Source organism: Escherichia sp. MOD1-EC6300, assembly GCF_002965045.1.
In the GTDB taxonomy this organism is placed as follows: Bacteria; Pseudomonadota; Gammaproteobacteria; order Enterobacterales; family Enterobacteriaceae; genus Escherichia; species Escherichia coli_F.
In genome coordinates this window covers 1-115,343 of the sequence record NZ_PTRH01000012.1, presented here as the reverse complement: position 1 = coordinate 115,343, position 115,343 = coordinate 1, and the positions used below count along the sequence as shown (strand labels likewise).

The 115,343-nt window shown below is 52.3% G+C and carries 104 protein-coding genes and 1 pseudogene (1 of these 105 running past the window's edge); 37 read left to right on the top strand and 68 right to left on the bottom strand.

Translation table 11 applies throughout. The annotated features are described in order from the left end of the window. The 19 genes from BGE37_RS18000 to hofM form a co-directional block, all read right to left on the bottom strand. On the bottom strand, positions 1-714 hold the 5' portion of the coding sequence (locus BGE37_RS18000) for a YhfT family protein (protein WP_032303906.1). Its footprint begins 591 nt before the window's first position; only the first 714 of its 1,305 coding nucleotides appear in the window; the start codon lies at positions 712-714; the stop codon falls past the left edge of the window. An 11-nt stretch (positions 715-725) separates the two neighbouring features. After that, the gene (locus BGE37_RS17995) at positions 726-1,079 is read right to left on the bottom strand and encodes a DUF2620 domain-containing protein (RefSeq protein ID WP_001298213.1); all 354 of its coding nucleotides are present in this window, start codon (positions 1,077-1,079) and stop codon (positions 726-728) included. Between the two features lie 10 nt (positions 1,080-1,089). After that, complete coding sequence (locus tag BGE37_RS17990; RefSeq protein ID WP_105288289.1) at positions 1,090-1,968, bottom strand: phosphotriesterase-related protein; 879 nt, start codon at positions 1,966-1,968, stop codon at positions 1,090-1,092. Then, positions 1,965-3,191, bottom strand: coding sequence for a phosphopentomutase (locus BGE37_RS17985; protein WP_105271503.1), 1,227 nt, complete (start codon positions 3,189-3,191; stop codon positions 1,965-1,967). The genes BGE37_RS17990 and BGE37_RS17985 overlap by 4 nt, the downstream gene beginning before the upstream one ends. Then, positions 3,191-4,354 (bottom strand): YhfX family PLP-dependent enzyme, encoded by a 1,164-nt coding sequence (locus tag BGE37_RS17980; protein ID WP_105288288.1) that lies wholly within the window; start codon positions 4,352-4,354, stop codon positions 3,191-3,193. The genes BGE37_RS17985 and BGE37_RS17980 overlap by 1 nt, the downstream gene beginning before the upstream one ends. Before the next feature lie 83 nt (positions 4,355-4,437). Beyond that, entirely contained in the window at positions 4,438-4,800 is a 363-nt protein-coding gene (locus tag BGE37_RS17975; protein WP_002432776.1) for a hypothetical protein, read from the bottom strand. A 16-nt stretch (positions 4,801-4,816) separates the two neighbouring features. Next, entirely contained in the window at positions 4,817-5,722 is a 906-nt protein-coding gene (gene yhfZ, locus BGE37_RS17970; protein ID WP_001254792.1) for a GntR family transcriptional regulator YhfZ, read from the bottom strand. A 296-nt stretch (positions 5,723-6,018) separates the two neighbouring features. Further along, positions 6,019-7,023, bottom strand: a complete 1,005-nt coding sequence (trpS, locus tag BGE37_RS17960; protein ID WP_000165543.1) for a tryptophan--tRNA ligase — start codon at positions 7,021-7,023, stop codon at positions 6,019-6,021. After that, positions 7,016-7,774 (bottom strand): phosphoglycolate phosphatase, encoded by a 759-nt coding sequence (gene gph, locus BGE37_RS17955; RefSeq protein ID WP_001031720.1) that lies wholly within the window; start codon positions 7,772-7,774, stop codon positions 7,016-7,018. The genes trpS and gph overlap by 8 nt, the downstream gene beginning before the upstream one ends. Beyond that, a complete protein-coding gene (gene rpe / locus BGE37_RS17950; protein ID WP_000816280.1) occupies positions 7,767-8,444 on the bottom strand; it encodes a ribulose-phosphate 3-epimerase in 678 nt (225 codons plus the stop codon). The genes gph and rpe overlap by 8 nt, the downstream gene beginning before the upstream one ends. Positions 8,445-8,461: 17 nt before the next feature. Then, entirely contained in the window at positions 8,462-9,298 is an 837-nt protein-coding gene (dam, locus tag BGE37_RS17945; RefSeq protein WP_000742143.1) for an adenine-specific DNA-methyltransferase, read from the bottom strand. Positions 9,299-9,404: 106 nt separating this feature from the next. Next, a complete protein-coding gene (damX, locus tag BGE37_RS17940) occupies positions 9,405-10,691 on the bottom strand; it encodes a cell division protein DamX (protein WP_032303912.1) in 1,287 nt (428 codons plus the stop codon). Positions 10,692-10,782: 91 nt separating this feature from the next. Further along, complete coding sequence (gene aroB, locus BGE37_RS17935) at positions 10,783-11,871, bottom strand: 3-dehydroquinate synthase (RefSeq protein WP_000439850.1); 1,089 nt, start codon at positions 11,869-11,871, stop codon at positions 10,783-10,785. A 56-nt stretch (positions 11,872-11,927) separates the two neighbouring features. Beyond that, positions 11,928-12,449: a shikimate kinase AroK gene (gene aroK / locus BGE37_RS17930; RefSeq protein ID WP_000818618.1), complete on the bottom strand. Its 522-nt coding sequence runs from the start codon at positions 12,447-12,449 to the stop codon at positions 11,928-11,930. Between the two features lie 400 nt (positions 12,450-12,849). Next, complete coding sequence (gene hofQ, locus BGE37_RS17925; RefSeq protein ID WP_072001002.1) at positions 12,850-14,088, bottom strand: DNA uptake porin HofQ; 1,239 nt, start codon at positions 14,086-14,088, stop codon at positions 12,850-12,852. Further along, positions 14,000-14,404, bottom strand: coding sequence for a DNA utilization protein HofP (gene hofP / locus BGE37_RS17920; protein WP_001264139.1), 405 nt, complete (start codon positions 14,402-14,404; stop codon positions 14,000-14,002). The genes hofQ and hofP overlap by 89 nt, the downstream gene beginning before the upstream one ends. Next, the gene (hofO, locus tag BGE37_RS17915; protein ID WP_032303915.1) at positions 14,394-14,834 is read right to left on the bottom strand and encodes a DNA utilization protein HofO; all 441 of its coding nucleotides are present in this window, start codon (positions 14,832-14,834) and stop codon (positions 14,394-14,396) included. The genes hofP and hofO overlap by 11 nt, the downstream gene beginning before the upstream one ends. Next, positions 14,818-15,357 (bottom strand): DNA utilization protein HofN, encoded by a 540-nt coding sequence (gene hofN, locus BGE37_RS17910; RefSeq protein WP_039020609.1) that lies wholly within the window; start codon positions 15,355-15,357, stop codon positions 14,818-14,820. Before hofN ends, hofO begins: the two co-directional genes overlap by 17 nt. Then, on the bottom strand, positions 15,357-16,136 hold the full coding sequence (gene hofM / locus BGE37_RS17905; protein ID WP_001354999.1) for a DNA utilization protein HofM: 780 nt from the start codon (positions 16,134-16,136) through the stop codon (positions 15,357-15,359). Before hofM ends, hofN begins: the two co-directional genes overlap by 1 nt. A gap of 119 nt (positions 16,137-16,255) precedes the next feature. On the opposite strand from hofM, the gene mrcA reads away from it, so the two are divergent. Then, positions 16,256-18,808 carry a peptidoglycan glycosyltransferase/peptidoglycan DD-transpeptidase MrcA gene (gene mrcA / locus BGE37_RS17900; RefSeq protein ID WP_105288286.1) on the top strand — a complete coding sequence of 851 codons (2,553 nt, stop codon included), beginning with the start codon at positions 16,256-16,258 and terminating at the stop codon, positions 18,806-18,808. A gap of 168 nt (positions 18,809-18,976) precedes the next feature. Here the strand turns inward: mrcA and nudE are convergent, their stop codons facing one another. Beyond that, positions 18,977-19,537 carry an ADP compounds hydrolase NudE gene (gene nudE, locus BGE37_RS17895; protein WP_000045742.1) on the bottom strand — a complete coding sequence of 187 codons (561 nt, stop codon included), beginning with the start codon at positions 19,535-19,537 and terminating at the stop codon, positions 18,977-18,979. Positions 19,538-19,856: 319 nt separating this feature from the next. Here nudE and igaA point away from each other — a divergent pair, with 319 nt between their 5' ends. The 4 genes from igaA to hslO all read left to right on the top strand — a co-directional run bounded on the left by igaA (position 19,857) and on the right by hslO (position 24,040). Next, a complete protein-coding gene (gene igaA, locus BGE37_RS17890; protein WP_105288285.1) occupies positions 19,857-21,992 on the top strand; it encodes an intracellular growth attenuator protein IgaA in 2,136 nt (711 codons plus the stop codon). A gap of 64 nt (positions 21,993-22,056) precedes the next feature. Beyond that, positions 22,057-22,725, top strand: coding sequence for a GMP/IMP nucleotidase (gene yrfG / locus BGE37_RS17885; RefSeq protein ID WP_105288284.1), 669 nt, complete (start codon positions 22,057-22,059; stop codon positions 22,723-22,725). Positions 22,726-22,735: 10 nt separating this feature from the next. Further along, positions 22,736-23,137 carry a ribosome-associated heat shock protein Hsp15 gene (gene hslR / locus BGE37_RS17880; protein WP_000660487.1) on the top strand — a complete coding sequence of 134 codons (402 nt, stop codon included), beginning with the start codon at positions 22,736-22,738 and terminating at the stop codon, positions 23,135-23,137. Between the two features lie 24 nt (positions 23,138-23,161). Next, complete coding sequence (gene hslO / locus BGE37_RS17875; RefSeq protein WP_024218688.1) at positions 23,162-24,040, top strand: Hsp33 family molecular chaperone HslO; 879 nt, start codon at positions 23,162-23,164, stop codon at positions 24,038-24,040. 134 nt (positions 24,041-24,174) lie between these two features. On the opposite strand, the gene BGE37_RS17870 is transcribed toward hslO, so the two are convergent. Then, positions 24,175-25,899, bottom strand: coding sequence for a DUF4153 domain-containing protein (locus BGE37_RS17870; protein ID WP_105288283.1), 1,725 nt, complete (start codon positions 25,897-25,899; stop codon positions 24,175-24,177). 378 nt (positions 25,900-26,277) lie between these two features. Here BGE37_RS17870 and pckA point away from each other — a divergent pair, with 378 nt between their 5' ends. Then, complete coding sequence (gene pckA / locus BGE37_RS17860) at positions 26,278-27,900, top strand: phosphoenolpyruvate carboxykinase (ATP) (RefSeq protein WP_001298201.1); 1,623 nt, start codon at positions 26,278-26,280, stop codon at positions 27,898-27,900. Between the two features lie 52 nt (positions 27,901-27,952). On the opposite strand, the gene BGE37_RS17855 is transcribed toward pckA, so the two are convergent. The 5 genes from BGE37_RS17855 to ompR form a co-directional block, all read right to left on the bottom strand. Beyond that, entirely contained in the window at positions 27,953-28,525 is a 573-nt protein-coding gene (locus BGE37_RS17855) for a hypothetical protein (RefSeq protein WP_241956675.1), read from the bottom strand. A 50-nt stretch (positions 28,526-28,575) separates the two neighbouring features. After that, positions 28,576-29,106 carry a hypothetical protein gene (locus BGE37_RS17850; protein WP_000617565.1) on the bottom strand — a complete coding sequence of 177 codons (531 nt, stop codon included), beginning with the start codon at positions 29,104-29,106 and terminating at the stop codon, positions 28,576-28,578. Positions 29,107-29,143: 37 nt separating this feature from the next. Further along, positions 29,144-30,427, bottom strand: coding sequence for an SMI1/KNR4 family protein (locus BGE37_RS17845; RefSeq protein ID WP_105288281.1), 1,284 nt, complete (start codon positions 30,425-30,427; stop codon positions 29,144-29,146). Between the two features lie 163 nt (positions 30,428-30,590). After that, positions 30,591-31,943, bottom strand: a complete 1,353-nt coding sequence (envZ, locus tag BGE37_RS17840) for a two-component system sensor histidine kinase EnvZ (protein ID WP_001253705.1) — start codon at positions 31,941-31,943, stop codon at positions 30,591-30,593. Beyond that, positions 31,940-32,659: an osmolarity response regulator transcription factor OmpR gene (ompR, locus tag BGE37_RS17835; protein WP_001157751.1), complete on the bottom strand. Its 720-nt coding sequence runs from the start codon at positions 32,657-32,659 to the stop codon at positions 31,940-31,942. The genes envZ and ompR overlap by 4 nt, the downstream gene beginning before the upstream one ends. Before the next feature lie 227 nt (positions 32,660-32,886). Between ompR and greB the strand changes: the two genes are divergently transcribed. The 6 genes from greB (at position 32,887) to rpnA (ending at position 40,119) form a co-directional block, all read left to right on the top strand. Further along, positions 32,887-33,363, top strand: coding sequence for a transcription elongation factor GreB (gene greB / locus BGE37_RS17825; protein ID WP_000856744.1), 477 nt, complete (start codon positions 32,887-32,889; stop codon positions 33,361-33,363). 96 nt (positions 33,364-33,459) lie between these two features. Continuing rightward, entirely contained in the window at positions 33,460-35,781 is a 2,322-nt protein-coding gene (locus tag BGE37_RS17820; protein WP_105288280.1) for a Tex family protein, read from the top strand. A 456-nt stretch (positions 35,782-36,237) separates the two neighbouring features. Beyond that, positions 36,238-36,465 (top strand): ferrous iron transporter A, encoded by a 228-nt coding sequence (gene feoA / locus BGE37_RS17810; protein ID WP_001200455.1) that lies wholly within the window; start codon positions 36,238-36,240, stop codon positions 36,463-36,465. Between the two features lie 16 nt (positions 36,466-36,481). After that, entirely contained in the window at positions 36,482-38,803 is a 2,322-nt protein-coding gene (feoB, locus tag BGE37_RS17805; RefSeq protein ID WP_000736997.1) for a Fe(2+) transporter permease subunit FeoB, read from the top strand. Further along, the gene (gene feoC, locus BGE37_RS17800) at positions 38,803-39,039 is read left to right on the top strand and encodes a [Fe-S]-dependent transcriptional repressor FeoC (RefSeq protein ID WP_000157586.1); all 237 of its coding nucleotides are present in this window, start codon (positions 38,803-38,805) and stop codon (positions 39,037-39,039) included. The genes feoB and feoC overlap by 1 nt, the downstream gene beginning before the upstream one ends. A 201-nt stretch (positions 39,040-39,240) precedes the next feature. Then, complete coding sequence (gene rpnA / locus BGE37_RS17790) at positions 39,241-40,119, top strand: recombination-promoting nuclease RpnA (RefSeq protein ID WP_000039089.1); 879 nt, start codon at positions 39,241-39,243, stop codon at positions 40,117-40,119. A gap of 28 nt (positions 40,120-40,147) precedes the next feature. Here rpnA and bioH read toward each other — a convergent pair whose 3' ends face one another. Further along, positions 40,148-40,918: a pimeloyl-ACP methyl ester esterase BioH gene (bioH, locus tag BGE37_RS17785; protein ID WP_001060062.1), complete on the bottom strand. Its 771-nt coding sequence runs from the start codon at positions 40,916-40,918 to the stop codon at positions 40,148-40,150. Between the two features lie 37 nt (positions 40,919-40,955). On the opposite strand from bioH, the gene gntX reads away from it, so the two are divergent. The 3 genes from gntX to gntT all read left to right on the top strand — a co-directional run bounded on the left by gntX (position 40,956) and on the right by gntT (position 43,941). Then, entirely contained in the window at positions 40,956-41,639 is a 684-nt protein-coding gene (gntX, locus tag BGE37_RS17780; protein WP_001355000.1) for a DNA utilization protein GntX, read from the top strand. Positions 41,640-41,697: 58 nt separating this feature from the next. Beyond that, on the top strand, positions 41,698-42,273 hold the full coding sequence (gene nfuA, locus BGE37_RS17775) for a Fe-S biogenesis protein NfuA (protein WP_000619389.1): 576 nt from the start codon (positions 41,698-41,700) through the stop codon (positions 42,271-42,273). A 351-nt stretch (positions 42,274-42,624) separates the two neighbouring features. Beyond that, the gene (gene gntT, locus BGE37_RS17770; protein WP_001131758.1) at positions 42,625-43,941 is read left to right on the top strand and encodes a gluconate transporter; all 1,317 of its coding nucleotides are present in this window, start codon (positions 42,625-42,627) and stop codon (positions 43,939-43,941) included. Positions 43,942-43,985: 44 nt separating this feature from the next. Here gntT and malQ read toward each other — a convergent pair. Next, positions 43,986-46,069, bottom strand: a pseudogene (gene malQ, locus BGE37_RS17765) (4-alpha-glucanotransferase). 9 nt (positions 46,070-46,078) lie between these two features. Then, positions 46,079-48,472: a maltodextrin phosphorylase gene (malP, locus tag BGE37_RS17760; protein ID WP_105288278.1), complete on the bottom strand. Its 2,394-nt coding sequence runs from the start codon at positions 48,470-48,472 to the stop codon at positions 46,079-46,081. Between the two features lie 623 nt (positions 48,473-49,095). Between malP and malT the strand changes: the two genes are divergently transcribed. After that, positions 49,096-51,801, top strand: a complete 2,706-nt coding sequence (gene malT / locus BGE37_RS17755; RefSeq protein WP_000907017.1) for an HTH-type transcriptional regulator MalT — start codon at positions 49,096-49,098, stop codon at positions 51,799-51,801. Between the two features lie 42 nt (positions 51,802-51,843). Here the strand turns inward: malT and rtcA are convergent, their stop codons facing one another. Continuing rightward, positions 51,844-52,860, bottom strand: coding sequence for an RNA 3'-terminal phosphate cyclase (gene rtcA, locus BGE37_RS17750; protein WP_105288277.1), 1,017 nt, complete (start codon positions 52,858-52,860; stop codon positions 51,844-51,846). Between the two features lie 3 nt (positions 52,861-52,863). Then, on the bottom strand, positions 52,864-54,090 hold the full coding sequence (rtcB, locus tag BGE37_RS17745; RefSeq protein ID WP_105288276.1) for an RNA-splicing ligase RtcB: 1,227 nt from the start codon (positions 54,088-54,090) through the stop codon (positions 52,864-52,866). Between the two features lie 188 nt (positions 54,091-54,278). Between rtcB and rtcR the strand changes: the two genes are divergently transcribed. Further along, positions 54,279-55,877, top strand: coding sequence for a DNA-binding transcriptional regulator RtcR (gene rtcR, locus BGE37_RS17740; protein WP_105288275.1), 1,599 nt, complete (start codon positions 54,279-54,281; stop codon positions 55,875-55,877). Here rtcR and BGE37_RS17735 read toward each other — a convergent pair. The 3 genes from BGE37_RS17735 to glpE are packed head-to-tail and all read right to left on the bottom strand — an operon-like array spanning position 55,859 to position 57,835. Then, a complete protein-coding gene (locus BGE37_RS17735) occupies positions 55,859-56,617 on the bottom strand; it encodes a DeoR/GlpR family transcriptional regulator (protein WP_000815098.1) in 759 nt (252 codons plus the stop codon). The two genes, rtcR and BGE37_RS17735, sit on opposite strands and share 19 nt — an antisense overlap. 16 nt (positions 56,618-56,633) lie before the next feature. Next, on the bottom strand, positions 56,634-57,464 hold the full coding sequence (glpG, locus tag BGE37_RS17730) for a rhomboid family intramembrane serine protease GlpG (RefSeq protein WP_032185321.1): 831 nt from the start codon (positions 57,462-57,464) through the stop codon (positions 56,634-56,636). 44 nt (positions 57,465-57,508) lie between these two features. Continuing rightward, the gene (glpE, locus tag BGE37_RS17725) at positions 57,509-57,835 is read right to left on the bottom strand and encodes a thiosulfate sulfurtransferase GlpE (protein ID WP_000371928.1); all 327 of its coding nucleotides are present in this window, start codon (positions 57,833-57,835) and stop codon (positions 57,509-57,511) included. A 189-nt stretch (positions 57,836-58,024) separates the two neighbouring features. Between glpE and glpD the strand changes: the two genes are divergently transcribed. Beyond that, complete coding sequence (gene glpD, locus BGE37_RS17720; RefSeq protein ID WP_105288274.1) at positions 58,025-59,530, top strand: glycerol-3-phosphate dehydrogenase; 1,506 nt, start codon at positions 58,025-58,027, stop codon at positions 59,528-59,530. 212 nt (positions 59,531-59,742) lie between these two features. On the opposite strand, the gene BGE37_RS17715 is transcribed toward glpD, so the two are convergent. The 9 genes from BGE37_RS17715 to asd form a co-directional block, all read right to left on the bottom strand. Beyond that, on the bottom strand, positions 59,743-60,345 hold the full coding sequence (locus tag BGE37_RS17715) for a hypothetical protein (protein ID WP_123057337.1): 603 nt from the start codon (positions 60,343-60,345) through the stop codon (positions 59,743-59,745). Then, complete coding sequence (locus BGE37_RS17710; RefSeq protein ID WP_105288272.1) at positions 60,345-61,337, bottom strand: PstS family phosphate ABC transporter substrate-binding protein; 993 nt, start codon at positions 61,335-61,337, stop codon at positions 60,345-60,347. Before BGE37_RS17710 ends, BGE37_RS17715 begins: the two co-directional genes overlap by 1 nt. 25 nt (positions 61,338-61,362) lie before the next feature. Beyond that, positions 61,363-62,871 (bottom strand): PstS family phosphate ABC transporter substrate-binding protein, encoded by a 1,509-nt coding sequence (locus tag BGE37_RS17705; protein WP_123057338.1) that lies wholly within the window; start codon positions 62,869-62,871, stop codon positions 61,363-61,365. Between the two features lie 126 nt (positions 62,872-62,997). After that, entirely contained in the window at positions 62,998-65,445 is a 2,448-nt protein-coding gene (gene glgP, locus BGE37_RS17700; protein ID WP_000993449.1) for a glycogen phosphorylase, read from the bottom strand. 18 nt (positions 65,446-65,463) lie between these two features. After that, positions 65,464-66,897 carry a glycogen synthase GlgA gene (glgA, locus tag BGE37_RS17695; RefSeq protein ID WP_001197646.1) on the bottom strand — a complete coding sequence of 478 codons (1,434 nt, stop codon included), beginning with the start codon at positions 66,895-66,897 and terminating at the stop codon, positions 65,464-65,466. Then, positions 66,897-68,192, bottom strand: a complete 1,296-nt coding sequence (gene glgC, locus BGE37_RS17690; RefSeq protein ID WP_000253975.1) for a glucose-1-phosphate adenylyltransferase — start codon at positions 68,190-68,192, stop codon at positions 66,897-66,899. Before glgC ends, glgA begins: the two co-directional genes overlap by 1 nt. Before the next feature lie 17 nt (positions 68,193-68,209). After that, on the bottom strand, positions 68,210-70,183 hold the full coding sequence (gene glgX, locus BGE37_RS17685; RefSeq protein WP_000192514.1) for a glycogen debranching protein GlgX: 1,974 nt from the start codon (positions 70,181-70,183) through the stop codon (positions 68,210-68,212). After that, the gene (gene glgB, locus BGE37_RS17680) at positions 70,180-72,366 is read right to left on the bottom strand and encodes a 1,4-alpha-glucan branching enzyme (protein ID WP_001283726.1); all 2,187 of its coding nucleotides are present in this window, start codon (positions 72,364-72,366) and stop codon (positions 70,180-70,182) included. Before glgB ends, glgX begins: the two co-directional genes overlap by 4 nt. A 272-nt stretch (positions 72,367-72,638) precedes the next feature. Next, a complete protein-coding gene (asd, locus tag BGE37_RS17675) occupies positions 72,639-73,742 on the bottom strand; it encodes an aspartate-semialdehyde dehydrogenase (protein ID WP_000799946.1) in 1,104 nt (367 codons plus the stop codon). Positions 73,743-73,934: 192 nt separating this feature from the next. Here asd and yhgN point away from each other — a divergent pair, with 192 nt between their 5' ends. After that, positions 73,935-74,528 carry an NAAT family transporter YhgN gene (yhgN, locus tag BGE37_RS17670; protein WP_001002544.1) on the top strand — a complete coding sequence of 198 codons (594 nt, stop codon included), beginning with the start codon at positions 73,935-73,937 and terminating at the stop codon, positions 74,526-74,528. Positions 74,529-74,584: 56 nt separating this feature from the next. On the opposite strand, the gene gntU is transcribed toward yhgN, so the two are convergent. The 5 genes from gntU to BGE37_RS17645 all read right to left on the bottom strand — a co-directional run bounded on the left by gntU (position 74,585) and on the right by BGE37_RS17645 (position 79,670). Beyond that, positions 74,585-75,925 (bottom strand): gluconate transporter, encoded by a 1,341-nt coding sequence (gene gntU / locus BGE37_RS17665; protein WP_000210111.1) that lies wholly within the window; start codon positions 75,923-75,925, stop codon positions 74,585-74,587. Between the two features lie 3 nt (positions 75,926-75,928). Continuing rightward, on the bottom strand, positions 75,929-76,456 hold the full coding sequence (gntK, locus tag BGE37_RS17660) for a gluconokinase (RefSeq protein ID WP_000108320.1): 528 nt from the start codon (positions 76,454-76,456) through the stop codon (positions 75,929-75,931). A gap of 139 nt (positions 76,457-76,595) precedes the next feature. Then, positions 76,596-77,591 carry a gluconate operon transcriptional repressor GntR gene (gntR, locus tag BGE37_RS17655; RefSeq protein ID WP_000730252.1) on the bottom strand — a complete coding sequence of 332 codons (996 nt, stop codon included), beginning with the start codon at positions 77,589-77,591 and terminating at the stop codon, positions 76,596-76,598. A 223-nt stretch (positions 77,592-77,814) separates the two neighbouring features. Continuing rightward, positions 77,815-78,510, bottom strand: a complete 696-nt coding sequence (gene yhhW / locus BGE37_RS17650; protein WP_000639811.1) for a quercetin 2,3-dioxygenase — start codon at positions 78,508-78,510, stop codon at positions 77,815-77,817. 122 nt (positions 78,511-78,632) lie between these two features. Beyond that, positions 78,633-79,670, bottom strand: a complete 1,038-nt coding sequence (locus BGE37_RS17645) for an oxidoreductase (RefSeq protein ID WP_105288270.1) — start codon at positions 79,668-79,670, stop codon at positions 78,633-78,635. A gap of 334 nt (positions 79,671-80,004) precedes the next feature. Between BGE37_RS17645 and yhhY the strand changes: the two genes are divergently transcribed. Then, positions 80,005-80,493, top strand: coding sequence for an N-acetyltransferase (gene yhhY, locus BGE37_RS17635; protein ID WP_001355005.1), 489 nt, complete (start codon positions 80,005-80,007; stop codon positions 80,491-80,493). A 49-nt stretch (positions 80,494-80,542) separates the two neighbouring features. Here the strand turns inward: yhhY and ggt are convergent, their stop codons facing one another. Then, positions 80,543-82,288 carry a gamma-glutamyltransferase gene (gene ggt / locus BGE37_RS17630; RefSeq protein WP_105288269.1) on the bottom strand — a complete coding sequence of 582 codons (1,746 nt, stop codon included), beginning with the start codon at positions 82,286-82,288 and terminating at the stop codon, positions 80,543-80,545. A 119-nt stretch (positions 82,289-82,407) separates the two neighbouring features. On the opposite strand from ggt, the gene BGE37_RS17625 reads away from it, so the two are divergent. Beyond that, the gene (locus tag BGE37_RS17625; RefSeq protein ID WP_032185337.1) at positions 82,408-82,848 is read left to right on the top strand and encodes a DUF2756 family protein; all 441 of its coding nucleotides are present in this window, start codon (positions 82,408-82,410) and stop codon (positions 82,846-82,848) included. Here BGE37_RS17625 and ugpQ read toward each other — a convergent pair. The 10 genes from ugpQ to livK form a co-directional block, all read right to left on the bottom strand. Continuing rightward, positions 82,835-83,578, bottom strand: coding sequence for a glycerophosphodiester phosphodiesterase (gene ugpQ, locus BGE37_RS17620; RefSeq protein WP_105288268.1), 744 nt, complete (start codon positions 83,576-83,578; stop codon positions 82,835-82,837). The genes BGE37_RS17625 and ugpQ overlap by 14 nt on opposite strands. After that, entirely contained in the window at positions 83,575-84,645 is a 1,071-nt protein-coding gene (gene ugpC / locus BGE37_RS17615) for a sn-glycerol 3-phosphate ABC transporter ATP binding protein UgpC (RefSeq protein ID WP_032185338.1), read from the bottom strand. The genes ugpQ and ugpC overlap by 4 nt, the downstream gene beginning before the upstream one ends. 1 nt (position 84,646) lies before the next feature. After that, a complete protein-coding gene (gene ugpE / locus BGE37_RS17610; protein WP_000572164.1) occupies positions 84,647-85,492 on the bottom strand; it encodes a sn-glycerol-3-phosphate ABC transporter permease UgpE in 846 nt (281 codons plus the stop codon). Continuing rightward, complete coding sequence (gene ugpA / locus BGE37_RS17605) at positions 85,489-86,376, bottom strand: sn-glycerol-3-phosphate ABC transporter permease UgpA (RefSeq protein ID WP_000099289.1); 888 nt, start codon at positions 86,374-86,376, stop codon at positions 85,489-85,491. Before ugpA ends, ugpE begins: the two co-directional genes overlap by 4 nt. A gap of 97 nt (positions 86,377-86,473) precedes the next feature. Next, positions 86,474-87,790 (bottom strand): sn-glycerol-3-phosphate ABC transporter substrate-binding protein UgpB, encoded by a 1,317-nt coding sequence (ugpB, locus tag BGE37_RS17600; RefSeq protein ID WP_000803190.1) that lies wholly within the window; start codon positions 87,788-87,790, stop codon positions 86,474-86,476. A gap of 397 nt (positions 87,791-88,187) precedes the next feature. Further along, positions 88,188-88,901, bottom strand: coding sequence for a high-affinity branched-chain amino acid ABC transporter ATP-binding protein LivF (gene livF / locus BGE37_RS17595; RefSeq protein WP_000416624.1), 714 nt, complete (start codon positions 88,899-88,901; stop codon positions 88,188-88,190). 1 nt (position 88,902) lies between these two features. Beyond that, positions 88,903-89,670: a high-affinity branched-chain amino acid ABC transporter ATP-binding protein LivG gene (gene livG, locus BGE37_RS17590; protein ID WP_000082101.1), complete on the bottom strand. Its 768-nt coding sequence runs from the start codon at positions 89,668-89,670 to the stop codon at positions 88,903-88,905. Further along, positions 89,667-90,944 carry a branched chain amino acid ABC transporter permease LivM gene (gene livM, locus BGE37_RS17585; protein ID WP_000803807.1) on the bottom strand — a complete coding sequence of 426 codons (1,278 nt, stop codon included), beginning with the start codon at positions 90,942-90,944 and terminating at the stop codon, positions 89,667-89,669. The genes livG and livM overlap by 4 nt, the downstream gene beginning before the upstream one ends. Further along, positions 90,941-91,867: a high-affinity branched-chain amino acid ABC transporter permease LivH gene (gene livH, locus BGE37_RS17580; RefSeq protein ID WP_001295097.1), complete on the bottom strand. Its 927-nt coding sequence runs from the start codon at positions 91,865-91,867 to the stop codon at positions 90,941-90,943. Before livH ends, livM begins: the two co-directional genes overlap by 4 nt. A gap of 47 nt (positions 91,868-91,914) precedes the next feature. Then, the gene (livK, locus tag BGE37_RS17575) at positions 91,915-93,024 is read right to left on the bottom strand and encodes a high-affinity branched-chain amino acid ABC transporter substrate-binding protein LivK (RefSeq protein WP_105288267.1); all 1,110 of its coding nucleotides are present in this window, start codon (positions 93,022-93,024) and stop codon (positions 91,915-91,917) included. 423 nt (positions 93,025-93,447) lie between these two features. On the opposite strand from livK, the gene panM reads away from it, so the two are divergent. After that, a complete protein-coding gene (gene panM, locus BGE37_RS17570) occupies positions 93,448-93,831 on the top strand; it encodes an aspartate 1-decarboxylase autocleavage activator PanM (RefSeq protein WP_105288266.1) in 384 nt (127 codons plus the stop codon). 200 nt (positions 93,832-94,031) lie between these two features. Here the strand turns inward: panM and livJ are convergent, their stop codons facing one another. The 5 genes from livJ to ftsY form a co-directional block, all read right to left on the bottom strand. Continuing rightward, positions 94,032-95,135, bottom strand: a complete 1,104-nt coding sequence (gene livJ / locus BGE37_RS17565) for a branched chain amino acid ABC transporter substrate-binding protein LivJ (protein WP_001021996.1) — start codon at positions 95,133-95,135, stop codon at positions 94,032-94,034. Positions 95,136-95,406: 271 nt separating this feature from the next. Continuing rightward, a complete protein-coding gene (gene rpoH, locus BGE37_RS17555; RefSeq protein WP_000130217.1) occupies positions 95,407-96,261 on the bottom strand; it encodes an RNA polymerase sigma factor RpoH in 855 nt (284 codons plus the stop codon). Positions 96,262-96,505: 244 nt separating this feature from the next. After that, the gene (gene ftsX / locus BGE37_RS17550; RefSeq protein ID WP_001042007.1) at positions 96,506-97,564 is read right to left on the bottom strand and encodes a permease-like cell division protein FtsX; all 1,059 of its coding nucleotides are present in this window, start codon (positions 97,562-97,564) and stop codon (positions 96,506-96,508) included. Next, entirely contained in the window at positions 97,557-98,225 is a 669-nt protein-coding gene (gene ftsE, locus BGE37_RS17545) for a cell division ATP-binding protein FtsE (RefSeq protein ID WP_000617723.1), read from the bottom strand. Before ftsE ends, ftsX begins: the two co-directional genes overlap by 8 nt. A 2-nt stretch (positions 98,226-98,227) precedes the next feature. Beyond that, positions 98,228-99,766, bottom strand: coding sequence for a signal recognition particle-docking protein FtsY (ftsY, locus tag BGE37_RS17540; protein ID WP_001040621.1), 1,539 nt, complete (start codon positions 99,764-99,766; stop codon positions 98,228-98,230). Between the two features lie 149 nt (positions 99,767-99,915). On the opposite strand from ftsY, the gene rsmD reads away from it, so the two are divergent. Both rsmD and BGE37_RS17530 read left to right on the top strand, forming a co-directional pair. Next, on the top strand, positions 99,916-100,512 hold the full coding sequence (gene rsmD, locus BGE37_RS17535; protein WP_000743193.1) for a 16S rRNA (guanine(966)-N(2))-methyltransferase: 597 nt from the start codon (positions 99,916-99,918) through the stop codon (positions 100,510-100,512). Continuing rightward, the gene (locus BGE37_RS17530; RefSeq protein WP_032185343.1) at positions 100,502-100,771 is read left to right on the top strand and encodes a DUF1145 family protein; all 270 of its coding nucleotides are present in this window, start codon (positions 100,502-100,504) and stop codon (positions 100,769-100,771) included. The genes rsmD and BGE37_RS17530 overlap by 11 nt, the downstream gene beginning before the upstream one ends. A 2-nt stretch (positions 100,772-100,773) precedes the next feature. On the opposite strand, the gene BGE37_RS17525 is transcribed toward BGE37_RS17530, so the two are convergent. Continuing rightward, positions 100,774-101,133 (bottom strand): DUF2500 domain-containing protein, encoded by a 360-nt coding sequence (locus BGE37_RS17525; protein ID WP_000042870.1) that lies wholly within the window; start codon positions 101,131-101,133, stop codon positions 100,774-100,776. A 140-nt stretch (positions 101,134-101,273) separates the two neighbouring features. Here BGE37_RS17525 and BGE37_RS17520 point away from each other — a divergent pair, with 140 nt between their 5' ends. Then, the gene (locus BGE37_RS17520; RefSeq protein WP_000964718.1) at positions 101,274-101,900 is read left to right on the top strand and encodes a lysoplasmalogenase; all 627 of its coding nucleotides are present in this window, start codon (positions 101,274-101,276) and stop codon (positions 101,898-101,900) included. 73 nt (positions 101,901-101,973) lie between these two features. Continuing rightward, positions 101,974-104,172 carry a Zn(II)/Cd(II)/Pb(II) translocating P-type ATPase ZntA gene (gene zntA / locus BGE37_RS17515; protein ID WP_105282206.1) on the top strand — a complete coding sequence of 733 codons (2,199 nt, stop codon included), beginning with the start codon at positions 101,974-101,976 and terminating at the stop codon, positions 104,170-104,172. Between the two features lie 32 nt (positions 104,173-104,204). Here zntA and BGE37_RS17510 read toward each other — a convergent pair whose 3' ends face one another. Together BGE37_RS17510 and tusA are read right to left on the bottom strand one after the other, a co-directional pair. Continuing rightward, positions 104,205-104,513, bottom strand: coding sequence for a hypothetical protein (locus tag BGE37_RS17510; protein WP_000385055.1), 309 nt, complete (start codon positions 104,511-104,513; stop codon positions 104,205-104,207). A 314-nt stretch (positions 104,514-104,827) separates the two neighbouring features. Continuing rightward, positions 104,828-105,073 carry a sulfurtransferase TusA gene (tusA, locus tag BGE37_RS17505; RefSeq protein WP_000130623.1) on the bottom strand — a complete coding sequence of 82 codons (246 nt, stop codon included), beginning with the start codon at positions 105,071-105,073 and terminating at the stop codon, positions 104,828-104,830. 220 nt (positions 105,074-105,293) lie between these two features. On the opposite strand from tusA, the gene BGE37_RS17500 reads away from it, so the two are divergent. Beyond that, entirely contained in the window at positions 105,294-105,959 is a 666-nt protein-coding gene (locus tag BGE37_RS17500; protein WP_001100467.1) for a 7-cyano-7-deazaguanine/7-aminomethyl-7-deazaguanine transporter, read from the top strand. 72 nt (positions 105,960-106,031) lie between these two features. Next, complete coding sequence (gene dcrB, locus BGE37_RS17495) at positions 106,032-106,589, top strand: phage sensitivity protein DcrB (protein WP_001245295.1); 558 nt, start codon at positions 106,032-106,034, stop codon at positions 106,587-106,589. A 3-nt stretch (positions 106,590-106,592) separates the two neighbouring features. On the opposite strand, the gene BGE37_RS17490 is transcribed toward dcrB, so the two are convergent. Then, complete coding sequence (locus BGE37_RS17490) at positions 106,593-107,843, bottom strand: MFS transporter (RefSeq protein ID WP_123057336.1); 1,251 nt, start codon at positions 107,841-107,843, stop codon at positions 106,593-106,595. Positions 107,844-107,941: 98 nt separating this feature from the next. On the opposite strand from BGE37_RS17490, the gene BGE37_RS17485 reads away from it, so the two are divergent. From BGE37_RS17485 to BGE37_RS26015, 9 genes are all read left to right on the top strand, one after another. Next, entirely contained in the window at positions 107,942-108,991 is a 1,050-nt protein-coding gene (locus tag BGE37_RS17485) for an AI-2E family transporter (RefSeq protein ID WP_001353619.1), read from the top strand. A gap of 54 nt (positions 108,992-109,045) precedes the next feature. Next, positions 109,046-109,633 (top strand): 4'-phosphopantetheinyl transferase AcpT, encoded by a 588-nt coding sequence (gene acpT / locus BGE37_RS17480; protein ID WP_032185350.1) that lies wholly within the window; start codon positions 109,046-109,048, stop codon positions 109,631-109,633. 110 nt (positions 109,634-109,743) lie between these two features. Further along, positions 109,744-111,318, top strand: a complete 1,575-nt coding sequence (nikA, locus tag BGE37_RS17475; protein WP_105277432.1) for a nickel ABC transporter substrate-binding protein — start codon at positions 109,744-109,746, stop codon at positions 111,316-111,318. Then, on the top strand, positions 111,318-112,262 hold the full coding sequence (nikB, locus tag BGE37_RS17470) for a nickel ABC transporter permease subunit NikB (RefSeq protein WP_000947080.1): 945 nt from the start codon (positions 111,318-111,320) through the stop codon (positions 112,260-112,262). The genes nikA and nikB overlap by 1 nt, the downstream gene beginning before the upstream one ends. After that, on the top strand, positions 112,259-113,092 hold the full coding sequence (gene nikC, locus BGE37_RS17465; RefSeq protein ID WP_001008971.1) for a nickel ABC transporter permease subunit NikC: 834 nt from the start codon (positions 112,259-112,261) through the stop codon (positions 113,090-113,092). The genes nikB and nikC overlap by 4 nt, the downstream gene beginning before the upstream one ends. Further along, on the top strand, positions 113,092-113,856 hold the full coding sequence (nikD, locus tag BGE37_RS17460) for a nickel import ATP-binding protein NikD (RefSeq protein WP_103253587.1): 765 nt from the start codon (positions 113,092-113,094) through the stop codon (positions 113,854-113,856). The genes nikC and nikD overlap by 1 nt, the downstream gene beginning before the upstream one ends. Next, on the top strand, positions 113,853-114,659 hold the full coding sequence (nikE, locus tag BGE37_RS17455) for a nickel import ATP-binding protein NikE (protein ID WP_105288265.1): 807 nt from the start codon (positions 113,853-113,855) through the stop codon (positions 114,657-114,659). Before nikD ends, nikE begins: the two co-directional genes overlap by 4 nt. Before the next feature lie 4 nt (positions 114,660-114,663). Then, positions 114,664-115,065 (top strand): nickel-responsive transcriptional regulator NikR, encoded by a 402-nt coding sequence (gene nikR / locus BGE37_RS17450; protein WP_001190062.1) that lies wholly within the window; start codon positions 114,664-114,666, stop codon positions 115,063-115,065. A 202-nt stretch (positions 115,066-115,267) separates the two neighbouring features. Beyond that, positions 115,268-115,343 (top strand): hypothetical protein (locus BGE37_RS26015; RefSeq protein ID WP_369758995.1); only part of this gene is annotated, 76 nt, incomplete at its 3' end.

Sequence of the window (115,343 nt, the reverse complement as noted above, 5' to 3'; positions counted from 1 at the left end):
CAGCGCCCCTACGATGGCGATATAGGGTAAATTTTTGATAATCCTCGACGTACGTTCTTCAAACACCGACATACCGCTGGCATCGATGTCATTTTCATCACGATGACGCAGGTCGTGAGTTATCGCGATCCCCAGCAGCATCACCATGCCAATAAAGATTTCGATGGATTCCGGATTGAGATGCGGGAAATAGCGCACTACCACCACACGGGTCATCAACACTACCACGGCGGCGATCAGACTTTGCTTCCAGCCAAACTGGTAGAAAATCGCCACCAACGGGAACAGTGCAAAAGCTGAAACCACTGGCGAGCTTAATTCCCCCAGACTACCTAATACATCCACCGGTAGCGCGGTCAGCAGCTGGTTTACCGGCAGCAGGCAGGTGAGGATCAGTACGCCCCAGAGTGCACCAAGGCCAAACGCCATCAGGCTGTTTATCGCCAGGACACCGAGGATATCGGTAGGAAGAAAGAGTAACCATGCGTTGAGCAACCCGGTTTTCAGGGTAAAAGAGATCCCCACCGAGGCCACAAAACCAATGCTCAGACCAAAAGCGATACTCCCCGCCTCGCGACGGTTCATATAGCCTTCAATCAGTTGCGGCAGGATCGGGCGGATACCGTCATGAAAAACAGCCGCCGAGCGATGCGCCAGAAGCGATGTCATACCCGTCAGGCACGCCACCACGATAATCTGAATATACAGATCCATAGTCGTGCCTTTTATTTCAGATGGTTAATCAGCATCGGAATCGCATGTTCGACGTGCTCAACGGAAAGCCCAAACGCCACTTTCCCTTCGGCAACCATTTTGGCGATATGCTCGTCTTTCGCTTTAATACCCGGCTTAGCAATAGTGCAACTTTTGTTATACCCAATCACCGCGATGGCAATCGACAATGCCGCGCCCGCACCGGTATTACACGCGCCGATGTAGTAATCCAGTTGCCCGGATTTCACCTTCATCGCCGCTTCCATGTCGTTATGAATGAAAACTTCAAAACAGCCAGGAGCCGTCGCTTCAATGGTTTTTTTAATCTGCTCACGCTGTAAGCCTGCAACGCCAATCTTTTTCATGAGTCTGTCCTTATTGGAAAAATTGAGAGGGATTTTCACGTAACATCACATCCACATCGGCCTGACTGAATCCTGACTGGCGCAATTGCGGAATAAAGGTGGTTAATAAAAAGTCATAGCCATAACCACCGTTGGCTTTTAAATGAGAGCGCCGCGTAATATCCATCGACAGCATGACGCGGTTAAGCAACCCACGGTCGCGTAGCGCATGAAGCATCGCAATGCGCTTTTCGTCCGGGTAGTAACTGTTCTTGCCGATGGTGTCGAACTGTACATACGCGCCGAGATCGATCATCTTCAAAATGTTGTCGAGGTTGTCTTTCAGATCGCAGTGCCCGACGGTGACGCGCGAAAGATCAACTCCGTGGGCTTGCAACAGAGCCAGTTGCTCCAGCCCCATCGTGCTGAACGACGTATGCGTGGAGATGGGGCATCCGGTCTGGTTATGCGCCAACGCGGCGGCAATAAACACCTTCTCTTCCAGCGGCGTAATCTTTCCTTCGCTGGAGCCGATCTCCGCGATGATCCCGGCTTTCAGCTCCGTGCCATCGATACCCTGTTCAATTTCATCGACCATCTCCTGCGCCAGTTCCTGCACGCTGCGGGTCGCCACATGTTGCGGGAAAAACGCGTCCTGGTAATAACCGGTGCAGGCCACCACGTTGATCCCCGTCTCGTGCATTACATCGAGCATAAATTGTGCATTGCGCCCCATGTAACGGTTGGTCATCTCAATCACATTACGCACACCCAGTGCCATCAGGTCGTTCATCTCCTGGCAAATGAACGCATACTGATCAAAGCGGCAGTCCACGTTGTTTTTAAAGCCGGAGAGATCAATATGCAGATGCTCATGGGCGAGGGTGAAGCCCGTCGGATCAAAACTCATAGGGTGTCTCCTGCAAACCGGAGGGAGGAAAGAAAAGAGCGACCATTTTGTGGCGGTGGCGCACGGAAAAATTCACACACGGTAGCCCCCACATCAGAAAGCGTGGTGCGCACACCGAGTTGCGTGTGGACCAGCCCTTGCTGATAAACCAGCACTGGCACTACTTCACGGGTATGGTGGCTGTGACCAATGGTCGGATCGTTACCGTGATCCGCCATCACGACCAGGCAATCATCTGGCTGCATCGCCTCAACAAGCCGGACAAGGTTACGGTCAACGACCTGCAAACGTTCGGCATAACGTGCGACGTCTTCTGCGTGACCAGCGAGGTCGGTTTCCTGGATATTGGTGCAAATAAACGCCGTCGGATGCGTGTTAAATTCGTCGAGGGTGATATCCATAATCCGCTGGCTATCCACCAGGTTTTGCCAGCTCACGCCATAAGGATTGCTGACGATATCTGCCACCTTACCCACCAGCACCGTGGGCACGCCCACTTGATGCAGTTGGTGCGGCACCTGCACTTTTTCATCGACGCCATAGCCCATATGTACGACCTGGAAACCGTTGTCATAAGCGCCAGAACGCGGCGCATTGATGCCAATAAAGCGCCCTTCTTTGCTTTCTGCGGCATCGAGAATGCGCTGACTGTCAGTTAACAGGCCGCCAAATGTAATGACCCGACCGGCCTGTACCTGCTCACGCACGATACGACCAATTTTGATTGCGTCGTCAAAAGAGATCGCAGAGAGATTGGCGGTGATGTTATAGACCTGGCCTAAATCCGCCTCGAGGTTATCGCCAATGGCAACCGACTGATTAACCCACAGAAATTGCAACTCTTCGCCACGGCGCTCAACCCGCCAGCCAGCGGTGACTAATGCCTGCTCAACACGGTCAATCACATCGCGAAAGGGCATCCGCAGCGGCGGTAACGGGCGCGTGCCTAAAATTTCCTGATGCCCCATAAAGGTGTCGCCACCTTCATGTTGCAACTCTGCAACGCCCCAGGTTGCGGAGTCTGACGGCTGCATATCGCCAGGCGCATAACCTAATGCGTTGATTAGCCCCATTTTCTCCAGCGTTGGTAGCTGTAAATGCGGCAACTGGCTCAGGATGTGACCACAGGTATTCGCCCCGGCATCCTGCGGACGCACCAACGTGACATCTTTCATTGCCCCTACGCCAAAGCTATCAATCACTAACACCACAAATCGCGCCATTACGCCTCCAGAGAGCTTCCAAGACTGTCATAACGACCAACGATTTCCGGTTCGCCACGGTGAATACCGGACACCAGCACCACATCGCTACGGCTGACAAAAATCTGCGTGCGAAAGCAGAGCACCACAGCACTGCTTACCGAATGCTCGCCTGCCAGCGGCAGGGTGTAGTCGATACTGCTGTCATCTACGGCTTTGAGATATGTTTCAGTAATGCTTTGATTTTCTGGCGTAAATACCAGTGCGTTATGCGCATGCCCACGACGGTAATAGCCACCGCCATAGCAATAACTGTCGCCACGGAAGTGATGGGAAATTTCACTTAACCAAAGCATGGCGATACGTTCAGGCTGGTCGCCCTGCTGGTTTGCCGGAATCGTCCCCGTCAGCGCATGGCCGGGTTCGGCATGAGTCACACCGTATTCCGCCAGTAATGGCAGCGAAGTGCAGCTGGTCGCTGAAGGCGCGTTTAATTGCTCAAGTACAACTCCAGACTTCAGAAGTTGGTTACGAGCATTGACCAGCGTCTGGAGGTTCGGTGTTGGCAAAACTTTCCCGGCAGCCTCATCCCATAGCAGGCAAGGGAAATGGGTTAATCCGGCTAAATGTAACCCCGGTAGTTTCTGGATTTCAGCAACCACCTCATGCAGCGAATGCTGTGCAAAACCGCTCTCCTGCCCCGGATAAAGAAAATCATCGTCGCTATAAACTTTGAGCAGCACAGGCTGGACCCGCCCGGCCGTCACCGCTGCCGCAGAAACTTCCCGCGCTTTGTCGAGTGTAAACACGGTGATGACGTCGGTGCCCTGTTCAACAGCGTCATACACCTGATGACAAGGGATTTGCACCAGATGCCCCTGATGCGCCACCGGTAAACCTGCGCGGCGCATGATTCGTGCCTCTTTGTAATCCACCGCCACAATGCCGCTGTAACCCAGCGCCAGCAGTTTTTCTGCCAGCCACGGATTACGACCGAACTGTTTGGTCATCAGATACAGTTCAATACCGTAAAGCCGTGCAGTCTCAATCAGCCGCTTACCGTTTTCCAGTACCTGATCGACGTCGATTACCCAACTGTCCGGGGCGATCTTGCCCTGTTGCCACAATCTTAGTGCGGCGGAAATCAGTGCCGGGTTCTGGCGTTTCAATGCTTCTACAAACATCTTGTTGCCTCGTTTCTGTTCCTTGAATTAAACATTCATTTTTTTGAATATTTAGGTTGTGCGACGTGGATTTGTCGGGAGCCTCAAACCTCTTCGTTAGCAGCCATCCATAATCCATAAAGGTTGGCCAGCAAATAGCCTTCTTCACACGGGTTAACTTCCAGTGCGAATTCCTTCAACAACACCTGATGCAATTGTAAAATGGCTGACCAGTGGCTGGATTGCGCCAGCTCTGCCAGCAATTCGTTATCCAGCGGCTCTATTTCTTCACCACGGCGACTGCGCATCAGTGCGCTCGCCATATGTGTCATCGCCATCATTCCTTGCTCGCTGCGCACCGGTAGATGGCACTCTGTTTCCAGTACGTTGACGACCTGCATCATGCCTTTGCAGATGTCCTTATCAATAACGCCTGCCTCACAAAGCAGGTTGAGTCTGGTTTCCATTTCAGATGCCTTTCGTTTAATAACTGGGTTCCTGTTCCCCACTGACTACTCGCTGTTGATGAGCAAGCAGGACGTGTTTATCTACAACCGTACGTAGCAGTTGTTGCATTGGGTAATCATCGGCACGCGTGAGTATCACGGCTTCAGTGGCCTGTAAAAATCGCGGATCGTTCGTCAGCGGCATCGCTTCTAATCCCAGCATGGCCAGTTCGCTCTCCGCTACCACGTTCCAGATCACCGCATCGACATCGCCTTTAACAATGCGTTGTAAACTCTCGTGATAAGAGAGATCGACACGTTCTACATCGCTACTGCCAAAAAAGACATCGGTCATAATTTTCTGATCCGCCGAACGGTTATCCAACCCCACGCGTTTCACCTTTGCAGCCTCTCCTTTACGGCAAATCAACTGATGCTCACCAACGTAGGTATGCGGCCCCAACTCCAGCGCGAGGCATAAGCCTTTTTGCGTGAGATAACTTTCCGCCGCCAGTCGGGAAACCACCGCCATGTCATACACGCCGTTAAGTAAACACTCCACGCGAATATCCGCGCCGCGCATATGCGCATAGTAAAAAGGAATGCCATCAAATTGGGCTTTCAATCCGCTCGCCAGGCCTTCGTACAAACGGGTATAGGGCAAGGGCATCGCACATACCACATTGTTGATATCCACATGACTCAGCAGCGCTTTGTTATCCATTTCCACCAGATAACTGCCATTACGCCCACGGCGTTCTATCCGTATCGCTCCGCTTGATTCCAGCGTTTTCAACGCGGCCTGTGTCAGACCAACCGATGAATGGCATTCAGTTGCCAGTTCATCTATGGTTTTCAGTCGATTACCGCACTTTTCACCTAACAGATAACGAGCCAGAGTCGTGATGACGACGCCTTCTTTTTTGATAAACGTTCGACGCATAGTAAATTTTCAATAAAGTGAATATTTATATCTTCATTAAATTGAAGATAAGTGGCAACTATGAGATATGGAAATGGCGAGGCGCTTCACATTTTTTCGGGTTGTTGCGAAAAGAGGATAAAAAACCGAGTTTCCCCGGTTTCAGAGTGATGATAAAAGCAAAATTACCTGATGCGCTACGCTTATCAGGCCTACATTTCCTTGCAATATGTTGAATGTGCATTACTTTGTAGGCCAGATAAGGCGTTCACGCCGCATCTGGCATGAACAAAGCGCAATTTGCCAGCAATAGTGAATTACGGCTTCGCCACAAAACCAATCGCTTCGTACACCGCTTTCAGCGTACGAGAAGCGTGTGCACTGGCTTTTTCCGCGCCGTCTTTCATCACCTGTTGCAGGAAGGCTTCATCGTTGCGGAAACGGTGATAACGTTCCTGCAATTCAGTCAGCATACCAGAAACGGCATCAGCCACTTCGCCTTTCAGATGACCATACATCTTGCCTTCGAACTGTTTTTCCAGTTCCGGGATACTCTGGCCAGTTACCGCAGAAAGAATATCCAGCAGGTTGGAAACGCCCGCTTTATTCTGCACATCGTAGCGAACTACCGGCGGCTCGTCGGAGTCAGTGACCGCGCGTTTGATTTTCTTCACGACCGATTTCGGATCTTCCAGCAGGCCGATAACGTTATTGCGATTATCGTCAGACTTGGACATCTTCTTGGTCGGCTCCAGCAGCGACATTACGCGCGCGCCGGATTTCGGAATAAACGGTTCCGGCACTTTAAAAATGTCGCCGTACAGCGCGTTAAAACGCTGAGCGATATCGCGGCTCAGTTCCAGGTGCTGTTTCTGGTCTTCACCCACCGGCACCAGATTGGTTTGATACAGTAGAATATCCGCCGCCATCAGCACCGGATAATCAAACAGACCAGCATTGATATTCTCGGCATAACGCGCAGATTTGTCTTTAAACTGGGTCATACGGCTCAGTTCGCCGAAGTAGGTATAGCAGTTCAGTGCCCAGCCTAACTGCGCATGTTCCGGCACGTGGGACTGAACAAAAATGGTGCTTTTCTCAGGATCGATACCACAAGCCAGATACAACGCCAGCGTATCCAGTGTTGCTTTACGCAGCTTCTGTGCATCCTGGCGCACGGTGATCGCATGTTGGTCAACGATACAGTAAATGCAATGGTAGTCATCCTGCATGTTTACCCACTGACGCAGCGCACCCATGTAGTTACCAATGGTCAATTCACCTGAGGGCTGTGCGCCACTAAAAACGATGGGCTTAGTCATTTTTCGATTCCTGATTTTCGCTATGCGGAAGCCCTAATGCGGGCAGAAGGTCATTTATAGACTGATAAATTACATCAGGCTGGCTAAGATCGATAGCCTCGCCGTAGTTATATCCATAGGTTAAACCAACAGAAGGGCAACCAGCTGCTTTTGCTGCCTGAATATCATTGCGTGAGTCGCCAACAAACAGCATCTGTTGTGGGGCAATGCCCATCCGCTCAGCCACCAGTAACAGTGGGTCCGGATGCGGTTTTTTGTTTTGCACATCATCGCCGCCAATGACCACGCTAAAGTATTTTGCGATATCTAAGGCTTCGAGCAGTGGCGCGACGAACGGCGTCGGTTTGTTGGTGACCAGACCTAGCGGCAGGCCTTTTGCCTGCAATGCGCCAAGCGTATCGGCAACGTGCGGGAACAAAAACGTCCCCTCTTCGGCAACCTCGCCATAGTAGCGATCGAACAGTTTACGCAGAATACGTACCTGTTCTTCTGCCGGAATGTCGTCATCAACGGGCGGTTTACCCATTGTTTTACGCAGAGTCGCACGTTCCTGACGCGCCCAGGTCAATGCTCGCTCCATCAGAACATCTGCGCCATTACCAATCCAGGTAATAACACGCTCTTCACCTGCGACGGGCAACTCCAGCGCATACAGCGCCATATCTACCGCAGCAGCCAGACCAGGAGCACTGTCCACCAGCGTACCATCGAGATCAAAAGCGACGCCGCGAATATCTTCAAACTTATTCATGACTTACCTTTGCCAGTTCACTGCGCATTTCATCAATGACCTTTTTGTAGTCTGGCTGATCGAAAATGGCCGAACCAGCGACGAACATATCGGCACCTGCCGCAGCGATTTCGCCAATGTTGTTCACCTTCACGCCGCCGTCCACTTCCAGTCGAATGTCGAAGCCAGACTCGTCGATACGACGACGTACTTCGCGCAGTTTATCCAGTGTTTGAGGAATGAAAGACTGACCGCCGAAACCAGGGTTGACGGACATCAGCAGGATCACATCCAGCTTATCCATCACGTAATCCAGATAGCTCAGCGGTGTCGCCGGGTTAAATACCAGCCCCGCTTTACAGCCATTTTCTTTAATCAGTTGCAGCGTGCGGTCAACATGCTCGGAGGCTTCTGGATGAAAGGTTATGATGCTGGCACCAGCGGCAGCGAAATCTGGCACAATGCGATCGACCGGTTTCACCATCAGATGCACATCAATAGGGGCAGTAATGCCATAATTACGCAGAGATTTCAGCACCATTGGCCCAATCGTCAGATTGGGAACATAGTGGTTATCCATGACGTCAAAATGCACGACATCAGCGCCAGCTGCCAGGGCTTTTGCGGTATCTTCACCCAGGCGGGCAAAATCAGCCGACAGAATTGAGGGGGCAATCAAATACTGTTTCATCCGCTTCTCCTTGAGAATTATTTTTTCGCGGGTGAAACGACTCCTGGTTTGTACAAAGCCAGCAGTTCGTCCACCTTTTTACGTGTGCCGCCGTTGCTGCTTATACTGCGTCGAACTTTGACGACATGCAATTTTGCGCGCTGATACCACTCACGCGTTAACATCGTATCGTGATTGGAGATCAGCACTGGAATATGGCGCTCAACCAGACCTTCGGCGATCTCCGCCAGATGCGCTTGTTGTTCAAGCGTAAAACTGTTTGTGTGATACGCCGTAAAGTTGGCGGTCGCAGACAGCGGCGCATAAGGCGGATCGCAATAGACGACGGATGCATCATCTGCGCGCGCCATGCTATCGGCGTAAGACTCACAATAGAAAAAGGCATTCTGCGCTTTTTCAGCGAAGTGATACAACTCTGCTTCCGGGAAATAGGGTTTTTTGTAGCGGCCAAACGGCACGTTAAACTCACCGCGCAGATTGTAACGACACAGGCCGTTGTAACCGTAGCGGTTCAAATATAAAAACAGTACCGCCCGACGGAACGGATCCTGGCTTTTGTTGAACTCTTCGCGGAACTGATAGTAAACCTCGGCGCAATTTGTTTCGGGAACAAACAGCTCGCGTGCGGCCTGTACGTACTCATCAGTACGCATCTTCACAATGTTATAGAGACTGATCAGGTCGCTATTGATATCGGCAAGGATATAACGAGAAAAGTCGGTGTTGAGAAACACCGACCCGGCACCTACAAAAGGCTCAACCAGACATTCGCCCTTGGGCAAATGCCGTTTAATATCATCAAGCAGGGGATACTTGCCCCCTGCCCACTTCAAAAAAGCGCGATTTTTCTTCATGCTGACTAACTAATTACACCTTCTCCGGCTGTGGAGAAAGCTCCGACAGCATCCAGCGCTTCAGGCAACTCCCGCGATGATAAACCATTGCGGGAGATAACCTTGATTACTTCAGATCGGCCTGTACCTGACGCAGCGGTTTCGCCCACGGGTTTTTGGCCTGGACATCTGCTGGCAATGTAGATACCGCTTTTTTCGCCTCTTCTTTCGAAGCGTACACGCCAGAAACCAGGACATACCACGGCTGACCATTACGCGTCGTTTCATAGACAACGTAGTTTTTCAGATTCTCTTTCTTCGCCCAACCGTTCAGGTTGTCGTAGTTAGAGGAACTGCTCAGCTGCAAAGTGTAATGGCTGGACGGTGCCGATTTCAACGAACCAACATTACCTGCGGTCTTCCCTCCAGCGGCTGGTGTTGCCGTGGTTTGCGCCGGGGATGCCGTCTGTACTGGAGCCGTAGTTGCGGTCTCTTTTGGTGCTGACGTAGAGGTCGCAGCCGGTGCCTTCGTGCTCGCCACAGGAGCAGCTGGTTCAGTACGCTTCGGCGTCTGTGCTACCGGCTTCGGTTCCGTTTTCACGGTTGCTTGCGGTTTTTTCGGTTCAATCACCGCCTGCTGGCGAGCTGGACGCGTAGTGGCCGGACGTTCAGCGGTTTGCGTTTTCGCCGTGTCACGCGATGCATTGCCATTGCGAACAGGCGCGACCGTCGCGGGTTCAGTCGGCAACGTGGAATTGACCGCCACATTATTCAACTGTTGCTGATTTTGTGGCTGGGTCAGCGCATTGTTCAGGTCACCCTGCACTTCAACACGTTGTTGACCATCCGTTGCCGCCGGGGTTTGCCCTTGAGTCGGCGTAGAAGAGATCGGCGGCAGAGAAACATCCTGCTGAGTATTTTCCGCAGACGTGGTTCCCGGCGCTGGCTGCACGCCATTCGCCTGATCGGTCGCATTGCCAGCAAGATCAATACTCTTCTCGCCAGACGCGGTTTGATCGCTGGAAGAGGTCGAGGGGGCTTTTAGCGCAGAACCGATACCGATGATCAACAGCAGGAGAACCAGAATGCCGACGCCCATCATCATATACTGACGAGAAGCGGGTTTACTGGCTGCTTTTTTGCGCTTACGCGGACGACGCTCTACGCGCTCTTCATCCACGGTTTCATCTTCGGATTCGTCAATTTCTTCTTCGATTTCCGGTTCCTCATTGCGCTCTTTTTGCGCACGAGTCGGACGGCGATCGTCAGTGTCATCAAGTTCAATATCATCAAAATTGATCTGCGGTTCGCCACGTTCAGTACGCTCAGAACGTTCAGAAGATTGACGAGAACGACCAGTACGACGATCGCTGGGATCGGGTTTCAGCTCGTCTTCTGGTTTGAATTCATCCATTTAACACCCCACTAAAAGGTTAATGCTTACCACGTTGCAATTAACCTGAAGCTAATAGACCGCTTGATAAGCGGCCTGACCTTTCTTGTTGTTACGCTGATTGACAATCGGCAATGGCATTAAGAACAAGCTCGTGCGAAACGCCGCTGCGAACTTCACTCTTACCAATTGCCAACGGAAGAATTAAGCGCATCTCTCCCGCAAGGACTTTCTTGTCACGCAGCATATGCGGTAAATACGCCTGCGCGGACATTTCGCGCGGCCCATTGACCGGTAACCCAGCCCGCGTGAGCAGGGTTATAATACGCTGCGTTTCGGCAGAACTAAACTGCCCGAGACGTTCCGACGTCCGCGCCGCCATCACCATACCCGCAGCAACCGCTTCACCGTGTAACCAATTGCCATACCCCATTTCAGCTTCAATGGCATGACCAAAGGTGTGTCCCAGATTCAGTAAAGCACGTAACCCGGTTTCGCGCTCGTCGGCGGCGACAACTTCTGCCTTCAGTTCACAACAACGGCGAATACAGTACGCCATTGCCGGACCGTCCAGACGCAACAACGCATCCAGATTCTCTTCCAGCCAGTTAAAAAACGCACCGTCAAGAATAATGCCGTATTTGATGACTTCTGCCAGCCCCGACGCTAACTCACGCGGGGGAAGCGTTTTCAGACAGTCGAGATCCACTACCACTGAAGCTGGCTGGTAGAACGCGCCAATCATGTTTTTACCGAGGGGATGGTTGACCGCAGTTTTGCCGCCAACGGAGGAATCGACCTGCGACAGTAACGTCGTCGGGACTTGAATGAAACGTACACCACGCTGATAACTCGCCGCCGCGAAGCCGGTCAGATCGCCCACTACGCCGCCGCCAAGCGCCACCAGCGTAGTATCGCGACCATGCGGCTTTTGTAACAACGCCGTAAAAACGGTATCGAGTACAGCCAGGCTTTTATACTGCTCGCCGTCAGGGAGGATAACGCTATCGACGTTAACACCCGCCTGTTCAAGTACGCCGCGGACCTTATCGAGATACAGAGGAGCCAGGGTTTCGTTGGTGACCAACATAACCTGCTCGCCCGATTTCAGCGGTAAGAATGAAGCTGGTTCATTAAACAAACCAGATGCGATGGTAATTGGGTAACTACGTTCCCCGAGAGTAACGACAATCCTCTCCATAACGCGACATCCACCTTAATTACTGTACCCGCAGACGAGTGTATATAAAGCCAGAATTAGTTGCTTTCCAGCATGTGAATAATCTGGTTTGCGACCACTTTAGCGCTTTGATCATCAGTACGAATGGTCACGTCGGCAATCTCTTCATACAGCGGATTGCGTTCATTGGCCAACGCTTCCAGAACTTCACGCGGCGGTGTTTCAACGTGCAGCAACGGGCGTTTTTTATCACGCTGCGTGCGTGCAAGTTGCTTTTCGATGGTCGTTTCAAGATAAACGACAACGCCACGAGCGGAAAGACGGTTACGCGTTTCGCGGGATTTCACAGAGCCGCCGCCAGTAGCCAGCACAATACCCTGTTTCTCGGTCAACTCATTGATGACCTTTTCTTCGCGATCGCGGAAGCCTTCTTCGCCTTCTAAATCGAAAACCCAGCCCACATCAGCTCCGGTTCGTTTCTCAATCTCTTGATCGGAATCGTAAAATTCCATATTGAGTTGTTGAGCTAACTGGCGCCCAATAGTGCTTTTTCCGGCACCCATAGGCCCAACCAGAAAGATATTGCGTTTCTCTGCCATTTTTTCGGTACTACTAAGACTATTCGTTAATGATAAACCCGCTTCGCTCAGAGAGCGCCGCAGGACATGAACTGAAACCTCATAAGATATTGCGAGAGTCAGACTGAAAATTATCTCAATACTCCAGCGGGTTTGGCAACTGAATAAATCACCCATCCCTCTGCATATCTGGTCGCTGCAAGCGCGCTGCCTTGCTACCACCGCTCTGGCGATAAATCACCGGGTAAGATTAGCGTAAAAAAGACAGCAAAATGCCGCCTGAATGATAAATCATCATCATGGAACGCAGGCAGCGAAGAGCACCAACTCTCAAATCGGTACTCCTTGTATGCTAAATACCTGCGCGCGTCAAATAGATGAAACACGTTCAGCGTAAAAACATTACCGCTTTTACGGCTGTTTACTCACTGGAAACCAGTCGTGGCGTGATAAACACCACTAACTCGCGTCGTTCATCTTCTTTTCCGTCATGACGAAATAATTGCCCGAACCAGGGAATGTCGCCAAGCAACGGTACGCTATCCTGACCCGATTTATTTTTACGGGTAAAAATGCCACCCAGCGCCAACGTTTCTCCGCTTTTGACCTCGACCTGCGTTTCGATCTCCTGCTTATCAATCGCCAGCACTTCGCCATCGGCCTGCTGTAGCACCTGCCCCGGAACGTTCTGGCTGATGTGTAATTTCAGCCGGATGCGACCTTTTTGTAACACCGTGGGCGTAACTTCCATCCCCAGGACGGCCTCTTTAAATTCCACCGACGTCGCGCCACTTTCCCCGCTGGAAACCTGATATGGAATTTCGCTCCCTTGTTTAATGCTGGCAGGCTGAAGATGTGAGGCCAGCAGACGCGGGCTGGCGATAATATCCAGCTGCTGTTTTTGTTCGAGCGCGGAAAGCTCAAGATCCAGTAAACGTCCGTTGATGCGTCCAATGTTAAAACCGACATGCGTTGTCGCCGTCGCTACGGAGAGGTCGCTGCCAAGCGTGGTGACTTGCCCAACGCCACCAGTTTGTTGCGCATCAGCCAACGTCCATTTCACGCCTAACTCACGCAAACTTTTTTCATTAATGGTGACAATATGCGCCGACAGCTCAACCTGCCCGACCGGCAGATCCATTTGCGCTACCCACTGTTCAAGCGCGCTTAACGCCGCTTTGTTATCTCGCAGCAAAAGGCGATTGGTGCGTTTATCGACGGTCATACTCCCTTTGGCACTCAGTAGCTTCTCCCCCGCTTTCGCCAGTTCTCCCGCGTCGGCGTATTGCAGGGTTATACTGCGATTTTCCAGCGGCAGATTTGCCTGCGCCCGCGCCTGCTCCGCCTCCTGACGGGCGATATTGTCATTCTGCCAGGCAACGGAATGCACCGAGAGAATGTTGCCCTCCTGACGCGTTATCAGTCCGGCGCTTTTCACTACAGTTTGTAGTACTTGCTTCCAGGGAACATCTGTTAGATGTAACGACACCGTACCGCTGACGTCTGGCGACACCACCAGGTTCAACTTCTCCTGTTCAGCCAGCGCCTGCAACACCTGAGCTACCGGAACGTCATCCACCATCAGCGTCACTTTTTGCGGCTTTGCCGCCTGTACGCCGGGTATCAGCATCAACAGTAGTGCGGCTATCCATTGCTTCATTTGTATCTCCTTGCCGTTGCCACAACCATTGTGGCGGTTCGCAGTTTGTCCCGGTTCCCAGCGTTAGTGCGTCTGGCGTTAGCTGTAAGATCGTCCAGCCGTTTTCCAGCACATCGTTTTGCTGCACCCGTCGCCATTTTTTTTGCCCATCTTTTATTACACCGATGATGCGCTCGCCTCGCCCTACCATCCCCTGATAGCGCCACTGGCTAAGTTCGCTAATCCGGCATAGATCTTCCGGCGGTTTAAAAGGGTCACGCATACCGGTTAAAAGGCACAATGCAATGCCTGCTAACAACCAGCGTTTAACCCTCATGCGGCGTCTCCAGTTGTAGCGTGAACAAAAGGTCATCACCTTCCACGCTTAACGAAAAACGGCTCACGCTGACGTTGCGCTCTGCCAGCCGTGTAAATGCCGACGGCACTGCTTCCCACAGCGTTTTCAACGCCAACTCACCTCCCTGCGCGGATGGATGCCAGTAAACCAGTTGCGCGCCGGATAACTGAAAATCCAGTGGCGAAAAGGGCTGCGTTTTTTCCTCGCTGAAGGGAGTGGTGTTTACCTGGCGATACAGTGCGGTCCACTGCTGGTAATGACTTGCCCGTAGTCGAATTAATGCGTCGCTCTCTTCCTGGTGTGTCGATGACAGAAAAATGAGCGTAACTAACATCATCAACCAGAATGCCCAGCAAAGCTGGCGGAGGCGGGGTGATGTGGCGAACCACCAGTCAAAGAGCATGTCCATCGCTAACCTTCCTTGTTAACTGATACTCAAATTGCCAGCGTCCCTGCGCATCCTGCTGCGTGGCCCCCCGCTGATTGAGATGAAAAGAAGCATCCTGGCGGAGTGACGTTTCCAGCGCGTTTAACGCGGTAATGCTTGTTGTTAGCCCCTTGATCTCCAGCGTTCCCTGCTGCCAGCTTATCGTTGTCAGCCAGGCGTGCTCGGGTAAAAGCGCCGCCAGTGCTTCCAGCGCAGATTGCCAGTCACGGGTAAATTGTCGCTGGCGCTGCCTTTGCAAACGCTGCTCACGAATTTGTTGGCGCTCCAGCAAACGTGGTTTCGTTATTTGTAAGCTGTGGGCGAGTTGTTGTTCCGCCTGAAGCAAAACGGCATCTACGCGAGCTTCGGCGTTGCTTGTCAGACGCAATATTAGCGTTATCCCGACGGTCAGCAGCAGAGGCGCAACGAACATCAGCAACCAGAAACGAAGAAAAGCGGTCCGGCGTTGCTGTCGCCAGGGCAAAAAATTAATTGGCGGGTTCATCAGTACGCCTTCCCTAGCGCCAGCCCCAGCGCGATGGCAAAGTCTCCACCTGGCGGCGGTAGCGGCGGCTGACGAACAGAAACCGCCTCCCACGGGTCAAATCCGCCTTCGCCACATAGCGCGACGCTTTCGGGATCAACGGATAACGCTGCCGCCAGCTCCTTCGCGCTAGTCATCCCCACCGCCAGTTTGCGCCCCCAGCTATAGCGCGTCGCCCACAGCCACTGTTCGTTATCACGCCAGGCCAGACATTGCTGATGAGAAGGTAAAAAAGGCAGGAATCGCTGTAATGCACTGGCATCCGGGGTGATCGCACTAACATGAACACGCAACCTTTCTGCCAAAGTAAGCAGCGTTGCCAGCTCTTTGCTTTGCGCGGCAGTCACGTTATAGGCGGGACTGAGTGAGTCTTCGCTGTAATCGAAGCGCAGGGAGTCCGGATCCATATCCAGCTCGCGGGCCATCGTCCCGGACAGCCAGGCCGTTTGCTCCCGCTCACCAAGGGACATCGACGGGCGCGGAAATGACCGCTGTAATGTGCGACTGGCGGGAAACGCCAACATAATGTGATGACGCTGCGGCAGTTCGCGACTCCACGGTAACAACGTTTTAGCCAGCCGCTGTGCATCGACAATCCGCCCATCTTTGATTATGTCGTTCGCCAGCGGCAACCGCCACCAGCGTTGCAAAAAGCATTCTTTTGCGCCCCGCACGATCGCAACCGCCACCGCTTCTTGCTGTTGTAAATGCAAACCAATTTGCCAGATCTTAAATGCCATTGTGATGATCTCCTTATCACCCGTCACTCTGACGGGTATATCAATGCGTCTGGCTTGCCTTTATACTACCGCGCGTTTGTTTATAAACTGCCCAAATGAAACTAAATGGGAAATTTCCAGTGAAGTTCGTAAAGTATTTTTTGATCCTTGCAGTCTGTTGCATTCTGCTGGGAGCAGGCTCGATTTATGGCCTATACCGCTACATCGAGCCACAACTGCCGGATGTGGCGACATTAAAAGATGTTCGCCTGCAAATTCCGATGCAGATTTACAGCGCCGATGGCGAGCTGATTGCTCAATACGGTGAGAAACGTCGTATTCCGGTTACGTTGGATCAAATCCCGCCGGAGATGGTGAAAGCCTTTATCGCGACGGAAGACAGCCGCTTCTACGAGCATCACGGCGTTGACCCGGTGGGGATCTTCCGTGCGGCAAGTGTGGCGCTGTTCTCCGGCCACGCGTCACAAGGGGCGAGTACCATTACCCAGCAGCTGGCGAGAAACTTCTTCCTCAGTCCAGAACGCACGCTGATGCGTAAGATTAAGGAAGTCTTCCTCGCGATTCGCATTGAACAGTTGCTGACGAAAGACGAGATCCTCGAGCTTTATCTGAACAAGATTTACCTCGGTTACCGCGCCTATGGTGTCGGTGCTGCGGCACAAGTCTATTTCGGTAAAACGGTCGACCAACTGACGCTGAACGAAATGGCGGTGATAGCCGGGCTGCCGAAAGCGCCTTCCACCTTTAATCCGCTCTACTCAATGGATCGTGCCGTCGCGCGGCGTAACGTCGTACTGTCGCGGATGCTGGATGAAGGGTATATCACCCAACAACAGTTCGATCAGACACGCACTGAGGCGATTAACGCTAACTATCACGCGCCGGAGATTGCTTTCTCTGCGCCGTACCTGAGCGAAATGGTGCGCCAGGAGATGTATAACCGTTATGGCGAAAGTGCCTATGAAGACGGTTATCGCATTTACACCACCATCACCCGCAAAGTACAGCAGGCCGCACAGCAGGCAGTACGTAATAACGTGCTGGACTACGACATGCGCCACGGCTATCGCGGCCCGGCAAATGTGCTGTGGAAAGTGGGCGAATCGGCGTGGGATAACAACAAGATTACCGATACGCTGAAGGCGCTGCCGACCTATGGTCCGCTGCTGCCTGCCGCAGTCACCAGCGCCAATCCTCAGGAAGCGACGGCGATGCTGGCGGACGGGTCGACCGTCGCATTGAGTATGGAAGGCGTTCGCTGGGCGCGTCCTTACCGTTCGGATACTCAGCAGGGACCGACGCCGCGTAAAGTGACCGATGTTCTGCAAACGGGTCAGCAAATCTGGGTTCGTCAGGTTGGCGATACATGGTGGCTGGCACAAGTGCCGGAAGTGAACTCGGCGCTGGTGTCGATCAATCCGCAAAACGGTGCCGTTATGGCGCTGGTCGGTGGCTTTGATTTCAATCAGAGCAAGTTTAACCGCGCCACCCAGGCACTGCGTCAGGTAGGTTCCAACATCAAACCGTTCCTCTACACCGCGGCGATGGATAAAGGTCTGACGCTGGCAAGTATGTTGAACGATGTGCCAATTTCCCGCTGGGATGCAGGTGCCGGTTCTGACTGGCAGCCGAAGAACTCACCACCACAGTATGCCGGTCCAATTCGCTTACGTCAGGGACTGGGCCAGTCGAAAAACGTGGTGATGGTACGCGCAATGCGGGCGATGGGCGTCGACTACGCTGCAGAATATCTGCAACGCTTCGGCTTCCCGGCGCAAAACATTGTCCACACCGAATCGCTGGCGCTGGGTTCAGCGTCCTTCACCCCAATGCAGGTGGCGCGCGGCTACGCGGTAATGGCGAACGGCGGCTTCCTGGTGGACCCGTGGTTTATCAGCAAAATTGAAAACGATCAGGGCGGCGTGATTTTCGAAGCGAAACCGAAAGTAGCCTGCCCGGAATGCGATATTCCGGTGATTTACGGTGATACGCAGAAATCGAACGTGCTGGAAAATAACGATGTTGAAGATGTCGCTATCTCCCGCGAGCAGCAGAATGCTTCTGTACCAATGCCGCAGCTGGAGCAGGCGAATCAGGCGTTAGTCGCGAAGACTGGCGCGCAGGAGTACGCACCGCACGTCATCAACACTCCGCTGGCATTCCTGATTAAGAGCGCCCTGAACACCAATATTTTTGGTGAGCCAGGCTGGCAGGGTACCGGCTGGCGAGCAGGTCGTGATTTACAACGGCATGATATCGGCGGAAAAACGGGTACCACTAACAGTTCGAAAGATGCGTGGTTCTCGGGTTACGGTCCGGGCGTTGTGACCTCGGTTTGGATTGGCTTTGATGATCACCGCCGTAATCTCGGTCATACAACGGCTTCCGGAGCGATTAAAGATCAGATCTCAGGTTACGAAGGCGGTGCCAAGAGTGCCCAGCCTGCATGGGACGCTTATATGAAAGCCGTTCTTGAAGGCGTGCCGGAACAGCCGCTGACGCCGCCGCCGGGTATTGTGACGGTGAATATCGATCGCAGCACCGGGCAGTTAGCTAATGGTGGCAACAGCCGCGAAGAGTATTTCATCGAAGGTACACAGCCGACACAACAGGCGGTGCACGAGGTGGGAACGACCATTATCGATAATGGCGAGGCACAGGAATTGTTCTGATTAAAAAGGCGCTTCGGCGCCTTTTTCTGTTTGCTGACAAAGTGTCACTTTATTTATACCGGATACGGCGTGAACACGTTATCCGTCTGAAAATATCGATAAAAATCAATATATTGCAGGAGCCGCGCAGGCCTGATAAGCATTGTGCATCAGGCAAACTTCACGCATTTACACTCGCCCCTGCTCCTTCAACCACTCGCGCACGAGGAACAGTGCGCTGACATTACGTGCTTCGTTGAAGTCAGGATCTTCCAGCAAATCCATCATATGCGCCAGCGGCCAGCGCACCTGTGGTAGCGGCTCTGGCTCATCGCCTTCCAGCGATTCCGGGTAGAGATCTTGCGCTACTACGATATTCATTTTGCTGGAAAAGTAAGACGGTGCCATGCTGAGCTTCTTCAAAAAAGTCAGATCGTTCGCACCAAATCCAACCTCTTCTTTTAGCTCGCGGTTAGCGGCTTCGTAGACGCTTTCACCCGGATCAATTAATCCTTTCGAAAAACCTAATTCGTAGGATTCCGTTCCCACTGCGTATTCGCGGATCAGGATCAGGTGATCGTCCACAATCGGCACAATCATCACCGCTTCCCGGTTGGTTGGACGCATTCGTTCATAAACACGCCGCACGCCATTGCTGAACTCCAGATCCACGCTTTCGACGGTAAACAGTCGTGAACGGGCTACAGTTTCAACATTCAGAATGGTGGGTTTTTGTAATGATTTGCTCATCGTGGGATCTATGCTGTGAAATCAGCGGTTATTGTGCGATATCGGACACGCTTTCGGCAATGTGAATTGCATGTTATTTACATTTATGTAACTTATTAAATAATCATCCTCAAATCAAATTAAAAGTCAATAGGTTGAAATAACTCCAGGAATTTGCTGATATTCCGCCTTCAGAGGGTTTGCTATGATCAGCGGTTACTGTGATGTGCTTAATGATGCTCAAGTTAAACTCCACGCTTGCCGATAGCCAACCGCAGAATCATGTATTGTGTCCGGTGCGACTGACCACGCCTGACAGACTAAGTAAGATGGGGAAAGCATGAGCACCATTGTGATTTTTTTAGCTGCTTTGCTGGCCTGCTCACTACTTGCGGGATGGCTGATAAAAGTGCGATCCAGACGGCGTCAGCTGCCCTGGACCAACGCCTTCGCGGATGCGCAAACGCGTAAACTCACACCTGAAGAACGTAGCGCCGTTGAAAATTATCTTGAGAGCCTGACGCAGGTATTACAGGTGCCGGGCCCAACGGGAGCCAGCGCGGCACCGATCTCTCTGGCGCTGAATGCCGAAAGCAACAACGTCATGATGCTGACACACGCTATCACGCGTTACGGCATCTCTACCGACGATCCGAATAAATGGCGTTACTACCTCGATTCGGTAGAAGTCCACCTGCCCCCTTTCTGGGAGCAGTACATCAACGATGAGAATAGCGTTGAACTGATTCATACCGATTCGCTGCCGCTGGTTATTTCACTCAACGGTCATACGCTGCAGGAGTACATGCAGGAAACTCGCGGCTATGCCTTGCAACCTGTTCCGTCAACACAGGCGTCTATTCGCGGGGAAGAGAGTGAGCAAATCGAGCTACTCAATATTCGCAAAGAAACGCACGAAGAGTATGCGCTAAGTCGTCCGCGCGGGCTGCGCGAAGCGTTGCTGATTGTCGCCTCCTTCCTGATGTTCTTTTTCTGCCTGATTACCCCGGATGTATTTGTTCCGTGGCTGGCAGGCGGCGCGTTACTGCTGCTGGGCGCAGGACTGTGGGGGCTATTCGCGCCCCCGGCAAAATCCTCCCTGCGGGAAATTCATTGTCTGCGCGGTACACCCCGTCGTTGGGGATTGTTTGGCGAAAACGATCAGGAACAGATCAACAATATTTCACTCGGTATTATCGACCTGGTCTATCCCGCACACTGGCAGCCCTACATTGCTCAGGATCTCGGCCAACAAACCGATATCGATATCTATCTCGACCGCCACGTAGTGCGTCAGGGGCGATATCTTTCGCTGCATGATGAAGTAAAAAACTTTCCGTTACAGCACTGGCTGCGCAGTACGATTATCGCTGCGGGCTCGCTACTGGTGCTGTTTATGCTGTTATTCTGGATCCCGCTGGATATGCCGCTGAAATTCACCCTCTCGTGGATGAAAGGCGCGCAAACCATTGAAGCCACCAGCGTGAAACAACTGGCTGACGCTGGCGTGCGGGTTGGCGATACATTGCGTATTAGCGGTACGGGGATGTGTAATATTCGCACTTCCGGTACCTGGAGCGCGAAAACCAATTCACCTTTTTTACCGTTTGACTGCTCGCAGATCATATGGAATGACGCCCGCTCATTGCCATTACCAGAATCTGAACTGGTCAACAAAGCGACGGCATTGACCGAAGCAGTTAATCGCCAGCTGCACCCTAAACCGGAAGATGAATCTCGCGTCAGCGCCTCATTACGTTCAGCAATTCAAAAATCCGGCATGGTATTGCTTGATGATTTTGGCGATATCGTACTGAAGACAGCGGATCTTTGTTCTGCCAAAGATGACTGTGTGCGACTGAAAAATGCGCTGGTCAATCTCGGCAACAGTAAAGACTGGGACGCGCTGGTTAAACGCGCTAACGCCGGGAAACTCGATGGCGTGAATGTGTTATTACGCCCAGTGAGTGCGGAATCGCTGGATAACCTGGTGGCGACCTCCACCGCACCGTTCATCACGCATGAAACAGCCCGAGCGGCACAGTCACTTAACAGTCCGGCCCCCGGCGGATTCCTGATTGTCAGCGACGAAGGCAGCGATTTTGTTGATCAACCCTGGCCTTCAACATCACTTTACGACTACCCGCCGCAAGAACAGTGGAACGCTTTCCAGAAACTGGCGCAAATGTTAATGCATACGCCGTTTAACGCCGAAGGCATCGTCACAAAAATCTTCACCGACGCCAATGGTACGCAGCATATAGGCCTTCATCCGATCCCGGATCGTTCCGGCCTGTGGCGCTATCTCAGCACCACACTTTTGCTACTGACGATGCTGGGCAGCACCATCTATAATGGCGTACAGGCATGGCGTCGTTACCAGCGTCATCGCACTCGCATGATAGAGATTCAGGCCTATTATGAAAGCTGCTTGAATCCGCAACTGATCACGCCTTCAGAAAGCCTTATCGAATAACACGTTTGCGCGGCAGGTTATGCTACCCTGTCGCGCAAATTGCTTCACTCTGGAGATTTCTCTCATGCATATCAACATTGCCTGGCAGGAGGTAGATACCGTTCTGCTGGATATGGACGGTACGTTGCTCGACCTCGCCTTCGATAACTATTTCTGGCAAAAGCTGGTGCCTGAAACATGGGGGGCGAAAAACGGGGTCACACCACAGGAAGCGATGGACTATATGCGCCAGCAATATCACGACGTGCAGCATACGCTAAACTGGTACTGTCTTGATTACTGGAGTGAGCAACTGGGTCTGGATATCTGTGCGATGACCACCGAGATGGGACCGCGTGCCGTACTGCGTGAAGATACCATTCCGTTTCTTGAGGCACTGAAAGCCAGTGGTAAGCAACGAATTTTGCTCACCAATGCTCATCCGCATAACCTGGCGGTAAAACTTGAGCATACCGGTCTGGACGCACACCTTGATTTATTACTTTCCACCCACACATTTGGTTATCCGAAAGAGGATCAGCGGTTATGGCATGCGGTGGCCGAAGCTACGGGTCTGAAAGCTGAAAGAACGCTGTTTATTGATGACAGCGAAGCGATTCTCGATGCTGCCGCACAATTTGGTATTCGTTACTGCCTCGGCGTGACTAATCCTGACTCCGGGATTGCCGAGAAACAGTATCAGCACCATCCGTCACTGAATGACTACCGCCGCCTGATCCCCTCGCTAATGTGAAGGAGACGCCATGAAAGAAAAACCTGCTGTTGAGGTTCGACTGGATAAATGGCTATGGGCCGCCCGTTTTTATAAAACCCGCGCGCTGGCCCGCGAAATGATCGAAGGCGGTAAGGTGCACTACAACGGGCAGCGCAGCAAGCCAAGCAAAATCGTCGAGCTGAATGCCACGCTCACTCTGCGCCAGGGAAATGACGAACGAACGGTGATTGTAAAGGCGATTACTGAACAGCGTCGCCCCGCCAGCGAGGCAGTCTTGCTGTATGAAGAGACTGCAGAAAGTGTAGAGAAACGCGAAAAAATGGCGCTGGCACGTAAACTTAATGCCTTAACCATGCCGCACCCGGACCGACGCCCGGACAAAAAAGAGCGCCGCGACCTGTTACGATTTAAACACGGCGACAGTGAATAACTGTCACCTGCAAGAGAGATGATTATGCCGCAACATGACCAATTACATCGCTATCTGTTTGAAAACTTTGCCGTACGCGGCGAACTGGTAACCGTTTCGGAAACCCTGCAACAGATCCTTGAGAATCACGATTATCCGCAGCCCGTTAAAAACGTGCTGGCAGAACTGCTGGTTGCGACCAGCCTGTTAACCGCTACGCTGAAGTTTGATGGTGATATCACCGTACAACTGCAAGGCGACGGCCCGATGAGTCTGGCGGTCATCAACGGAAACAACAAACAGCAGATGCGTGGCGTCGCGCGCGTACAGGGCGAAATTCCGGAAAATGCCGACCTGAAAACGCTGGTCGGCAATGGTTACGTGGTGATCACGATCACCCCGAGCGAAGGTGAACGCTATCAGGGCGTGGTTGGTCTGGAAGGTGATACCCTGGCGGCCTGCCTGGAAGATTACTTTATGCGTTCTGAACAGCTGCCGACGCGCCTGTTTATTCGCACCGGCGACGTAGACGGCAAACCGGCTGCAGGCGGTATGTTGTTGCAGGTAATGCCTGCGCAAAATGCCCAGCAGGACGACTTTGACCACCTGGCAACGCTAACCGAAACCATCAAAACCGAAGAACTGCTGACCTTACCGGCAAACGAAGTGTTGTGGCGTTTGTATCACGAAGAAGAGGTGACGGTTTACGATCCGCAGGATGTGGAGTTCAAATGCACCTGTTCGCGTGAACGTTGCGCCGACGCGCTAAAAACGCTGCCGGATGAAGAAGTCGATAGCATTCTGGCGGAAGAAGGCGAAATTGACATGCATTGTGATTACTGCGGTAACCACTATCTGTTCAATGCGATGGATATTGCTGAAATCCGCAACAACGCGTCTCCGGCAGATCCGCAAGTTCATTAATGAGTATGTCCGGCAGAGAGTGCTCTGCCGGATTTTACGACGTAATGGCCTGATGCGCTGCGCTTACCAGGCCTACGCAATAATTCACAAGTTATTGTTGGTAAGATAAAGCGTCGTATCCGATAAAAGCATTGTCATTTGCTTAAGTTTATTTCCAGCGTTTCACCATCTACCGTCAGATCGCGCCACGCTTTCGGCCTCGTCCCCAGCTTTCCATCCTTCGCAGCTGTGAGTAATTTTTCTTTCGTTATTTCGTTCGGAAGTATACTCATATCAAGCGCGTCCCATTCTTTTCTGGCCGGGTCAAAGCCATAGACAATGACTCTGTCATCATTAAAAGCAAACAGGATCCGCTCCGCCTGACCATCACTATTCAGATCTTGCTCGACCAGTACGCAGGCGTGTTTTTCAATACAGGTCATCACGTTATAGCGATCCTGGATTAAGGCCGACCAGAATGCCGTATCCGGTTTGCCAGAGCCTGGGGCAATTAACACATTTTCGGCTAATACTTTTTCCGATACCTGTTCCTGAAGATGTTGCTCTCCATCTAACGTCATCAGCAGATCCCGTGCGCGTTTCGGGTCTTTCATATACTCGGCATCGCTTTTCAGCGACTCAAGCGCCGCACGTCCATAGCGACCGTTCTGTTCGAGCATGTAGAGACTTACCTGATCTGGCGTGTTCTTGCCGCTCTGATAACGTGCCATATGACTGTTCGCACTAATGCGCATACTATCCAGCACCGGCGAATTAAGAAGCACCAGTATTACCAACACCAATAACGAAACCGCAAGGTTCACTTTGCCCTGAAGAACAAGAGGGGTTTGCCCTTTACGCCAGACGATACTGACAAAATACCCCAGCGACCATACCAGTAACACCAGCACCGCCAGCGCGCCCTGCAAGCGGTCGACAGTCCAGCCGTACTGAGCGACCCGCAGCCATAACGCCCAGGCGGCGACGAACACATACAGCGGAGCAGCCAGCAGAGCGGTTTTAATCAGGCAACGCAACGGCCCCGTCCAGGGAAGTGACGCTTTTTGCGGATCGCGGACAATAGCCATTAAAATCAATTGCAAAAAGGCCAGCGTCAACAGCAACCCGGCGGCGGAGATGTGGCGAGAAATCGCGCTCAGGCCCGTAAACGGCAGGGTGATGATAAACATCAGGGTTAGCAATGATACTAACGGCAGCAACCCCGTGGCGATTAACGTGAACAACTTTTGAATAGAGTCGATTAAACGTGACTGTGTACGCGCGAGGATCACCGCCAGTGCGGTAACCAGACCTAACGTGAGATAAATAAACCAGTCGGTTGAAAAAAAGAGCGTTTTGAAAAACGTGATGCCAACAAGTTTAAACAACTCGCCCCACAGTAAAAGTACCAGCCACGTCAGGCCATTGGCGAGAAAAATCACCAGTAATATAAGTACGTTATGCCATACTGACTGGTAAAAATAGCGATAGCGGCTACTGTCATTGCGGATGCGAAGGCTTTGTTGTATCCACGGTAGCAACAACATTGCCATCAGCAGCAGATAGCAACCAAAATCCCAAAGCGCCTTTTCAGCTATCCAGGGGTTCATGCCATCAGTTTGCCACTTCAGCCAGCCGCTCATTCCCAGCGTGGCAATAAACACCAGCGCCAGCCATCCCCAAAGGCGCTTCTGTTTAAAGGAGATCACGGAGAAGAGTAAAACGGATGAAAACGCGACGGTCGCAGGCACGCCATAAACAATCCAACTGAGATTTTTTCCGGCAAGCCAGGCGATCAGCAGGTAACAAACCAGTCCCTGAAGTAATCCGGTAGCAATCATTCCCCAGCGTGTTGCGGGTGAAAGTTCAACGTTATCCATGTTAGTTATCCAGAATCAAAAGGTGGATTAATTATCGCATCCGGGCCGTAGTATTTTGCTTTTTTCAGAAAATAATCAAAAAAAGTTAGCGTGGTGAATCGATACTTTACTGATTGAATTTGCATCAATTTCATTCAGGAATGCGATTCCACTCACAATATTCCCGCCATATAAACCAAGATTTAACCTTTTAAGAACATTTTCCACACCTAAAATGCTATTTCTGCGATAATAGCAACCGTTTCGTGACAGGAATCACGGAGTTTTTTGTCAAATATGAATTTCTCCAGATACGTAAATCTATGAGCCTTGTCGCGGTTAACACCCCCAAAAAGACTTTACTATTCAGGCAATACATATTGGCTAAGGAGCAGTGAAATGCGCGTTAACAATGGTTTGACCCCGCAAGAACTCGAGGCTTATGGTATCAGTGACGTACATGATATCGTTTACAACCCAAGCTACGACCTGCTGTATCAGGAAGAGCTCGATCCGAGCCTGACAGGTTATGAGCGCGGGGTGTTAACTAATCTGGGTGCCGTTGCCGTCGATACCGGTATATTCACCGGTCGCTCACCAAAAGATAAATATATCGTCCGTGACGATACCACTCGCGATACCTTCTGGTGGGCTGATAAAGGCAAAGGTAAGAACGACAACAAACCTCTCTCTCCGGAAACCTGGCAGCATCTGAAGGGCCTGGTGACCAAACAGCTTTCCGGTAAACGTCTGTTCGTTGTCGACGCTTTCTGTGGTGCGAACCCAGACACGCGTCTTTCCGTCCGTTTCATCACCGAAGTGGCCTGGCAGGCGCATTTTGTCAAAAACATGTTTATTCGCCCGAGCGATGAAGAGCTGGCTGGTTTTAAACCTGACTTTATCGTTATGAACGGCGCAAAATGCACTAACCCGCAGTGGAAAGAACAGGGTCTGAACTCCGAAAACTTCGTGGCGTTTAACCTGACCGAGCGCATGCAGCTGATTGGTGGCACCTGGTACGGCGGCGAAATGAAGAAAGGGATGTTCTCAATGATGAACTACCTGCTGCCGCTGAAAGGCATCGCTTCTATGCACTGCTCCGCCAACGTTGGCGAGAAAGGCGATGTTGCGGTGTTCTTTGGTCTTTCCGGCACCGGTAAAACCACCCTTTCCACCGACCCGAAACGTCGCCTGATTGGCGATGACGAGCACGGCTGGGATGACGATGGCGTGTTTAACTTCGAAGGCGGCTGCTACGCGAAAACCATCAAGCTGTCGAAAGAAGCGGAACCTGAAATCTACAACGCTATCCGTCGCGATGCGCTGCTGGAAAACGTCACCGTACGTGAAGATGGCACTATCGATTTTGACGATGGTTCAAAAACCGAGAACACCCGCGTTTCTTATCCGATCTATCACATCGATAACATCGTTAAACCGGTTTCCAAAGCGGGCCACGCAACTAAAGTTATCTTCCTGACCGCAGACGCCTTTGGTGTGCTGCCGCCGGTTTCTCGCCTGACTGCCGATCAAACTCAGTACCACTTCCTCTCTGGCTTCACCGCCAAACTGGCCGGTACTGAACGTGGCATCACCGAACCGACGCCAACCTTCTCCGCTTGCTTCGGCGCGGCGTTCCTGTCGCTGCACCCAACTCAGTACGCAGAAGTGCTGGTGAAACGTATGCAAGCGGCGGGTGCGCAGGCATATCTGGTTAACACTGGCTGGAACGGTACTGGCAAACGTATCTCCATTAAAGATACCCGCGCCATTATCGACGCTATCCTCAACGGTTCGCTGGATAACGCAGAAACCTTCACTCTGCCGATGTTTAACCTGGCGATCCCGACTGAACTGCCGGGCGTAGACACTAAGATCCTCGATCCGCGTAACACCTACGCTTCTCCGGAACAGTGGCAGGAAAAAGCTGAAACGCTGGCGAAACTGTTTATCGACAACTTCGATAAATACACCGACACCCCTGCGGGTGCCGCGCTGGTAGCGGCTGGTCCAAAACTGTAATCCGATAAGTTAAGCGACGAAATCCCCCGTTTCACCAGATACGGGGGATTTTTTATTTTCTGTCAGAATTAAACGGGACAAACAGATAATCCAGCGAGTGGCGTGTTTCACGAAAAAACGTATCCAGTTCAGGCTGCGCTTTTATCGCGCTGGTGGGAATGAAAATATCGCAAAACGCTTTCGTCGCTTCTCTGGGCCAACTCTTCGGTAAATGCAGAAAAAGCCACAAATAATCTTCTTCATACTCAATGCTATAAAAATCTTCCCAGCGAAGTATGCCCTGCTGATGAGATTCATAAAAAACAATCCCCTCGAAATAAAACGCATAACGCACGGGTTTCGTAAAAGTAACTTGCTTTGTTTTTGACTTAAAATCGTTAATTCTTCTGCTGATTAACAGGAACATTGATAAGAGGAGTGGCAACATTAATAGAAGAATTAACGTACTGATTGCGTTGAGTTTAAAGTCATGAGAAGGTTTCAACCATTGTGGGATCATGGGCAATATAGCCAATAAGCCAGCGGTACCAATTCCCCATTTAACCCCTTTAAAACGCTTTTTAATGTAACAGGTATAATGCTTAACGGCAGCGTTGAAGGTGGTTGAGGTGTAGTGGATTTGCACTGTACCGAGGTAATGTGCGGTTTGTGGATCAAAGGGGCAAGGGGGGCTATTCATTCTACTCGCCAGGAGCGCTCACAGGCGCTTACGTCATCATTAATATATGCATTCAGGTAATCATTAAGATCTTTATAACGTGATTCCCCATTGCAGTCATAAACCCAGACCTCTGGCTCAACGGTACTATCTAGCCAAAGGAGAAAAACCATCTCATAACTGTAATCACTACCGGCAAAAAGTGACAGGCGATGAGAACGAAATAGTCCCAAGGCATGGTTATCCCAATTATCACTTGAAGCTACAGCATTCATTTTGATTTCATCAAGAAACGTATCTTCTATGTGTTCCTGCCAAAGCGTTTCCATGTCACTTATACTTAGCCAGCTTCCATGTGTAGCGCTTAACCAACGTCCACAATGTGCAAAACGCGCCTGCAACATAGGGCTGGCCTTCTGCCAGACACCGTTTTTCAATGTCGGGATCCGGCTATCAAACGCAGTGCTTGCAGGTTCAGGAACAACATTGAATGGGCCATCAAATGCTAACCTATTATTTATCGCTTGCTGAATATGTTCCCTGATCATATTTTTCTCCGCGTTAGATCATTTCTGAACCATTAATTTATGGCTTATGTCCCCACGTCCTGAGATAGTAGTTTTCTCGTAAAATGGTCAGTTCAGGGAAACGAGTTGCAGCTTCATCAACCAATGGTGGAATACGATTATCTTTAACTTCAATGAGCAACAAAATAGCCTTCCTTACATTCTCCATCTTTGATGATGCAAAAAGCGGTAATACCAACTCAACGAATCCTCGGCTTTCATTGAAATCAGGCACCTTACTCATCGCCCACAATAATGTTTGCTGACGGTCATCAGTGATACGTTCGAGAAGCGGCAGAAAAGTATCATATTTATTATACTCTGTTTCTCGTATAGCAAAGACAGCTGAGGATAGAGTGTCATCGTCAAGTTCAGGCATTATTATTAACAGTGAATGAATATAATCCTCAATATTCACCACACTATCTCTACAGGCAAAACGGAGATCTTTAATAGCAATATCACGTAATTCATCTGGCATTGTAAAATAGAGTCGAAAAATATCTGCAGCACAAGAAACTTTTTTTTGGCGTAATCTTATGAATGCCTCTTCACACAATTCTTTATCATTCTCTGTGCGGCAAACATGTTCCCAAAGGGCAAAAGTTTCGGGTTCTATCTGTGGAAAACGGCATAGCGAGAATAAAATGGATCTACGTAAATCCGGGATTTTCTCAGTTAAAAACCACTCACGCAGTTGAATTTGCGTTCCTGGCAAACTTCTATCGAAACCCTTCATACTCATGCCAGCAATAAAATCGTCCAGCCAGCGTTCATACCAGTTGAGGAAATTTTTATCATATATAAAATCAAACGGATAATCTTCATCACCATCAGTCAGCATTAACCTTCCGCGATACTGCCCCGTCACCACCAGGCAAATATCATAAGTACATCCCAGGGTGAGAATGGTCAATGCGCCGTCAAAAAAACTATATTCTTCATCATCTTCTGTACGGCCAGCATTCAACACATCAACATCCTGCTGCGTCATATAAAGCGGTACAGGGCTTTCTTTTGTTATATCGCCATAAATATCTGTACCGCCTAAAGATTCAAGACCGTAGGCATGTGCCGGACCGCCATTAGCGATATAGCGAAGAAAAATTCGATATTCCCGTGGCAAAGTGACGCTATGTTTTTTCTCCCAGGAAGCTATTTCCGCCTCGCTGGCAGGCTTCGGCCATTGATATTTCCAACCTTCAGAACCGAATAACTTACATTCAGGATCCAGTGCGGCAATGCGTGGGATTTTTTCTTTTATACGAGCAATCTGTACTTGTTCTTCGTTGGTAAGTTGCATCAAGCTATTCCTTTAGTGTGCTTTTACTAATCAGGATACGCTAGCCTGCAATCAGCTTACAGTACACTTTACTTCGTATGGTGCCGATGTCTGAAACCGTATTCATTCAGTAGATACTGAGTGCACAAAATAAAACGGGAGGCACCTTCGCCTCCTGTTTTATTTACCCTTCTTTTGTCGTGCCCTGCGCCCGCGTTACCGGCATTGGCAGCCAGGCGCGAATGGAAAGCCCACCCCGTTCGCTGGTGCCAAGCTCCAGCATGCCGTTATGGTTATCCACGATACGCTGCACAATCGCCAGGCCTAGCCCAGTGCCGCTAATGGTGCGCGCACTGTCGCCGCGGACAAACGGCTGGAACAGGTGCTTACGCTGTTCCGGCGCAATTCCCGGACCGTCGTCTTCTACCTGGAACCAGGCGCGATTCGGCTCCGTGCCGCTGCTGACTTTAATCCAGCCGTTGCCGTAACGAGCAGCGTTCACCACCATATTCGCCACTGCACGTTTGATCGACAGCGGGTGCATTTTCACTTCAATGCTGCCGGGGTAAAGCGCAGTTTCAATTTCCCGCTCATAGCCACTTTCGGCAGCTATCACCTCACCGAGCACTGCGTTGAGATCCGCCATTTCCATCGGCATCTCCTGCCCGGTGCGCAGGTAGTCGATAAACTGTTCAATGATGGCATTGCACTCTTCGATATCTTTATTGATCGATTCTGCCAGGTAGCCATCCTGCTCGCTCATCATCTCGGTCGCCAGACGAATACGTGTCAGCGGCGTGCGCAAGTCGTGGCTTACCCCTGCCATCAGCAACGTGCGGTCATCCGCCAGTTGCTTAACACCAGCCGCCATATGGTTAAAGGCGCGGGTAACGGAACGCACCTCCGAAGCGCCATACTCACGCAGCGGCGGCGGAATAATCCCCTTACCCACCTGCAAGGCAGCGTGTTCGAGATCGACCAACGGTCGGTTCTGAATACGAATAAACAGCCACGCCCCGCCTATCGCCAATAGCATAATCGCCAACGTATAGCGGAACAGCGGGGAGAAATCGCCCTGATGAATTTCGGTCAGCGGCACGCGTACCCAAATATTGGGCGACAGCCAGGTTTTCAGCCAGACGACAGGCGAACTTTTGTTGACCTCAACGCGTACTTCCGTCGGGCCGCCCAGTTGCTGCGCCATCTGATGGCTTAAGAATTCATAGTGTTGTGCCCAACGCAGGCCTGCCTCTTCGGCAGCTTCGTTGGAATAGAGAGAGATCCCCAGCTCACGGTAGATCTCCCGACGGAAAGCGGGAGGCACAACCAACTGCGTGCCGTCCTCCAGTTGCAGTTTGTCGGTCATCAACATACGCACTTCGTACGCGAGGACTTTATTAAACTGCTGGAGGCTCGGCAAAATCGCGAAGTTCAGCACCACCAGATAAGTCGTCACCAGGCTGACGAACAGCAAGGTGACGATGAGCAATAACGTACGGGCAAATGAACTTCGTGGCGAGAAGCGCAATCGCCTCATGCTTTAGAACCGTCCGGCACGAAAACGTAGCCCAGACCCCAAACGGTCTGAATGTAACGCGGATGCGCCGGATCTTCTTCCACCATGCGGCGCAGACGCGAGATCTGCACGTCGATGGAACGTTCCATTGCGGAATATTCACGGCCACGGGCAAGGTTCATCAGCTTATCGCGGGAGAGCGGCTCACGCGGATGGCTGACCAGTGCCTTCAGTACCGCAAACTCACCGCTGGTGAGCGGCATCGGCTCATCTTCGCGGAACATTTCACGCGTCCCGAGGTTAAGTTTGAACTTACCGAAAGCAATTACCGCCTCTTCCTGTGACGGCGCGCCCGGCAGTTCGTTGGCCTGACGACGCAGTACCGCACGGATACGGGCCAGCAGTTCACGCGGGTTAAACGGTTTTGGAATGTAGTCGTCAGCACCAATCTCCAGGCCAACAATACGATCCACTTCTTCCCCTTTCGCCGTCACCATAATGATCGGCATCGGGTTGCTCTGGCTACGAAGACGTCGGCAAATCGACAAGCCATCTTCACCAGGTAACATCAAATCCAGTACCATAAGATGGAAAGATTCACGAGTCAGCAGGCGATCCATCTGTTCTGCATTAGCGACGCTTCGAACCTGGAAGCCTTGTTCGGTGAGATAACGTTCCAGCAGCGCACGCAGGCGCATGTCGTCATCGACCACCAGAATCTTGTAGTTCTCTTGCATTCTTTGTACTCCCAAAGGTTCGCAACAATTTGTAAGCGTGTATTCTTAAAAAAGCTTACGTTCGTCACCAGCTAAATCTGGTATGAATTTCAGCCTAAATTGTTACAAAGCATATTAAACAGCAGCTTAAGTATACAATTTATTCGGCGAAACATTATTGATTCTGTTGATATGATCACGTTATACCCAATGTGCGCATTATCAAACAGACAAAGGGAATCAACGAGATGAAAACGCCCCTGGTTACCCGGGAAGGGTATGAAAAACTCAAACAAGAGCTAAATTATCTCTGGCGTGAAGAGCGCCCGGAGGTCACAAAAAAAGTGACCTGGGCTGCAAGTCTGGGCGACCGCAGCGAAAATGCTGACTATCAGTATAATAAAAAGCGTCTGCGTGAAATCGACCGTCGCGTGCGCTATCTCACTAAATGCATGGAAAATCTCAAAATCGTCGATTACTCCCCGCAACAGGAAGGCAAAGTCTTTTTTGGCGCATGGGTGGAGATTGAAAACGACGATGGCGTGACTCACCGTTTTCGTATTGTCGGCTACGATGAAATTTTTGGCCGTAAAGATTACATCTCTATCGATTCCCCAATGGCCCGCGCATTGCTGAAAAAAGAGGTGGGCGATCTGGCGGTGGTCAATACCCCTGCCGGGGAAGCGAGCTGGTATGTTAATGCTATCGAGTACGTGAAACCGTAAGGAAGAGTCTTAACCTCCTGCCGATGGCTGGCATTTTTGCCAGCCAGTCCGTATAACTATCCCCTGATTTTTGATCCGAAAAGATGAACTCAAACCATGATGAATGATTCGTTCTGCCGCATTATTGCGGGTGAAATTCAGGCGCGCCCGGAACAGGTTGACGCTGCCGTTCGCCTGCTTGACGAAGGGAATACCGTGCCGTTTATCGCACGTTATCGTAAGGAAATCACCGGCGGTCTGGATGACACGCAGTTGCGTAATCTGGAAACGCGTCTGAGCTATCTGCGCGAGCTGGAAGAGAGACGTCAGGCAATCCTCAAGTCCATTTCCGAGCAAGGTAAACTCACCGACGAACTGGCGAATGCTATCAACGCCACCTTAAGTAAAACCGAACTCGAAGACCTCTACCTGCCCTACAAACCTAAACGCCGCACCCGCGGGCAAATTGCTATTGAAGCAGGGCTTGAGCCGTTGGCCGACCTGCTGTGGAACGATCCGTCGCACACGCCAGAAGTCGCCGCTGCACAATATGTTGATGCCGATAAAGGCGTAGCAGATACCAAAGCCGCGCTGGACGGCGCGCGCTATATCCTGATGGAACGGTTTGCCGAAGATGCCGCGCTGCTGGCGAAAGTGCGTGATTATCTGTGGAAGAACGCGCATTTGGTTTCTACGGTGGTGAACGGTAAAGAAGAGGAAGGGGCGAAATTCCGCGACTATTTCGATCATCACGAACCGCTGTCAACGGTGCCTTCTCACCGCGCGCTGGCGATGTTCCGTGGGCGTAACGAAGGCGTACTCCAGCTTTCGCTAAATGCCGATCCGCAGTTCGACGAACCGCCAAAAGAGAGCTATTGCGAGCAAATCATCATGGATCACCTCGGTCTGCGCCTGAACAATGCCCCGGCGGATAGCTGGCGCAAAGGCGTGGTGAGCTGGACCTGGCGCATCAAGGTGCTGATGCACCTGGAAACCGAACTGATGGGTACCGTGCGCGAACGCGCGGAAGATGAAGCAATCAACGTCTTTGCCCGTAACCTGCACGATCTTCTGATGGCGGCTCCTGCCGGACTGCGTGCAACGATGGGCCTCGATCCGGGTCTGCGTACTGGGGTAAAAGTGGCGGTAGTCGATGCGACGGGTAAACTGGTGGCCACCGACACCATTTATCCGCACACCGGACAAGCCGCAAAAGCAGCGATGACCGTTGCTGCCTTGTGTGAAAAACATAACGTTGAACTGGTGGCAATCGGTAACGGTACGGCTTCCCGCGAAACCGAGCGTTTCTATCTCGACGTTCAGAAGCAGTTTCCGAAAGTGACCGCACAGAAAGTGATCGTCAGCGAAGCAGGCGCGTCGGTTTACTCGGCTTCCGAACTGGCGGCGCAGGAGTTCCCGGATCTCGATGTTTCGCTGCGTGGCGCAGTGTCTATCGCCCGCCGTTTGCAGGATCCGCTGGCGGAGCTGGTGAAAATCGATCCGAAATCTATCGGCGTAGGTCAGTATCAGCATGATGTCAGCCAGACGCAACTGGCCCGCAAACTGGATGCAGTAGTAGAAGACTGCGTAAACGCCGTTGGCGTCGATCTCAACACCGCTTCCGTTCCGCTGTTAACCCGCGTGGCGGGCCTGACGCGCATGATGGCGCAAAACATCGTGGCCTGGCGCGATGAGAACGGTCAGTTCCAGAACCGTCAGCAACTGCTGAAAGTGAGCCGTGTGGGGCCGAAAGCCTTCGAGCAGTGCGCAGGTTTCTTGCGCATTAACCACGGTGACAACCCGCTGGACGCCTCTACTGTTCACCCGGAAGCCTATCCGGTGGTGGAACGCATTCTGGCAGCAACACAGCAGGCACTGAAAGATCTGATGGGTAACAGCAGCGAACTGCGTAACCTGAAAGCGTCTGACTTTACTGATGAGAAATTCGGTGTGCCGACAGTAACTGACATCATCAAAGAGCTGGAAAAACCGGGTCGCGATCCGCGTCCGGAATTTAAAACCGCTCAGTTTGCCGATGGCGTCGAGACAATGAACGACCTGCAACCGGGTATGATCCTCGAAGGTGCGGTGACCAACGTCACCAACTTTGGCGCGTTTGTCGATATTGGCGTGCATCAGGACGGCCTGGTTCACATCTCTTCATTGTCGAACAAGTTTGTGGAAGATCCGCATACCGTGGTGAAAGCGGGCGACATTGTGAAGGTGAAAGTGCTGGAAGTGGATCTTCAGCGTAAACGTATCGCCCTGACTATGCGTCTGGACGAGCAGCCTGGCGAAACCAACGCCCGTCGCGGCGGCGGTAATGAACGTCCGCAAAACAACCGCCCGGCAGCCAAACCACGCGGTCGTGAAGCGCAGCCTGCCGGTAACAGCGCGATGATGGATGCGCTGGCGGCGGCAATGGGCAAAAAACGTTAAACCTCCTGATTGGCCTACGGTTCGAATTTGCACAAGATCGTAGGCCAGATCAGGCGTTCACGCCGCATCTGGCAATAAACGCCATGCCTGACATAAAAATGCCGGAGAATATCTCCGGCATTTTTATTCCACAACCAAACTCACACTATATTTCGTCAATATTTATCACTTCATTAACAACTGAAACCTTAATTAAACATTAACCCGCCCTGATAATTCGCCATTCGAATTATATTTTCGCTGCGATATAACCTTGAGCCACATCAACATTCACGCAGATTATTATCTAAACCAACATTCGCACACATTTTAAGTATTGCTGATAGAAACCATTCTCATTATCATTGTGTTGTTGATTATTTAATCTCTCCTTCGTTGGCAAATCATCTGGTCTCATGTCGCTGTCAAACGCCCCATGAGGTAGTTATCCAGTTAATGAGAAACAAGTAGGCACCTATGCAATACACTCCAGATACTGCGTGGAAAATCACTGGCTTTTCCCGTGAAATCAGCCCGGCATATCGCCAAAAACTGCTTTCTCTTGGCATGTTACCTGGCTCCTCTTTTAATGTGGTGCGCGTCGCTCCACTTGGCGACCCCATTCATATCGAAACCCGTCGAGTGAGCCTGGTATTACGCAAAAAAGATCTGGCCTTATTAGAAGTGGAAGCGGTTTCCTGTTAATACGGTGATAACAACAATGAAAAAATTAACCATTGGCTTAATTGGTAATCCAAATTCTGGCAAGACAACCTTATTTAACCAGCTCACTGGCGCACGTCAGCGTGTAGGTAACTGGGCTGGCGTTACCGTCGAACGTAAAGAAGGGCAATTCTCCACCACCGATCATCAGGTCACGCTGGTGGACCTGCCCGGCACCTATTCTCTGACCACCATCTCATCGCAGACCTCGCTCGATGAGCAAATCGCCTGTCACTACATTTTGAGTGGCGACGCTGACCTGCTGATTAACGTGGTGGATGCGTCTAACCTTGAGCGTAACCTGTACCTGACGCTACAACTGCTGGAACTCGGCATTCCCTGCATCGTGGCGCTGAATATGCTCGACATTGCCGAGAAGCAAAATATTCGCATTGAAATTGATGCGCTGTCGGCACGTCTTGGCTGCCCGGTGATCCCGCTGGTATCAACCCGTGGTCGGGGTATTGAAGCGCTCAAGCTGGCGATTGACCGCTATAAAGCTAACGACAATGTGGAACTGGTGCATTACGCACAGCCGCTGCTCAACGAAGCAGATTCACTGGCAAAAGTGATGCCTTCCGACATCCCGCTGAAACAACGTCGCTGGCTGGGCCTGCAAATGCTGGAAGGCGATATCTACAGCCGCGCCTACGCCGGTGAAGCGTCGCAGCATCTTGATGCCGCCCTCGCCCGTCTGCGTAATGAGATGGACGATCCGGCGCTGCACATTGCCGATGCGCGTTACCAGTGCATTGCTGCCATCTGTGATGTGGTAAGCAACACCCTGACGGCAGAACCCAGCCGTTTCACCACTGCGGTAGATAAAATCGTGCTCAACCGTTTCCTCGGTCTGCCGATTTTCCTCTTTGTGATGTACCTGATGTTCCTGCTGGCTATCAACATCGGCGGGGCGTTACAGCCGCTGTTTGACGTCGGCTCCGTGGCGCTATTTGTGCATGGTATTCAGTGGATTGGCTACACGCTCCACTTCCCGGACTGGCTGACTATCTTCCTCGCCCAGGGCTTGGGTGGCGGTATTAACACCGTTCTGCCACTGGTGCCACAGATCGGCATGATGTACCTGTTCCTCTCCTTCCTTGAGGACTCCGGGTATATGGCGCGTGCGGCGTTTGTGATGGACCGCCTGATGCAGGCGCTGGGCTTGCCCGGGAAATCCTTTGTACCGCTGATCGTTGGTTTCGGTTGTAACGTACCGTCGGTAATGGGCGCACGTACGCTTGATGCACCGCGTGAACGTCTGATGACCATCATGATGGCACCGTTTATGTCCTGCGGCGCGCGTCTGGCTATCTTCGCCGTATTCGCGGCTGCCTTCTTCGGGCAGAACGGTGCGCTGGCGGTCTTCTCGCTGTATATGCTCGGTATTGTGATGGCGGTGCTGACTGGCCTGATGCTCAAGTACACCATCATGCGCGGTGAAGCGACGCCGTTTGTCATGGAGCTACCGGTCTACCATGTACCACACGTTAAAAGCCTGATTATCCAGACCTGGCAGCGTCTGAAAGGTTTCGTTCTGCGTGCTGGTAAAGTGATTATCATCGTCAGCATTTTCCTGAGCGCTTTCAACAGTTTCTCTCTGAGCGGGAAAATCGTCGATAACATCAACGACTCGGCGCTGGCTTCCGTCAGCCGGGTGATCACCCCGGTCTTCAAGCCGATTGGCGTACATGAAGATAACTGGCAGGCAACTGTTGGCCTGTTTACAGGCGCAATGGCGAAAGAAGTGGTGGTGGGTACGCTCAACACCCTCTACACCGCAGAAAATATTCAGGACGAAGAGTTCAATCCGGCGGAATTTAACCTCGGTGAAGAGCTATTCAGCGCGGTAGATGAAACCTGGCAGAGCCTGAAAGACACCTTCAGTCTTAGCGTACTGATGAACCCCATTGAAGCGAGCAAAGGCGACGGCGAAATGGGTACCGGGGCGATGGGCGTGATGGATCAGAAATTCGGTAGCGCAGCAGCAGCTTACAGCTACCTGATTTTCGTCCTGCTGTATGTACCATGTATCTCGGTAATGGGAGCCATCGCCCGTGAATCAAGCCGTGGCTGGATGGGCTTCTCCATCCTGTGGGGGCTAAATATCGCTTACTCGTTGGCAACATTGTTCTACCAGGTCGCCAGCTACAGCCAGCATCCAACCTACAGCCTGGTATGCATTCTGGCGGTTATCCTGTTTAACATCGTGGTTATCGGTTTGCTGCGTCGCGCGCGTAGCCGGGTCGATATCGAACTGCTGGCAACACGCAAATCGGTAAGCAGTTGCTGCGCAGCCAGCACCACCGGTGATTGCCATTAATGGCTTCACTTATTCAGGTGCGCGATTTGCTGGCATTACGGGGCCGTATGGAAGCGGCCCAGATAAGCCAGACATTGAACACTCCGCAACCCATGATTAACGCCATGCTGCAACAGCTGGAAAGTATGGGCAAAGCCGTGCGAATTCAGGAAGAACCTGACGGCTGCCTCTCTGGCAGTTGTAAAAGCTGCCCGGAAGGCAAAGCCTGCCTGCGTGAGTGGTGGGCGTTACGTTAACCTTGTTTTACTACCTGTTTTGAAAGCCCGGTATGCGTTTGCAACCGGGCTTTTTTGCGTGCGGCTTTCCATAAAAATGCAACCCTTGCAGCGCGACGTAAATTCCTCTGAAAGCGTCTCGCAGGGATGAAAACTCGCTAATGCACAGGTGTGGAGTGGCGCGTAGAGTCGCGGCATTCAAACAACAGGTGAAGGAACGCCATGAGCAAAAAGCAGAGTTCCACCCCACACGATGCGCTGTTCAAACTCTTTTTACGCCAACCGGAGACGGCGCGCGATTTTCTTGCGTTCCATTTACCGGCACCTATTCACGCGCTCTGTGATATGAAAACCCTCAAGCTGGAGTCGAGCAGCTTTATTGATGACGATCTGCGTGAAAGCTATTCCGACGTGCTGTGGTCGGTGAAAACGGAACAAGGACCGGGATATATCTATTGTCTGATTGAACATCAAAGCACCTCAAACAAACTGATCGCATTTCGCATGATGCGTTACGCCATTGCCGCAATGCAAAATCACCTGGATGCCGGATACAAAACGTTGCCGATGGTGGTGCCATTGTTGTTTTACCATGGTATTGAAAGCCCCTATCCCTATTCGCTGTGTTGGCTTGATTGTTTCGCCGATCCCAAACTGGCAAGGCAGCTTTATGCCTCTGCATTTCCGCTGATTGATGTCACCGTCATGCCTGATGATGAAATCATGCAGCACCGACGCATGGCGCTGCTGGAGTTAATTCAAAAACATATTCGTCAACGCGATCTGATGGGACTGGTAGAGCAAATGGCCTGCTTATTAAGTAGTGGATACGCTAATGACAGACAAATCAAAGGGCTGTTTAATTACATACTGCAAACTGGCGATGCAGTACGTTTTAATGATTTTATCGATGGTGTGGCCGAACGTTCACCGAAACACAAGGAGAGTTTAATGACTATTGCGGAAAGATTGCGGCAAGAGGGGGAACAATCCAAAGCCTTGCATATAGCAAAAATAATGCTTGAATCCGGAGTCCCTCTTGCGGACATCATGCGTTTTACCGGGGTGTCAGAAGAGGAGTTGGCTGCGGCGAGCCAGTAAAGTTCTGTCTCGCCATTTCAACAGCTGTCTACACCCTCTGCTTCAACGCCACCAGCAGGTGACAAAACTCGTCCGGATGAGAAATAAACGGCGCATGGGCCGCTTTGGCGAAGATGTACGACTCGCTGTGTGGCCAGAGTTTATCCAGCATCGGCACCACTTTGCGCGGCACCAGACCATCGAGATAGCCATACAATCGCAAAAACGGCATGGACACGTTTTGCAGCGGCTGGCGGAGATCGACCGTTTTCAGTATTTCCAGCCCACCATTGAGCACGTCAACCTTCGGCATCGGCAGCGCCAGAACGGTTTTCTTCAGCGCTCGCGCATCCTGGCGTGCCGTTTCTGTACCCATGGTTTGTAACGCAAGGAACCGTTCTACCGTGCGCTGAAAATCTTCACTGAGTTGCTGCTGGAAACCTGCCAGCACGTCCGGTTTGATCCCCGGCCAATCGTCACGAGCACTAAAACATGGCGACGACGCCACGGTGACCAGCGCCTGAACCCGCTCGGGATGGGTTAACGCAATCTGGCTTGCCACCAGTCCGCCCAAACTCCAGCCTAACCAGATAGCTTTGTCCGGAGCTTGTCGCAGCACGACTTCAGCCATATCAGCAAGTGACATCGCACCAAATCCCTGGCTGCGCCCGAAGCCGGGCAGATCAACGAGATGCAGCGTAAAATGCGAGCTAAGTTCCTCATCAATGCAACGCCACACTTCGGCATTCAGTCCCCATCCGTGCAGCAGCACAAGATGAACATTCCCCTGACCTTTGGTCTGCCACCAGATGTTATTCATCCGCTATTGTTCTCTTTTTACTTACAAGGATGAACATATGCTAACAGTACCGGGATTATGCTGGCTATGCCGAATGCCCCTGGCGTTAGGTCATTGGGGGATTTGTTCGGTATGCTCTCGCGCCACCCGTACAGATAAAACGTTATGCCCACAATGTGGATTACCCGCAACACACTCCCATCTTCCCTGTGGTCGCTGCCTGCAAAAACCACCGCCGTGGCAAAGACTGGTCACGGTTGCCGACTATGCACCGCCGTTAAGTCCGCTCATCCACCAGCTTAAGTTTTCCCGGCGTTGCGAAATCGCCAGCGCCCTGTCACGTCTGTTACTATTGGAAGTCTTACACGCTCGTCGCGCCACCGGTTTGCAATTGCCGGACCGCATCATCAGCGTGCCGTTATGGCAGCGGCGTCACTGGCGTCGGGGATTTAATCAGAGCGATTTGCTGTGTCAGCCGTTATCACGCTGGTTGCACTGCCAATGGGATAGCGAAGCCGTCACACGTACACGGGCCACTGCGACCCAGCATTTTCTTAGCGCCCGGCTGCGCAAACGCAACCTGAAAAATGCCTTTCGCCTTGAATTGCCGGTGCAAGGTCGCCATATGGTGATAGTGGATGATGTCGTTACCACCGGAAGTACCGTCGCAGAGATTGCGCAGTTGCTTTTACGCAATGGTGCGGCGACTGTCCAGGTCTGGTGCCTTTGTCGAACCTTGTAGAGCCTCGATGATGGGCGTATTATAACCAACTAAAATAGTCAACTATTAGGCCATTACTATGATCCGTATTTCCGATGCTGCACAAGCGCACTTTGCCAAACTGCTGGCAAATCAGGAAGAAGGGACACAAATCCGCGTATTTGTGATTAACCCTGGCACGCCTAACGCTGAATGTGGCGTTTCTTATTGTCCGCCGGACGCTGTGGAAGCCACCGACACTGCCCTGAAATTTGACCTGCTGACCGCGTATGTTGATGAGTTAAGCGCGCCTTACCTGGAAGATGCAGAGATCGACTTTGTTACCGACCAGTTGGGTTCTCAGCTGACGCTGAAAGCCCCAAACGCCAAAATGCGCAAAGTAGCTGACGATGCGCCGCTGATGGAGCGCGTGGAGTATATGCTGCAGTCGCAGATCAACCCACAGCTTGCCGGTCACGGTGGTCGCGTTTCGCTGATGGAAATCACCGAAGACGGTTACGCCATTCTGCAATTTGGCGGCGGTTGTAACGGTTGTTCAATGGTCGATGTGACGCTGAAAGAAGGGATCGAAAAGCAGCTGCTGAACGAATTCCCGGAGCTGAAAGGTGTACGCGATCTCACCGAACACCAGCGCGGCGAACACTCTTACTACTAAGTTATCCTCTCTTTTATAGATTGCCCGATGCGACGCTAAAGCGTCTTATCGGGCCGTCTGCCAGGCGTTGGCGCTACATTGCCTCGGCAAATCCAGTCCCTACGTTTCCCCGCGATAATATGACCAACCTCTCATAATTTAAATTTACCCCGCTCTGGTGATTCTCAAACGCCAGATGTTACCCGTATCATTCACGCGGGTACCAAACATACTCCTGACATCTGACTACAATAATTAGTTTTAGTGGGTATCAGTCGTGGTGCCGCAATATCTCTGTTCCCGATTGGGATAATTAGAGTTTGTCGTCAGAAAATTGACGTTACCCATAACAAATGAAAGGCCAGGTAAATCATGCCATTAGTCATTGTTGCTATCGGTGTAATCTTGTTGTTGCTCCTGATGATCCGCTTCAAAATGAACGGATTCATCGCTCTCGTCCTCGTGGCGCTTGCTGTTGGATTAATGCAGGGAATGCCGCTGGATAAAGTTATTGGCTCCATCAAAGCTGGTGTCGGCGGGACGCTCGGTAGCCTTGCCCTGATCATGGGTTTTGGCGCGATGCTGGGCAAAATGCTGGCAGACTGCGGTGGTGCACAACGTATCGCCACCACGCTGATTGCCAAATTTGGTAAAAAACACATCCAATGGGCGGTAGTGTTAACCGGTTTTACTGTCGGTTTTGCCCTGTTCTATGAAGTGGGCTTCGTGCTAATGCTGCCGCTGGTGTTTACCATCGCGGCTTCCGCGAATATTCCGCTGCTGTATGTTGGTGTACCAATGGCGGCTGCGCTGTCTGTGACCCACGGCTTCCTGCCGCCACATCCGGGCCCAACTGCGATTGCCACCATTTTCAATGCCGATATGGGTAAAACCCTGCTGTACGGGACTATTCTGGCAATCCCGACCGTTATTCTCGCGGGTCCGGTTTACGCTCGCGTGCTGAAAGGTATCGATAAGCCAATCCCGGAAGGTCTGTACAGCGCGAAAACCTTCAGCGAAGAAGAGATGCCAAGCTTTGGCGTCAGCGTCTGGACTTCTCTGGTGCCGGTTGTGCTGATGGCGATGCGTGCAATTGCCGAAATGATCCTGCCGAAAGGTCACGCTTTCCTGCCAGTGGCGGAGTTCCTCGGTGACCCGGTAATGGCAACGCTGATTGCCGTGTTGATTGCGATGTTCACCTTTGGTCTGAACCGTGGTCGTTCAATGGATCAGATTAACGACACGCTGGTTTCTTCCATCAAAATCATCGCGATGATGCTGTTGATCATCGGTGGTGGCGGTGCGTTCAAGCAGGTGCTGGTAGACAGCGGCGTGGACAAATACATTGCTTCCATGATGCACGAAACCAACATTTCTCCGCTGCTGATGGCCTGGTCGATTGCCGCCGTACTGCGTATCGCGCTGGGTTCCGCAACCGTTGCGGCAATCACTGCGGGGGGTATCGCGGCACCACTAATTGCAACGACGGGTGTTAGCCCGGAACTGATGGTTATTGCGGTTGGTTCCGGTAGTGTGATTTTCTCTCACGTGAACGATCCGGGCTTCTGGCTGTTCAAAGAGTACTTTAACCTGACTATCGGCGAGACCATCAAGTCCTGGTCGATGCTGGAAACCATTATCTCGGTGTGCGGTCTGGTAGGCTGTCTGCTGCTGAATATGGTGATTTGATAATACTGACTGCCGGATGCATCGCATCCGGCATCAACCGCTCTCTACTGCTTCTTCGCAGCCGCTCTGCGCCGTCTGTCCAAATCCTTCAGCAACTTGTTCACGCCATCATCGGCAAACATCGACTCAAGCGTTGCAGAAAGCTTACGTCGCCAGTTTTTATACTGGTAACTGGTTCCGGGAATATTTACCGGTTCGGCCATATCCAGCCAGTCTTCTGGCTGAAGCCCTAACAGAGCACTGTTACTATCAGCGATATAACGTTGCAAACCACGATTAAGCATCGGCGTCATCGACATTAACGATGCCTTATGCCCCGCACGTTTTGGCAGGCAACCATGTTTATGCAGTGCATCCAGTAACCCTTGCTTCGCCAGTTCGCGATACTGATACAGACCGCGCAATACCACTTCATCCGGGTACAGCCCCAGCGTTTTGCCCAGTGTTAAATCCCCGCTCTCCCAGTAGCCACGCAGTGTAGGCAGGTCGTGTGTCGCCGCAACCGCCATCGACTGCTCCGGATACGCTTTCGGCGCGCGGAATGTCTTCTCGTGGTCGCTTTCGAAATAGAGCACTTTGTAGGAGTACACACCGCTGCTGCGCAGTTTACCGACAATCTCTACCGGTACAGTGCCGAGGTCTTCACCAATCACCATGCAGCGATGGCGCTTACTTTCGAGTGCCAGAATCGAGAGCAGATCATCTACCGGATAGTGAACATACGCGCCCTGATCTGCCGTCTCGCCATACGGTATCCACCACAAACGCAGCATCGACATCACATGGTCAATTCGCAACGCGCCGCAGTTTTGCATATTGGCACGCAACAGCTCGATAAACGGTTCATAGGCACGCGCGGTGATGATATGCGGATCCATCGGCGGCAATCCCCAGTTCTGCCCCAACGGGCCGAGGATATCCGGCGGCGCGCCCACCGACGCTTTCAGGCAATACAACTCCCGGTCGCACCAGGTTTCTGCTCCACCCTCTGCTACGCCAACCGCCAGATCACGGTACAAGCCAATCGGCATTTCATGGCCCTGGCTTATCTCCCAGCAGGCGGCAAACTGGCTGTAAGCCAGCCACTGCAACCAGAGATAAAAATCGACGTCATCACGATGTTCTTCGCAGAACTGACGCACTTCTGGTGAATCCACGTTCTGATACATCTTTGGCCATGCAGGCCAGCCCCAGCGCATTTCGTCTTCTTTCACTTGCTGGGCATGTAACGCGTCAAACGCCGCCTGCCAGAACAGGCTGTCGCCCTGCTCTGCAACAAACTGGCGAAACGCGGCCATCTGCTCATCATCACGTTGCGCAAAACCTTTCCACGCCATCCGCAATGCTGTCATTTTCAGCGCAGTGACGGTGGAGTAATCGACCCAGTCGGCATCCCGTGCCTGTTGCAGCGTCTGTTGCGTGGTCGGTAACTGCCACCAGGTCTGAGCCTCTTCGCTAAGATGGAAATCTTCGACGGCGTTAACGTCGATATAAACCACATTTAGCCAGCGACGAGAAGACGGGCTATACGGACTGGCACTTTCCGGATTTGCCGGATAGAGCGCATGAATCGGGTTCAGACCGATGAAAGCCCCGCCACGTTTTGCCACATCCACCAGCATCACTTTGAGATCGCCAAAATCCCCAATACCCCAGTTTTTTTCCGATCGCAGCGTATAAAGCTGGACGCAGGCGCCCCACAGCTTTTGTTTATTCAGCAACGCCTGCGGTTCGTAACAGCGTTTCGGGGCGACAATCACCCGGCAATGCGCGCGCTGGTCGTCCTGGGTGAGTGTCAACGTGTGATAACCTTCCGGCAACTTCGTCGGTAAATTGAACGCTTTGCCCCCGTTACATGGCCTTTGTATTGCGTTCCTTCTTCGGTGGTCAGCAGCCAGCTATATTCGCCGCTGCCCTCCACCGCCATCGGCATTTTTTTGCCGCTGGTATAGACCATGACATTCGGGACTGGCGTTACCGCCACTTTCGTGGCGGTACGTTGATGCATCGCGTCAAGCAAACGCCGTTTGGTTTCGGCGCTAATCGACTGCGGTTTACCGTGGGCATTGATGTAATTGGGGCTGATCCCCGCCGCCAGCGCGGCATTATCCAGACGTTTGCTTTCCATCGAGCTTCCTTAGCGTTTTGCCTGCCAGATACGAGCCTGATAATCGCGAATAGAGCGATCCGAGCTAAACATACCGCAGCGGGCGGTATTGAGGATCGCCGCGCGAGTCCAGGCCTCCTGGTCGCGGTACAGCACATCCACCTGCTTTTGTGCCTCTACATAGGCTGCGAAATCCGCCATTACCAGATACGGATCGCCGCCCTGTTTGCCGATACTGTGCAGCATCTGGTCGAAGGCATGCTTATCGCCGTCGCTGTATTTGCCACTTTCCAGCTCTTTCAATACTGCGTCCAGCACCTTATCTTTCTTCCGCCATTTCACCGGGTCGTAGCCTTTGGCCAGAATTGCCTTCACTTGTTCCACGGTATGACCAAAAATAAAGATATTTTCTTCACCAACTTTCTCGGCGATTTCAACGTTCGCACCATCCAGCGTACCGACAGTAAGCGCACCATTGAGCGCCAGTTTCATATTGCCGGTACCGGAAGCTTCTTTACCTGCAGTCGAAATTTGTTCGGAGATATCCGCCGCCGGGATCAGTTTTTCCGCCGCCGAAACGCAATAATCCGGCAGGAACACCACCTTCAATTTGTCGCCAACCTGCGGATCGTTGTTGATCACGTCAGCCACTTTGTTGATCGCAAAGATAATATTCTTCGCCAGGTAGTAGCCCGGTGCCGCTTTCGCGCCGAAGAGGAAGACGCGCGGTACGCGATCAGCCTGCGGGTTTTCACGAATCTCTTTGTACAACGCCAGAATATGCAGCAGATTCAGGTGCTGACGTTTGTACTCATGCAAACGTTTGATCTGAATATCGAAAATCGCCTGAGGATTGATTTCAATACCGGTACGAACTTTCACAAACTCCGCCAGACGGACTTTATTCGCCTGCTTGATCTCGCGATATTGCTGGCGGAATTTCGCGTCATCAGCGAATTTTTCCAGATTGATCAGCTGATCGAGATCGTTAGCCCACTCTTTTTTCAGTGATTTATCCAACAGAGCCGCCAGTGCCGGGTTGCACTGTTTGATCCAGCGACGTGGGGTAATACCGTTGGTGACGTTATGGAATTTGTTCGACCATAGCTGGTGATATTCCGGGAACAGATCTTTCACCACCAGATCCGAGTGCAGCGCCGCAACACCGTTTACCGCGAAACCGCCAACCACACACAGGTTCGCCATATGCACTTGTTTGTCGTGTACCACCGCCAGTTTGGCCCACACTTTTTCATCGCCCGGCCAGTTTTTTTCCACCAGCGTTTTAAAGCGTGTATTAATTTCGTTAATAATCTGCATGTGGCGCGGCAGTAAGCCTTTCACTAGCTTCACATCCCAGCGTTCCAGCGCTTCTGGCATCAGGGTATGGTTGGTGTAAGCAAAAGTTTTGCTGGTGATGGCCCAGGCGTCATCCCAGCTCATCTGATGCTCATCAATCAGCACGCGCAGCAGCTCTGGAATCGCAATAGTCGGGTGGGTATCGTTCAGTTGAATAACTTCGTAATCTGCCAGCTCGTGCAGTTTACGCCCCGCCAGATGATGGCGACGCAGAATATCCGCTACCGAACAAGCACATTGGAAGTATTGCTGCATCAGGCGCAGCTTTTTACCGGCAGTATGGTTGTCGTTTGGATAGAGAACTTTGGTCAGTTTTTCCGCGTTGATGCCCTGTTGTTCGGCACGCAGGAAATCACCGTCGTTAAATTTTGTCAGATCAAACGGATGCGCATGCGTCGCCTGCCACAGACGCAGCGGCTGCGCCACGCCATTACGATAACCGACAACGGGAAGATCCCACGCTTGACCGGTAATGGTAAATTCCGGCTCCCAGCGTCCGTCTTTCGTCACTTTACCGCCAATTCCTACCTGCACATCCAGAGCTTCGTTGTGGCGGAACCACGGGTAGTTACCGCGATGCCAGTCATCCGGCGCTTCAACCTGTTTGCCATCGACAAAAGACTGGCGGAACAAGCCATATTGATAGTTAAGACCATAACCCGTCGCAGACTGACCGACAGTTGCCATTGAGTCGAGGAAGCACGCAGCCAGACGTCCCAGACCACCGTTACCCAGCGCCGGGTCGATCTCTTCTTCCAGCAGGTCAGTCAGGTTGATGTCATAAGCCTTCAACGAATCCTGTACATCCTGATACCAGCCAAGATTCAACAGGTTGTTACCCGTCAGGCGTCCAATCAAAAACTCCATTGAGATGTAGTTAACATGTCGCTGATTGGCCACCGGTTTAGCGAATGGCTGGGCACGTAGCATTTCCGCCAGGGCTTCACTCACTGCCAGCCACCACTGGCGAGGGGTCATTTCAGCCGCAGAATTTAAGCCATAACGCTGCCACTGACGTGAAAGCGCTTCCTGAAATTGCTTATCGTTAAAAATAGGTTGTGACATAGGAGTTCCACTTTTCTTAGATTTTCAACACAACGTTATCGCTAGTTTGCCAGGCTCGATGTTGACCTTCCTCATCCTGCGGGGGATTAGGCAGGGAGGAGTTGCGGGGATGAGCAAGGAAATGTGATCTCGACCACTTAAACCTAGTGCAATCCACAGGATTAGCAGCAAATCAATGCCATACAGCGCAGAAAATCTGTATCTAAGTGCAAAAAATGGCCGTTGTGTATTTTCAAAAGGCGGAAGGTAACTCTATAAATTAAGTAAAGGAGTGAAACAGTTTCATAAGTAAAACATTCAGTTTGCTCCATCTCATTCTTAATAGGTTTATTAAGATCCTCTTTTTAGATGGCTCTTTCATCAGGAATTGAGAAGACTCCCTTGCTTAAATGAAACTGATGAACATGAGGAAAATACCGTAAAACCCAGTATTCACGCTGCATCAGCGTCGTTATTAGGTGAGTTGTTAATAAACATTTGGAATTGTGACACAGTGCAAATTCAGACACATAAAAAAACGTCATCGCTTGCATTAGAAGGGTTTCTGGCCGACCTTATAACCATTAATTACGAAGCGCAAAAAAAATAATATTTCCTCATTTTCCACAGTGAAGTGATTAACTATGCTGATTCCGTCAAAATTAAGTCGTCCGGTTCGACTCGACCATACCGTGGTTCGTGAGCGCCTGCTGGCTAAACTTTCCGGCGCGAACAACTTCCGGCTGGCGCTGATCACGAGTCCTGCGGGCTACGGAAAAACCACGCTCATTTCTCAATGGGCGGCAGGCAAAAACGATTTGGGCTGGTACTCGCTGGATGAGGGCGATAACCAGCAAGAGCGTTTCGCCAGCTATTTCATTGCCGCCGTGCAACAGGCAACCAACGGTCACTGTGCGATTTGTGAGACGATGGCGCAAAAACGGCAATATGCCAGCCTGACGTCACTCTTCGCCCAGCTTTTCATTGAGCTGGCGGAATGGCATAGCCCACTTTATCTGGTCATCGATGACTACCATCTGATCACTAATCCGGTGATCCACGAGTCAATGCGCTTCTTTATTCGCCATCAACCAGAAAATCTCACCCTGGTGGTGCTGTCACGCAATCTTCCGCAACTGGGCATTGCCAATCTGCGTGTTCGCGACCAACTGCTGGAAATTGGCAGTCAGCAACTGGCGTTTACCCACCAGGAAGCGAAGCAGTTTTTTGATTGCCGCCTGTCATCGCCGATTGAAGCCGCAGAAAGCAGTCGGATTTGCGATGACGTTTCCGGTTGGGCGACTGCGCTACAGTTAATTGCCCTCTCCGCCCGGCAGAATACCCACTCAGCCCATAAGTCGGCACGTCGCCTGGCGGGAATCAATGCCAGTCATCTTTCGGATTATCTGGTCGATGAGGTTTTGGACAACGTCGATCTCGCAACGCGCCATTTTCTGTTGAAAAGCGCCATTTTGCGCTCAATGAACGATGCACTCATCACTCGTGTGACCGGCGAAGAAAACGGGCAAATGCGCCTCGAAGAGATTGAGCGTCAGGGGCTGTTTTTACAGCGGATGGATGATAGCGGCGAGTGGTTCTGCTATCACCCGCTGTTTGGCAACTTCCTGCGCCAGCGCTGCCAGTGGGAACTGGCGGCTGAGCTGCCGAAAATCCACAGTGCCGCCGCAGAAAGCTGGATGGCCCAGGGATTCCCCAGCGAAGCGATTCATCATGCGCTGGCGGCAGGCGATGCGCTGATGCTGCGCGATATTCTGCTTAATCACGCCTGGAGTTTGTTCAACCACAGCGAACTTTCGCTACTTGAAGAGTCACTTAAAGCCCTGCCATGGGAGAGTTTGCTGGAAAATCCGCAGTTGGTGTTATTACAAGCGTGGCTGATGCAAAGCCAGCATCGCTACGGCGAAGTAAACACCCTGCTGGCTCGTGCTGAACATGAAATCAAAGACATCAGAGAAGGCACCATGCACGCAGAATTTAATGCTCTGCGCGCCCAGGTGGCAATTAACGATGGTAACCCGGATGAAGCTGAACGGCTGGCAAAACTGGCACTGGAAGAACTGCCTCCCGGCTGGTTCTACAGCCGCATTGTAGCAACTTCGGTGTTGGGTGAAGTATTGCACTGCAAAGGGGAACTGACCCGCTCACTGGCGTTAATGCAGCAAACCGAACAGATGGCACGCCAGCACGATGTCTGGCACTACGCTTTGTGGAGTTTAATCCAGCAAAGCGAAATTCTGTTTGCTCAGGGTTTTCTGCAAACCGCGTGGGAAACGCAGGAAAAAGCGTTCCAGCTGATCAACGAGCAGCATCTGGAACAGCTGCCAATGCATGAATTTCTGGTACGTATCCGAGCACAACTGTTATGGGCCTGGGCACGGCTGGACGAAGCCGAAGCATCGGCACGCAGCGGGATTGAAGTTTTGTCGTCTTATCAGCCACAGCAACAGCTCCAGTGCCTGGCAATGTTGATTCAATGCTCGCTGGCCCGAGGTGATTTGGATAACGCCCGTAGCCAACTGAATCGTCTGGAAAACCTGCTGGGAAATGGCAAATATCACAGCGACTGGATCTCTAACGCCAACAAAGTCCGGGTCATTTACTGGCAAATGACCGGCGACAAAGCTGCCGCCGCCAACTGGTTGCGTCACACAGCCAAACCGGAGTTTGCGAATAACCACTTCCTGCAAGGTCAATGGCGCAACATCGCCCGTGCACAAATATTGCTGGGCGAGTTTGAACCGGCAGAAATTGTTCTTGAAGAACTCAATGAAAACGCCCGCAGTCTGCGGTTAATGAGCGATCTCAACCGTAACCTGTTGCTGCTTAATCAACTATACTGGCAGGCCGGTCGCAAAAATGATGCCCAGCGTGTGTTGCTGGAGGCATTAAAACTGGCGAATCGTACCGGATTTATCAGTCACTTTGTCATCGAAGGCGAAGCGATGGCGCAACAGTTACGCCAACTGATTCAACTCAATACGTTGCCTGAGCTGGAACAGCATCGTGCACAGCGTATTCTGCGGGAAATAAATCAACATCATCGGCATAAATTCGCCCATTTTGATGAGAATTTCGTTGAACGTCTGCTAAATCATCCGGAAGTACCAGAATTGATCCGTACCAGCCCGCTGACCCAACGCGAATGGCAGGTTTTGGGGCTGATTTACTCCGGTTACAGCAATGAACAAATTGCAGGCGAGCTGGAAGTGGCGGCAACCACCATCAAAACGCATATCCGCAATCTGTACCAAAAACTCGGTGTCGCCCACCGTCAGGCCGCGGTACAACACGCGCAGAAACTGCTGAAGATGATGGGATATGGGGTGTGAGTTTAGCCGGATAATACGTCGGATCCGGCTTACATCTTTATATCATTCAATGCTCACCCGCGTTACGCCATCCGCCTCCACCAGACTAAACCGCACTGGCAAGAAACGCTCCACCACCGCGATATTGGTCAGCAGATGGCATGAGGGATGGGCGACCGTAAATTCTCCCGCGCCCGCCAGCGCCATCGGTAGCACCAACTGGTCGGCGAGATATTCCCCCACCGCCGCCGGGCTCGCCAGGTAACGTTTCACCTCTTGCACTAACTGCGCAGCCACCACTTCGGCACTGACGCGCTTTTCACCGACGACAAAAAAGCGTTCAGTGATATTTTCACTTTCAACTTCCAGCGAGACGGTATTACCCGGCCCCTGGTCGCGCGGCAGGTTATGAATATTCTGCTCATGCAGGGAAAAACTACCCGCCATCGTAGCGATTTCACGCTCAGCGACATGGCGTGGCACACCAGCCAGTAGCACCTCTCCACGTATCTGCACAATGTTCCCGCGCTCGCCAAGTTGCAAGGTGTTAAACGATGCCACGGGCGAGACTTCCGTCGCCACCACGCCGCCTCCGGCAGGATAAAAACCGTGACGTAACAGCGTGGTTTGCTGATGAATTCCTATTTTTGCCAGCAGCGGCTCCAGCACCCGGCGGATAAAATCTGCAGGCGGGGCCGACGGGTTATCGGTACCTCCGCTCACTTCAACACGAGAAGGACCATCGGCAAACCACAGCGCGGGCAGTACCGTTTGTAGTACCAGCGTGCAACTTCCGGCGCTACCAATAGCAAAGCGGTAGTCGCCACCGCGCACGGTACCGGGCCGGAAGACCAGACGCTGCGACCCCAGCTCCGCGCCCTCCACCGTTGCTCCGCAAATTTCCGTCGCCGCCTTTACAGCCGTCAGATGCTGGCGCAACAGCCCCGGTTTCGCCCGCCCGGCGCGAATGCCGGTGATGGTAAATGGCTGGCCGGTTATCATCGACAGACTCAGCGCCGAGCGCAGGATCTGCCCGCCGCCTTCGCCCTGTGCGCCATCCAGCGCAATCATCCTTTTCATCATTTATCCTTTTACACACACCACCTGACGCAGGGTGTAGATAACTTCCACCAGATCGCTTTGTGCCGCCATCACCGCGTCGATATCTTTATACGCCATCGGGATTTCGTCGATCACTTCGGCATCTTTACGGCATTCCACATGCGCGGTGGCACGAATTTGATCTTCCACGCTGAACAGTTTTTTCGCTTTAGTACGGCTCATTACCCGCCCGGCACCGTGGCTGCACGAACAGAACGACTCTTCATTTCCCAGCCCACGGACAATAAAGCTTTTCGCCCCCATCGAACCGGGAATAATTCCATATTGACCAGCACGCGCAGACACCGCGCCTTTACGCGTCACATAGATCTCTTCGCCAAAGTGCTGTTCTTTTTGCACATAGTTGTGGTGACAGTTGATCTCTTCCATCGCCAGCGTTTGTGGCTGTCTTACCGTTTTCTGCGTAACGCTCTGCAACGCCGTTACCACATTTTCCATCATCGCATCGCGGTTAAGGCTGGCAAAAAGCTGCGCCCAGGCCACCGCTTTCAGGTAATCATCAAAGTATTCCGTACCTTCCATAAAGTACGCCAGGTCACGCGATGGCAACGTTTCAAGCGTTTCCTGCATCTCTTTTTGTGCCAGATCGATAAAGTAAGTCCCGATGGCATTACCAATTCCGCGTGAACCGGAGTGCAGCATAATCCACACCTGATCCGACTCATCAAGGCAGATTTCAATAAAGTGGTTTCCCGTTCCCAGCGTTCCCAGGTGTTTATAGTTATTGGTATTAAGGAAACGCGGATATTTTTGCGTTAACCACTGATAACCGGCTTCAAGCTCAGCCCATTTCGCATCGACGTTAACAGGCGGATTCTCCCATGCGCCTTTATCACGACGGCTACGATTATTGGAACGTCCGTGCGGCACGGCAGTTTCAATCGCCTGACGCAGCTCCGCCAGGTTTTCAGGCAGATCTGCCGCCGTTAACGCAGTTCGCAGTGCGTTCATTCCACAACCGATATCTACCCCCACCGCCGCCGGAATAATCGCCCCTTTGGTCGGGATAACGCTACCAATGGTGGAACCTTTACCCAGATGTACATCAGGCATTACCGCAATATGTTTGAAAATAAACGTCATCTTCGCCGTATTAATAAGTTGCTGACGCGCATCGTCTTCTACCGGTACGCCTTTGGTCCACATTTTTACCGGGACATTTTCAGTGGTCAGTAATTCGTAATTCATTTTGTTTTTCTCTTTTCGTTGTTTGCTGTCCAGATAATTGCATCCGCCGTGCCAGAAAATTAAATAAGCAGATTAATTTTTTAATTCATTGTTTTTAAATAGATAAAATCTGTACGTCCGTAAACGGAGATTTCCCGCAAAGCCAATTCGCCGATAATGAAATATCGTCTTTTATAAGGATATCTAAGATGCGTAAAACAGTGGCTTTTGGCTTTGTCGGCACCGTACTGGATTATGCCGGGCGCGGCAGTCAGCGATGGTCGAAATGGCGTCCGTCACTCTGTCTATGCCAGCAAGAATCGTTAGTCATCAATCGACTGGAATTGTTGCACGACGCCCGCTCGCGCTCGCTGTTTGAAACGCTTAAACGCGATATCGCCAATGTTTCGCCAGAAACAGAAGTGGTGAGCGTTGAGATTGAACTGCATAACCCGTGGGATTTCGAGGAGGTTTACGCCTGCCTGCATGATTTCGCCCGTGGTTACGCGTTCGAACCTGATAAAGAAGACTATTTAATTCACATCACCACCGGTACCCACGTCGCGCAAATTTGCTGGTTTCTACTGGCAGAAGCGCGTTACCTGCCCGCCAGGTTAATACAATCTTCGCCACCGCGTAAAAAAGAACAGCCCAACAGCCCTGGTGCGGTGACGATTATCGATCTCGATTTAAGCCGTTATAACGCTATTGCCAGCCGCTTTGCCGAAGAACGCCAGCAAACTCTCGATTTCCTCAAATCCGGCATTGCCACGCGTAACGCCCACTTCAACCGCATGATTGAGCAGATCGAAAAAGTGGCGATCAAATCCCGCGCACCGATCCTGCTTAACGGCCCGACCGGTGCGGGTAAGTCATTTCTGGCACGACGCATCTTCGAGTTAAAACAGGCGCGGCATCAGTTTTGCGGCGAGTTTGTGGAAGTGAACTGCGCCACTCTGCGTGGCGATACCGCCATGTCCGCGCTGTTTGGTCATGTGAAAGGCGCGTTTACCGGGGCGCGGGAATCTCGTGAAGGGTTATTACGCAGCGCCAACGGCGGCATGTTGTTTCTTGATGAGATTGGCGAACTGGGCGCAGACGAACAGGCAATGTTGCTAAAAGCCATTGAAGAGAAAACCTTTCACCCGTTTGGTAGCGATCGCCAGGTGAGCAGTGATTTTCAGCTGATCGCCGGAACGGTGCGCGATTTGCGTCAGCTGGTTGCCGAAGGCAAATTTCGCGAAGACCTGTACGCGCGGATCAATCTCTGGACCTTCACCCTGCCGGGTCTACGCCAGCGCCAGGAAGATATTGAACCGAACCTGGATTATGAAGTGGAGCGCCACGCCTCACTCACCGGCGACAGCGTGCGTTTTAACACCGAAGCGAGGCGCGCCTGGCTGGCCTTTGCGACATCTCCCCAGGCAACATGGCGCGGTAACTTTCGCGAGCTTTCTGCCAGCGTCACACGCATGGCGACGTTTGCCGATAGTGGGCGTATCACCCTTGAAACCGTAGAAGATGAGATAAACCGTCTACGCTACAACTGGCAGGATAGCCGCTCTTCTGCGCTTAAGCAGCTACTGGGCGCTGAAGCGGAAAACATCGACCTCTTTGATCGGCTGCAACTGGAACACGTTATCGCTATCTGCCGTCAGGCAAAATCGCTTTCCGCTGCCGGGCGTGAACTCTTTGATGTTTCGCGCCAGGGCAAAGCCAGCGTCAACGACGCGGATCGGCTACGCAAATACCTGGCGCGTTTTGGTCTGACGTGGGAAGCCGTGCAGGATCAGCACAGCTCCAGCTGAATATGATGGTCTGTCAGCACCTGCATCACGCTCGCTGGTGGCGGGGCGTCGGTGTAGACGGCATCGACCATGCTGATGCTGCCCATATTGACCATCGCATTACGGCCAAATTTCGAGTGATCGACAACCAGCATAACGTGGCGCGAGTTCTCAATAATAGCGCGTTTGGTGCGAACTTCGTGGTAATCGAACTCCAGCAGCGAGCCGTCGCTATCGATGCCGCTGATCCCCAGAATCCCGAAATCAAGGCGGAACTGGGAGATAAAATCGAGCGTCGCTTCGCCAATGATCCCACCATCGCGGCTGCGTAATTCGCCACCTGCAAGAATGATGCGAAAATCTTCTTTTACCATCAGCGTGTTAGCGACGTTGAGATTGTTGGTCACAATGCGCAAATTGCTGTGATTAAGCAGCGCGTGCGCCACCGCTTCCGGCGTGGTGCCGATATCAATAAATAGCGTCGAGCCGTTAGGAATTTGCTCCGCCACTTTGCGGGCAATACGCTCTTTTTCTTCGGTCTGGGTGGCCTTACGATCGTGCCACGGCGTGTTAACCGAACTGGAAGGCAGTGCCGCGCCGCCATGGTGACGCAGGATCAGGTTTTGCTCCGCCAGCTCGTTGAGGTCACGACGAATAGTCTGCGGACTGACAGAGAAGTGTTCCACCAGTTCTTCGGTGCTGACATAACCCTGCTGTTTAACCAGTTCAATAATACCGTTGTGACGTTGTGTTTGTTTCATTTATAAATCCCTGGAATTATTTTCGTTTTCGCGCATTAAGCGAATCAACAAAAGCCATCGCTAAACCCACGGCTAACCCGGCGATGTGTGCTCCGTTCGCCATCGACATCCCAAACAAATCAAACCATCCGGCGACAATCCAGATCAGTGCAAAGATGATTAACCCACGTTGCAGGTAAATGCCACTTTGCGGATCGCGTTCGCCGCGTAGCCAGACGTACCCCATCAGTGCATACACCACGCCAGAAAGCCCGCCAAACCACGGCCCGCTGAATTTTTGCTGCACATAGCCGCTTAACAGGGCGCTAATCAGAGTAATAACAATTAGCTTACCGCTACCGAGACGTTTTTCCACCGCGCCGCCGAGATACCACCACCAGAGCAGGTTAAAAAGGATATGCATCAGCGAGAAGTGCATTAATGCATGAGTGAAGTAACGCCAGAACTCAAATTTCAGTGTCGGATCGAATGGCCAGGCCAGCCATAACATCACTTCCTGATCACCGAGAATTTGCATGGCGATAAACACCACCACGCAGGCGATCATCATCACCCAGGTCACCGGACCTGCGCGTTCACGCAAGGCAGCAAAGAAGGGATAACGGCGATAATGCAGGCCACTGCCGGTATGGCCTGCCTGCCAGCTCGCCGCCAGATAACGCGGATCTGCCGGGTTTTCGAGAAAACGCGCCAGCTCCACCCGCACGCGTTCGGCCTGGGACTCATCCGCCAGCCAGACATCGCTTTGGTTATGTTGTTGAATCGTGAGGATAACACCCTGCGTCGCCATGTAATCAACAAACGCCTGCGCCACGCGGGGGTTAGCAAAAGAGGTAATCATCAACATCGTTGCTGTCGCTTATTCCACACAAAAGGGGACAGTATAAAGCGTTACGCGCCGTACGCCACCTCTGCAGGAAACTGACGCTGCCAGGCTTCAAAGCCGCCATCAATGCTGTAGACCACATCGTAGCCCTGTTGTAGCAGATACTGCGCCGCGCCTTTGCTGCTATTACCGTGGTAACACATCACCATGACTGGCGTATCGAAGTCGTTATCACGCATAAACGCGCCCAATGTGTCGTTGGTTAAATGGAAAGCCTGCACCGCATGCCCCATTGCGAAACTCTGTGGATCGCGAATATCGACCAGCACCGCCTCTTTTTCCTGCAACTTCTGGTGTGCGTCGGCAACGTTAATACATTCGAACTGATCCATGCGTCTCTCTTTCTTTACAAACAAGTGGGCAAATTTACCGCACAGTTTACGTCGAAGCGGCAGATAAACGCCATAATGTTATACATATCACTCTAAAATGTTTTTTCAATGTTACTCAAAGCGCGATTCTTTGCTAATATGTTCGATAACGAACATTTATGAGCTTTAACGAAAGTGAATGAGGGCAGCATGGAAACCAAAGATCTGATTGTGATAGGTGGCGGCATCAATGGTGCTGGTATCGCGGCAGACGCCGCTGGACGCGGTTTATCCGTGCTGATGCTGGAGGCGCAGGATCTCGCTTGTGCGACCTCTTCCGCCAGTTCAAAACTCATTCATGGTGGCCTGCGCTACCTTGAGCACTATGAATTCCGTCTGGTCAGCGAGGCGCTGGCTGAACGTGAAGTGTTGCTGAAAATGGCCCCCCATATCGCTTTCCCGATGCGTTTTCGCCTGCCGCATCGCCCGCATCTGCGTCCGGCGTGGATGATCCGTATTGGTCTGTTTATGTACGATCATCTGGGTAAACGCACCAGCCTGCCGGGATCAACCGGTTTGCGTTTTGGCACAAATTCAGTGTTAAAACCGGAAATTAAGCGCGGATTCGAATATTCCGACTGTTGGGTAGACGACGCCCGTCTGGTACTCGCCAACGCCCAGATGGTGGTGCGTAAAGGCGGTGAAGTGCTTACCCGTACTCGTGCCACTTCTGCTCGCCGCGAAAACGGCCTGTGGATTGTAGAAGCAGAAGATATTGATACCGGTAAAAAATACAGCTGGCAGGCACGCGGTCTGGTGAACGCCACCGGCCCGTGGGTGAAGCAGTTCTTCGACGACGGGATGCATCTACCCTCACCTTATGGCATTCGCCTGATCAAAGGCAGCCATATTGTCGTGCCGCGTGTGCATACCCAGAAGCAAGCCTACATTCTGCAAAACGAAGATAAACGTATTGTCTTCGTGATCCCGTGGATGGACGAGTTTTCCATTATCGGCACCACCGATGTGGAGTATAAAGGCGATCCGAAAGCGGTGAAGATTGAAGAGAGTGAAATCAATTACCTGCTGAAAGTGTATAACGCGCACTTTAAAAAGCCGCTAAGCCGGGACGATATCGTCTGGACCTACTCCGGTGTGCGTCCGCTGTGTGATGATGAATCTGATTCGCCGCAGGCCATTACCCGTGATTACACCCTTGATATCCATGATGAAAACGGCAAAGCTCCGCTGTTATCGGTATTCGGCGGTAAGCTGACCACCTACCGCAAACTGGCGGAGCACGCGCTGGAAAAACTGACGCCGTATTATCAGGGCATTGGCCCGGCGTGGACGAAAGAGAGCGTGCTGCCGGGTGGTGCCATTGAAGGCGATCGCGACGATTATGCCGCCCGCCTGCGCCGCCGTTACCCGTTCCTGACTGAATCGCTGGCACGTCACTACGCGCGCACTTACGGCAGCAACAGCGAACTGCTGCTCGGCAATGCGGGGGCGATAGGCGATCTCGGGGAAGATTTCGGTCATGAGTTCTACGAAGCGGAGCTGAAATACCTTGTGGATCACGAATGGGTCCGCCGCGCCGACGATGCCCTGTGGCGTCGCACAAAACAAGGCATGTGGCTGAATGCGGATCAACAATCTCGTGTGAGTCAGTGGCTGGGGGAGTATACGCAGCAGAGGTTGTCTCTGGCGTCGTAAATTAACGTAATGTGGCCAGGTCAGATTTCAATCTGACCTGAGACTGATGATAAACAAAAAACTGCCTGATGCGCTACGCTTATCAGGCCTACGTGGCTTATGCAATATATTGAATTTGCATGGTCTTGTAGGCCAATAAGACGTTCATGTCGCATCCGGCATGAACAAAGTGCACTTTGTCAACAATCTGACCTACTTTTTGAGTCAGGGAATTACCGCAAAGCCCACGCCATCATACCCAACGTAACAAAACTCAGGCACGTTCCCCACTCACTCCACTTCCGTATCTGGCTTCTATTTTTGCTACGCCACTGGCAATAATATCCCAACGCAAAACCAAGCTGTGCGCTTATTGGACCGACAAAGTCAATCCACGGTTGGGACCAAAATGGTGAAAAATTTAGTGGGAGCCAGACAACTGTCAGAAAGAAACTGCGCATATTCTCCAGCAACGCAATATTCGCTGGCGCGACATAGAAAATGATATTCCACAGGAGCAACCAGAAATAAACTGGTGCAAATACCAGCCAACAATGCAGTCTGCTTTTCAATTCAGATTGAGTTATACGAGCAAATTGCCAACCAACGCCCACCATTGCACAGCAGAAAAGCGCATATTCAGCCGATAACCATAGTTGTAATTGCAGAAGCGAAATATGCCTGATCATGAGCGGGATAGAGAACAGTATCTCTCCCAGAAAACTCAGCGTGATAACAGAAGCAGCCAGCGCAACCACCGTCGGCCACACCAACAACGGCACAATAACAAAACCAAGAATTAACGGAGGAATATAAAGTCTGATTTTATTCATCATTATTGCACTGATGATTCGTATGATGCGTCATGAATCGGCACATACCCCACATCCTCTACCAATTGCTGTCCCTGCGGGCTTAAAAACCAGTCGACGAATTTCTGCGTTTCCAGCGTAGGGTTTTCGTGCGTCACCATATAAGCATCAATTATGTACGGATAAGTGCCGTTACGGATATTTTCCTCTGTAGGTGCAACGCCATTTATAGCCAGCAGTTTGATCTGTTTGCGCATTTTGAGCATATTGTCATTCATACGTGTGACGTAATAGTGGAAGGTGTATCCAATGGAAGATGGTGTGTTTTGGTAGTCGGCGACTTCGGTAATTAAACCGCCCATAAGATCGATAACAGTGGATTTTTTGGCTGGCAGCATTGGAGTATCTTGCATAACCAGTCCCTTCATAACCGTTTGGCTTCCAGAATCTTCTGGCCGCTGCCAGACTTTTATACTTTCGTCACCGCCGCCCACTTTATTCCAGCGACTCACTTTACCGCTAAAAATGTCTTTGACCTGCTGTTCGCTAAGTGAATTAACCGGGTTTTTGATATCAACGATAAAGACAAAGGCTTCGCGGGCAAACGCGGTATATTTCAGTTTAACGCCTGCTTCTTCTGCACGTTTTTTCTGTCCTTCCGACGGTTGTGCAACAAAAATAACCGTCGCGGTACCCTTGATCAGACTATCGTAGGCTTCAGCTGTTCGGGTTTGTTGCAAACCATACGCCTGCCAGGCCAGCGAGGTTCGATCCTTATCTTTTGGCTCGGGTACTAATTCATAATACGCGGAGGCATACAGCGGGTATAAGGCTGTAGCGCCGTACACTCTCGGCCATCTTGACCAATCATCGCTGTAACGTAATTCAGGTTGCCCCCGCAGAGACGTCAGTCCATGACTCTCTTCTTCCCTGACGCTGTTATAGTACCCTTCCCGGTCGACACATCCCGCCAGTAACGCCGTACCTAATAGTAAAACACCGGTGAATTTATTCATTGCGCTGATTCCTTTCTCTCGAGCGTTATTTCATTGTTGGATACAGCGGCACATAGCCCACATCTTCCACCAGACTCTGCCCCTGCGGCATTAAAAACCATTCGACCAGTTTTTGTGTTTCTGACGTAGTATTTTCCCGCGTTACCATAAAGGCATCGACGATATACGGATATTTGCCGTTACGAATATTTTCCGCAGTCGGTGCAATACCGTTAATAGCTAGCAGTTTTATATTTTTATCGGCGTTCATTTGTGTTGCGTAATAGCGGAAGGTGTAGCCTATTGAGTTGTTTGTATTACGGTATTCGGCAACAACTTTAATCATTCCCTCCATCATGCTTGCCACTTCGGTTTCCTGCGGCGAGATCATGCGGACATTTTTCATGACCTGCGATTGCATCACTGTCTGGCTGCCAGAGTCTTCCGGGCGTTGCCAGGTCTGGATCTCCTGATCGTTACCGCCAACAGTACGCCAGTTGGTAATTACGCCACTGAAGATGTCACGCACCTGTTGGTCAGTCAGGGAATTAACCGGGTTATCCGCATTGACGATGAAAACGAATGCTTCACGGGCGAAAGGAGTGTAGTTCAAAGTGACGCCCGATTCCTCTGCACGTTTTTTCTGCCCACCGGAAGGTTGCGCCACAAAAATAATATCGGCATCACCTTTAACAATCCTGTTATATGCATCGGGGGTACGAGAGTTCTCCAGATATTCCCAGGTGTGGAAATCTTCCGGTATAACGCTCAACGCATAAAAGGCAGAAGCATAAATTGGGTACGCCGCCGTAGCACCATCGAGTCGCGGCCAGTTTTGTGTAAACTGAATTTGCGGTTTACCACGCAGTGGCGTCAGTTGATTATTGAGTTTATCGGGTCGCCAGGCCCAGGTATCAATATTTTCGCGTACACCAACACCAGGATTAAGCTGTTTATATAAATAAGCCTGATAACCAGCGACAAAAACCAGCATGAGAAGGATAAACAGGAGGGAATTACGGCAACGTAACCCGTACGTGCCGGTTAAAGGATGTCTGGTTGGCCAGCCGTACCCCAGCGAAAAACTGATATGCGCGCCAACGGGAATAATGACTATCCACCAGTACTCACCACCGACTAATGAGACTAACAATACGCCCAGCCAGGGGAGCATAAGATTTGCCAACCAACCCGCTCCCAGCTGGCGAAGTTGATAATCTGCCAGATGTAGCGTGATTATCCAGCCAACCAGAGTTAACAGTGCAGGTAAAAGAAAAAAGCATTGCCGCCAGACGGCTATTTCTCTGTTTTCTGGTGCGCTATCACCGGCCCACACGCGACCAGAGAAAAATAGGATTATCGCCCCCAGCGTCAGCATAAAGATGTTGAGTAGAAGATAAATTGTTGGCGTAAAGAGTAAATTGCAAGCCTCAAGAATAGCGGCAAGCCCGGCCCCCAGCATGGCAATAACCGCTGCCAAAAATTGCGCCAGTATGGGGATGCCGAAAAAAGTCATTATCAGCGAGGTCAAAATCCATTTTCTGTTTTGCATTATTCTTTCCATTCTTTCTGAATGGCGAAATTATACTCCCCCGAATCCCCTTGCCCCTCTGGACACTTCTCCGAAATAAAGGCGAAAAAAAACGGGACCGATTTGGCCCCGTTCTATTTTTTAGTGAACTTACAATCTCACTGGATCAATATGCCAGATATGATCAGCGTACTCTTTGATTGTACGGTCAGAAGAGAAGTAGCCCATATTGGCAATGTTCAGCATCGCTTTTGCGGTCCACTCTTCCTGAAGCTCGTAAAGTTCGTCGACTTTATCCTGACAATCGACATAGCTGCGATAATCCGCCAGTACCTGGTAGTGATCGCCGAAGTTGATCAGCGAATCAACCAGATCGCGATAGCGCCCCGGATCTTCCGGACTGAATACACCGCTGCCGATTTGCGTCAGCACCTGATGCAGCTCCTCATCTTTCTCGTAGTATTCACGCGGTTTGTAGCCCTGACGACGCAGTTCTTCAACTTCTTCCGCCGTGTTACCAAAGATAAAGATATTGTCAGCACCGACATGATCCAGCATCTCGACGTTCGCACCGTCCAGCGTACCGATAGTCAGCGCGCCGTTAAGTGCAAACTTCATATTACTGGTGCCGGAAGCTTCCGTCCCTGCCAGAGAAATCTGTTCAGATAGATCGGCCGCCGGAATGATCAACTGTGCCAGGCTAACGCTGTAGTTCGGGATGAACACGACTTTCAGCTTGTCGCCAATCTGCGGATCGTTGTTGATCACTTTCGCTACGTCATTGATCAAATGGATAATGTGCTTCGCCATGTAATAGGCTGAAGCCGCCTTACCGCCAAAAATATTCACGCGCGGTACCCACTTCGCATCCGGGTCGGCCTTGATGCGGTTATAGCGGGTGATCACGTGCAACACATTCATCAATTGACGTTTGTATTCGTGAATACGTTTGATTTGCACATCGAACAGCGCTTTCGGATTTACCACCACATTCAGCTGCTGGGCGATATACTCCGCCAGACGCTTTTTGTTCTCCAGCTTCGCCTGATGCACCGCGTGATTAACCATTGGGAAATCACAGTGTTGTTGCAGCTCATTAAGCAGGCTAAGGTCGGTGCGCCAGTTACGGCCCAGGTGTTCGTCCAGCACAGCTGAAAGCGATGGGTTCGCTACCGCTAACCAGCGACGCGGGGTCACACCATTGGTGACATTGGTAAAACGTCCCGGGAAGATTTTCGCAAAATCAGCAAATAGCGACTGCACCATCAGGTTAGAGTGTAATTCTGATACACCGTTAACCTTGTGGCTCACCACAACCGCCAGCCAGGCCATACGCACGCGACGACCGTTGGATTCATCAATGATCGACGCCCGTCCCAGCAGGTCGGTATCGTTCGGATACTGTTCCTGTAAGGTTTTCAGGAAATAGTCGTTAATTTCAAAGATGATCTGCAGGTGACGCGGCAGAATTTTACCCAGCATATCAACCGGCCAGGTTTCCAGCGCCTCGCTCATTAGCGTGTGGTTGGTGTAGGAGAAGACCTGACAACACACTTCAAATGCGTCGTCCCAGCTAAATTGATGCTCATCAATCAGCAGACGCATCATCTCAGGAATCGACAACACCGGGTGGGTGTCGTTGAGGTGAATCGCGATTTTATCCGCCAGGTTATCGTAGGTTTTATGCAACTGATAATGGCGACTTAAAATGTCCTGGATGGTCGAAGAAACCAGGAAATATTCCTGACGCAGACGCAGTTCACGCCCGGAGTAGGTGGAGTCGTCCGGATACAGTACGCGGGATACGTTTTCGGAGTGGTTTTTATCTTCCACTGCCGCGAAGTAGTCACCCTGGTTGAATTTACCGAGGTTAATTTCGCTACTGGCTTGCGCACTCCACAAACGCAGCGTGTTGGTCGCGTCGGTGTCGTAACCTGGGATAATCTGATCGTAAGCCACTCCCAGAATCTCTTCGGTTTCGATCCAGCGCGTTTTTTTACCTTCCTGCTGAATGCGACCACCAAAACGGACTTTATAGCGCGTGTTGTGGCGTTTGAATTCCCACGGGTTACCGTATTCCAGCCAGTAGTCTGGCGACTCTTTCTGGCTACCGTTAACGATGTTCTGCTTAAACATACCGTAATCATAACGGATACCGTAACCACGCCCCGGCAACCCTAACGTCGCCAGAGAATCGAGGAAGCAAGCCGCCAGACGTCCCAGACCACCGTTACCGAGGCCCGGGTCATTTTCTTCATCAATCAGCTCTTCGAGATTTAATCCCATCGCTTCCAGTGCGCCCTGTACATCTTCGTAAATTCCTAGCGACAACATGGCGTTGGAAAGCGTACGGCCAATCAAAAATTCCATCGACAGGTAGTAAACCTGACGCGTTTCTTGCGACAACTGGGCACGGTTTGAACGTAACCAGCGCTCCACGAGACGATCGCGCACAGCAAATAATGTTGCGTTCAGCCATTCATGTTTATTGGCGACGACCGGGTCCTTGCCAATCGTAAACATCAGCTTGTAAGCGATAGAATGCTTAAGAGCTTCTACGCTAAGCGTGGGCGATGAATATGTAAACGGAGCATTCATATAGGCGTTTCCTGAAAACTATTTCAAGCGATAGTAAAGCTCACGGTACGACTTCGCCGCGACCTGCCAGCTAAAATCCATTGCCATAGCCTGACGTTGCACAAACCGCCACAGTGAAGGACGGGACCACAGTACAAAAGCACGTCGAATAGCCCGTAACAGCGACCAGGCATTACTATCTTCAAAGACAAACCCACTGGCGACGCCATCTGCAAGGTTCTCAAGAGAACAGTCAGAAACCGTATCAGCAAGCCCACCGGTGCGCCGCACTAACGGCAGCGTACCGTACTTCAATCCATAAAGTTGCGTTAAGCCGCACGGTTCAAAACGGCTGGGCACCAGAATGACGTCCGCGCCGCCCATAATGCGATGCGAAAATGCTTCGTGATAGCCAATCTGAACGCCCACTTGTCCGGGATATTCCGCGGCCGCGGCAAGGAAACCTTCCTGCAACACCGGATCACCCGCGCCGAGTAGCGCCAGCTGTCCGCCCTGCTCCAGAAGGCCTGGTAAGGCTTCCAGCACCAGGTCGAGACCTTTCTGGCTGGTCAGACGGCTCACCACTGCAAAAAGCGGCACTTTATCGTCAACCTTAAGCCCCATTGCGATTTGTAACTGGCGCTTATTCTCCGCTTTATCTTCCAACGTATCGCGGGTGTAACGCGAGGCCAACAGTAAGTCCGTCTCTGGACTCCAGATTTTTTCATCCACGCCGTTTAGTACGCCGGAAAGACGCCCTTCACGGTGACGCTGTTGCAACAGACCTTCCATACCGTAGGCAAACTGCGGTTCGGTGATCTCGCGAGCGTAGGTCGGGCTGACCGCCGTAATATGATCGGCATAGTACAGACCAGCCTTCAGGAAAGAGATTTGTCCGTTGAATTCCAGCCCATGAATATTAAAGAATGACCATGGCAATTGGATGTCATTCATGTGATGTGCATAAAACATGCCTTGATAGGCCAGGTTGTGCACAGTAAACACCGACTTCGCCGGACGCCCGCGCGCCGCCAGATACGCAGGCGCAAGGCCCGCATGCCAGTCGTGCGCATGCACCACATCAGGGCGCCAGAATGGGTCAAGCCCGCTGGCCATTTCTGCCCCAACCCACCCAAGAAGCGCAAAACGCAATACGTTGTCAGTGTAGGCAAATAAGTTGGTATCGTGATACGGGCTTCCCGGACGATCATAGAGATGCGGCGCGTCAATCAGGTAAATGCCAACCCCGTTGTAATGGCCGAACAACAGCGTGATATGCCCTGCGAAGGTATCACGGCGAGATACCACCTGCGCATCGGTTACGCCACGGCGAATATCGGGAAATGCAGGCAACAGTACGCGAGCGTCAACGCCGTCTGCGATTTGTGCTGCGGGTAATGCCCCAATAACATCAGCCAGACCGCCGGTTTTAAGCAGCGGGAACATCTCTGAACATACATGTAAAACCTGCATTATCGCTCCTGTTTATGCCCTAACTTCCGTAGCATTTCGCGCGTTACCAGCACGATGCCTTCTTCTGAACGATAGAAACGACGTGCATCTTCCTCTGCGTTTTCACCAATCACCATGCCTTCCGGAATAACACAAGCACGATCAATGACGCAGCGGCGCAGACGGCACGAGCGACCTACCCATACTTCCGGTAACAATACGGCGGAATCAATGTTGCAGAATGAATTCACGCGAACGCGCGAGAACAGAACGGACTGCACCACCACCGAACCGGAGATCACACAACCGCCGGAAACCAGTGAGTTAAGGGTCATCCCGTGGCTACCGGAGCGATCTTGCACGAATTTCGCTGGCGGTAATGATTCATTGTAGGTGCGAATTGGCCAATTGCGATCGTACATATCCAGTTCCGGCACCACTGATGCCAGATCGAGGTTCGCTTTCCAGTAAGCTTCAAGCGTACCCACATCGCGCCAGTACGGCTCGGCATCCGGGTCGGATTGTACGCAAGAGAGCGGGAACGGGTGCGCATAGGCCAGACCGGCTTCGGTGATTTTGGGAATCAAATCTTTACCAAAGTCGTGGCTGGAGTTCTCATCGCGATCGTCTTCTTCCAGCAGTTCATACAGATAGTCGGCGTCAAAGACGTAGATACCCATGCTCGCCAGAGATTTGCTCGGATCGTTCGGCATTGACGGCGGGTTAGCGGGTTTTTCAACGAATTCGATAATTTTATCGTTCTCATCAACCGCCATAACGCCAAATGCGGAGGCTTCTTCAATCGGTACAGGCATACAAGCGACGGTGCAACGTGCGCCTTTTTCGACGTGGTCGATAAGCATACGCGAGTAGTCTTGCTTGTAGATATGGTCGCCCGCCAGGATCACCACATATTCCGCTTTGTAACGGCGAATAATGTCGAGGTTTTGCGTGACCGCATCTGCGGTGCCGCGATACCAGTTTTCCCCTTTCATTCTCTGCTGCGCTGGCAACAGATCGACAAACTCGTTCATTTCTTCATTGAAGAATGACCAGCCGCGCTGAATGTGCTGCACCAGAGTATGGGACTGGTACTGGGTGATCACGCCCATACGACGGATCCCGGAGTTGATGCAGTTAGACAGTGCAAAGTCGATAATGCGGAACTTACCGCCGAAGTGTACGGCCGGTTTTGCTCGCTTATTGGTTAAATCCTTCAGGCGGGTACCACGTCCTCCCGCCAGTATCAGGGCAACAGATTTCAATGGCAGCTGGCGCGCCAACATTAAGTGATCGTTCTTCTCTAAACTAACCATGACTAACTCCTTTTTTATCATCTCTGGAACACACACAATCCGTGTGCAGGTCCCTGCCAGACAGCCGTAATCACTGGGTTATCCTCTCCAGCGAATGGGGGAATGGCGTGCCACTCCCCAGCAGGTAAAACAATCTCTGTTACCTCAAGCGTGGCGTTAATTGCGATCAAAAAGCGATCCGAGAGCAGAATTTGCAGCTGTTTCGGCCCGTTTTGCCACTCATCCGTGCTTAAAGGTTGAGCATATCGATTTAGCCAACGGACATTGCCGTCGCCTTCTTCCCACCAGCGATTCTCCACCAAAGCGGGAATGCGCTTGCGCAGATGGATTAACGCGGCGGTAAATGCGGTTAAACCACTGCTTGCCTGCGACCAGTCCAACCAGGTTAATTGATTATCCTGACAGTAGGCATTGTTATTGCCATGCTGGCTATGACCATGTTCGTCACCGGCCAGTAACATCGGCGTACCCTGGGAGAGCAACAACGTTGTTAACAGGGCGTGAATGCTGTCGCGCCGCCGTTCAACCAGGTCAAGAGTACCGCCTAATCCTTCTTTACCATGATTGTTACTGTAATTGTTGTTGGTCCCGTCGCGATTTTCTTCTCCGTTTGCTTCATTGTGTTTATGGTTGAAGCAAACGCAGTCGCGAAGCGTAAAACCGTCATGCGCGGTGACGAGATTAATCGCGGCACTCGGCAGACGACCATTACGTTTAAAAACATCGCTGGAGGCAGCAAAACGCCCGGCAAACGCCCCCAGAGGCAAATCATAATGCAGCCAGAAACGACGGGCAGCATCGCGGAAATGATCGTTCCACTCAGCAAACAGTGGCGGGAAATTTCCCACCTGATAACCACCAGGCGCAATATCCCACGGTTCGGCAATTAACTTCACCTGCGAGAGCACCGGGCAGTTCTGAATTGCGGTAAACAACGGAGCATCCTGACGGAACTCAGGCGTACGGCCCATGACTGCCGCCAGATCAAAACGGAAACCATCGACGTGGCAGGTTTCTACCCAATAACGCAGGCAGGCGCTGGCATAATCCACCACCGCCGGATGACTCAAATTGAGCGTGTTGCCACAGCCTGTCCAATTGTGATAATCACCGTCTTCTCTTATCCAATAATAGCTACGGTTGTCGATCCCACGCAGAGAGAATAACGGACCGTCGAGGTCCAGTTCCGCACTATGGTTAAGCACGATATCAAGAATGACTTCGATACCCGCTTTATGCAGTGCTTTGATTGCATCGCGAAACTCATTCAGCGCCGTTTCTGGCGAGCAGGCATACGCCGGATGCAGCGCAAACATCGCTACCGGGTTATAGCCCCAGTAGTTACTTAACCCCATACGTTGCAGGCGTGGTTCGCTGGCAAATTGTGCCACCGGCAGCAACTCCAGCGCAGTAATGCCCAACTGTTTCAAATAGTTGATCATCACCGGATGCCCCAGGGCTTTATAAGTGCCGCGGATATCGACGGGGATCTCCGGGTGCAGATACGTTAATCCTTTGACATGGGCTTCATAAATGATAGTGCTGCCCCACGGCGTGCGCGGCGGGGCATCATCCTCCCAGTCATAGTGATCAACCACCACTACACATTTCGGCGCAATGGCGGCGTTGTCGCGATAGTCAGGTTCATTATGACCTGCGTGCAGCAGCGGGTTATCTTTAAACTCCCCGTCAATTTGCCGCGCGCAAGGATCAATCAACAACTTCGCCGGGTTAAAGCGATGTCCCTCGGCGGGTCGCCAGGGGCCATGAACGCGATAACCATAACGCAAACCCGGGCGCGCATCCGGCAGATAACCGTGCCAAATGTCGCCACTGTGCCCTGGCAAGTCATAGCGATGTTCCTGGCCATTGGCGTCAAAGATACACAGTTCTACCCGCTCGGCATGAGCGGAGAAAAGTGTGAAGTTGACGCCCTGACCGTCGTAATGCGCGCCGAGGGGTGCGGGTTTGCCAATGGCGAGTTGTGTCATTCTGCCTCCCGAACCAGCCAGATAGTGGCCAGCGGTGGTAGCGTCAGGCTCAGTGAATGCTGACGACCATGGCTGGCAATCTCATCGCTGTGTACCGTGCCGCCATTGCCTGCATTACTGCCGTGATAGTGCATGGAATCGGTATTGAGGATCTCACGCCATTTACCCGGCTGGTTAATGCCGAAGCGATAATCATGACGCGGCACCGGAGTAAAGTTACTGGCAACGATGATTTCGTTACCCTCTTTATCGCGACGCACAAAGATCAGCACCGAGCGTTCTTTGTCATCCACCACCAGCCATTCAAAACCGTACGGGTCAAAATCCAGTTCATGCATCGCTTTATGGTGGCGGTAGGTGAGGTTCAGATCGCGCACCAGACGCTGGACACCGTGGTGCCAGTTATCGCCGCCTTCCAACAGATGCCAGTCGAGGCTGGCGTCATGGTTCCACTCGCGGCCCTGGGCAAATTCGTTCCCCATGAACAGCAGTTTCTTGCCCGGGAATGCCCACATCCAGCCGTAGTAGGCGCGCAGGTTAGCGAATTTCTGCCATGCGTCGCCCGGCATCCGGTCGAGAATCGATTTTTTACCGTGGACCACTTCATCATGCGACAACGGCAGGACGAAGTTTTCAGTGTAGTTGTAGAGCATCCCGAAGGTCAGTTTATCGTGATGATACTGACGATAAACCGGGTCGAGCTTCATGTAGTCCAGGGTGTCATGCATCCAGCCTAGGTTCCACTTGTACCAGAAGCCCAGACCGCCCATGTCCTGCGGACGAGAAACGCCAGGGAAATCGGTAGACTCTTCCGCCATTGTCACCGCACCGGAAACCTGCTCACCAAGAATACGGTTGGTATTACGCAAGAATTCAATCGCTTCAAGATTCTCGCGCCCGCCAAATTCGTTCGGGATCCACTCCCCCTCTTTGCGGCTGTAGTCGCGATAAATCATTGATGCCACAGCATCGACGCGCAGCGCATCAATACCAAAACGTTCGATCCAGTAAAGCGCATTACCGACAAGGAAGTTACTGACTTCACGGCGACCATAGTTGTAGATCAGCGTATTCCAGTCCTGATGGTAGCCTTCGCGCGGATCGCTGTGTTCATACAAGTTCGTGCCATCAAATTCGGCAAGCGCAAAGTCATCGGTCGGGAAGTGGCCTGGTACCCAGTCGAGAATCACGTTCAGACCAGCTGCGTGTGCGGCATCAATGAAATAACGGAAGTCGTCGCGGGTACCAAAACGGCGGGTCGGTGCATACAGGCCGGTTGGCTGATAACCCCAACTGCCATCGAACGGATGCTCGTTAATGGGCAGCAGTTCGAGGTGGGTAAAGCCCATCCATTTAGCATAAGGCACCAGTTGATCGGCCAGCTCGCGGTAGCTCAACCAGAAATTGTTGTCGGTGTGGCGACGCCAGGAGCCCAGGTGAACTTCATAAATAGAGATTGGCGCATCAAACTGATTCGCTTTTTTGCGCTCTTCAGTCTGCACAACCTTTTCCGGCAGCCCGCAAATAAGAGACGCGGTTTCCGGGCGCATTTGCGCTTCGAAGGCATAAGGGTCGGACTTCAGACGCAAGTTGCCATTGGCATCAATCATCTCGTATTTATAGAGCTGACCGTTATGCGCCCCAGGGATAAACAGTTCCCAGATGCCGCTCTCTTTACGCAGGCGCATCGGATGACGGCGACCGTCCCAGTAGTTGAATTGCCCAACCACCGAGACCCGACGGGCGTTTGGAGCCCAGACAGAAAAACGCGTACCTGTGACGCCATCCATAGTATCTGCATGCGCGCCTAAGGTTTCATATGGGCGCAGATGCGTACCTTCAGATAATAGCCAGGCATCCATTTCCTGGATTAGCGGACCAAAACGGTAAGGATCATCTATCAGGTTTTGCTGACCATGCCAGACAACAGCCAACTGATAGCGGAAAAAATTCTTACGTCGCGGAATGACACCGCTAAAGAATCCACGTGAGTCGAGACACTCCAGTTTTGCGAGTTTACGCCCGGTTTTCGGTTCAATCACCCACACATCGGTAGCGTCGGGTAAAAGGGCACGGACTTCCAGTCCCGCGGTGGTTTTATGCATCCCCAGTACGGAAAAAGGATCCGCAAAATGGCCTGCAATTAGCGCGTTAATCACGTCTCTATCGATACGATCGGACATGCTTGTCTTCCTGTTTTATTGTGTCACCCCATCCAACTGAATTTTTGACTTCTGGTTGTGACATTTTTTTGACCTGAACGGCGCAGCACTCTGTGCATCCTCTCTGCGTCGTCCTCACTTCAGGTAAGGCTGTGAATACTCATGTATTCAGCCACCCTTAAAGAATAGCCAATGCTCTATTTAACTCCCGGTAAATCATGAAACATCTGCGCTTACTCCTGTATTACGCACTAACAGGGGCGGCAACGCGCCCCAGATTTAATGAATAAAGATTACGCCAGTTGACGAAGCATCCGACGCAGCGGCTCCGCGGCCCCCCACAGCAGCTGGTCGCCCACGGTAAAGGCTGACAGGAACTCCGGTCCCATATTCAGCTTACGCAAACGGCCTACCGGCGTGGTCAGCGTGCCGGTAACGGCAGCTGGGGTTAGCTCACGCATAGTGATTTCCCGATCGTTCGGAACGACTTTCGCCCACGGATTGTGCGCAGCCAGCAGTTCTTCCACGGTCGGAATAGACACATCTTTTTTCAATTTAATAGTGAATGCCTGGCTGTGGCAGCGCAATGCCCCGACACGCACACATAAACCATCTACCGGAATTACGGAAGATGTGTTGAGGATCTTGTTGGTTTCCGCCTGCCCTTTCCACTCTTCGCGGCTCTGACCGTTATCGAGCTGTTTGTCGATCCACGGAATCAGGCTACCCGCCAGCGGCACGCCAAAGTTATCCACCGGCAGCTCACCGCTACGGGTTAAGGTTGTGACTTTGCGTTCGATATCGAGAATAGCAGAGGACGGGGTCGCGAGTTCATCTGCCACATGGCCATACAGATGGCCCATCTGGGTTAATAACTCACGCATATGTCGCGCACCACCGCCGGAAGCGGCCTGGTAGGTTGCAACGGACACCCAATCAACAAGATCATTGGCGAATAAACCACCCAACGACATCAACATCAGGCTTACGGTACAGTTACCGCCAACAAAAGTCCTGATGCCATTATTTAATCCGTCGGTAATGACGTCCTGATTGACGGGGTCAAGAATGATGATGGCGTCATCTTTCATGCGCAGAGATGATGCTGCGTCAATCCAGTAACCTTGCCATCCGCTTTCACGAAGCTTTGGATAGATTTCGTTGGTATAATCGCCGCCCTGACAGGTCACAATGATATCGAGGGCCTTTAGCGCCTCCAGATCAAAGGCATCCTGAAGTGTGTCAGTGGTTCCGCCAAAAGACGGCGCAGCCTGACCAAGCTGAGAAGTAGAAAAGAAGACAGGGCGAATGGCGTCGAAGTCGCGCTCTTCAACCATGCGTTGCATGAGAACGGAGCCGACCATACCGCGCCAGCCGATAAAACCAACATTTTTCATAAGCGTTTTTTTCCTGCAAAGATGTGTGCTGTATAAATGTGCCGGTCTCCTCGTGGCACATCTTTCACCATACAAAAAGCAGCCAAAGTCGCAAGTGAAATTAATCAATGATAGCGAAGCCATCAGTAATGCGACTTATCCTGCTTTGTTAGCACGCAGAAAGTCCGCGGCAATTATCAGGGAATTTGAGTTATGAATGAAATCATTTCTGCAGCAGTTTTATTGATCCTGATTATGGATCCGCTCGGAAACCTACCTATTTTCATGTCCGTACTGAAACATACTGAACCGAAAAGACGGCGGGCAATCATGGTGCGAGAGTTGCTTATTGCTCTCCTGGTGATGCTGGTGTTCCTGTTTGCGGGTGAGAAAATTCTGGCATTTCTTAGCCTGCGGGCAGAAACCGTCTCCATTTCTGGCGGCATCATTCTGTTTCTGATCGCCATTAAGATGATTTTCCCCAGTGCTTCAGGAAATAGCAGCGGGCTTCCGGCAGGTGAAGAGCCGTTTATCGTGCCGTTGGCAATTCCGTTAGTCGCCGGGCCGACTATTCTCGCCACGCTGATGTTGTTGTCTCATCAGTACCCAAATCAGATGGGACATCTGGTAATTGCTCTGCTACTGGCCTGGGGCGGCACCTTTGTTATCCTGCTACAGTCTTCGCTATTTTTACGTCTGCTGGGCGAGAAAGGGGTGAATGCACTTGAACGCCTGATGGGATTGATTCTGGTGATGATGGCAACTCAGATGTTCCTCGACGGCATTCGAATGTGGATGAAGGGGTAACGAGGAGAGTTTTTCGAAAAGAGCCCGGTAGCGTCACAACTACCGGGCGAACAAACTTAACTCAACAGCTGGAACGCAATCATCCCGACGATGGCACCAACGGTGCCGAGGATGGTTTCCATCATGGTCCAGGTTTTCAGCGTTTCGGCTTCGGTCGCGCCGGTAAATTTACCGAACAACCAGAAACCGGCGTCGTTAACGTGGCTGACAACAATCGAACCACCGGCGATACAAATTGACAGCGCCGCCATTTGCGCACCGGAGTAGTTCAGCTGTTCAATAACCGGCATCACCAGTCCCACCGCCGTTAAACAGGCAACGGTGGCAGAACCCTGAATGATGCGCACTGCAGCTGCCAGCACGAAGCAGGTGATGGCAATCGGCAGGCCCATGCCGGTTAACGCTTCGCCCAGCGCCGGACCTACGCCAGAGTCAACCAGCACCTGTTTGAACACGCCGCCTGCACCAATCACCAGCAGAATAATCCCCGCCGGTTGCAGCGCGTGACCGCAAATCTCCATCACTTTGTCTTTCGGCATACCCTGACGCATCGCCAGGCCGTAAATTGCTACCAGGCAAGCGACCAGAATTGCGGTAAACGGATGACCGATAAACTCGAACCATTCGTAAGCGGTAGAGCCTTCCGGCACAAAACGTGCGGCAATGGTTTTCAGCCCCACCAGCACCAGCGGCAGCAGGATCAGCGACAGGCTGAATCCGAAGGACGGCATTTTGCCTTCGCCGAGATGCGGTTCGCTGATATCGTCAGGAATATGCAGCTCCACATAGCGGCTGATGAAATTACCCCACAGCGGCCCGGCAATAATCATTCCCGGGATTGCCGCACACAGGCCAATCAGGATCATCCAGCCAAAGTCAGCATTCATCTGCGATGCCAATAGCATTGGCGCAGGCCCCGGCACCAGGAACGCCGCCGCTGCCGCCACGCCTGCGAATAATGGGATTACCAGTTTCACCAGGTTCGTACCGGTGTGGCGCGCCATTGAGAAAGCAACGCTAATCAGCAGAACAATCGCCACTTCAAAGAACAGTGGTAGCGCACAAACCAGGCCCGCAAGGCCAATGGCATAATGCGCACGACTGTGACCGAAGGATTTGAGCATTTTGACGGCAATCTGATCGACTGCGCCGGTTTCATGTAAGATCTTGCCAAACATGGCTCCCAGGGCGACAACTACCGCCAGGAAGCCGAGGGTGCCTCCCATCCCTTTTTCCATCGTCGCTGCGATTTTATCGAGCGGCATACCGGAAAAAAGGCCAGCCCCCATAGACACCACCATCAAAGCCAGGAAAGCGTGCATACGCGCCTTCATGACTAAAAACAGCAGCAGTAAAACAGACCCTACTGCTGTTAAAACAAGCGTTAATGTAGTCACTACTTATTTGCCTTTTTTAATAACCTCAATGGTGCTTGCCACAACACCTTCCAGCGGTTGATCGATATCCACCACCAGTACATCGGTTTCGTCCGCACCCGGCTCCTGCAGCGTTTCAAACTGCGTCACCAGCATTTGGGTTTTAAAGAAATGGCCTTTGCGCGCTTTCAGACGGCTTTCAATTACATCAAAATCGCCTTTCAGGTAGATGAAAGAGAGATTCGGATTACCTTCACGCAGCAGGTCGCGATAGTGCTTTTTCAGTGCAGAACAGACGATCAGCGACACTTTATTGGTGCGCTGCATGGCAAACGCGGCGTCGTTAAGCGCCTGTAACCACGGTTTGCGATCGTCGTCATTCAGCGGTTCGCCAGACGCCATTTTTTCGATATTGCAGCGCGGATGGAGGAAATCGCCATCAAGAAACGCGGCATGAAGTTGATGCGCCACTTCACTGGCGACTGCAGATTTGCCGCTGCCCGATACGCCCATCAAGACGTAAATGTGGTGATCATGGTTAGTCGTGCTCAAAGTGGTGCCCCCACAATACAAGAATCAGAAAATGTTACGGGTAACTGTTATCGGTAACATTGTCCAGCCGGACAAAAACAGAAGCAATATCCATCCGTGCCTTAAGTGTATAAGTGTGAGCTACTTCAAATTTGTGAGCTTAAATAGATCCGCCCGGTGACAAGGTGAAACCTAAATCTAACATTTTCGGTGTCACAGATTCGCCACGAATACGCGCCAGCAGGCGCTCAGCGCCAATGCTGCCCATCCGCTCACGCGGCGTCAGCACGCTCGCCAGCCGTGGCTCCATCACCTGACCAATGTCATGACCGTGGAAACCGGCAATCGCCATATCGTCAGGAACTTTCAGCCCCAGACGCTGACATTCAAACGCCGCGCCGACCGCCAGGTCATCATTAGTACAAAATACGCCATCCAACTGCGGATATTCCCGCCGCGCCTGGCGAATCAGTTCAATACCGGAAGAGTAAGAAGAAGATTGCTCGACCATCACGCTATACGGCACCAGGCCTGCATCCAGCATCGCCTGCTCATATCCCTTCTGTTTGATGATAGTACGTTCGTCGAGGCGTGCGCCGAGATAGGCAATGTGACGATGCCCGCGAGCAATAATGGCGGTGGTCATCTGGCGTGCCGCTTCAAAGTTATCAAAACCGACGGCGATATCGAGACACGGCGACTTACTGTCCATCAGCTCCACCACCGGAATACCCGCTACTTCAATCATCTTTAAGGTGCGGGGCGTGTGGGTACGTTCGGTGAGAATAAGTCCGTCGATATTCCAGGAAAGCATTGATTCGAGGCGTTCTTGCTCCATTTCCGGTTTATAACCGTAGTGCGCCAGCATCGTCTGATAACCGTGTGCGTCGGTGACGCTTTCGATACCGCGTAATACTTCAGCGAAAACCTGGTTGGTGAGTGAAGGTAACAGGACGCCAATCGCCCGGCTGGTGGCATTAGAGAGGATATCGGGCGCGCGATTGGGAATATAACCCAGTTCATCAAGAGCGGCGGCAATCTTGCCACGTAGAGCGACGGAAACCTGCTCCGGGTTGCGTAAAAAACGGCTGACCGTCATTTTGGTCACGCCAACACGGTCAGCCACATCCTGAAGTACGGGTCTTTTCTTTTTCATCGTCCTGAAGGTACAAAAGAGATAGATTCTCTTAGTTTAACACGGACGCATCAGAACCTTCCCGGAGAAAACAGTGCTTGTTTACAATAATTAGATATACACTAAATCAATTGCATCGCATTGTGCTAAAGACGCGACAAAACCCCGGTCGCGTACATCAGCACGCGACCGGGGCGAGCGATGAAGCCCGCAAAAAGGCAGGCTTCAAAAATGCCGTTAAGTTTTAAACCGGCGGCAGATCGAACAGTAACACTTCGCTGTCGCTGTCAGCGTGGATGGAGATTGCCTGCTCATCCCAGATTGCCAGACCATCGCTGGTCGAGGCTTTCACGCCGTTAATGGTAACATTGCCTTTCACCACCTGGATCCAGACGCGGCGTTCAGCGGCAATCTGATGCACCGACTGCTCATCTTTCAGCAGCGCCCAGCGGTATAGCTCCATATCCTGATGCACTTTCAATGAACCATCTCGCGCATCCGGCGAGAGCACCAGCTGTTTACCCTGTACGGCATCAAAGCGACGCTGTTCATAACGCGGCGTAATACCGTTTTCTTCTGGCATGATCCAGATCTGATACAGGTGCAGACGCTCAGTGCTGCTTGGGTTGTACTCTGAGTGACGAATACCCGTACCCGCACTCATAATCTGGAACTCGCCCGCCGGAACCTGCTCTTTATTGCCCATGCTGTCCTGGTGCTCAACAGTACCTTCCAGCACGTAGGTCAAAATTTCCATATCTTTATGCGGGTGAGTGCCGAAGCCCTGCCCTGCTTCAATCACGTCGTCGTTAATCACGCGCAGCGCGGAGAAGCCCATAAAGTTCGGGTCGTAATAGTTGGCAAAAGAGAAAGTATGCCAGGAGTCCAGCCAGCCATGATTTGCATGACCACGTTCATTTGCTTTGCGTAAGTAGATCATTTGTATTCGCCCCCTGAATGATTTCGATGGGCTTAGTGTGGACCCGATCCGCCTGGGATGATAGAGGGTGAAAATTGACCCCTCTGTTCAAAAAAATTGAACTATTTGAGGGGCCATCAAACTTACTTCGCGAGAGTCACTGTGGAGGGAGAGGCTTGCTCAAATCCGCGTTCAAGGATTTCAAGATTGGTAAGAACTTCAGATTCCTTGACGTAATTTGGTGCACCGTTGGTGATGGTTTGATACAACGCATCATAAACGCGCCCATAATCGCCCATCTCCGGCTTCATCTCTTCTCTGACCGTAACGCCCTCGTCATTGACATACTCCAGCACACCGACCGAATCATCCGCTGCGAATCCCGGCTCGCCTGGCATAATATTAGCCTTCAGGCTGGTTTCCTGCTGGTCGATACCGTATTTAATAAACGAACCTTTCTTCCCGTGAACGATAAATTTCGGATAATCGATTTTCACCAGATGGCTGGTTTTGACGATGGCTTTTAGATCGCCATAAAATAGCTGCGCTTCAAAGGTGTCGTCAGGATTGGCTTTATTACGCAGGCTGCGGATGTCATAAGCGACGTGATCCGGGCGACCGAACAGCGAGATAATCTGGTCCATCGTATGCACACCAAGGCCATAGAACGCGCCATCCTGCGGCAGCCCGGGTTTGGTTTCTGCCACCGGGCGGTAATAGTCAAAATGGCTTTCCATTTCAACAATCTCTCCCAGCTTGCCGCTTTCAATCGCTTTTTTCGCCATCAGAAAACAGGAGTCAAAGCGACGATTCTGATACGGCGTAACGGTCAGCCCTTTGCTTTTCGCCAGCGCAAACAGCTCTTTCGCCTGCGCAAGTGTCGGGGTGAACGGTTTTTCGACCAGCACATTTTTCCCGGCTTCCAGCGCGCGTTTCGCGTACTCGAAGTGGCTGTCCGCATGAGTGCAGACGACAATCAACTTAACGTCGGGATCGTTTAGCACTTCGTCGAGATCGCTGGTGAAATGAATATGGGAATAAATGGGAGCCTGTTCTTCCGGCTTCGCATGGCGGCGAAAAATATGCGCGACATGCCAGCTATCCTTGCGGTTAAGTACATACGGCAGATGGTAACGGGTGGTGCTTTTGCCGAAGCCAATAAAGGCGCAGTTGATGACCATGATTTCGTCCTTTTTAAGGTGGTTATTTACACCTTAGCGCAAAGCGGACGCGGTTCCTACAGGAGTGCGCATAACAAACACAAGCACTTCCCGTGGATAAATTGAGAACGAAAGGTCAAAAAAAAAAGCCAGCACCCGGCTGGCTAAGTAATACTGGAAGCAATGTGAGCAATGTCGTGCTTTCAGGTTCTCCGCGAGGGTCTTCCTGATCGCGAGACAATAATAATCATTCTCATTCGCACTTGTCCAACACTTTTTGCAAAAAAATGCATTTGACTCGTATGTGAAAGTCAATGATGTTGAAAGGGACATTTACCCCAAAGAGGACAAAGGAATGAGTGAGATAGTAATACGCCACGCAGAAACACGGGATTACGAGGCCATCAGGCAGATTCACGCCCAACCGGAGGTGTATTACAACACGCTACAACTACCTCATCCTTCGGAAGGCTGGTGGCCAGAAAGATTGAAAGATCGCCAGGGATTTAAACAACTGGTTGCCTGCATTGATAGTATCGTGGTGGGTCATCTTTTCGTGGAAGCTTATCAAGGCCCACGTCGCAGTCATGTTGCAACTTTTGGTATCTGTGTTGACTCCCGCTGGCACAACCGTGGCATCGCCAGCGCCCTGATCCGCGAATTGATTGAAATGTGCGACAACTGGTTACGGATAGATCGTATTGAGTTGACGGTGTTTGCGGATAACGCCCCAGCAATCGCAGTCTATAAAAAATTCGGATTTCTCATAGAAGGTACCGGCAAAAATTACGCTTTTCGTAATGGCGAATATGTCGATGCGTATTATATGGCGCGGGTGAAATAGAGAATTTGTAATCTAAAAGCCCTCACCTACCGGGAGAGGGCTTAAGATATTAATACCCCGCCGTTAAATCATCTACCGAACGTGGGTCGGATGCGCCGTATAACTCACCGTCCGGCCCAACCATAATACTTTGCGTACTGCCCATCGCCTCTTTTAGCGCCACTTTCTGACCTTTTGCTTCCAGCAGCTTGAGCGTATCCGGGCTAAATCCTTTCTCGACACGCAGCTCGTCCGGCAGCCACTGATGGTGGAAACGCGGCGCATTGGTCGCTTCGGCGACATTCATGCCATAATCGATGCTGTTCACCACCATTTGCAGCACAGTGGTGATAATCCGGCTACCACCTGGGCTTCCGGTCACCAGCCAGGTTTTTCCGTCTTTCACCACAATGGTTGGTGACATCGATGACAGCGGACGTTTATTCGGCCCGACGGCGTTGGCATCGCCGCCCACCAGCCCGTAAACGTTCGGTACGCCTGGTTTGGCGGAGAAATCATCCATCTGGTTATTGAGCAAAATACCGCTCTCGCCCGCGACAATGCCCGTACCGAAGGTGGTGTTCAGCGTATAAGTCACCGCCACGGCGTTACCGTCTTTATCCACCACTGAGTAATGGGTAGTTTGATTACTCTCATAAGGCGCAAGCTTGCCAGGACGAATTTCGCTGGATGGCTTCGCTTTATTGATATCGATTTGATCGGCAATAGATTTGGCATAGGCTTTATTGGTCAGCGCCTGCCACGGTACTTTGACAAAATCCGGGTCGCCAAGATATTCCGAGCGATCGGCGTAGGCATGTTTCTCCGCTTCTGCCATGATTTGCATCGCGTCGGCGCTGCCAAAGCCGTATTTCTGCATATCGAAGTTTTCCAGAATATTGAGGATCTGCACGATATGGATCCCGCCGGAAGATGGCGGTGGCATGGAGTAAACCTGATACCCGCGATAATCGCCACTTATTGGTGTACGTTCGACCGCTTTATAGGCCGCTAAATCTTCTTTAGTGATCAAGCCACCGTTTTTCTGCATCTCCTGGGCGATCTGTTCCGCTATCGTGCCTTTGTAGAATTCATCCGGGCCGTTTTCGGCAATCATCTCCAGGCTCTTTGCCAGATTCGTCTGTACCAGCTTGTCGCCCTTTTTCAGCGGTTCGCCCTCTTTCCAGAAGATAGCTTTGCTGTTTTCGTGATTTGGTAGCACTTCACTGCCGTAGGTTTTGAGATCGTCTGCCAGCGCATCGTTAACGATAAAACCATCGCGTGCCAGTTTAAACGCAGGCTGCACAACTTTGTTCAGCGGCATGGTGCCGTATTTCTCCAGCGCCAACGAGAAGCCCGCTACCGTACCGGGTGTGCCAGAAGCAAGATGCGAAGTGAGAGATTTTTTGCTGTCCGGGTTGCCCTGATCATCAAGGAACATATCGCGGGTCGCTTTGGCGGGTGCCATTTCGCGGAAATCGATGGCGGTGGTATTGCCATCTTTAGTGCGGATCAGCATAAAACCGCCGCCGCCCAGATTCCCTGCCTGCGGATGCGTTACCGCCAGCGCGTAGCCCACTGCCACGGCAGCATCAACGGCATTCCCGCCCTGTTTAAGGATATCTACCCCCACCTGAGTGGCAGTGGCGTCCACAGATGCTACCATCCCCTGCTTCGCGCGTACCGGATGGAAGACATCCTCCTCCACGCCATACGAGACTGGCGGCGGCGCAGGTGGCGCGGCGACAGCACTAAAACAACTTCCTGTGAGCAGAGCAGCAATAGCCACCCGGCGTAAAAACGTCGGTTTTATCATCGTTATACTCCAGAGATTAAGGGGCAACCCCAGCTAAGCCTGGTATATAACTCTGAATTAATCCTGATGATTGCAGGAAAGGAGTAAACTTAAAGAATATCTTCAGAGGAGGATACGCGATGAAACGACTTCTGCTTTTGACGGCACTCCTGCCTTTTGTCGGCTTTGCACAGCCCATTAACACTCTGAACAACCCTAACCAGCCGGGGTATCAGATCCCCAGCCAGCAGCGAATGCAAACTCAAATGCAAACGCAGCAAATCCAGCAAAAAGGGATGCTGAATCAGCAACTGAAAACGCAAACACAGTTGCAACAGCAGCATTTAGAAAACCAGATAAACAGTAACTCGCAGCGGGTATTGCAGTCACAGCCGGGGGAGCAAAATCCCGCCCGGCAGCAAATGCTGCCCAACACCAACGGCGGGATGTTAAACAGCAACCGTAATCCGGATAGTTCGTTGAATCAGCAGCATATGTTGCCAGAGAGAAGAAACGGCGACATGCTGAATCCGCCCAGCACGCCGCAGCCTGATATTCCGTTGAAAACTATTGGGCCGTAAAGTTCGGGCCAATCACATCAATCGCATCGGTACAGATGCAATCCACGCCCCAGCGCAGCAACTCTGCCGCGCGCTGGGGTTTGTTGACGGTATAAACCAGAATCCGTAATCCAGCGTCTTTCAACTGCATCACTCGCGCTTTATCGAGCAACTTATGATTGAGATGAATAGAGACGCAGCCCAGCCGCGTGGTCAGTTCGCGCCAGTCGTCGCGCCACTCATCCAGCAACAAACCGCGCGGCAGTTCCGGTGCAGCCTGGTGTGCGGCGTCTAAAGCATCAATCTCAAACGATGACAGCAGCGGCGGCGTCATACCAGCCCACAGTTCGCGCGCCGCCAGCGATACCATTTTGCCCGTTAATGGACCAGTGCCAGTGGTGGGTTTGATTTCAATATTTGCCATCATCCCATGTTCACGGCAGCGTTCCGCCACCTGCGAAAGCAACGGCAGCGGCTCACCTTTAAACGCTTTGCTGTACCAACTGCCTGCATCCACGCGCAGTAAATCCTGCCAGTTCAGATCGCCCGCGACGCCCCAGCCGTTGCTGGTGCGTTCGAGATTATCGTCATGCAGCAGGAAGATCTCACCATCTTTCGATAACTTCGCGTCAAATTCGATCATCTTATGACCGTATTTTGCCCCAACGTCGATTGCCGCCAGGGTGTTTTCCGGGGCCAGTTTACCGCCGCCACGGTGGGCGACGATGCGGGGATAAGGCCAGTTACTCATACTCGTTGTCCTGTTTCACCATCAAAAAGATGCAGCTGATTTTCCGGCAGATGCAGCCACAGCGTGCTGCCTGTCGTCGGGCGCTCCTGATGCGCCAGTCGCACCACCAGCTTCTGTTCGCCCCAGCGTCCGTGCGCCAGGTTATCTGCGCCGAGGATCTCCAGCGTGTCCATCACCAGCGGTATGCCGCCTTCTGCCTGCGAGCTTAACGCAATATGTTCCGGGCGAATGCCAAGAGTCATTTTACGCCCGGCATACTGACGGTAGCCACCGTTTAGCGGTAGCGCGATACCGCCATCCAGTTCGAAATGCGTGCCTTCGTTATTCACGCGGCCTGTCAGCAGGTTCATCGCCGGACTACCGATAAAACTCGCCACAAACAGGCTGGCGGGCTTTTCGTAGACTTCAACTGGTGTGCCAATCTGTTCAGCAATGCCGCCGTTCATCACCATTACCCGCTGAGCGAGCGTCATCGCCTCAACCTGATCGTGAGTAACGTAGAGTGAAGTCGTTTTCAGGCGACGGTGCAGTTGTTGCAGCTCAAGGCGCATCTGCACGCGCAGCTTGGCGTCGAGGTTAGAGAGCGGCTCATCAAACAGGAACACCGCCGGATCGCGCACAATCGCGCGGCCCATCGCTACACGCTGACGCTGACCGCCAGAAAGCTCACGCGGACGACGCTTGAGCAGGCCATCCAGCTCCAGAATACGCGCCGCTTCTTTAACACGTTCGGCAATTTGTTGCTTGCCCATGCCGCGAATTTTCAGCCCCCACGCCATGTTTTCTTCGACACTCATATGCGGATAAAGCGCGTAGTTCTGGAACACCATCGCAATCCCGCGATCTTTCGGCTCCATTTCGGTCACGCGTTGGTCGTTAATCCAGATATCGCCTTCGGTGACCCGCTCCAGCCCGGCAACCATGCGCAGCAGCGTGGATTTCCCGCAGCCAGACGGCCCGACCATCACGATAAATTCGCCATCCGCCACATCAAGGGTCAGGGGTTTAATGACCTGGGTTTTGCCATCCCAGCTTTTGGTTACTGCCTGTAATTTCAGTCCTGCCATCTTATTTCTCACTATCGACCAGGCCGCGCACGAAGGCACGCTGCATCACTAAAACAATCACCACCGGAGGGATAAGCGTTAACAACATCGCCGCCATCACCGAATTCCATTCCGTGGTGCCTTCGCCTGTAGCGATCATCCCTTTGATCCCTGCCACAGTGGTGCCGAGATCAACGTCGGTAATAATCAACAACGGCCACAAATACTGGTTCCAGCCGTAAATAAAAGTGATCACAAACAGCGCCGCCAGATTGGTTTTCGACAGCGGAAAAACGATGTCGCAAAAGAAACGCATTGGCGACGCGCCGTCGATCCGCGCCGCTTCCACCAGCTCATCCGGCAGCGTCATAAAGAACTGGCGGAACAGAAACGTGGCGGTCGCCGAGGCCATCAGCGGCAGCGTTAAACCGGCGTAGCTGTCGAGCATCTTCAGATTGGCGATGACTTCCACCGTCGGGAAAATACGCACTTCAACTGGCAGCATCAGGGTGATAAAAATCATCCAGAAGAAGAGGTTACGCAGCGGAAAACGAAACCAGACAATGGCAAATGCCGAGAGCATCGAGACGGTAATCTTGCCGAGCGTAATGCTGAACGCCATCACAAAGCTGTTAAGCAACATCCGCCAGAACGGCGCGCTATTCGTGCCTACCCCGTTTACCCAGATGTTGTGGATGTTTTCCAGCAGATGTGTGCCGGGGATTAGCGTCATCGGCGCGGCGTAGACGGCCTGTTTATCCAGCGTCGCCGCGACAAACGCCACGTACAGCGGGAAGAGGATCACCGCGATCCCGAGGATCAGCATGGTATGGCTGAATATCGTCAGCCACGGACGGTTCTCAATCATTGGTAACGCACCTTGCTTTCAACATAGCGGAACTGCACCACCGTCAGCACGATGACGAGGAACATCAACACCACCGACTGCGCGGCAGACGAAGCCAGATCCAGTCCGGTAAAGCCTTCGCGGTAGATCTTATAAATCAGCGTCGTGGTGGCCTGAACCGGTCCGCCGGACGTGGCGGCGTCGATCACCGGGAAGGTGTCGAAGAAGGCATACACCAGGTTCACCACCAGCAGGAAGAAACTCACCGGCGCAATCAGCGGCAGCGCAATCTTAAAGAAGCGGCGAATCGGGCCTGCACCGTCGATGGCTGCGGCTTCAATCAACGAACGGGGAATGGATTGCAGCGCGGCATAGAAGAACAGAAAGTTGTAGCTGATTTGCTTCCATACTGAGGCAAACACCACCAGGAACATTGCCTGACCGCTGTTTTGCGCATGGTTCCAGTCGTAGCCGAACTCAGCGAGAAAATGAGTGATCAGCCCGCGACCAGGGTTAAACAGGAAGATCCACAATACGGCGGCAACGGCGGGAGCCACGGCATACGGCAGCAGCATTAAGGTTTGATAGAAACGGCTGCCGCGCACGATGTACTCCACCAGCGCCGCGAAGAACAGCGACACCAGCAAACCGCTGACCGTGACAAAGGTGCTGAATTTTATCGTCGTCCAGAAGGAGTCGAGATAGTAGCTGTCATGAAACAGCGTGACGAAGTTATCCAGGCCGACAAACTGGCTGGAAAAGCCAAACGGATCGACGCTTTGTAGCGAGTACCACAACGCTTCGCCCGCAGGCCAGATAAAAAAGATAACGGTGATGATAAGCTGCGGCGCGACCAGCAAATAAGGCAGCCAGCGCGAGCGGAACACCGGACGGGATGATGACATTACGGTTAATTCCTGAACTGTGCCGGATGCGCTTCGCTTATCCGGCCTACACGCGATGCCAGGTCAGATAAGCGAAACGCATCCGACATTTCACTGGTTAAGACTTCGTAGATTTCTCAAAGCGGCGCAGTAACTGGTTCCCACGCTCAACAGCGGTATCCAGCGCCTGCTGTGGCGTCTTCTTACCGGTCCACACGCTTTCCAGCTCTTCATCCACAATCACGCGGATCTGCGGCATATTGCCCAGACGCAGCCCTTTGGTGAACGGCAACGGCGGCTTGTTCAGCATCTGACGCGTCGCGGTATCCGCCCCTGGGTTTTTCTCGTAAAAGCCCTGCTCACGGGTCAGGTCATACGCCGCTTTGGTGATTGGCAGATAACCGGTTTTCTGATGCCACTCGGCAGCGTTTTCTGGCTTAGCAAGGAAGTCGAGGAACTTCGCCACGCCGGTGTAAGTTTCTTTATCTTTGCCCTGCATCACCCACAGGCTGGCTCCGCCGATAATGGCGTTTTGTGGCGCATCTTTCGCATCGGCGTCGTAAGGCATCATACCTACGCCGTAGTTGAATTTGGCGTACTCACGAATATTGGCAAGAGAACCAGAAGAGGCGGTGGTCATCGCGCAATCACCGTTATAGAACTTCTCGGTGGATTCATCCTTACGACCGACGTAGCTGAAGTCGCCCTTCTTGTTCATCTCTTCGAGCATGGCGATGTGTTTCACCTGCTCCGGCTTGTTGAACTCAAGCACCGCGTCCGTGCCGTCAAAGCCGTTGTTTTTGCTGGCAAACGGCAGACCGTTCCAGGCGCTAAAGTTTTCCAGTTGGATCCAGCCCTGCCAGCCGCTGGCGTAGCCGCACTTCATACCGGAGGCTTTCAGTTTCGCGGCATAGTCTGCCAGATCCTGCCAGGTTTTCGGCGGCTGTTCCGGGTCTAATCCCGCTTTCTTGAAAGCATCTTTGTTGTAATAGAGAACAGGAGTCGAGCTGTTGAACGGCTGGGAGAGTAAATGTCCGGTTTTGCTGTCGGAGTAGTAGCCTGAAACCGTCGGCACAAACTGCGACTCATCGAATTGAATCCCCGCTTCTTTAAACACGTCATACACCGGTTTAATGGCTTTCGACGCCATCATGGTGGCGGTGCCAACTTCATAAACCTGCAAAATAGCCGGCGCGTTGCCGGTACGAAATGCGGCAATTCCCGCACTTAAATTCTGTTCGTAGTTGCCTTTATAGGTCGGTACAATTTTGTAATCCGGGTTTTCGGCGTTAAAACGTTGGGCCAGAGAATCCACCTCTTTACCCAATTCCCCTTCCATAGAATGCCAGAACGGAATGGTCGTCACTGCCTGTGCATTCCCCATTAACGCCAGTCCGAGCGCCAGTGCTGAAGCTGTATAATGTAACGGTTTCATCGTTTATCTCTCTTGTTGTACCGAATGCGCGAATTCACGCGTTTTATGCTCGCGGGGTAACATGACATGCTCGAATTACAGAAAAATAACTTTTTTGTTACATTTTTAAGATAGTAAGGTGTCAGAAAGATGACAAGGCGGTGACGGCGCGGGTGAGGGAAAATGGGAGATGGGGCACGGATAAGCGGGAAAAATAGAAGGTCTTAATCAAACTCTACAGATTGCTCATCGTTTCATGCCGGATGCGGCGTAAACGCCTTATCCGGCCTACAAGATCGTGCAAATTCAATATATTGCAACTCACCCAGTAGGCCTGATAAGCGCAGCGCATCAGGCAATTTTACATTTGTAACCTGTCTCAAAGGAGTCTTTTGACTCCTTATCAATCAACGTGTTATTACCCGCCTAAATACGCACTTCTCACCGCTTCATTCGCCAGTAGCGCGTCGCCGGTATCGGAAAGCACGACATGACCGTTTTCCAGCACATAGCCGCGATCCGCCAGCTTTAGCGCCTGGTTGGCGTTCTGCTCGACGAGGAAGATGGTCATCCCCTGCTCGCGCAGTTGCTCGATGGTGTCGAAAATTTGCTGGATGATAATCGGTGCCAGTCCGAGCGAGGGTTCATCAAGCAATAGCAAACGTGGGTTACTCATCAGCGCGCGACCAATCGCCAGCATCTGCTGCTCACCGCCGGACATGGTGCCCGCCCGCTGAACACGGCGCTCATGCAGACGTGGAAACAGTTCATACACCCACTTTATGCGCTCCTGGAACTGGTCGCGTTCAGCAAAAAAGCCGCCCATCGCCAGATTCTCTTCCACCGTCATGCGTGAGAAGACGCGACGTCCTTCCGGGACAATCGCCACCGCTTCGCGCATGATTTTCGCCGTCTGCCAGTCGGTAATGTCTTTATCATCAAACACAATTCGCCCGCTGGTGGCGCGTGGGTCGCCGCATAACGTGCCGAGCAAGGTGGTTTTCCCCGCCCCGTTCGCGCCAATCAGCGTGACAATTTCGCCCTGATTGATATGCAGGCTCACCTCATGCAGCGCCTGGATTTTGCCGTAGTGGGCGCTGACTTTGTCAAAGGACAATATGACTTTTTCCATCTTATGCCTCACCTAAATAGGCACGGATCACGTCCGGGTTATTACGGATCTGCTCCGGCGTACCGTTTGCCAGCGGCGTCCCCTGATTGACCACGTAAATTCTGTCTGAAATCCCCATCACCAGCTTCATATCGTGTTCAATCAACAAGATAGTGGTGTTGTGATGGTTACGCAGTTCGGCAATCAGCTCATCCAGCTCTTTCGTCTCTTTCGGGTTAAGACCTGCTGCCGGTTCGTCGAGCATTAAAATCTCCGGCTGCGTTACCATGCAGCGGGCGATCTCCAGACGGCGCTGGTCACCGTAGGCCAGGTTACTCGCCTGACGGTTAGCGTGTTCGAGCAAACCAATGCGCTCAAGCCAGGTTGCGGCACGGTCGAGGGCTTCGCTCTGGGCGCGGCGGAAAGAAGGCGTTTTCAACAGGCCGGAGAACAGCCCGGTTTTCAGTTGCTGATGCTGCGCCACCAGCAAGTTTTCAATCACCGTCATTTCACGAAACAGACGCACATGCTGGAAGGTGCGCACCACGCCCATGCGGGCGATTTGCTGGCCGGGCAAACCTTCCAGATGCTGATCGCGCAGTAAAATAGTGCCACCGGTGGGTTTGTAGAAACCGGTCAGGCAGTTAAAAACCGTGGTTTTTCCGGCACCGTTAGGGCCGATTAACGAGACGATCTCCTGCGGGTACAGTTCAAGATTGACGTTATTCACCGCCAGCAGGCCGCCGAAGCGCATCATCAGGCCGTTAACAGATAATAATGGCTGACTCATGCCTGCTCTCCTTTCGCTGCGCCGTTTTTCAGCTTGAGTTGCGGGCGCGTCATGGGCAGCAAGCCCTGCGGACGCCAGATCATCATCAGCACCATCAAACCACCGAGCATTAACATGCTGTATTCGTTGAAATCACGCATCAACTCTCGCGACACCACCAGCAAAATTGCCGCCAGAATCACCGCAAATTGCGAACCCATACCACCGAGCACCACTATCGCCAGCACAAACGCCGATTCGGCAAAGGTGAAAGATTCCGGGCTGACAAATCCCTGACGCGCCGCGAACAGCGTTCCGGCAAAACCGGCAAACGCAGCGCTGATGGTAAAGGCAGTCAGCTTGATACGACGCGGGCTTAAGCCCAGCGAACGACAAGCGATTTCATCTTCACGCAACGCTTCCCACGCGCGGCCCAGCGGCATTCGCAGTAAGCGGTTAATGACAAACAGGCTTAACACCACCAACAGTAACGCCACCAGGTAGAGGAAGATGACGCGATCGGACGGGTCGTATTTCAGGCCAAAGAAATTGCTGAACGTATCCCAGCCGCCTTCGCGGGCGGTGCGACTGAACTCGAGTCCGAAGAGTGTCGGTTTCGGGATCTGACTGATTCCGTTCGGACCGCCGGTGATTTCCGTGTTATTGAGCAGCAATATGCGCACAATTTCGCCGAAACCGAGAGTAACGATCGCCAGATAGTCGCCACGTAAACGCAACACCGGGAAGCCGAGCAGGAAGCCCGCCGCCGCCGCCATCAACCCGGCAATCGGCAAACAGGTCCAGAAGCCAAGACCGTAATAGTGATTGAGCAAGGCAAAGGTGTAAGCGCCGATGGCGTAAAAACCACCGTAACCCAGTACCAGTAAGCCAGACAGCCCCACCACCACGTTCAGCCCGAGGCCGAGGATAATGTAGATCATGGTCAGGGTGGCGATATCCACCGTCCCGCGCGACACCATAAACGGCCACGCCACCGCAAGCACCAACAGTGCGACGAGGAACAGCTTTTGCTTCACCGTGGAGCCATCAATCGCGGGCAGAATAAACTTCGGCCCGGAAACGCTTTTCAATCCTTTCTGAAACGCAGGTCGCACAAGCTGGAAGAAAAAGACCACCGCAGTGCCAATAAACACCCACTGCCATCGGATGTCTGAAGCCGTGTCGACCACCAGTTTGGTGCCGTCCAGCTCCAGTTGCACACCCATAAAGACGCCCGCGAGAACAAAGAACATGGCGGCAGAGAGCAGCGCCATTGCAATATGCATCGGTTTCATACTTTCTCTACCTCCGGGCGACCCAGAATACCGGTCGGCATCACCAGCAGTACCAGAATCAGCAGGGCAAATGAAACCACATCCTTATATTCCGTACTCAGATAGGCAGAAGAGAGCGCTTCCGCAATCCCCAGGATCAGGCCGCCAATCATCGCTCCCGGAATACTGCCAATCCCACCGAGTACCGCAGCAGTAAAGGCTTTCATCCCGGCCATAAAGCCGATGTAGGGGTTAATTACGCCATAGAACTGACCGAGCAGCACACCTGCCACCGCCGCCATCGCCGCGCCAATCACAAAGGTCAGCGCAATCACCCGGTCAGTGTTGATGCCAAGCAGGCTCGCCATTTTCAGGTCTTCCGCGCAGGCACGACAGGCGCGCCCCATGCGGGAATAGCGGATGAAAATTGTCAGCGCCAGCATGGCAAGGAAGGTAACAATCCAGATCACCGCCTGCATGGTGGTAATAGAGGCAGAGAAGTTTTCACTATGGCCCACAACCCACTGACCGTTAAACAGGCTGGGTAGCGCCACGTCGCGCGAACCTTCGGTCAGGCTGACGTAGTTTTGCAGGAAGATGGACATGCCGATTGCCGAGATGAGCGCAATCAGGCGCTTAGAGTTACGCACCGGGCGGTAAGCCACACGTTCGATACTCCAGCCATAGGCGCTGGCAATGACGATTGCGCCGACGAATCCCGCCGCCACCAGCAGCCAGCCGGTATCAATGCCCAGCATCATCAGTGCGGCGATGATCATAAAAGAGACGTAGCTGCCGATCATATAAACCTCGCCGTGGGCGAAGTTGATCATGCCGATAATGCCGTAAACCATGGTGTAGCCGATGGCTATCAGCGCGTAGGTACTGCCCAGCGTGACGCCGTTAAACATCTGCTGCAAGAAATACAAAAACTGCTCAGACATAAGGTAACCTTTCTAAAACCGCCCGCATTTCACGGGCGGTGGGATGATCACTTGGCTGCCGTCGATGAACCGTCGGCGTGCCACTGGAAGACACCAAAATCAAATCCCTTAAGATCGCCTTTTTCATCCCAGTTCAGCGGCCCAATCACGGTGTTTGCACCGTTAGCTTTTAAATCTTTCACCAGCGCCAGCGGCTCATCGCTGCCGGTACGCTCAAGGGCAGTCGCCAGAGATTGCACCGCCGCGTAGGTGATCCAGACATATGGCCCGGACGGATCTTTCTTGTCTGCTTTCAGCGCATCAACGATGCCTTTGTTTGCCGGGTCCTGGTCATAGCGTTTTGGCATAGTGACCAACATACCTTCGGCGGCATCACCAGCAATGTTCGACAGCGACGCATTACCCACCCCTTCCGGCCCCATAAACTGAGTTTTCAGGCCAACGGAACGGGCCTGGCGCAGCATCTGCCCCATTTCCGGGTAGTAACCGCCGTAGTAAACGAAGTCGATGTTTTCTTTTTTCAGGCGGGCGATCAGCGCGGAGAAATCTTTCTCACCAGCGGTAATACCGTCGAAGAAGACGACGTTGGCATTGGCTGCTTTCAATCCGTCCTGCACCGAACGCGCCAGCCCTTCGCCATACTGTTGTTTGTCGTGAATGATGGCGATGCGCTGGGGCTTCACCGTATCAAGAATGTATTTTGCCGCTGTTGGCCCCTGGGAAGAGTCCAGCCCGGCAGTCCGCATGATGTGTTGATAACCGCGTTGAGTCAGCTCCGGGTTGGTCGCCCCCGGCGAGATCATCAAAATACCTTCATCTTCGTAGATATCTGATGCAGGTTGGGTAGAAGAAGAACACAGATGACCAATAACGTATTTAATGCCGTCGTTAACGATTTTGTTGGCGACCGCAACGGCTTGTTTCGGGTCGCAGGCGTCGTCATATTCCACGCCCACCAGCTTATCGCCTTTAATTCCCCCTTTGGCATTAATGTCTTTAATCGCCTGACGCGCGCCGTTAAATTCCATATCGCCCCACTGGGCAATCGGACCGGACATCGCGCCGACAACGGCGACTTTAATATCGTCGGCCATAGCGGTGTGTGAAATTGTCAGTGCAATCATCCCTGCGATGATAGTTTTCGCATTCCGTTTCATAGTCAAAAATCCCCATTCGTGATGTTGTGTTGCTTTGTTTTTATGTGTTAACAAATCAGACTGTACTTTTTTTATACTGCACTGTTTTTGCCTGTCTGATTAAGGGTTTAGCGCAGTATTTTGTGATAATAGCGATTAAAATCCCTATTTTTCAGTCGATTAAGAACAGATAATATTCTGAATTTATTGATAGATAAACAGAAAAAAGCGCCGTTGTCAGCATAAAATAACGGTACAAAGGGCGGAATAATTCACTACCATTCAGGGGATTATGCTGGACATTTTTCATTCTCTAATGTTTTTAATTTGTAATTATTGCTGTTAAAAAATTAATCACCTGCCAAAAGAAATAAAAAAGAGAAAGCCTCCGATTAAATTATTTCGCTACACTGGTTCCACTTTTGTGATTTACACGGGTTTCCCATGAAGCTGACCATCATTCGTTTAGAACACTTTAGCGACCAGGACCGGATTGACCTGCAAAAGATCTGGCCGGAGTACTCCCCTTCCTCTTTACAGGTTGACGATAACCACCGCATCTACGCCGCGCGTTTTAACGAGCGCCTGCTCGCGGCCGTGCGGGTAACCTTAAACGGCACCGAGGGGGCACTGGATTCCCTGCACGTGCGGGAAGTCACCCGACGTCGCGGTGTGGGGCAATATCTGCTGGAAGAGGTTTTGCGTAACAATCCTGGCGTTTCAGGCTGGTGGATGGCGGATGCAGGCGTGGAAGATCGCGGCGTGATGACGGCGTTTATGCAGGCGCTGGGGTTTACGGCACAACAGGGCGGCTGGGAGAAGCGTTAATCGTCAAGTTTGATTTCAAAAGTGATGACCAACGAGAAATTGCCTGATGCGCTACGCTTATCAGGCCTACAATGTGTGCTGCAATTTACTGATTTCTTTGGATCTTGTAGGCCGGATAAGGCGTTTACGCCGCATCCGGCATGAAGCATGCGTACTCGATATTAGCAATTTGGCGGCAACCCAAAGTTGCCGATTAATGATTACTTCGCATCGGTCGCCGTGCCGTTGGCGTGCCAGTCAAATACGCCGAACTCAAAGCCTTTCAGATCACCTTTCTCATCCCAGGTCAGCGGCCCCATCACGGTATCCACGGAGTTCGCTTTCAGGTATTTGGCGATTTCAGCCGGATCGTCAGACTGATTCAGGCCCGCCTGCAAAGATTGCAGCGCGGCGTAGGTGGTCCAGACGAACGCGCCGCTTGGGTCCTGTTTTTTCGCTTTGATCGCGTCAACAATTGGTTTGTTCGCCGGAACCTGATCGTAGTTCTTCGGCTTGGTTACCAGCAACCCTTCAGCTGACTCGCCCGCAATGTTAGACAGCGAGACGTTAGCCACGCCTTCCGGCCCCATAAACTGAGTTTTCAGCCCTGCCGCGCGTGCCTGACGCAGGATCTGCCCCATTTCCGGGTGGTAACCACCGTAGTAAACGAAGTCGATATTCTCTTTCTTCAAACGCGCCACCAGCGTTGAGAAATCTTTTTCCCCGGCGGTGATGCCGTCAAAGAACACCACGTTAGCATTGCCTTTCTTCAGGCCGTCCTGCACCGCACGCGCCAGACCTTCGCCGTACTGCTGTTTGTCGTGAACGATAGCAATACGCTGCGGTTTCACTTTCTCAAGAATATATTTCGCCGCCGTCGGCCCCTGGTCGGAATCCAGGCCGGTGGTGCGCAGGATCAGCTGATAGCCACGGGCGGTCAGCTCTGGTGCGGTTGCTGCTGGGGTGATCATTAAAATGCCTTCGTCTTCGTAGATGTCAGACGCTGGCTGCGTTGATGAAGAACAGAGGTGGCCAATGACATATTTAATGCCGTCGTTAACGACTTTGTTCGCCACCGCGACCGCCTGTTTCGGGTCACAGGCATCGTCATATTTTACGATTTGCAGTTTGTTGCCTTTGATACCGCCTTTAGCGTTAATATCCGCAACTGCCTGCTCTGCGCCAGTAAACTCCTGGTCGCCGTACTGGGCCACCGGACCGGACATTGCGCCCACAACCGCGACTTTAATATCTTCTGCCAGAGCCATATTGCTGAATGCCAGCGCGATACATCCTGCCAGTAACGCTTTACCCTTTATATTCATCCTGAGAATCCCCATTCATCTGGTTATTACGTGTGTTGTGATGTTGTTGTTCAGCACTTTATTTCGTTTTATGCATGACTACCCGTGCTTTAGCAGCATACTCTGCTAAAACATACCCGATTTTTATGATATTGGAATAGCTATTTTGACAGTTTATTAACAATCTGCGTGGGGATTGGCGTTTTGTCGGAGGGGGTAATTGATTATTGCAGAGGTCCAAAAAACAAAAACCCCGGACTCTCATCCAGGGTTCTCTGATTAATAGTGGAAATTACGCTTCAATAGCAGCGCGAAGTTTTTTCATCGCGTTCTTTTCCAGCTGGCGCACACGCTCAGCGGAAACACCGTAACGGTCAGCCAGTTCCTGCAACGTGGACTTGTTGTCTTCGTCCAACCAGCGTGCGCGGATAATGTCCTGGCTACGCTCATCCAGGCCCTGCATCGCGTCGGTCAGACGGTTTGCCGCCTGCTCTTCCCAGTTATCATCTTCAATGCCGTCGGCAAAGTTGGACGATTTATCCTGCAGATAAAGCACCGGAGCCATCGGCTGGCTGTCGGAATCGTCATCGGAAGACAGGTCAAAGGTCATGTCCTGTGCCGCCATACGCGATTCCATCTCACGTACGTCTTTGCTGGTTACGCCCAGTTCACGGGCCACCATTTCGACTTCATCCTGATTAAACCAGCCCAGACGCTGCTTGGTTTTACGCAGGTTGAAGAACAGTTTGCGCTGCGCTTTGGTGGTCGCAACTTTGACGATACGCCAGTTGCGCAGAACGTATTCGTGGATCTCTGCTTTGATCCAGTGAACGGCGAAGGAGACCAGGCGCACACCCACTTCCGGGTTAAAACGGCGCACTGCTTTCATCAGGCCGATGTTACCTTCCTGAATCAAATCCGCCTGTGGCAGGCCATAGCCCGCATAATTACGAGCAATATGAACAACAAACCGCAGGTGAGACAGGATCAGCGTTTTTGCTGCTTCCAGATCGCCATGGTAATGCAGCTTTTCAGCCAGCGCCCGCTCCTCGTCAGCCGACAACATCGGCCACGCGTTAGCTGCCCGGATGTAGGAATCCAGGTTGCCAACTGGGGCTAAAGCTAAACTTTGCATTTTGTCAGTCATCCAAATCCTCTCAATCGATATCTTCTGGCGCTTCAGTGGTAGCAACAACTGTGCCAGAGCTTAAGAGCAACGAGGTTATCATTCACTGTTTTATCAGACCGTGATTTTATCCACAAGTTCAATGCAACGCTGTGAATAAATTACGCACAAAATGTGACATAGAGATGAAATACCGGGAAGAGACAACGGGGTCTCTTTCCCTGCTACGGAACCCATTGCAGGGAAAGAGTATAACACGCTTTTATTATTCAGGCGTAAAGTGGCGTAAATGTTGTACCGTGGCAAGCCAGGCTGCCACCCAGCCAATCATCGAACACACCAGCAGCAAAAGCAGACATTCATCGAAAGATAAGCCATTGATATCAAACCTCGTTCCGAAAACCTGTGCCACTTCCGCAACCGCCGAAGACAAACGCAGTACCAGAATCTCTGACAAAATTAATGACAACAATGCGCCAGAAAATCCCAGCAATGCGCCACCGTACAGGAACGGGCGCAGGATGAAACCATCTGTCGCACCAATCAGTTTCTGTACGTTAATGGAGTCACGGCGAGCAAAGATGCTCAGACGCACACTGTTACCGATGACGAGGAACACTGCCGCCACCATCAATACGCCGATCATTGCCGAAACGCGCCCGACCAGCCCGGTCAACGCCGCCAGACGGGCAAACCAGCTGTCATCCATTCGCACTTCGTCAATGCCGTTGATCTGGGTGATACGATCGCGCAAGGTATTCAGTGACTCGGTCCCCTGAAAATCGAGTTTCGGGATTACCACCGCCACTGCCGGAAGCGGGTTTTCCTCCAGCATATCCAGCGCACCACCAAAACCAGACCAGTTACGGAACTCGCCCAGTGCGTCTTCACGAGAAAGATAGTTTACTTTCTCTACGCCTTGCTCGGCCTGCAACTGTGCCACCACACCCGCAGCGGCGTCATCATCCAGCGTTTTTTGCAGATAAACAGTGATTTGCGGTGACGGATAATACTGCGTCGCCGCCTGGTTAACGTTTTTGTACACCATATAACAGACGCTGGGCAGCGTCAGGGAGATGGCGATAACCATCACCGTTAAAAACGTGGCGAACGGTTTACTTTTCAGATCCTGCAATGCGCCGTGGAAGGCATAGCGCACCTGTTCGTTGAAAACGTTGGTTTTGCGATTTACCGGTTTTGGCGAGGATTTCGCCCGTTTTGGCGCGTTACGACCGCCGTCGCCAGAGCCGCCGACCGATTTACGGAAGCGATCCAGACGCCCGCCAAACTGCCGGATATGATTGATTGCATCGCGCTTATTCATGGCCCACGCCTCCATGCAAGTGACCATCGCTCAGGGTGAGCATGCGATAGGAACGCCGCGAAATCAGGTTGATGTCGTGCGTTGCCATCAATACGGTTACCCCAACGCGGTTAAATTCTTCAAACAGACGTAGAATTCCTTCTGACAACGCGTCGTCAAGGTTACCGGTCGGTTCATCCGCCAGCAGTACCGCGGGCTTGTTCACCACCGCGCGGGCAATGCCAACACGCTGTTGTTCACCGCCGGAAAGCTGAATAGGGAAGTTCTTCGCTTTGTCCAGTAGCCCGACTTTATCCAGCGCCGCCGATACACGACGACGAATATCGTCACCGCTGGCACCGGCGATAATCAGCGGGATCGCCACGTTATCGTAGACAGTACGGTCCATCAGTAGATGGTGATCCTGGAAAATCATGCCAATCTGGCGGCGCAGAAACGGAACTTCACGGTTTTTCAGACGCGTGATGTCATGGCCGCTAAACCAGATTTTCCCGGCGCTGGGCCGCTCAATCCCACAGATCAGCTTCAGGAGGGTACTTTTCCCTGCGCCGGAATGACCGGTCAGAAACGCCATCTCACCCGGCTGCATATGGAACGTAACGCCCTGCAGCGCCTGTCTCCCACCGAGATAAGCCTTGCTGACATGTTCAAAGCGAATCATTGTTAATCCTCTCGGGCAAAAAGTGCCTCTATAAAGTCGTCCGCCTTAAACGGACGCAAATCCTCAATACGTTCGCCGACACCAATGTAGCGGATAGGGATACCAAACTGGTCAGCCACCGAGAAAATTACCCCGCCTTTCGCCGTGCCGTCCAGTTTCGTTAGCGTGATGCCGGTTAAGCCAACGGCTTCGTGGAACAGTTTGGCCTGGCTTACTGCATTCTGCCCGGTACTGGCGTCGATAGTCAGCATAACTTCATGCGGAGCTTCAACGTCGAGTTTCTTCATCACGCGGACGATTTTCTTCAACTCTTCCATCAAGTGCGATTTGTTCTGCAGGCGTCCGGCGGTATCGGCAATCAGAACGTCGATGTTACGCGCTTTAGCGGCCTGAATGGCGTCGAAGATAACAGAAGCGGAATCCGCACCGGTATGCTGGGCAATCACCGGAATATTATTACGCTGACCCCAGACCTGAAGCTGTTCAACCGCTGCTGCACGGAAAGTATCGCCCGCCGCCAGCATCACTGATTTACCCTGCTGCTCAAACTGACGCGCCAGCTTACCGATCGTCGTGGTTTTACCCACACCGTTGACGCCCACCATCAGGATCACGAACGGCGTTTTACCTTCAACGTTCAGCGGTTCATCGACTTTCGCCAGAATCTCACCCATCTCTTCTTTCAATAGGCCATAGAGCGCCTCGGCATCACGAAGCTGCTTGCGGGTCGCACCTTCTGTTAGATTGGTGATAATTTTACGCGTGGTTTCCACGCCCACATCGGCGATGAGCAATTGCTCTTCCAATTCTTCAAACAGATCATCGTCGATTTTTTTACCGCGGAACAGGCTGATAAATCCGGAACCGAGGTTTTCTTTGGTTTTTAACAGGCTGCGTTTCAGGCGCGCGAAGAAACCTTCTTTGGTCGGTTTTTCCTGCTCCTGAGCGATTTCTTCCACCGGCTGCTCTTCTTCTGCCGGAGGAACCACCATCACCGCCTCTTCTGCCGCTTCGGCAGCCAGCGCCTGTGCTTCCAGCTCTTCGTCGGTGATTTCGTCTTTAGCCGCTTCTTCTTCCGCCGCTTCGACAATCTCTACGGTTTCCGCTTCGGCCTGCCACTCTTCTGGCGAAACCTCTTCGGCTTTGACGTCTTCCGGCAACGGCAGCTCTTCACGCTCGATAGCCACAGGCTCTGGCGTAACTTCAGGTTCAATGACTGACGCTGGCGTTTCTTCAACTATCGTTTCCGGCTCAGTAATAACTTCCGGTTCAGCAACAGCTTCAGGCTGCGCTTTTTCACTTTCAGCAACCTGTTCAGTAACTTCCACAACGTCGGCAGCAAAAGTTTCCGCCTCGGCTTCAGTATGCGCCTGCGGCTGCTCTTCAACGGCTTGTTCAGAAGCCTTCGCAGGCTCTTGCGCCGGAACGATTTCTTCTACAACCGGTTGTTCGTTCTGGACTTCTGTCTCTTTTTCCGGGGTCTGCTCTTTTTGACCAAAGCCCAGCCAGGAAAAAAAGCCACGTTTTTTTTCTTTCGCCATTTGCGACTACACTCCTCGCTGTTGCTTCATGGCACAGCGTTAACGCTATGTACATAGCAGCTAAAAAAATGATGAAATAGTCTATCACTTAACTTAATTCACATCACCGCCTGCAAGTATGTGTTATCTGGCGGATTGAGCAATTTATCATGAAAAAACCGAATCATTCCGGCAGCGGCCAAATCCGCATTATTGGCGGGCAGTGGCGAGGCCGTAAACTCCCGGTTCCTGATAGCCCAGGTCTGCGCCCCACCACCGACCGCGTACGCGAAACGTTGTTTAACTGGCTGGCTCCGGTCATTGTTGACGCCCAATGTCTGGATTGCTTCGCCGGGAGCGGCGCGCTGGGGCTGGAAGCGTTATCGCGCTACGCTGCGGGGGCCACGTTGATTGAGATGGATCGCGCGGTTTCTCAACAGTTAATTAAGAATCTGGCGACACTAAAAGCAGGTAATGCACGCGTGGTGAACAGCAACGCGATGTCATTCCTGGCGCAAAAAGGCACACCGCATAATATCGTTTTTGTCGATCCACCGTTCCGCCGTGGCTTGTTAGAAGAGACGATAAATTTACTGGAAGATAACGGCTGGCTGGCTGACGAAGCCCTGATTTATGTCGAAAGCGAAGTCGAAAACGGGCTCCCCACCGTTCCGGCGAACTGGTCATTACATCGGGAAAAAGTGGCAGGTCAGGTGGCTTACCGCCTGTATCAACGCGAAGCACAAGGAGAAAGTGATGCTGATTAATATTGGTCGTGTGTTAATGCTCTGTGTTTGGGGATTTTTAATCCTCAACCTGGTGCATCCCTTCCCGCGTCCGCTGAATATTTTCGTTAACGTGGCGCTGATTTTTACCGTGCTGATGCATGGTATGCAGCTGGCGCTGTTGAAATCCACTTTACCGAAAGATGGCCCGCAGATGACCACCGCCGAAAAGGTGCGCATTTTCCTTTTCGGCGTGTTTGAACTGCTGGTCTGGCAGAAGAAATTTAACGTTAAAAAATAACCTTATTGTTTGCTGACAAAGCTGACAAAGCGCGTTCCTTTATAGCTCAGCGTACCTTTATCGCCCACTGTCAGGGCATGGTACTGCTGGGCGTCGAGGCGAAACGTCTGTTCCATTCCTCCGCTTTGCGGTTTGAAGCTCGCCTCATAGCGCATGCTGGTGCCTGCCGGAGTTACTTCCTGCTGGCGCGAACGGCGATCGTTAATCGGTTTTTCCCGCTTATTGCTCACCACCACCAACTTTTGCTGGAGTGGCGCTATATCATTATCAGCTTTTTCCCGTCGCTGTTGCATAAAACGAAACGATGCGGCGACGATAATTAAGCCAATGATAACAATAAAGAAAAGAGGTGGTTTGCTCATCTTTATCCCTCATCGGAAAATGCGGAAATAAGCATACCCTGCCAGTTATGGTGTTGTCATCCGTCCACCCTCGCCACTAAACTGGAAGCAAGACCGTAGGCATTCCGCTTACGAAAAAATAACGAATTCAAGGAACTAAGATGCTTTGGTCGTTTATCGCAGTCTGTCTTTCCGCATGGCTATCTGTGGATGCATCGTATCGTGGGCCAACCTGGCAACGCTGGGTGTTTAAACCGTTAACCCTTCTTCTCCTGCTGTTACTGGCATGGCAAGCGCCGATGTTCGACGCCATTAGCTATCTGGTGCTGGCGGGGCTGTGCGCCTCACTGCTGGGCGATGCGCTAACCCTGTTGCCACGTCAACGTCTGATGTACGCCATCGGCGCGTTTTTCCTCTCGCACCTGCTTTACACCATCTATTTCGCCAGTCAGATGACGCTCTCTTTCTTCTGGCCTCTGCCACTGGTATTGCTGGTTCTGGGCGCGCTGTTACTGGCGATTATCTGGACGCGTCTGGAAGAGTATCGTTGGCCTATCTGCACGTTTATCGGCATGACGCTGGTGATGGTATGGCTGGCAGGTGAACTGTGGTTCTTCCGTCCAACCGCTCCGGCACTTTCTGCATTTGTCGGCGCTTCGTTGCTGTTTATCAGTAACTTTGTCTGGCTGGGTAGCCACTATCGCCGACGCTTCCGTGCGGATAACGCGATTGCCGCCGCTTGTTATTTTGCCGGACATTTCCTCATCGTCCGCTCGCTGTATCTCTGATAAAACTTGACTCTGGAGTCGACTCCAGAGTGTATCCTTCGGTTAATGAGAAAAAACTTAACCGGAGGATGCCATGTCGACTCCTGACAATCACGGCAAGAAAGCCCCTCAATTTTCTGCGTTCAAACCGCTAACCACGGTACAGAACGTCAACGACTGTTGCTGCGACGGCGCATGTTCCAGCACGCCAACGCTCTCTGAAAACGTCTCCGGCACCCGCTATAGCTGGAAAGTCAGCGGCATGGACTGCGCCGCCTGCGCGCGCAAGGTAGAAAATGCCGTGCGCCAGCTTGCAGGCGTGAATCAGGTGCAGGTGCTGTTCGCCACCGAAAAACTGGTGGTTGATGCCGACAATGACATCCGTGCACAAGTTGAATCTGCGGTGCAAAAAGCGGGCTATTCCCTGCGCGATGAACAGTCCGCCGACGAACAACAAGAATCACGCCTGAAAGAGAATCTGCCGCTGATTACGCTAATCGTGTTGATGGCAATCAGCTGGGGTCTGGAGCAGTTTAATCATCCGTTCGGTCAACTGGCGTTTATCGCGACCACGCTGGTTGGGCTGTACCCGATTGCTCGTCAGGCATTACGGCTGATCAAATCCGGCAGCTACTTCGCTATTGAAACCTTAATGAGCGTAGCCGCTATTGGTGCGCTGTTTATTGGCGCAACGGCTGAAGCTGCGATGGTGTTGCTGCTGTTTTTGATTGGTGAACGACTGGAAGGCTGGGCCGCCAGCCGCGCGCGTCAAGGGGTCAGCGCGTTAATGGCGCTGAAACCGGAAACCGCCACGCGCCTGCGTAATGGCAAGCGTGAAGAGGTAGCAATTAACAGCCTGCGTCCGGGCGATGTTATCGAAGTTGCGGCAGGTGGGCGTTTACCTGCCGACGGTAAACTGCTCTCGCCCTTTGCCAGTTTTGATGAAAGCGCCCTGACCGGCGAATCCATTCCGGTGGAACGCGCGACGGGTGATAAAGTTCCTGCAGGCGCCACCAGCGTAGACCGTCTGGTAACGCTGGAAGTGCTGTCAGAACCGGGTGCCAGCGCCATTGACCGGATTCTGAAACTGATCGAAGAAGCTGAAGAGCGCCGCGCACCGATTGAGCGGTTTATCGACCGTTTCAGCCGTATTTACACGCCAGCGATTATGGCCGTCGCCCTGCTGGTGACGCTGGTGCCGCCGCTGCTGTTTGCCGCAAGCTGGCAGGAGTGGATTTATAAAGGGCTGACGCTGCTGCTGATTGGCTGCCCGTGTGCGCTGGTGATCTCAACACCTGCGGCGATCACCTCCGGGCTGGCAGCCGCAGCGCGTCGTGGGGCGTTGATTAAAGGCGGTGCGGCGCTGGAACAACTAGGTCGTGTTACCCAGGTGGCGTTTGATAAAACCGGTACGCTGACCGTCGGTAAACCGCGCGTTACCGCGATTCATCCGGCAACGGGTATTAGTGAATCTGAACTGCTGACACTGGCAGCGGCGGTCGAGCAAGGCGCGACGCATCCATTGGCGCAAGCCATCGTACGCGAAGCACAGGTTGCTGAACTCGCCATTCCCGCCGCCGAATCACAGCGGGCGCTGGTCGGGTCTGGTATTGAAGCACTGATTAACGGCGAGCGCGTGTTGATATGCGCTGCCGGAAAACATCCGGCTGTTGCATTTGCTGGTTTAATTAACGAACTGGAAAGCGCCGGGCAAACGGTAGTACTGGTGGTGCGTAACGATGACGTGCTTGGCGTAATTGCATTGCAGGATACCCTGCGCGCCGACGCCGCAACTGCCATCAGCGAACTGAGCGCCCTGGGTGTCAAAGGGGTGATCCTCACTGGCGATAATCCACGCGCAGCGGCGGCAATCGCCGGTGAACTGGGGCTGGAATTTAAAGCGGGCCTATTACCAGAAGATAAAGTCAAAGCGGTGACCGAGCTGAATCAACATGCGCCTCTGGCGATGGTCGGTGACGGTATTAACGACGCGCCCGCCATGAAAGCTGCCGCCATAGGAATTGCAATGGGCAGTGGCACAGATGTGGCGCTGGAAACCGCCGACGCAGCATTAACCCATAACCACCTGCGCGGCCTGGCGCAGATGATTGAACTGGCACGCGCCACTCACGCCAACATCCGCCAGAACATCACCATTGCGCTGGGGCTGAAAGGGATCTTCCTCGTCACAACGCTGTTAGGGATGACCGGACTATGGCTGGCGGTGCTGGCAGATACGGGTGCGACGGTGCTGGTAACAGCGAATGCGTTAAGATTGTTGCGCAGGAAGTAAAAGTGTTGCCTGATAGCCTCTGGCTATCAGGCTTAGTGCTGAGGCGGGAACGGCGGCATAGTCAGGAAAGCATAATAAAGCGCTAACATCAGAATGACGGAGATAACACAGCATGCAGCAACCAGGCGGGATGCTATGGATGGCCTTTTGAACATCAACCACAGGGCATAAGCAAGCCCGACACCGTTAAGTAAAGGTAAAAAAATCATTAGCCAGAGCCAACCCCAGGCAAGTACCCCCAGCCATCCCCCCACGACGATAAAAACAGGGATCAGCCAATTGGGGGTGAAGATCGCGAGCAATCCCAGCAATGCCAGACAAACTGGAATTAAATAATCCATTTGTGCATTCCATTACGTTTGCGTGCCGGATGCGGCGTAAACGCCTTATCTGGCCTACACAGGGCATTGAACTCGTAGGCATGATAAGACGCGACAGCGTCGCATCAGGCATCCACACACAACCGCCGGATGCGGCGTGAACGCCTTATCCGTCCTACACAGAGCATAGAACTCGTAGGCATGATAAGACGCGACAGCGTCGCATCAGGCATTGTGCACCGTATCGCCAGATGCAGCTTGAACGCCTTATCCGTCCTACAAACCGGTTTCAAGCCGCAAAATTGAGCGCGATCGGTCCGCTAGCCTGATCCACCTTACCCCGATTTGCGAATCAAATAACGATAAGGCAGTCCATCGGTCTCTTTCGCAACCAGTTCGTGTTCCATAAAGGTACAAAACCCAGGAATATCGCGTGTCGTCGCCGGATCGTCAGCAATAATCAGCAACGTTTCACCTGGCTGCATATTGCGCACAGTTTTGCGCACCATCATTACTGGTTCCGGGCAGCGCAGGCCAAGTGCGTCGAGTGTGTGGTCAGGGCTGGAAAAGAGATCGGTCATTTTCTTCTCATCACATAAAAAAACGGCGCTAGTTTACGCCCTGTGAGTCCGTAAGCAAACCAGGTTAACGATTGCGTGAAAATTAACCATTGCATTGTCAACGTAAAGCAGTATCATGCGGCGGCTCGAAAAAAGGGTCAGCACGTTATTATGTTAAGGTAACAGACGTGTCGTACGTATTGGGTTCCCTCACCCCAATGGTTAATCAAAAAGGTACAATATGAACGTTTTCTCGCAAACTCAACGCTATAAGGCGTTGTTCTGGTTATCGTTATTTCATCTGTTGGTGATCACCTCCAGTAACTATCTGGTTCAGCTTCCCGTATCCATTTTTGGTTTCCATACCACCTGGGGCGCGTTTAGCTTTCCGTTTATTTTCCTTGCTACCGACCTGACTGTGCGTATTTTTGGCGCGCCGCTGGCTCGTCGCATCATCTTTGCGGTGATGATCCCCGCATTGCTGATCTCCTACGTCATCTCGTCGCTGTTCTATATGGGTTCATGGCAGGGGTTCGGCGCGCTCGCCCACTTCAACCTGTTTGTCGCCCGTATCGCCACCGCCAGTTTCATGGCCTACGCGCTGGGGCAAATCCTCGACGTGCACGTTTTTAACCGCCTGCGTCAGAGTCGTCGCTGGTGGCTGGCACCGACGGCTTCCACCCTGTTTGGGAACGTCAGCGACACGCTGGCCTTCTTCTTCATTGCCTTCTGGCGCAGCCCAGATGCCTTTATGGCTGAACACTGGATGGAAATCGCGCTGGTCGATTACTGTTTCAAAGTGTTAATCAGTATCGTTTTCTTCCTGCCAATGTATGGCGTATTACTCAATATGCTGTTGAAAAGACTGGCAGATAAATCCGAAATCAACGCTTTGCAGGCGAGTTAAAGGTTCGTTATCAGAGTTGTGATAAGATGGATGAATGAGCCGTTATGGCCGTTTATCGAAAGGAAGAAGTCAATGCGCAATCTGGTTAAATATGTCGGAATTGGCCTGCTGGTTATGGGGCTTGCGGCCTGTGATGATAAAGACACTAACGCTACGGCGCAGGGTTCGGTCGCGGAAAGTAACGCTACCGGGAATCCCGTCAACCTGCTTGATGGCAAGTTAAGTTTCTCGCTGCCAGCGGATATGACCGACCAGAGCGGTAAGCTGGGAACGCAGGCTAATAACATGCATGTCTGGTCCGACGCCACCGGGCAAAAAGCAGTCATCGTCATCATGGGCGATGATCCGAAAGAAGATCTGGCGGTGCTGGCGAAGCGCCTGGAAGATCAGCAACGTAGCCGCGATCCGCAGCTGCAAGTGGTAACCAATAAAGCCATTGAGCTGAAAGGTCACAAAATGCAGCAGTTAGACAGCATTATCTCCGCGAAAGGCCAGACGGCGTACTCTTCCGTTATTCTGGGTAACGTGGGTAATCAACTGCTGACCATGCAAATTACGCTGCCAGCTGACGATCAGCAAAAAGCACAGACCACCGCAGAAAACATCATTAATACGCTGGTTATTCAGTAAGTTTTAAGATGATGAGATGGCCTCAGGTACTTCCACCGGAGGCCGTTTTTTTAATCGCCACGTCAGTAATAACGCGATTGCGACCAGTCCCGCCGCCGCCAGATAAATCACCGGGACGCCCGCCCAACTCATCACCAGCCCAGCCAGTGGTCCGGTCACGCCAAGCGATAAATCCATAAATACGGTGTAAGTTGCCAGCGCCGCCCCCTGATTCTGCTGCGGCACTGCTTTGACCGCCACCACACCAAGCGCCGGGAACACCAGCGAAAACCCCGCCCCTGCCAGTAAGACGCCAATTTTCGCCATCCACGGCATGGTCGCCACGCCGACCAACAGCAGGCCAATAATCTCAACGCTAAAGCAGAGCATCGCCACATTTAAGCCGCCGATACGGTTAATGCCGTTAGGAAATAACAAACGCGTACCGACAAACGCACAGCTAAACAGCGTCAGCGCAAAAGCCGCACCGTCCCAGCCTTTAGCGTCATAAAACAATGTGATAAAGGTGGCGATAACGCCAAATCCGGCAGAAGCCAACGCCAGCGCCATGCCGTATAACCAGACACGCCCAAGCACCGCGCGAAACGGCAGCGGTTTGCCTTTGCTGGCTTTTACCGTCGGACGCGGGATCGCTAACAAAATGGCCACCAGCGCCACACCCATAATGATTAACGCTAACGCCTGCAAGCCGCCCCAGTGATAAAACACCACACCTAACGGCGCGCCCATTGCCATCGCCCCGTAAGTGACAATGCCGTTCCACGAAATCACCCGCCCGATATGCAGCGAACCAACCACGCCAACGCCCCATAGGGTCGATCCCGTTCCGGCAAAACTTTGCCCAATCCCAAGGATCACGCGCCCCAGGCACAGTAATAACAGGCTGATGACGGGCAGACTGGCGGTTAACCCTGCCGTCAGATACCCCAAACCGCTCAAAAAGCAGCCGCATAAACCGAAGACGACAATCTTTTTGGGTCCCAGCAAATCGGCGTAACGTCCGGCATGAGGGCGGCTCAGCAAGGTGGCGAAATATTGCAGGCTGATAACCAATCCTGCCCAGAAAGCGCTAAAGCCCATCACATCATGGACATAGCCCGGTAATACAGCGAGCGGCAACCCGATGGTGAGGTAGCTGGCGAAGTTAAACATGACAATGGAGACAATGCGCAAATTCAGGCGCAATCCGTTTAGCGCGGGTTCGGCTACGGGTTCGGGCATGAGGATCACCACATTTTTACAACAGTGTTTCATTTTTACCACGTGCTGACGTGAAAATCAGCAGGAAGAATCAGAATATTGCTGGCGTGACTCCCGCTACACTTAATACAAAAAGTCACAAGGAAGCCCCAATGGAAACCCCTCAACCCGATAAAACGGGCATGCACATTCTGCTCAAGCTGGCCTCGCTGGTAGTGATCCTCGCGGGAATTCACGCAGCGGCAGATATCATTGTGCAACTGTTACTGGCGCTGTTTTTTGCCATCGTCCTCAACCCGCTCGTCACCTGGTTTATTCGTCGCGGAGTACAACGCCCCGTTGCAATTACGATTGTGGTGGTGGTGATGCTGATCGCACTAACCGCGCTGGTCGGTGTACTGGCAGCTTCGTTTAACGAATTCATCTCTATGCTGCCGAAGTTTAATAAGGAGCTGACGCGCAAACTTTTTAAATTGCAGGAGATGTTGCCTTTTCTTAATTTGCATATGTCGCCGGAGCGAATGCTGCAGCGGATGGACTCGGAAAAAGTGGTTACCTTCACCACGGCGCTAATGACCGGGCTTTCCGGGGCAATGGCGAGCGTGCTTTTGCTGGTGATGACCGTAGTTTTCATGCTGTTTGAAGTGCGCCACGTCCCTTACAAAATGCGTTTTGCGTTGAATAATCCACAGATTCACATCGCCGGACTACACCGCGCCTTAAAAGGTGTTTCGCACTATCTTGCATTGAAGACACTGCTAAGTTTATGGACAGGCATTATCGTCTGGCTGGGGCTGGAACTTATGGGCGTACAGTTTGCGCTGATGTGGGCAGTACTGGCGTTTTTGCTCAACTACGTGCCCAATATCGGCGCGGTAATTTCCGCCGTACCGCCAATGATTCAGGTGCTGCTGTTTAATGGCGTTTACGAATGTATTCTGGTCGGCGCATTGTTTTTAGTTGTCCATATGGTCATCGGCAATATTTTAGAACCGCGAATGATGGGCCATCGCCTGGGGATGTCCACCATGGTGGTATTTCTTTCATTATTGATTTGGGGATGGCTGCTCGGCCCGGTAGGTATGTTGCTTTCGGTGCCATTAACTAGCGTGTGTAAAATCTGGATGGAAACCACCAAAGGCGGCAGCAAACTGGCGATCTTACTGGGGCCGGGCAGACCGAAAAGTCGGTTACCGGGATGAGGCGACAAGTGATACGATACGCACTTTCATTTTCCATTAAACGTTGGCCCTGATATGTATCGGATAGTTCTGGGGAAAGTTTCGACCTTAAGCGCAGCTCCACTGCCACCGGCTTTACGCGATAAAGCACCGCAAGGTCCACGGCGCGAACGCTGGCTGGCGGGGCGTGCATTGCTTTCACACACGCTTTCCCCGCTACCTGAGATCATCTACGGCGAACAAGGCAAACCCGCATTCGCATCGGAAACGCCGCTATGGTTCAACTTAAGCCATAGCGGTGACGATATTGCCCTACTGTTGAGCGATGAGGGCGAAGTCGGCTGCGATATCGAAGTGATTCGCCCGCGTGCCAACTGGCGCTGGCTGGCGAACGCGGTGTTCAGCCTCGGAGAACATGCCGAGATGGACGCCGTGCATCCAGATCAGCAACTGGAAATGTTCTGGCGCATCTGGACACGCAAAGAAGCCATCGTTAAACAACGTGGCGGCAGCGCCTGGCAAATCGTCAGCGTAGACAGCACCTATCAGTCCTCGCTGTCAGTCAGCCATTGTCAGCTTGAAAATTTAAGTCTGGCGATCTGCACCCCTACTCCCTTTACGCTCACCGCCGACAGTGTGCAATGGATCGATTCAGTTAACTGATCAGCCCATCCGACTGCCCATCTATTGATCCAGAACAGGTTATCAGTATGACGAATACTTAAAATCGTCATACTTATTTCCGCCATCTATTTTAATCCATTGGGGTTACAATGCTCTCCACACTACGCCGCACTCTATTTGCGCTGCTGGCTTGTGCGTCTTTTATCGTCCATGCCGCTGCACCAGATGAAATCACCACCGCCTGGCCGGTGAATGTCGGGCCACTAAACCCGCACCTTTACACACCCAACCAGATGTTCGCCCAGAGCATGGTTTATGAACCACTGGTGAAATATCAGGCAGACGGTTCGGTGATCCCGTGGCTGGCAAAAAGCTGGACCCATTCAGAAGATGGCAAAACCTGGACCTTCACCCTGCGTGATGATGTGAAATTCTCTAACGGTGAACCGTTTGATGCAGAGGCCGCGGCAGAAAACTTCCGCGCTGTGCTCGACAACCGTCAACGTCACGCCTGGCTGGAGCTGGCAAACCAGATTGTTGATGTCAAAGCTCTCAGTAAAACCGAGCTGCAAATCACCCTGAAAAGCGCCTACTACCCTTTCCTGCAAGAACTGGCCCTGCCCCGTCCTTTCCGCTTTATCGCCCCTTCGCAGTTTAAAAACCATGAAACCATGAATGGGATTAAAGCGCCGATTGGCACCGGGCCGTGGGTTTTGCAGGAATCGAAACTGAATCAGTACGATGTCTTCGTCCGTAACGAAAACTACTGGGGCGAAAAGCCGGCGATTAAGAAGATCACTTTTAACGTCATCCCAGACCCGACTACCCGCGCAGTAGCGTTTGAAACCGGCGATATCGATCTACTATACGGTAATGAAGGGCTATTACCGCTCGATACCTTCGCCCGCTTTAGCCAGAACCCGGCTTACCACACCCAACTGTCACAGCCGATCGAAACCGTGATGCTGGCGCTCAATACTGCCAAAGCCCCCACCAACGAGCTGGCCGTACGTGAAGCGCTCAATTACGCGGTAAACAAAAAATCGCTGATCGATAACGCGTTGTATGGCACCCAGCAGGTCGCCGACACCCTGTTTGCCCCTTCCGTGCCCTATGCCAATCTCGGCCTGAAACCGCGCCAGTACGATCCGCAGAAAGCGAAAGCGTTGCTGGAACAAGCAGGCTGGACGCTGCCCGCAGGCAAAGACATCCGCGAGAAAAATGGTCAGCCGCTGCGCATTGAACTGTCGTTCATCGGCACCGATGCGTTAAGCAAATCAATGGCCGAAATCATTCAGGCTGATATGCGCCAGATTGGCGCGGATGTCACGCTGATCGGCGAAGAAGAGAGCAGTATCTATGCTCGTCAGCGCGACGGTCGTTTTGGCATGATTTTCCACCGTACCTGGGGCGCGCCATACGATCCACACGCCTTCCTGAGTTCAATGCGCGTACCGTCGCACGCTGACTTCCAGGCACAGCAAGGTTTAGCCGACAAGCCACTGATTGATAAAGAGATTGGCGAAGTGCTGGCGACACACGACGAAACCCAACGTCAGGCACTGTATCGCGACATTCTGACCCGTCTGCATGACGAGGCGGTTTATCTGCCCATCAGCTATATCTCAATGATGGTGGTTTCAAAACCGGAACTGGGTAACATCCCCTACGCGCCGATCGCCACCGAAATCCCGTTCGAACAGATTAAACCGGTGAAACCTTAATGTTGCGTTATGTATTACGCCGCTTTCTGCTGCTGATCCCGATGGTGCTCGCCGCCTCGGTGATCATTTTTCTGATGCTGCGCCTCGGCACCGGCGACCCGGCGCTCGATTATCTGCGTCTGTCTAACCTACCGCCGACGCCGGAAATGCTGGCTTCTACCCGCACCATGCTGGGGCTGGATCAGCCGTTGTACGTGCAGTACGGAACCTGGTTGTGGAAAGCGCTGCATCTTGACTTTGGTATCTCATTCGCCAGCCAACGCCCGGTGCTGGACGATATGCTGACCTTCCTGCCCGCCACGCTGGAACTGGCGGGCGCGGCGCTGGTATTAATTCTGCTCACTTCCGTGCCGCTCGGCATCTGGGCGGCGCGCCATCGCGACCGCCTGCCGGATTTCGCCGTGCGTTTTATCGCGTTTCTTGGCGTTTCAATGCCCAACTTCTGGTTGGCGTTTTTACTGGTGATGGCATTTTCAGTGTATCTGCAATGGCTGCCCGCGATGGGTTACGGCGGCTGGCAGCACATCATTTTGCCTGCGGTTTCCATCGCCTTTATGTCGCTGGCGATTAACGCGCGTCTGCTGCGCGCCAGCATGCTGGACGTCGCCGGTCAGCGTCATGTGACCTGGGCGCGACTGCGCGGCCTGAACGACAAACAGACCGAACGCCGCCATATCCTGCGCAATGCCTCGCTGCCGATGATCACCGCCGTGGGGATGCACATTGGCGAACTGATTGGCGGGACGATGATTATCGAAAACATCTTTGCCTGGCCGGGCGTCGGGCGCTATGCGGTGTCGGCGATTTTTAACCGTGACTATCCGGTGATCCAATGCTTTACGCTGATGATGGTGGTGGTTTTTGTGGTCTGTAATTTGATTGTCGATTTGCTCAACGCCGCGCTGGACCCGCGCATTCGTCGTCATGAAGGAGCGCACGCGTGAACTTTTTCCTCTCTTCTCGCTGGTCGGTACGCCTGGCGCTCATCATTATCGCCCTGCTGGCACTGATTGCGCTCACCAGCCAGTGGTGGCTGCCATACGATCCCCAGGTCATTGATTTGCCGTCGCGTCTGCTTTCTCCGGATGCACAGCACTGGCTGGGCACCGATCACTTAGGACGCGATATTTTCTCACGGCTGATGGCGGCGACCCGTGTGTCGCTTGGCTCGGTAATGGCCTGCCTGCTGTTGGTGCTGGCGTTAGGGCTGATTATTGGCGGCAGCGCCGGGCTGATTGGCGGGCGCGTTGATCAGGCCACCATGCGCGTGGCGGATATGTTTATGACCTTCCCGACGTCGATTCTGTCGTTCTTTATGGTCGGCGTGCTCGGCACCGGGTTGACCAATGTGATTATCGCCATCGCCCTGTCGCACTGGGCGTGGTACGCGCGCATGGTGCGCAGTCTGGTGATTTCACTGCGCCAGCGCGAGTTTGTGCTGGCATCACGGCTTTCTGGCGCAGGCCATGTGCGGGTGTTTATCGATCATCTGGCGGGCGCGGTGATCCCTTCACTGCTGGTGCTGGCGACGCTGGATATCGGCCATATGATGCTACACGTCGCGGGGATGTCCTTCCTCGGTCTCGGCGTGACCGCCCCGACCGCCGAATGGGGCGTGATGATTAACGATGCACGTCAGTATATCTGGACCCAGCCGCTGCAAATGTTCTGGCCGGGACTGGCGCTGTTTATCAGCGTGATGGCCTTTAACCTGGTGGGTGACGCACTGCGCGATCATCTGGACCCTCATCTGGTGACGGAGCACGCACACTAATGCCGCAACAGATTGAATTACGTAATATCGCGCTACAGGCCGCGCAACCGCTGGTACACGGCGTATCGTTAACCCTGCAACGCGGACGCGTGCTGGCGTTAGTCGGCGGTAGTGGCAGCGGGAAGTCGCTGACCTGTGCCGCGACGCTGGGCATTCTGCCCGCTGGCGTTCGCCAGACGGCGGGGGAAATTTTGGCCGATGGCAAACCGGTTTCTCCCTGCGCCCTGCGCGGTATCAAAATTGCCACTATCATGCAGAACCCGCGCAGTGCCTTTAATCCGCTGCACACCATGCACACGCACGCGCGGGAAACTTGCCAGGCACTGGGGAAACCCGCCGATGACGCCACGCTTATTGCCGCTATAGAAGCGGTAGGGCTGGAAAACGCCGCACGCGTGCTGAAGCTATACCCGTTCGAGATGAGCGGCGGCATGTTGCAGCGCATGATGATTGCGATGGCAGTGCTATGTGAATCACCGTTTATCATCGCCGATGAACCGACCACCGATCTTGATGTAGTAGCGCAAGCACGCATTCTGGATCTGCTGGAAAGCATTATGCAAAAACAAGCACCGGGAATGCTGCTGGTCACCCATGATATGGGCGTAGTGGCGCGTCTGGCGGATGACGTGGCGGTGATGTCGCACGGTAAGATTGTCGAACAGGGCGATGTCGAAACACTGTTTAACGCCCCCAAACATGCGGTAACGCGCAGCCTGGTTTCTGCTCACCTCGCCCTTTATGGTATGGAGCTGGCATCATGACTTTACTTAACGTCTCCGACCTTTCACACCAGTACGCACACGGTGGATTCAGCGGTAAGCACCAGCATCAGGCAGTGCTCAATAACGTTTCGCTGACCCTGAAAAGCAGTGAAACCGTCGCCCTGCTGGGACGCAGCGGCTGCGGAAAAAGCACTCTCGCGCGGCTGCTGGTAGGCTTAGAGTCTCCCTCACAAGGGAATATTAGCTGGCGCGGCGAACCGTTGGCAAAGCTCAATCGCGCCCAGCGTAAAGCGTTCCGCCGCGATATTCAGATGGTATTTCAGGACTCCATCAGCGCCGTGAATCCGCGCAAAACCGTGCGCGAGATCCTGCGTGAACCGATGCGCCACCTGCTGGCGCTGAAAAAAGCGGAACAACTGGCGCGCGCCAGCGAAATGCTGAAGGCAGTCGATCTTGACGATAGCGTGCTCGACAAACGCCCACCGCAGTTAAGCGGCGGTCAGCTCCAGCGCGTCTGCCTGGCACGTGCGCTGGCGGTCGAACCGAAACTGCTGATTCTGGATGAAGCCGTTTCCAACCTTGATCTCGTGTTACAGGCGGGCGTCATTCGCCTGCTGAAAAAGCTGCAACAGCAGTTTGGCACCGCCTGCCTGTTTATCACCCACGACTTACGTCTGGTGGAGCGCTTCTGTCAGCGGGTGATGGTGATGGATAACGGGCAAATTGTCGAAACCCAGGTGGTGGGAGATAAATTAACCTTTTCCTCTGACGCCGGACGTGTGCTACAAAACGCGGTATTACCCGCATTCCCAGTGCGCCGTCGCGCCACAGAAAAGGTTTAAGTCAATGCAACGAGTCACCATCACCCTTGATGACGATTTACTGGAGACGCTGGACAGCCTGAGCCAGCGTCGTGGTTATAACAACCGTTCCGAAGCTATCCGCGATATTTTGCGGAGTGCCCTGGCGCAGGAGGCCACCCAGCAGCACGGCACACAAGGCTTCGCGGTGCTGTCGTATGTGTATGAACACGAAAAACGCGACTTAGCCAGCCGTATTGTCTCCACCCAGCATCATCACCACGATCTCTCTGTTGCCACGCTGCATGTACATATCAATCACGACGATTGCCTGGAAATCGCCGTGTTGAAAGGTGACATGGGCGACGTGCAACATTTTGCCGATGACGTTATCGCCCAGCGCGGCGTGCGGCACGGGCATTTGCAGTGCTTGCCGAAGGAAGATTAAGCCTATTATTGGGTCCTTTGGTGAACGATCAACAAAGGGCCACTAGCACACCTGATTCCTCTCTAAATACCCTATCCGAACCTTCTCTTTTGTAACGTTCTAAATATATTCCTAAAAATCTTCAATTCATTGTGACCACAAGTTTTTCTTCGCTTTTTCGTATGAAGATACTGTCATTAAAATAATAGAAAAGGATTTTACGATGAGCGGAAAACCGGCGGCGCGTCAGGGCGACATGACGCAGTATGGCGGTAGCATTGTTCAGGGTTCAGCCGGGG

What these genes read in the sequence shown, in the direction of transcription:
- igaA (WP_105288285.1), top strand. Translation starts at nt 19,857, where the DNA reads ATGAGCACCATTGTGATTTTTTTAGCTGCTTTGCTGGCCTGCTCACTA.
- nikE (WP_105288265.1), top strand. Translation starts at nt 113,853, where the DNA reads ATGACTTTACTTAACGTCTCCGACCTTTCACACCAGTACGCACACGGT.
- BGE37_RS17995 (WP_001298213.1), bottom strand. Translation starts at nt 1,079, where the DNA reads ATGAAAAAGATTGGCGTTGCAGGCTTACAGCGTGAGCAGATTAAAAAA.
- zntA (WP_105282206.1), top strand. Translation starts at nt 101,974, where the DNA reads ATGTCGACTCCTGACAATCACGGCAAGAAAGCCCCTCAATTTTCTGCG.
- nudE (WP_000045742.1), bottom strand. Translation starts at nt 19,537, where the DNA reads ATGAGCAAATCATTACAAAAACCCACCATTCTGAATGTTGAAACTGTA.
- BGE37_RS17510 (WP_000385055.1), bottom strand. Translation starts at nt 104,513, where the DNA reads ATGGATTATTTAATTCCAGTTTGTCTGGCATTGCTGGGATTGCTCGCG.
- rpoH (WP_000130217.1), bottom strand. Translation starts at nt 96,261, where the DNA reads ATGACTGACAAAATGCAAAGTTTAGCTTTAGCCCCAGTTGGCAACCTG.
- livJ (WP_001021996.1), bottom strand. Translation starts at nt 95,135, where the DNA reads ATGAATATAAAGGGTAAAGCGTTACTGGCAGGATGTATCGCGCTGGCA.
- BGE37_RS17715 (WP_123057337.1), bottom strand. Translation starts at nt 60,345, where the DNA reads ATGATGAATAAAATCAGACTTTATATTCCTCCGTTAATTCTTGGTTTT.
- rtcA (WP_105288277.1), bottom strand. Translation starts at nt 52,860, where the DNA reads ATGAAAAGGATGATTGCGCTGGATGGCGCACAGGGCGAAGGCGGCGGG.
- hofQ (WP_072001002.1), bottom strand. Translation starts at nt 14,088, where the DNA reads ATGAAGCAATGGATAGCCGCACTACTGTTGATGCTGATACCCGGCGTA.
- BGE37_RS17530 (WP_032185343.1), top strand. Translation starts at nt 100,502, where the DNA reads ATGCTGATTAATATTGGTCGTGTGTTAATGCTCTGTGTTTGGGGATTT.
- hslR (WP_000660487.1), top strand. Translation starts at nt 22,736, where the DNA reads ATGAAAGAAAAACCTGCTGTTGAGGTTCGACTGGATAAATGGCTATGG.
- BGE37_RS17735 (WP_000815098.1), bottom strand. Translation starts at nt 56,617, where the DNA reads ATGAAACAAACACAACGTCACAACGGTATTATTGAACTGGTTAAACAG.
- hofO (WP_032303915.1), bottom strand. Translation starts at nt 14,834, where the DNA reads ATGGACATGCTCTTTGACTGGTGGTTCGCCACATCACCCCGCCTCCGC.
- panM (WP_105288266.1), top strand. Translation starts at nt 93,448, where the DNA reads ATGAAGCTGACCATCATTCGTTTAGAACACTTTAGCGACCAGGACCGG.
- acpT (WP_032185350.1), top strand. Translation starts at nt 109,046, where the DNA reads ATGTATCGGATAGTTCTGGGGAAAGTTTCGACCTTAAGCGCAGCTCCA.
- asd (WP_000799946.1), bottom strand. Translation starts at nt 73,742, where the DNA reads ATGAAAAATGTTGGTTTTATCGGCTGGCGCGGTATGGTCGGCTCCGTT.
- livG (WP_000082101.1), bottom strand. Translation starts at nt 89,670, where the DNA reads ATGAGTCAGCCATTATTATCTGTTAACGGCCTGATGATGCGCTTCGGC.
- BGE37_RS17500 (WP_001100467.1), top strand. Translation starts at nt 105,294, where the DNA reads ATGAACGTTTTCTCGCAAACTCAACGCTATAAGGCGTTGTTCTGGTTA.
- yhhW (WP_000639811.1), bottom strand. Translation starts at nt 78,510, where the DNA reads ATGATCTACTTACGCAAAGCAAATGAACGTGGTCATGCAAATCATGGC.
- nfuA (WP_000619389.1), top strand. Translation starts at nt 41,698, where the DNA reads ATGATCCGTATTTCCGATGCTGCACAAGCGCACTTTGCCAAACTGCTG.
- BGE37_RS17525 (WP_000042870.1), bottom strand. Translation starts at nt 101,133, where the DNA reads ATGAGCAAACCACCTCTTTTCTTTATTGTTATCATTGGCTTAATTATC.
- gntT (WP_001131758.1), top strand. Translation starts at nt 42,625, where the DNA reads ATGCCATTAGTCATTGTTGCTATCGGTGTAATCTTGTTGTTGCTCCTG.
- rtcR (WP_105288275.1), top strand. Translation starts at nt 54,279, where the DNA reads ATGCGTAAAACAGTGGCTTTTGGCTTTGTCGGCACCGTACTGGATTAT.
- pckA (WP_001298201.1), top strand. Translation starts at nt 26,278, where the DNA reads ATGCGCGTTAACAATGGTTTGACCCCGCAAGAACTCGAGGCTTATGGT.
- bioH (WP_001060062.1), bottom strand. Translation starts at nt 40,918, where the DNA reads ATGAATAACATCTGGTGGCAGACCAAAGGTCAGGGGAATGTTCATCTT.
- aroB (WP_000439850.1), bottom strand. Translation starts at nt 11,871, where the DNA reads ATGGAGAGGATTGTCGTTACTCTCGGGGAACGTAGTTACCCAATTACC.
- BGE37_RS17985 (WP_105271503.1), bottom strand. Translation starts at nt 3,191, where the DNA reads ATGGCGCGATTTGTGGTGTTAGTGATTGATAGCTTTGGCGTAGGGGCA.
- livF (WP_000416624.1), bottom strand. Translation starts at nt 88,901, where the DNA reads ATGGAAAAAGTCATATTGTCCTTTGACAAAGTCAGCGCCCACTACGGC.
- BGE37_RS17820 (WP_105288280.1), top strand. Translation starts at nt 33,460, where the DNA reads ATGATGAATGATTCGTTCTGCCGCATTATTGCGGGTGAAATTCAGGCG.
- glpG (WP_032185321.1), bottom strand. Translation starts at nt 57,464, where the DNA reads ATGTTGATGATTACCTCTTTTGCTAACCCCCGCGTGGCGCAGGCGTTT.
- BGE37_RS17870 (WP_105288283.1), bottom strand. Translation starts at nt 25,899, where the DNA reads ATGGATAACGTTGAACTTTCACCCGCAACACGCTGGGGAATGATTGCT.
- glgA (WP_001197646.1), bottom strand. Translation starts at nt 66,897, where the DNA reads ATGCAGGTTTTACATGTATGTTCAGAGATGTTCCCGCTGCTTAAAACC.
- ugpQ (WP_105288268.1), bottom strand. Translation starts at nt 83,578, where the DNA reads ATGAGTAACTGGCCTTATCCCCGCATCGTCGCCCACCGTGGCGGCGGT.
- livM (WP_000803807.1), bottom strand. Translation starts at nt 90,944, where the DNA reads ATGAAACCGATGCATATTGCAATGGCGCTGCTCTCTGCCGCCATGTTC.
- BGE37_RS17645 (WP_105288270.1), bottom strand. Translation starts at nt 79,670, where the DNA reads ATGGTCATCAACTGCGCCTTTATTGGCTTCGGCAAAAGCACCACCCGT.
- glpE (WP_000371928.1), bottom strand. Translation starts at nt 57,835, where the DNA reads ATGGATCAGTTCGAATGTATTAACGTTGCCGACGCACACCAGAAGTTG.
- rsmD (WP_000743193.1), top strand. Translation starts at nt 99,916, where the DNA reads ATGAAAAAACCGAATCATTCCGGCAGCGGCCAAATCCGCATTATTGGC.
- hofP (WP_001264139.1), bottom strand. Translation starts at nt 14,404, where the DNA reads ATGAGGGTTAAACGCTGGTTGTTAGCAGGCATTGCATTGTGCCTTTTA.
- tusA (WP_000130623.1), bottom strand. Translation starts at nt 105,073, where the DNA reads ATGACCGATCTCTTTTCCAGCCCTGACCACACACTCGACGCACTTGGC.
- feoC (WP_000157586.1), top strand. Translation starts at nt 38,803, where the DNA reads ATGGCTTCACTTATTCAGGTGCGCGATTTGCTGGCATTACGGGGCCGT.
- gph (WP_001031720.1), bottom strand. Translation starts at nt 7,774, where the DNA reads ATGAATAAGTTTGAAGATATTCGCGGCGTCGCTTTTGATCTCGATGGT.
- BGE37_RS17990 (WP_105288289.1), bottom strand. Translation starts at nt 1,968, where the DNA reads ATGAGTTTTGATCCGACGGGCTTCACCCTCGCCCATGAGCATCTGCAT.
- ftsX (WP_001042007.1), bottom strand. Translation starts at nt 97,564, where the DNA reads ATGAATAAGCGCGATGCAATCAATCATATCCGGCAGTTTGGCGGGCGT.
- nikB (WP_000947080.1), top strand. Translation starts at nt 111,318, where the DNA reads ATGTTGCGTTATGTATTACGCCGCTTTCTGCTGCTGATCCCGATGGTG.
- yhfZ (WP_001254792.1), bottom strand. Translation starts at nt 5,722, where the DNA reads ATGCGTCGAACGTTTATCAAAAAAGAAGGCGTCGTCATCACGACTCTG.
- greB (WP_000856744.1), top strand. Translation starts at nt 32,887, where the DNA reads ATGAAAACGCCCCTGGTTACCCGGGAAGGGTATGAAAAACTCAAACAA.
- hslO (WP_024218688.1), top strand. Translation starts at nt 23,162, where the DNA reads ATGCCGCAACATGACCAATTACATCGCTATCTGTTTGAAAACTTTGCC.
- glpD (WP_105288274.1), top strand. Translation starts at nt 58,025, where the DNA reads ATGGAAACCAAAGATCTGATTGTGATAGGTGGCGGCATCAATGGTGCT.
- aroK (WP_000818618.1), bottom strand. Translation starts at nt 12,449, where the DNA reads ATGGCAGAGAAACGCAATATCTTTCTGGTTGGGCCTATGGGTGCCGGA.
- rtcB (WP_105288276.1), bottom strand. Translation starts at nt 54,090, where the DNA reads ATGAATTACGAATTACTGACCACTGAAAATGTCCCGGTAAAAATGTGG.
- gntR (WP_000730252.1), bottom strand. Translation starts at nt 77,591, where the DNA reads ATGAAAAAGAAAAGACCCGTACTTCAGGATGTGGCTGACCGTGTTGGC.
- yhgN (WP_001002544.1), top strand. Translation starts at nt 73,935, where the DNA reads ATGAATGAAATCATTTCTGCAGCAGTTTTATTGATCCTGATTATGGAT.
- nikD (WP_103253587.1), top strand. Translation starts at nt 113,092, where the DNA reads ATGCCGCAACAGATTGAATTACGTAATATCGCGCTACAGGCCGCGCAA.
- glgB (WP_001283726.1), bottom strand. Translation starts at nt 72,366, where the DNA reads ATGTCCGATCGTATCGATAGAGACGTGATTAACGCGCTAATTGCAGGC.
- nikR (WP_001190062.1), top strand. Translation starts at nt 114,664, where the DNA reads ATGCAACGAGTCACCATCACCCTTGATGACGATTTACTGGAGACGCTG.
- envZ (WP_001253705.1), bottom strand. Translation starts at nt 31,943, where the DNA reads ATGAGGCGATTGCGCTTCTCGCCACGAAGTTCATTTGCCCGTACGTTA.
- yhhY (WP_001355005.1), top strand. Translation starts at nt 80,005, where the DNA reads ATGAGTGAGATAGTAATACGCCACGCAGAAACACGGGATTACGAGGCC.
- ftsE (WP_000617723.1), bottom strand. Translation starts at nt 98,225, where the DNA reads ATGATTCGCTTTGAACATGTCAGCAAGGCTTATCTCGGTGGGAGACAG.
- nikA (WP_105277432.1), top strand. Translation starts at nt 109,744, where the DNA reads ATGCTCTCCACACTACGCCGCACTCTATTTGCGCTGCTGGCTTGTGCG.
- ompR (WP_001157751.1), bottom strand. Translation starts at nt 32,659, where the DNA reads ATGCAAGAGAACTACAAGATTCTGGTGGTCGATGACGACATGCGCCTG.
- BGE37_RS17845 (WP_105288281.1), bottom strand. Translation starts at nt 30,427, where the DNA reads ATGCAACTTACCAACGAAGAACAAGTACAGATTGCTCGTATAAAAGAA.
- malP (WP_105288278.1), bottom strand. Translation starts at nt 48,472, where the DNA reads ATGTCACAACCTATTTTTAACGATAAGCAATTTCAGGAAGCGCTTTCA.
- ugpE (WP_000572164.1), bottom strand. Translation starts at nt 85,492, where the DNA reads ATGATTGAGAACCGTCCGTGGCTGACGATATTCAGCCATACCATGCTG.
- ftsY (WP_001040621.1), bottom strand. Translation starts at nt 99,766, where the DNA reads ATGGCGAAAGAAAAAAAACGTGGCTTTTTTTCCTGGCTGGGCTTTGGT.
- feoA (WP_001200455.1), top strand. Translation starts at nt 36,238, where the DNA reads ATGCAATACACTCCAGATACTGCGTGGAAAATCACTGGCTTTTCCCGT.
- BGE37_RS17520 (WP_000964718.1), top strand. Translation starts at nt 101,274, where the DNA reads ATGCTTTGGTCGTTTATCGCAGTCTGTCTTTCCGCATGGCTATCTGTG.
- glgC (WP_000253975.1), bottom strand. Translation starts at nt 68,192, where the DNA reads ATGGTTAGTTTAGAGAAGAACGATCACTTAATGTTGGCGCGCCAGCTG.
- BGE37_RS17710 (WP_105288272.1), bottom strand. Translation starts at nt 61,337, where the DNA reads ATGAATAAATTCACCGGTGTTTTACTATTAGGTACGGCGTTACTGGCG.
- glgP (WP_000993449.1), bottom strand. Translation starts at nt 65,445, where the DNA reads ATGAATGCTCCGTTTACATATTCATCGCCCACGCTTAGCGTAGAAGCT.
- BGE37_RS17485 (WP_001353619.1), top strand. Translation starts at nt 107,942, where the DNA reads ATGGAAACCCCTCAACCCGATAAAACGGGCATGCACATTCTGCTCAAG.
- BGE37_RS17490 (WP_123057336.1), bottom strand. Translation starts at nt 107,843, where the DNA reads ATGAAACACTGTTGTAAAAATGTGGTGATCCTCATGCCCGAACCCGTA.
- yrfG (WP_105288284.1), top strand. Translation starts at nt 22,057, where the DNA reads ATGCATATCAACATTGCCTGGCAGGAGGTAGATACCGTTCTGCTGGAT.
- hofN (WP_039020609.1), bottom strand. Translation starts at nt 15,357, where the DNA reads ATGAACCCGCCAATTAATTTTTTGCCCTGGCGACAGCAACGCCGGACC.
- gntX (WP_001355000.1), top strand. Translation starts at nt 40,956, where the DNA reads ATGCTAACAGTACCGGGATTATGCTGGCTATGCCGAATGCCCCTGGCG.
- trpS (WP_000165543.1), bottom strand. Translation starts at nt 7,023, where the DNA reads ATGACTAAGCCCATCGTTTTTAGTGGCGCACAGCCCTCAGGTGAATTG.
- damX (WP_032303912.1), bottom strand. Translation starts at nt 10,691, where the DNA reads ATGGATGAATTCAAACCAGAAGACGAGCTGAAACCCGATCCCAGCGAT.
- livH (WP_001295097.1), bottom strand. Translation starts at nt 91,867, where the DNA reads ATGTCTGAGCAGTTTTTGTATTTCTTGCAGCAGATGTTTAACGGCGTC.
- dam (WP_000742143.1), bottom strand. Translation starts at nt 9,298, where the DNA reads ATGAAGAAAAATCGCGCTTTTTTGAAGTGGGCAGGGGGCAAGTATCCC.
- BGE37_RS17850 (WP_000617565.1), bottom strand. Translation starts at nt 29,106, where the DNA reads ATGATCAGGGAACATATTCAGCAAGCGATAAATAATAGGTTAGCATTT.
- BGE37_RS17980 (WP_105288288.1), bottom strand. Translation starts at nt 4,354, where the DNA reads ATGTTTGTAGAAGCATTGAAACGCCAGAACCCGGCACTGATTTCCGCC.
- ugpA (WP_000099289.1), bottom strand. Translation starts at nt 86,376, where the DNA reads ATGTCATCATCCCGTCCGGTGTTCCGCTCGCGCTGGCTGCCTTATTTG.
- ggt (WP_105288269.1), bottom strand. Translation starts at nt 82,288, where the DNA reads ATGATAAAACCGACGTTTTTACGCCGGGTGGCTATTGCTGCTCTGCTC.
- feoB (WP_000736997.1), top strand. Translation starts at nt 36,482, where the DNA reads ATGAAAAAATTAACCATTGGCTTAATTGGTAATCCAAATTCTGGCAAG.
- livK (WP_105288267.1), bottom strand. Translation starts at nt 93,024, where the DNA reads ATGAAACGGAATGCGAAAACTATCATCGCAGGGATGATTGCACTGACA.
- BGE37_RS17975 (WP_002432776.1), bottom strand. Translation starts at nt 4,800, where the DNA reads ATGGAAACCAGACTCAACCTGCTTTGTGAGGCAGGCGTTATTGATAAG.
- rpnA (WP_000039089.1), top strand. Translation starts at nt 39,241, where the DNA reads ATGAGCAAAAAGCAGAGTTCCACCCCACACGATGCGCTGTTCAAACTC.
- hofM (WP_001354999.1), bottom strand. Translation starts at nt 16,136, where the DNA reads ATGGCATTTAAGATCTGGCAAATTGGTTTGCATTTACAACAGCAAGAA.
- dcrB (WP_001245295.1), top strand. Translation starts at nt 106,032, where the DNA reads ATGCGCAATCTGGTTAAATATGTCGGAATTGGCCTGCTGGTTATGGGG.
- ugpB (WP_000803190.1), bottom strand. Translation starts at nt 87,790, where the DNA reads ATGAAACCGTTACATTATACAGCTTCAGCACTGGCGCTCGGACTGGCG.
- malT (WP_000907017.1), top strand. Translation starts at nt 49,096, where the DNA reads ATGCTGATTCCGTCAAAATTAAGTCGTCCGGTTCGACTCGACCATACC.
- rpe (WP_000816280.1), bottom strand. Translation starts at nt 8,444, where the DNA reads ATGAAACAGTATTTGATTGCCCCCTCAATTCTGTCGGCTGATTTTGCC.
- glgX (WP_000192514.1), bottom strand. Translation starts at nt 70,183, where the DNA reads ATGACACAACTCGCCATTGGCAAACCCGCACCCCTCGGCGCGCATTAC.
- BGE37_RS17625 (WP_032185337.1), top strand. Translation starts at nt 82,408, where the DNA reads ATGAAACGACTTCTGCTTTTGACGGCACTCCTGCCTTTTGTCGGCTTT.
- ugpC (WP_032185338.1), bottom strand. Translation starts at nt 84,645, where the DNA reads ATGGCAGGACTGAAATTACAGGCAGTAACCAAAAGCTGGGATGGCAAA.